This is a genomic window from Flavobacterium aeripolare, from assembly GCF_013294025.1.
Classification (GTDB): domain Bacteria; phylum Bacteroidota; class Bacteroidia; order Flavobacteriales; family Flavobacteriaceae; genus Flavobacterium.
The window spans coordinates 1-115,343 of record NZ_JABSNL010000013.1 but is presented as its reverse complement, the minus strand read 5'-3'; the positions used below and the strand labels follow the sequence as shown (position 1 = coordinate 115,343).

Genomic DNA, 115,343 nt, shown 5'->3' with positions numbered 1-115,343 from the left:
TAACCGGGCGTGTGGATGATGTTGTAATAGTATCAGGACATAATCTAGGAACTGCACCAATCGAAGATGCAATCAATGAGCATCCTGCTGTTGCAGAGAGTGCAATCGTAGGTTTCCCACATGATGTTAAAGGAAATGCATTGTACGGATTTGTGATTCTAAAAGAAACTGGAGAACAAAGGGATCGTAACAACCTTATAAAAGAGATCAATCAACAAATTTCTAACCAAATAGGACCTATAGCTAAATTAGACAAAATACAGTTTGTATCAGGCTTGCCTAAAACACGCTCGGGGAAAATTATGCGCCGCATTCTACGCAAAATCGCCGAAGGAGAATTTGATAATTTTGGTGACATCACCACCTTATTAAATCCGGAAATTGTGGATGAAATTAAACAAGGGAAATTATAATTTACATATTCGAAAAGAAACAAAAAAAGCTACTTCATCACTGAAGTAGCTTTTTTTATATTCTTGTAATTCTTGAAAAATTGTAGTTTTAAGAATACCCTTTATCCTTGATTAGGAATCATTAAGTAACTACCGTCTAAATCATTGAAGTAAATTACATACTTAGATTTAGCCACCGGAATATTTGCACTTCCCGCAGCATTAGAACTCATACCAGAGAAAGCCGTAGTTGCTCCCCATGCTACATCCCAACTATCATTAGCTCTAAATTTTAACTCCCCTTCTTTAAGGCTAGTGATTCCTAAAGACCAAATGTGTTTGTCAAAAGTAGATTGCACCATTGCAGTAGAGCCATCCCAACCTTTTGGAGTGCTACTACCAATAATTCCAATAGTAGTGTAAGCAGGAGCTGCAGTTGCAATATAAGGTACTAAGGTGTACTTCAACGTTTCGATGTTCATTGTAAAAGTATAATACCCACTTGTGGCAATTTCAAAACTAACTGGGTCAGCATCTGCATCAGAACCACGGTATACTAATGATCCATTTTTTCCACCGTACATAGGGATCCAATTCCCTAAATCTCTGATTGTTTTAAACGCACCCGCTTTGAAGTATCCCGTGAATTTATATTCCTTTGGGTCAGTTGCACTTCTAAAAAGGATTTGGTTGCCCTTATTATTGTCCCATCCAGAAACAGTTGCATCACCTACTAAATACCATTCTTCAAAATTGTAATCTACTCTACCTGAGTACGGCGTCACGGTAATGGTTGCAATCTTTGTTGATTCTTGTATTCCGCCAGAAGCTACTTTTGATCTAATCATAATGTCAAACGAACTAACCTCATCTGGTTTTCCCCCTAAATCAATTGCAGATTGGTTCAATTGCTTCACAGATACTGATGTGCTCAATACATTCTTAGTAGTTGCTAGTGTAATAGGCGCTGTAAAATCACCACCTTGCTTGTCCATCAATACGGTATAATCAACTGCTACTGCAGCGCTATATTCCGCCGATGACCATGAGAACATAGCGGCTTCTTTTGAAGCGTCTTCCTCTAGTAAAACAAAGGCATCACCGGTTTTTGGCGATACTACTTCTGGAATCGCTGTACCGCTTAATACTGGGCGGTTATCAACATCATCTGCATTACAAGCCACCGTTAAAACACTGACAAATGCGATTAGAAATTTACTTATCTTTTTCATCTTATTATTTTTTATCAGTGATTAATATCCTGGATTTTGTTTCAATGTTGGATTTGCTTGAATGTTACGGGCAGGAATTGGCATTAAATCACGGAATGATTCTGTAGCTGTTCCATTGATGCTTCCACCTTTCCACTGCCAGATTTTTGAAGCTCCAGTAAATTTGCCAAAACGAATAAGATCTGTTCTTCTATGGCATTCCCAATGAAGTTCTCTACCTCTTTCGTCTAAAAGGAAATCCAAAGTCAAGTTAGCTGCTGTGATTGGCGTCGCATTTGCTCTCGCTCTAATTTTGTTTACATACGTTAAAGCAGTCGCCATGTTTCCAGAAGCCGCTCCTCTTAAAGTAGCTTCAGCATACATTAAATACGCATCAGATAATCTAAACATTGGGAAATCAATATCTGGTATATCGTTTCTTTGTGCCGCTGTTCCATCTGCATTTTTATTAATGTATTTAGTTACTGCGTAACCATCTGTAAAAGTTCCTACGTTGTTGATATCTAGTGACTGTCCATCAGTATAGAATGAACCTCTTTTATCAGCGATTCCATTTGCGTCAGGAAAAAGATTAACAAACTCTCTACGAGTTCTAATCCCTTGCCATCCACCATCCATACCACGGCTAGCAGCATCCATGCTACCACCTATAGAAGCGTGCATGATAAAACTCATTCCACCACCAGTTGCTCTAATCGCATTTCCATCTCCTACAATAGGAAAAATCACTTCGTTTTGAGCACCGTTTCTGTCGTTATCTGCAGAGAAAATATTTTTGTAAACAGGAGCAAATGTGTAATTTGAGCTTGTAATAATCTCATTAGTTAATGTAGCTACTTCACTAAACTTATCCTGTCCTATATAAACTTGAGCGTTTAAGTACACTTGAGCTAATAAAAACTTTGCCGCAGTTTTGTCAATTCTTCCATATTCATTAGATCGAGAATCTGCTAGACTACTATCTAAATCTTTCAATTCTGATTCTACAAAGGCAAAAACCTCTGCTCTTGTTTTTTGCTCAGGATAGAAAAATCCAACAGGATCATTTTCTGTAGTAATAGGCACATTACCAAATAAATCCATTAGATTGTAATAAGAGAACGCTCTTAAAAAACGAGCTTCAGCTCTAAAAGTAGCGATTTCTTTTTTCAAATTTTCATCGACACCTCTAGCGGTTAATTTCTCCTCAGTAGTTTGTCGTAAAAATTCATTTGCAACACTAATGTGGTAAAAAGCTCTTGAATACGTTCCTTCAAGAAACTCATTTGCTGGTGACCATGTTTGCGTATTTAAGGTAGGCAAAGTACCATCTGCCCATGCAATGATCGCTTCATCAGTTGTAAATTCTTGTGTCACAAAAAGCAAACGCAAGTAACTACTAAAATCCCCTCCAATACCCGCGATATCTGCCTTAGAATCTCCGTCGTTACCTCCCACATACAAACCAGCATACAATTTTGCTAGCACTTGTTTGTAAGATGCAGGATCTTGAAAGAAAGCTTCAGATAAGAACTCATCATCATCTCCTGGCGTTACATTCAAATCATTTGTACACGATGAAAGCGTCATACTCACTCCCATAATTAATAGGAGGAAATAAGATATATATTTAAATGATATTTTCATTTCGTTTATTTTTAAAATTAATTTATCAGTATACTATTAGAAATTAGCATTTACACCTACCAAGAAAACTCTTGCTCTTGGGTACACGTTATTGTCAATTCCGTTAAATTTTTCTGGATCTAAACCGTTATACTTTGTAAGTGTAAACACGTTTTGAACACCAAATGTAAATCGTAAAGTTGCTGCTGTCAATAATGCTTTATCAAGAGTATAACCCACTGTTACATTGTCTAATTTCACAAAAGAAGCATCTTTTACAAAATAGTCAGACAGGTAACGCTGTGTTCCATTGTCTTCAAAGTTGAAACCTGTATTGTAATAATCACTACTAATGTTAGACAAATCAGTTTGTCTTCTTAATCCAGCATCAGAGTATCCTAAATTTGAACTTACGTTATCAAAAATATAATTTCCTAAACTTGCTCTCCAGTTCATTGTAAAGTCAAAATTCTTGTAATTTACTGTTGAGAAAAAACCAAAAGTATAATCAGGAGCTGGTTTTTTATGACGGTATCTGTCTGCTGTATCAATTTTACCATCGTTATTTCTATCAACGTAAGCCCCTTGAATTGGTCTGTTATTAGCATCATACAATTGTTCGTACACTAAGAATGAATTTGGCGTAAAGCCTACACTATTAATTTGAACTTTATTTCCGTTACCTCCAGAGATATTGTCTCCAGTTAAATATCCTTGAAAACCAGGAACAGTGATTCCTAATTCTTCAATTTTTTGATCAATATAAGTGGTATTGAAAGCAACATTCCAAGTCAGGTTATCGTTCTTAACAATATCTGATGCAATACTAAATTCGACTCCTTTTGTTCGTACACTACCAATGTTAAAGAAACCTTGATTTCTAATATTTGCGCCATCAGGAACGGCAATATCTGCTAGTAAATCAGTAGATTTTTTATCAAAATAGTTGATTGATCCCGTAATTCTATCATTTAAAAAACCGTAGTCAATACCCACGTTCATCTCTGCTAATTCTTCCCATTTGATATTTTCATTATATCCTTCTGGTCTTGCAGTAGAGTATATCGTATTACCAAAAATATACTGTGAATTAATAGATCCTAAAGTTACTCTTCGTAAATAATCATACTGAGCCGAGATGTCTTGCTGTCCCGTTGTACCGTAACCTACTCTTAATTTTAAGTTTGAAAGTGTTTCATTTCCTTTTAAAAATGCTTCATCAGACAAGTTCCATGCAAATGCAGCTCCTGCAAAATTACCCCATCTGTTTTCTTCTGAAAAACGTGATGTACCGTCTCTTCTATAATTTAAAGTCAATAAGTAACGGCTATCAAACCCTATGTTCAAACGTCCAAAATAAGATTGTAAATTAATATCTGGATCTGTAATTACATCTTCATTAGGATTAGGCTGTCTAGTTTCACCCGATTCGTACTTTTCTTTTTGGAACAATTGGTAGTTGTACCCTGCCGTTGCATCAACTTTAAACTTCCCTACATCTTTAGTATAATTAAAATACGCATTTAAGTTTTTGTTTTGTAATGCATCTGTATAACTAGAATAGTTTCCTAAATTAGCATACGCTGGATCTGAGAATGCTTTAGGTTGAAATCCTAACGCACTTTCTGTACTCACTGTAGTAGAACCACTACTATCGTAACGATCAATTCCTGCTTCAACTACTGCTCTTAAATCTTCAAAGAAATGCAATTTATAATCTAATCTTACATTCCCCCATTTTCTAGTCGAAGTCGCTCTTCTCTCATCTTGATTCAATCTAGCAACTGGGTTTCTAGCTGGCAATAATGGTAAGTTACCATTTGGCTCTAACCATTCAAAATATCCTCCGTAGCGAGAACCTGCTTGGTAAACTGATTGCGTAGGGTCAAAACCTATTGCACTTCCTATCACACCACCTTCATCTTGAAATCTATTTTTACCAAAAGATAAATTCCCCGAGATGTCAATTCTCAAATGATTATCGAATAAAACAGGGTTTAAAGACAATGAAGTTGTTGTTCTTTCGAATGAAGTATTTTTAAGAATCCCTGGATTAGAAACGTTACCCACAGATAATCTCACAGGCAATTTATTAAACAAAGCACCGCTTACAGAGATGTTGTTATTTGTAGTAAGGGCAGTTTGAAAAATCTCGTCTTGCCAGTTTGTACTTGCTGTTCCCAACAATCCTTTTTGAGCATCAGAACCTATTTCATTTACTAGTGAACGAAATTGATCTGCATTCAACACATCTACTTTGTCAGCAACAGTGTTAATCCCTACTTGCGAACTAAAATTCACTTTTACAGCTCCTTTACTTCCTTTTTTAGTAGTGATTACAATAACTCCATTTGCTGCTCTAGATCCGTAGATTGCTGCAGCTGAGGCATCTTTCAAAACTGTGAATGACTCAATATCATTAGGGTCAATCGTTGATAGAATACTAGTTGAACCTGAAGGTACCGTATTACTTAATGGCAAACCATCTAATACAATTAATGGCTCATTAGAAGCACTTAAAGAAGACCCTCCACGAATACGAATATCTGCTTTGGCTCCTGGTGAACCTCCTCCTGTTACATTTACACCTGAGATTCTTCCGCTTATTAAGCTTTCAGGAGTTACGTTTTGTCCTTTATTAAATTCCTTTGACGAAATTTGTGATACAGAACCCGTTGCGTCCTTCTTCTTTACAGTTCCGTAACCTACTTGCACCACAACTTCTTGCAATACATTTTGATCTTCTTGTAAAGATACCGTTACGGTTTTTTGATTTGTATACGTGATTTCCGAATTAGCATATCCTATAAATGAGAAAACTACTTTGTTTCCACTTTTCAAATTTGTTAATTGGAACTTTCCATCAAAATCAGTCGAAACTCCGTTTATGGCGCCTTGAATATTTACATTTACTCCCGGAATAGGTTGTCCTGATGCTTTATCAACAACAACTCCGTTTAAAGTAGTCTGTGCTAGAATACTTACTGGTAGTAATAGTAATAAAAATAACAACTTTTTATAAATTGTTTTCATACTTTTTGTTTAAATTGATTAATTTTATTTGAACTTTACTCTTACTTCGAATGTTAAAATTATGTAAATTTTCACAGTCTCGACAAAGGGTAACTCAGATAGGTTTACGAAAACGTAATAGTGTTGAAAACTTTCTGAATAATCCAATTTTTTAAAGGGAAAATTGCCATTAATAAAAACAAAACATACCTTTATTACGAATAATAATTTTATCAAGTTTATAATTATGAAAAGAAAAGTAACGCTTAAACAAATTGCAAAAGAACTAGACGTTTCTATTTCAACGGTTTCAAAATCCCTTAGAAACAGTTTGGAAATTGGTGAGGAAACCAGATTGAAAGTGCAAGCGTTTGCCAAATTCTATAATTACAAACCCAATAACATTGCACTAAGCTTAAAAAATCGCAAAACAAAAACAATCGGAATCATTATTCCTGAGATTGTACACTACTTTTTCTCGACAGTTATTAATGGAATCGAACAAGTAGCTAACGAAAATGGGTACAGCGTAATCATATGCCTCTCTGACGATTCATTCGATAAAGAAGTTCGAAATATGGAAATGCTTGCTAATGGTAGTATTGATGGTTTCATTATGTCGTTGTCTAAAGAGACGCAACTTAAAGGAGACTTTCACCACATTACTGAAGTGATTAACCAAGGCATGCCAGTAGTTATGTTTGACCGCGTGACAAGCGAGATATTATGTGACAAAGTAATCATCGACGACAAGTCTGCAGCTTATGAAGCGGTTCAAAGTTTGATTGATAAAGGGCGCAAAAAAATAGCATTAGTAACCACTGTAGACTATGTAAGCGTAGGTAAATTAAGAACAGATGGCTATACTAAAGCGTTGCTTGATAACGGCTTACCATTCAACGAAAACCTCATCATCAAGATCGAAGATGTAGATACTTGTGAAGTAATCATAGGTAAACTACTAGAAGACAAAGCAATTGATGCGGTCTTTGCAGTAAACGAACTCTTTGCCGTAACCAGTATTAAAGCTGCTAATAAAATGGGATTAAATGTTCCTAATGACCTGGCTGTAATCGCTTTTACAGATGGAATGATTTCTAAATATTCTACTCCTACAATTACCACCGTAAGTCAAAGCGGAAAGAAAATGGGAAACAAAGCGGCAAAAATGTTAATTGATCGCTTAGAACTCGAACATGAAACTGAGGAAGAGGAGGTAGAAAACTATCAAACCGAAGTAATTGAAACCCATTTGGTCGAAAGAGAGTCAACAAATTAAAACTATTCTGCTATACTATTCATTACTACAACCTTGTAGTTGTTAATCTTTGGATTTTTTTAGATGCAAAAAACAAATGTTTGAAATTAATTTCTACATTTACCCCAATCAAAGCTTTTACTTTTACTTCGAAAAATAAGTTAAGTTTTGATAAGCATCGCGCTTATCGTATTAATATTTAAATTACGATAATGGAAAAGCGTAAATTAAGTTTTTGGGAAATCTGGAACATGAGTTTCGGATTCTTGGGAATACAAATGGGATTTGCTCTTCAAAATGCAAATGCGAGTAGAATTCTTCAAATTTTTGGTGCCGATGTTCACGAGCTGTCATGGTTCTGGATTATTGCTCCTTTAATGGGACTTATCGTTCAACCCATAATTGGTCATTATAGTGACAAGACTTGGGGAAAATTTGGACGTAGAAAACCTTTCTTTTTAATTGGTGCAGTATTGGCCTCAGTAGGTTTGATATTAATGCCACAAGCCGAAATTTTCATCGCATTACTTCCTGCCTTATGGGTTGGAGCTGGAATGTTAATGATTATGGATGCCTCTTTCAATATTGCTATGGAACCTTTCAGAGCTTTAGTGGGAGACAATTTAAGAACAGATCAAAGAACATTAGGATTTAGCGTTCAAACGGCCTTAATTGGTTTTGGAGCCGTAATAGGTTCTTGGCTTCCTTATGTTTTGACTAATTGGTTTGGTGTTTCTAATCGAAATGAAGATGGCGGCGTTCCTATGCATTTGATTCTTTCATTTGTCATTGGTGCAGTAATCTTAATTGGTTCTATTCTAGTAACCATTTTTACTACTAAGGAATATTCACCTGAAGAATTAGCCCAGTTTGAAGACGAACAAGCTCATCAAGAAACAGCAGTTGTAGAAAAAGAATCCAGTCTTCTCGATATTTTTGAAGACTTTAGAAAAATGCCTACTACCATGCGACAATTGAGTTGGGTGCAGTTTTTCTCTTGGTTTGGACTTTTTGGCATGTGGGTTTTTACCACTCCTGCTATTGCGCACCACATCTACGGTCTGCCTATCAACGATAGTAAAAGTGAGGCGTATCAAACTGCCGGTGACTGGGTTGGTGTCCTTTTTGGAATCTACAATTTGGTTTCTGCATTTTACGCTTTTGCACTTCCTTACATCGCTAAGAAAATAGGTAGAAAACTAACGCATTCTATTTCCTTAACCATTGGTGGTCTTGGTTTAATCTCTATGTATTTCATGCCTAACGAAGATTGGTTAATCCTTTCTATGGTAGGTGTAGGAATTGCATGGGCTAGTATTTTATCAATGCCATACGCCATTCTCGCAGGATCTATATCGCCTTTAAAAATGGGGGTGTATATGGGGATTTTCAATTTCTTTATCGTGATTCCGCAAATTATCAACGCTTTAATTGGTGGTCCACTGGTTAAATACTTCTATCATGACGATGCTATTTTTGCACTGGTAACTAGTGGAGTGAGTTTTCTCATCGCCGCAGTGCTGGTAGTAAAAGTAAAAGATGTCGATGATGTTGTAAAAAAATAATCAGTCCAGACTTATCCTGATTTAATCCTTAAGCAAAACTGCTTAAACCACTTATTTTTCACAAAAAATTATTCTCGACATGCGTAAAAAAGCATTTATATTCGACCTCGACGGAGTAATCGTCGATACGGCAAAATACCATTATTTAGCTTGGCAAAAAATTGCTCAAGAACTAAACATAGACTTCACATTAGAGCATAACGAACTCCTTAAAGGCGTAAGCCGTGTTCGCTCTCTTGATATTATCCTCGAACTAGGAAACGTTCAGGCTTCGCAAGAAGACAAAAACAAATGGCTGGTTCAAAAAAACGACGAATATTTAAGCTATTTAGTCGATATGGATCAAAGCGAAATCCTTCCTGGTGTCATTCCAGTATTAGAATTTTTAAAGCAAAACAACCAACCTATCGCTTTAGGTTCGGCGAGTAAAAACGCGAGACCTATTCTAGAAAAAACGGGCATCATCCATTTTTTTGATGCGATTGTTGACGGTAATGATGTCTCTAACGCCAAGCCAGATCCAGAGGTTTTCTTGATCGCAGCAAAACACTTGAACAGCAATCCAGCGGATGCAATTGTATTTGAAGATTCGGTTGCGGGTGTTCAAGCAGCTAACATTGCCAAGATGATCAGCATAGGAATAGGAGAAGAAAAAACACTACACGAAGCACAGTATATTTTTGAGGATTTTACTCAAATAACGACCCGCTTCATTCAAGAATTAATCAACAAATAAGACGCAAGTATTTCCTTGGCTGTATCTCGTGACAGCAATAAAACTTGAACTACAAAACTATCAAACAAAATGAATCAAGATTATATAAAACCCGATAATTGGTCTATCATCGAAGAAGGATTTGACGCAGAAAGCGTAAAGTCATCTGAAAGCCTTTTCAGTATAGGAAATGGCGCGATGGGACAACGTGCTAATTTTGAAGAAACCTACACTGGAGCTACTTTTCAAGGTAGTTATATTGCCGGAATTTACTATCCAGACAAAACTAAAGTGGGCTGGTGGAAAAACGGCTACCCAGAATATTTTGCTAAAGTATTGAATGCGCCTAATTGGATTGGGATTGATATCGAAATCAACGATGAGATTTTCGATCTAAATAAATGCAGCGAAATAAAAAATTTCCGTCGTGAGTTGAACATGAAAGAAGGTTGGTACAGCCGCTCATTTGAAGCCACTTTAAAAAACGGAACGGAGATTGCCGTAAACGTAACGCGTTTCTTGGCTTTAGACTTAGATGAGGTAGGGATTATTAACTACGAAATCACGCCATTAAACAAAGATGCAAAAATAGTTTACAAACCTTATATTGACGCTGGTGTTACAAATGAAGATGCTAACTGGGATGAGAAATTCTGGGAACCTCTTGATGTAAAACACACCGGTAACGAGGCCTTTGTAACTGCACAAACATTCAAAACGCATTTTAAAGTGACCACTTTTATGCAGAATAGTGTTTTTGAAAATGGTAAAAATCTAAACCTCTCTCCTACCAACTTCAATACTACTGCAGACAAAATTCAAAGTCTGTATGCGGTGATTGTGGCAAAAGGAAAAACATCTTCTATTCAAAAAATTGGTGGTTACACAGTTTCTTTAAACCATAGCAACACGCAAACGGCTGCCGAAAAAGCAATTCAAGCGGCTTTAGCCAAAGGATACAATCAATTGTTGCAAGACCAAATTGCTGCTTGGGCAAAGATTTGGGAAATGTCAGACATTACTATTGATGGTGACGTAAAAGCACAGCAAGGAATTCGCTTTAATATATTTCAGTTAAACCAAACCTATTTAGGTAAGGACAGCCGATTAAACATTGGACCAAAAGGATTTACTGGAGAGAAATATGGTGGATCCACTTATTGGGACACAGAGGCCTATTGCATACCGTTTTACATGGCGACAAAAGACCAGCAGGTTGCCCGTAATTTATTAACGTATCGTTACAATCAATTGGACAAAGCCATCGAAAATGCCGAGAAAAACTTAGGCTTTAAAAATGGTGCTGCCCTCTACCCTATGGTGACAATGAACGGGGAAGAATGCCACAACGAATGGGAAATCACGCACGAAGAAATTCACAGAAATGGCGCTATCGCTTTTGCGATTTTCAACTACCACCGTTTTACCGGCGATTACTCGTACATTCCCGAAAAAGGATTAGAAGTATTGATTGCTATCGCTCGTTTCTGGCATCAGCGCGCTTCTTTTTCGAAGGATAAAAACCAATACGTAATTCTAGGTGTGACTGGTCCTAATGAGTACGAGAACAACATCAACAATAATTTCTACACTAATTATATTGCAAAATGGTGTATTGATTATGCATTCGAACAAATTCAAAAAGTAGCTTCAGAATATGCTGAAGATCACAGTAGAATTATCGAAAAAGTAAACCTAAGTGATAGCGAAATCCAAGAGTGGAAAAAAGTAGCGGATAACATGCATTTCCCTAAATCAGAAGCGTTGGGAATCTACTTGCAGCAAGACGGTTTCTTAGACAAAGATTTGGTTCCCGTTAAGGATTTAGACAAATCACAACGCCCTATAAATCAAAAATGGTCGTGGGATCGCGTGTTGCGTTCGCCTTACATAAAACAGGCTGATGTATTGCAGTGTTTCTACTTTTTTGAAGATCACTTTTCGAAAGAAGACCTACATAAAAACTTTGATTTTTATGAGTCATTCACGGTACATGAGAGTTCGCTTTCGCCCTGCGTACACTCTATTCAAGCTGCCTTGTTAGACAAAATGGATATGGCGTATACGTTTTATTTACGAACATCTCGATTGGATCTAGACGACTACAACAAAGAGGTTGAAGAAGGCTGCCACATCACGTCAATGGCGGGAACTTGGATGAGTATTGTAGAAGGTTTTGGAGGAATGCGCGTTAAAAACGACAGCTTACATTTCTCTCCTAAAATCCCTAAAGAATGGGACGGTTATTCGTTCAAAATTAATTTTAGAAACCAAATTTTGAAAGTAATTGTAAACCATAACGAAACCCAAATCACCCTTGAGGGTTCACAAGATCTTACCGTTTATATCAATGACAAACCGCTACTAGTTCGTGCAAACGAACAAGCTATGGCATAAGATTTTTAATAAATGAATGATATCGAGGCATTACCCAAATGATTTTTTCAAAGTACGTAATGCCTCCCTATTATTTTAAAAAACCGCTTACTTAGACTATTTTAAGTAGCAACAACACTATTTTTTTGCTTGTAATTATTAGAAGCTATTTCCCGCTTTTCCCTATATCTCTCCACTACGTTACGAGGATACCGGCGCAATCGGGGCTAAAAAAAAGTACCATGAACAAATTCCTTCTCAGCATCTTACTACTGGTTTTTACAATCACATTTTCATTTGCGCAAAATGCAAACCGAAAATTTAAAAACAGCAGATACAACCACAACACATTAGAAATAACAACTTCTGATGGTAACTATAGTATCACTGCATATACTGACAAAATTGTAGCGACTACATTTATTCCAACATTCGAAAAAAATAAGCCAAACGCAACATCGCACGCAGTTGTTCTTGAACCTGAAAACAACATTGCTAAAATAAAAGAAACAAATACGCAAATCGTTTTGTCTACTCAAGGAATTGCGGTTACGGTAACCAAATCACCTTTTCAGATTAGTTATTTCTATAAATCGAAAGCACTACTCTCTGAGAAGAACGGCTACATAAAAAAAGACAGCACAGAAGTACTCGATTTTAATTTAGATAAATCAGAAGCATTGTATGGAGCAGGCGAACGCGTTTTAGGCATGAACCGCCGTGGCAACCGTTTGCAATTGTACAACCGTGCACATTACGGTTATGATACGCATTCAGAATTAATGAATTTCACCATGCCACTGGTAATGTCATCAAAAATATATGCCGTTCATTTTGACAATGCCGCCATTGGGTACTTAGATTTAGACAGTAAAAAAAACAACACCCTAGCATACGAAACAATCTCTGGCCGAAAAACCTATCAAGTAATCGCCGCTGATTCTTGGACCGATTTGATTACTAGTTACACCACCTTAACAGGAAAACAACCTTTGCCTCCTCGTTGGGCGTTTGGGAATTTTGCTAGTCGTTTTGGTTACCACACCCAAGCTGAAACCGAAGCGACCATTCAAAAATATAGAGACGAAAAAATTCCTGTAGACGCTGTAATTCTGGACTTGTATTGGTTTGGGAAAACCGTTCAAGGAACAATGGGGAATTTAGATTGGGACAAAGAAAGTTTTCCGGAGCCTACAAACATGATTGCTAATCTTGAGAAAGCAGGCGTCAAAACAGTTCTAATCACTGAACCTTTTATATTGACTACGTCAAGCAAATGGCAAGAAGCAGTCGATAAAAAAATCTTAGCCACAGATAGCAATGGCAAACCCTTTACCTACGATTTCTATTTTGGAAACACGGGAATCATCGACATTTTTAAACCCGAAGGCAAGCAATGGTTTTGGGACATTTATAAAAATTTAATCAATCAAGGTGTTGCAGGATTGTGGGGAGATCTTGGCGAACCTGAAGTATTTCCGTCTGCTGCGATCACGGTTGCTGGAAAAGCCGATGAGGTTCATAATATCTATGGGCATAATTGGGCAAAACTTGTTCAAGACGGTTATAAAAAAGATTTCGCACAACAAAGGCCTTTTATATTAATGCGCGCAGGATATTCTGGATCACAACGATACGGCATGATTCCCTGGTCAGGTGATGTTAGTAGATCTTGGGGCGGATTGCAAGCACAAACAGAAATCGCACTCCAAATGGGAATGCAAGGTATGGGATACATGCACTCTGACTTGGGCGGTTTTGCTGGAGCAACAGATGATAATGAATTGTACACCCGCTGGTTGCAATATGGCGTTTTCCAACCTATTTTTCGCCCGCATGCGCAGGAAGACGTTCCTTCTGAACCTATTTTTAAAGACGAAATCACAAAAGACAGAACACGTAAAGCCATCGAATTACGCTACCAAATGATTCCGTATAATTACACCCTAGCTTTCGAAAACAATCAAAAAGGAACGCCATTGATGCGTCCATTACTTTTTGAAGAACCTACAGATACGGTTATCCAAAAAGTAAACGAAACCTATTTATGGGGAAATGACTTTCTGGTAACTCCGATTACGCATGCAGGCACAGCTAACAAAACGATTTATTTCCCTAAAAGTAGCAATTGGTTTGACTTTTATTCTAACAAGAAATATGCGGCAGCGACAACTGAAAATATCACTGTTGTTCCTGAACACATTCCGGTATTTGTGCGAGGCGGTGCTTTTATCCCTCTGGCTGATTTGGTGCAAACTACGCGTAATTATACTACTTCAAAAATAAATTTACATTATTATAAAGATAGCGATGTAAAAGCAAGCTCTGGCAAAATGTACCATGATGATGGTAAAACCCCGGAAGCTTTCGAAAAAGGAAACTATGAGATTTTACATTTTAATGCCAAAAATAAAAGCAATATCTTGAGCTTTGAATTAACCACAACAATTGGCGCTAACTACACTGTTATAGATCGCCAAATCCAGTTGATTATTCACAACAGCGATGCTGAACCTAAAAAAATCACTAGCAATAGAAAAGCAGTAGATTTTAATTGGAACAAAAAAGAAAAGACACTTACTATTCCCGTGCAATGGACCAAGGGAACATCAGAAAAAATAAAAATTAAATTCTAATAAAATGAAAATATACCCTCTATTTTTTTTACTAGCGACTGTCGTTTTAACCGTAAGTTGCACCGCTACTAAAAAAGTTCCCAATAAAAAAGCAGCAAAAACTCCCTTTGTATGGGAAGCTGCTAGCGTTTATTTTCTAATGACAGACCGATTTAACAACGGTGACAAAGCAAACGACCAGAATTACAACCGCACGAAAACTAGCGGGAAATTACGCGGTTTTCAAGGAGGAGACATCAAAGGAATTTCGCAAAAAATCGATGAAGGTTATTTTGACAAACTCGGAATCAATGCGATTTGGTTTACCCCAATAGTCGAACAAATTCACGATGGCGTTGATGAAGGAACGGGATACAGCTACGGGTTTCATGGGTATTGGACGAGAGATTGGACCGCTTTAGATCCTAATTTCGGAACCAAAGAAGATCTTGCAGCCCTTGTTGAAAAAGCACATGCTCACGGCATCAGAATCATTCTTGACGGCGTAATCAACCACACAGGACCGGTAACTCCTGAAGATTCGGTGTGGCCGAATGATTGGGTACGCACAGACCCGCAATGTGATTACAAAACCTTTGAAACTACAACCGCTTGCACCCTAGTTAAGAACTTACCCGATATTAAAACTGAGAGCGATCAAGAGGTTGCACTCCCTCCTTTTTTAATCGAAAAATGGAAAGCAGAAGGCCGTTACGAAAAAGAAGTCGCTTCGCTAGATGCCTTTTTTGAAAGAACAGCATACCCGAGAACACCTAAGAATTACATTATAAAATGGCTGACAGATTACATCGCTGATTACGGAATTGACGGTTACAGAGCCGATACCGTAAAGCACACAAACGTGAGTGTATGGAGTGATTTTAAGACGCAATGTGAGTTTGCTTTTGCAACTTGGAAAAAAAACAATCCAACAAAAGTTTTAGACAACAATCCGTTCTACACTATTGCTGAGGTCTACAATTACAACATTAGCGCCGGGAAATATTTTGATTTTGGTGACAAAAAAGTAAACTATTATGACAATGGTTTTAACAACATGATCAATTTCGAATTCAAATCAGATGCTTTAAAAAACTATGAGTTCATTTTCTCTAAATATGCTACTATTTTGAATGGTGAACTAAAAGGATCAAGCGTATTGAACTACTTATCGTCTCATGACGATGGAAGTCCGTTTGACGCAGCACGAACAAAGAACAAAGAAACGGCCACCAAATTATTACTTTCTCCAGGATTAGCACAAGTTTTTTATGGAGATGAATCAGCTCGTTCTCTTATTGTAACAGACACTGAAGGCGATGCAACGCTGCGTTCCTTCATGAACTGGGAAGACATCAAATCAAATCCTGCAACTCAAGCAGCACTTTTACATTGGCAAAAACTAGGACAGTTTAGAAAAAACCACCCATCAATTGGCGCTGGCATACACCAACAAATTACCGCGCAACCCTATGTATTCTCGAGAACATTTACTAAAGGCGATTATAGTGATCAGGTAGTCGTAGGACTAGATTTATCGATTGGTAAAAAAGAACTATCTGTTGGTACAATTTTCGATAACGGAACAACGTTAAGAGATGCGTACTCTGGTAAAACGGCCGTTGTAACAAACGGAACCGTAACTATTGATAGTCCGTTTGACATCGTACTACTAGAAAAATAAAATCAATCACAGTTTTAAAATTCTATTATTGATACCAATCTGTGACAAAAAAAATTGCCCGAAGAATACCACAAATACTTCAAGTCAAAAAAGCACAAATCGATTCTGGTTTGTGCTTTTTTATTTTAGTTACCTTTGCCAAAAATTAGTAGCATGTTAAAGATCGGCCATCGCGGTGCTAGAGGTTATGAACCTGAGAATACTTTGATTGGTTTTCAAAAAGCGGTAGCGCTTGATGTGGACCAAATCGAACTTGATATTCACAGCAGTGCTGATGGAGAAATCATGGTAATTCATGATGAAACAATCGATAGAACGACCAATGGTAGCGGTTACGTAAATAGTTTTACGCGTTTAGAATTACAGCAATTCCAAATTGAAGGACAGCAGTATATTCCAACATTAATTGAAGTTTTAAATCTTATTGATCGAAAATGCTCGATTAATATCGAAATAAAAAGCAATGGCTTAGCTAATAAATTAGTTGGCATAATTGAGCAATATGTAACTGAAAAACAGTGGAAATACAGCGATTTTATCGTCTCTAGTTTTGAGTGGGATAATTTGGAAAAAGTCCGCTTGCTGAATCCTAGTATTCCCATTGCCGTATTGACAGAAACGAGTATTGAGGACGCTTTGGCTTTCGCCAAAAAAATAAAAGCACAGGCAATAAATCCCGATTTTCAGATGCTCTCGACAGAAAATGTAAGTCAGATGCAACAAGCTGGTTTTCAAGTTTTCCCTTGGACGGTGAACGAAATCGAAGACATAAAAAGAATACAATCATACAAAGTAGACGGAATTATCTCTGATTTTCCCAATCGATTATAAATTTTGCTTCAAGCAAAAACAACAAAAACATGAATCAAGATTTTGATATAATAGTAGTAGGTGGTGGTGCAGCAGGTTTTTTTACAGCCATTAATATCGTTGAGAAAAACCCAAAGTTAAAAGTGGCCATATTAGAACGTGGTGCCGAAGTTTTACAAAAAGTCCGCATCTCTGGTGGTGGGCGTTGCAATGTTACCCACGCCTGTTTTGAACCTAACGAATTAGTAAAATTCTACCCTCGTGGAGAGAAAGAATTGCGAGGTCCTTTTCATCAGTTTTGCTCAGGTGACACTATCGAATGGTTTGAAAAACACGGTGTCGAATTAAAAATTGAAGATGACGGCAGAATGTTTCCGGTATCTAATTCGTCACAAACAATTATTGATTGTTTTCTTGAAGCCACTACTAAATTAGGCATCAAAGTATTGACAGGTCAAAGTGTACAGTCTATTTTCAGGCCTGAAATAGCAGGGGAAAGCGTTTGGAAAATCGAAACACAATCGGAAAATTATATTACAGAAAAATTGGTTTTAGCCACAGGAAGCAATCCTAAAGTTTGGGATATGTTACAAACCTATGGTCACGCGGTTGTAAATCCCGTGCCTTCCTTGTTTACCTTCAATATCAAAGACCCTCGAATTAAAGAATTACCTGGAGTAGCAGCCTTAGCGACGGTTAAAGTCAAAGACAGCAAACTAGAATCAACTGGTCCTTTATTAATTACCCATTGGGGAATGAGCGGTCCTGCAGTTTTAAAATTATCCGCTTGGGGTGCCCGAATCTTACATGACAAAAATTATCAGTTTACCATTTATGTGAATTGGCTGAATGATGTAGATGCAAATGATGCCGAGATAAAATTAAAAGAACTCAAACAAGAACATGCTAAAAAAGCGGTATCTAAGAAATCACCGTTTGACTTCCCAAACCGTTTGTGGGAGAGTTTAGTACTTGCTTCAGGAATCGAAATCGAAACAAAATGGGCCGATCTATCCAAAGTGCAGTTGCAAAACCTAGCAAACCAATTAACAAACGGAAGTTTTCAAGTCAATGGAAAGAGCACTTTTAAAGAAGAGTTTGTAACCGCTGGCGGAATCGATTTAAAAGAAATCAATTTTAAAACCATGGAAAGTAAGTTGCACAACAACCTATATTTTGCTGGAGAAATTGTGAATATCGATGCCATAACCGGAGGATTTAATTTCCAGAATGCGTGGACAAGTGGGTTTATAGTAGCCAATGCTATTTAACGTTTTAAAATTAATTAACAAGAATTTACACAAACGATAAGTTTTTATTAAGAACAATCTAATACTTTTACAACTACGCTATTAGACACACTTATATGAGAACAAAACTACTTTCTATTGTTGTTATTTTGCATACTATAAATAGTTTTTCTCAACAAGTAAAAGGCACGGTCCGCTACAACAAATATGCGATTCCGGATGTGGAAGTCATTAATTCCAATACAAAGCAACTCACTGTTACAGACGCTAGAGGAGAATTTACCATCGAGGCAAAAACCAATGACAATTTAATTTTTGTATCCAAACAATACCAATTAAAGAAACTGGTTATCAATCCTGCGCTGTATACTAATGGCGTGTTAGAAGTGGATCTAATTCTGAATGCCGAAGAGTTAAATGAAGTTGTTGTAACTAACATGCCTTCAATAAAATTAAGCAAGGATGACAGCTGGGAGCAAACTAAATTAGATCAATACACCTTAGAAAAAAGAACTGCTGCTCCAAAAGTACAAGGCGTTTACACAGGCGAACTAGTTAACGGTGCTGACATCAAGCGAATAGGCGGAATGCTTTTAAGCCTATTCCTTAAAGATAAAGAACCCGCAAAAAAAGAAGCCCCCGAAATAGCATTCAAAGATTTTGCCCTATCAAAATATGACACCGCATATCTCATAAAAACACTAGACCTACAGCCCGAAGAGATTGGATTATTCTTAGAATTCTGCGATGCTGACCCTAAATCAAAAACCATCGCCGCCAACCAAAATGTGCTGAGTTTAATGGATTTTTTATTCGAAAAAAACACCGCCTTTAAAAACCTAGCTACAGCAAATTAAATACAGCAAAAGCAAACTGAGACTGCGACTGCAAACTAAGACCCGCAAACCAATACCCACAAACAAAGCCTGAAAACTGAGACTGAGACTGCTAACTAAGACACGCAAACAAAGCCTGCAAACCAATACCCACAAACTAAACCTGAAAACTGAGACTGAGACTGCAAACTAAGACCCGCAAACCACTACCCACAAACTAAACCTGAAAACTGAGACTGCGACTGCAAACTAAGACCCACAAACTAAACCTGAAAACTGAGACTGAGCCTGCAAACTACTACCCGCAAACAAAGCCTGAAAACTGAGACTGCAACTGCAAACTATTATTCGCAAACAAAGCCTGAAAACTGAGACTGCGACTGCAAACTAATACCCGCAAACAAAGCCTGCAAACCAATACCCCCAAACAAAACCTGAAAACTGAGACTGCGACTGAGACTAAAAACTGCAAACTAAAAAAACCCTACCTATTCAACCACCAAATACTTCCATTCAAAACAGCTGCAAAACTTACCCAAGCCAAGTAAGGCAAGAACAAATAGCCTGCTATTTTATTAATTTTTGAGAACTGCGTGTATGTTTCGAAGATCATCAACCATAGAATAATGATTTCGATTCCGGCGAGCATAGGATTTTTTAATCCGAAGAATAAGTAGGACCACAAAGCATTTAATCCAAGTTGAATAGCAAATACAATCAAGGCTTTTGTAACGATCTCTTTTTCAAAATCAATGCGGTTCCACACTAGGCCTGCCGCCACTCCCATCATAATATACAACGTACTCCACACCGGCGCAAAGATCCAGTTAGGCGGATTAAAACTTGGCTTCACTAAGGTAGGATACCAAGATAGTATTGCTGATCTAGTAACCGTACCCGATAAATAACCAATAGCCAAGCAAGTAACCACTACGGTAAGTATTTTTGTAATCTTATTCATTTTTCTAATTTATTTAAGAAACCAAAATTAATGAAAATTCAAGAGTTTTCGACAAATAAACCAATTGATGTGTAGTCCAAAAAAAGTATCTTTGCCAAAATTTTACCATTCATGTTAACAGCAAAAGACTTTATCCCGGCGGCCTATTCTCAAACTATAGAAAGTGGTGAATACCAGTGGAGCGCGCCTAGCAATATCGCCTTAGTGAAGTACTGGGGAAAGAAAGACAACCAGATTCCTGCCAATCCCTCAGTGAGTTTTACTTTGAACAATTGTAAAACAATTACTAAGTTGGCTTTCGCCAAAAAGCATATTGCAACATCGTCCAAGGCAAGTTCAGAGGATTTTTCATTTGATTTGTTATTTGAAGGGCAACCGAAAGAAGATTTTAAACCAAAAATTAAGAAATTCTTAGAAAGAATCGAAGTATACCTTCCGTTTTTAAAAGAGTATCATTTTACGATCGACACACAAAACACTTTTCCGCATAGTTCAGGTATTGCTTCATCAGCGTCAGGAATGGCAGCTTTAGCGATGAACTTGATGAGTTTAGAAAAAGCCCTTAATCCTGCAATGACCGATGCGTATTTTTATCAAAAAGCCTCGTTTCTAGCCCGATTGGGATCAGGGAGCGCTTGTAGAAGTGTCAAAGGGCAAGTGGTTGTTTGGGGAAACCAAACAAATATCGCAGGCAGTACCGATTTATTTGGGGTGGAATTCCCTAACGAAATCCACGCCAACTTCAAGAACTACCAAGACACTATTTTACTTGTAGACAAAGGCGAAAAGCAAGTCTCAAGCACGGTAGGTCATGATTTGATGCATAATCATCCTTATGCCGAGAGGCGTTTTGCTCAAGCACATGAAAATTTAGATGCTTTAAAAGCGATCTTTAAGAGTGGGGATTTAGACGCCTTCATTAAAGTAGTAGAAAGTGAAGCGCTAACATTGCATGCGATGATGATGACTTCGATGCCTTATTTTATTTTGATGAAACCAAATACGTTACAGATCATCAATGCGCTTTGGAAATTCAGAAACGAAACTAAAATACCGGTATGTTTCACCCTAGATGCAGGAGCAAATGTGCATGTATTATACCCCGAAAACGTTAGCGAAAAAGTTTTGCAATTTATTAAAGACGAATTAGTTGGCTATTGTCAAAATGGGCAGTACATTTGTGATGAAATTGGAAATGGAGCAATCCTATTATAATTTTCGTATCTTTAGGAGATTAAAGCGCTAAGTATGGATATTCAATTAGAAAAACAAGAAATTATTGAGCAGTTATTGCAAACCAATGACGAATCAATAATTGCGTCTATAAAATCCCTTTTGACTAAAGACAAGAAAGATTTCTGGGAGGAGTTGACGCCGGAGCAGCAAAACGACATCAAATTATCATTACAAGAATTTGCGGATGGTAAAGTTTCAGATTTTGAGGAGTTTATAACTCCCTATCTCAGTAAATGAGAAGGCTAGTCCTCACTGATAGAGCAAAGCTTAACATTAAATCTTTACTTGATTACCTAGAATTATCTTGGAGTGTAAAAGTGAGAGAAAAGCAGGCAGATAAGTTATTAGAAAACATGAAAGCACTTCAAGGGAAACCTGAAATGTTTCCTAAATCAGAACATAATTCGAAAATAAGAAAATGTGTGATTTCAAAACAATCCATTTTGTATTATTCGTTTGATGATGACTCAGTAGTTGTTATTTCTCTTTTCGATACAAGACAAGACTCAAATAAGATTAAAAAAATAGAATAATTACCAACCCCAAATTGTTAATTTAAAATAATATGAAAGGACCTTTATTTTACTCAAAAATATTACTCTTTGGAGAATACGGAATTATTCGTGACTCTAAGGGATTATCTATTCCCTATAATTTTTACAATGGTGCTTTAAAAACCGACGAAAACCCCTCTGCCGAAGCGATTGCTTCTAATGCGAGTTTGAATCGTTTTGCAAACTACCTTGAAACGCTACAAACAGAGCAACCCCAATTGGTCGCTTTTGATTTAGCTACTTTAAAAAGTGATATCGCTACCGGCATGTACTTTGACTCTAGTATCCCACAAGGATATGGTGTAGGAAGTAGCGGCGCATTGGTCGCGGCTATTTATGATAAATACGCTCAAGACAAAATCACGGTTTTAGAAAATCTAACGAGAGAAAAACTATTAGAATTAAAAACCATCTTTTCGCAAATGGAAAGTTTTTTCCATGGTAAAAGTTCTGGTTTAGATCCTTTGAATAGCTATTTAAGCATTCCGATCTTGATTAATTCTAAGGATAATATTGAAGCAACCGGTATTCCGAATCAGAGTTTTGATGGAAAAGGAGCCGTGTTCTTAATTGATTCAGGTATCGTAGGGGAAACAGCACCTATGGTAAGCATCTTCATGGAAAACTTAAAAGACAAAGGGTTTCGTACGATGTTAAAAAATCAGTTTGTAAAACATACCGATGCTTGTGTAGAAAACTTCTTAGGTGGAGACATGAAGTCGTTGTTTAGCAATACTAAAAAATTATCTAAGGTTGTTTTAAGTCATTTTAAACCAATGATTCCAGAACAATTTCACGCCATTTGGCAAAAAGGAATTGACACAAATGATTATTACTTAAAACTTTGTGGCTCTGGTGGTGGTGGTTACATTCTAGGCTTCACAGAAGATCTAGAACGTGCAAAAGCATCTTTGAATGACTACAAACTTGAAGTTGTTTATCAGTTTTAATCAAGCATAACACATAAATTTAAAGCTTAAAATTCCTCGTGATTTTAAGCTTTATTATTTTAAAATATATGGCATTAAGTAGAAAGCGTAAGCTTTTTTTAAAAAAAGTAATTAGTTTATTCTCAGTCATTAGAGGATACAACATTCCAATTATCATACTAGCACAATACTTATCGGCTATTTTTATTCTTGCTCCAGAGAAGCGTGCCATTGCTATTTTATTAGACTTCAATTTATTTCTACTTGTTTTTGCCTCAGCGATTACTATTGCTTCGGGATACATTATCAATAATTTTTACGACAGCCAAAAGGATTTAATCAACCGCCCTAACAAATCCATGCTGGATCGCTTAGTACGACAGTCAACCAAACTAAAAGTGTATTTTGCTTTGAATTTTGTTGCCGCCTTACTAGCACTCTGGGCATCGTGGCAGGCGTTCCTATTTTTCTCGGCCTATATTTTTATGATTTGGTTTTACTCACACAAAATCAAGAAATACCCTGTGGTAGGCAACTTAACGGCAGCTGTTATGGCTATACTTCCGTTTTTTGCTATTTTGTTGCACTATTATAACAATCTGAGTTTTGAAGAAATCGAGAATTACAAGGGACATTTTGCGGTGATTTTTGCACATGCTAGCTTTTTATTCCTGTTGTTATTGATTAGAGAAATGATCAAGGACTTAGAGAATTTAAAAGGAGACTTGGCTAACAATTACCAAACCATCCCAATACGTTATTGTGAAGCCGTATCTAAAAAAATCATCACTAGCCTTATCTTGCTTACCATCGTTCCTGTTTATGTATTGATCGACGTTTATGATGTGGGCTATATGGATATTTATTTCTACAGCTGCTTTATCATCTTGATTCTGTTCTCGCTTTATTTATGGCGCGCTAGCAGCAAAGCACAGTACTTACTATTGCACAACGTATTAAAATTTTTGATTGTAGCGGGTGTATTTTGCATTGTGCTGATTAATCCAGCAGTATTGTGGAATGGCAAGAAATTACTGTTAATGATTTCGTAGTCACTTCTTTTTCAACACTATTATTCTCGTATGGCTAGCCCTGGTTGCAGCGGCATCCTTTTACTTTTTTCTTTAAAAAGTAAAAGATATAGCGGAAAACAGGAAACAGCTCCTAAAAAAACACGGTTACTTATTTAATAGCCCTCTAGGTTAACGTTTTAGCATTTTAATTAGTAGTTATTGATTGCCAATTATATAAATACTATCTTTGCGCAAATTATTGATTATTATGAATAACAAGGAAGGCAATAATAAGAGTGGTGGCGGGAGAGCAAATAGCTCACGACCACATTCAAATAAGCCAAAACCTGCGATGCAGAAGCGCGCTCAAGGGCCAAAGAAAGTGAAAGTTAACACTAAAGTAGCCGAAGTTGCTACTGATAAGGTTGAGAAAAAACCAAATCAAGCGCCAAAAAGACCTAAGGTAAAAGACGAAATTCGTTTGAATAAATATATTGCAAATTCTGGTGCTTGCTCGCGTCGTGATGCTGATATTTATATTACATCAGGGACAGTAAAAGTAAACGGAATTCCTGTAACCGAAATGGGATACATGGTAAAACCAGGTGATGTTGTAAACTTTGACGGAGCGACATTGACTCCAGAGAAAAAAGTCTACATCTTACTAAACAAACCTAAAAACTTTACGACAGCATTTGACGAAGGTCAAGAATTTCGTAACGTATTAGAGTTGGTTAAAGGTTCTACGACTGCCAAAATTGGTGCTGTAGGAAGAATGGATAAAAATACGACGGGTTTATTATTGTTTACCAATGATACTGACATGATTCGTAAATTTACATTACCTACTAACAAATCATCTAAGATCTACCACGTATCACTAGATAAAAACTTGAAATTTGAAGATTTAGAAAAAATCAACAAAGGACTAGTTCTTGACGGACACCGTGTATTTGTAGAAGACATTAGCTATATCGAAGGAGAAGCTAAAAGCGAAATAGGATTGAAATTAAGATCAGCAAACGTTAAGGTTGTACGTTCGATATTTGAAAACTTCAGCTATGATGTATTGCGTATTGACAGAGTCTCTTTTGCAGGTTTGACTAAGAAAAACTTACCAAGAGGAAACTGGAGATTGCTTACTGAACAAGAAATCATCAATTTAAAGAACGTTTAATCACCGCCTTTAAAGACAAAACCTAATTAGAAAAATCCTTTTCATTCGTGACTAGGATTTTTTTTTATAACGCCCCTCCCCCATGACCCCAGAAAAATTACAATCGATTGCTTTTAAGTGGATCGAAACCTTCAACAGCAAGGAACTAGAAAAATTATTATCGCTTTATGACGACGATGCCCAACATTTTAGTCCGAAATTAAAAATTGCACAGCCAGAAACGGATGGTTTCATTAGCGGTAAAGACGCGATGCGTGCTTGGTGGCAAGATGCATTTGAGAAAATCCCTAGTTTACAGTACAAACTAAAGACGCTTACTGCAAATGGCGACCGCGTTTTTATGGAATACATTAGAACGGCAGACAATGAAGCTGATGTAGCAGTAGCAGAAGTACTAGACATTAGAGAAGACAAAATTGTCGCTTCAAGAGTGTACCACGGTTAACTGTAACTCTTGCTTTACTACCACAAGCAACATACAACACTATTTACAATTCCATCTTGATCTTATCGGGATGGAATTTTTTATTTGGCTGCAGCCAATAGCCGTATATTAACAACCCAGCGCACCGTTGCTACACTATTTTTACCTAATTTTGAGTAGTCCGTTATGGAGACCGCTACTTCTTGTTGTCTTTTTTTTATTCGAAAACAAAATGCAAAAATCCTATTTAAAATTGGTCGCCCTTTTATTCCTCACGCTAGCGAGCTGCCAGCAGCAGGGAAAGCAGCAGCAAATCGTTCCCAAAAACACTACTACTGCTAGTGCAAAAAAGCCTACTGATACTATGACGATCGATTTACTAGCTTTACAGCAAGAAGGCTTGTTAAAAGAGACCCGTTTAGTCACCGTGCAAGATGATCCTGTTTACCACAGCGTAAAAAGATACCAGGCGTTTGCTTTATCTAGCTTACTTGCTAACTATACCGCTATTAAAACAATCGACCCTACAGCGTACCAAATCGTATTTGAATGTATCGATGGCTACAAACCCATGATGCCTTTGCAAAAAATCATGAATTCTAAGGCGTATGTTGCCGTAAGCGATGTTGATGCTCCAAAGGGCCAATTATGGTCAGCGATTGTAAAGGATGGACACCAAATGAAAGCCGCACCTTTTTATCTCATTTATGAAGGCGTTGCTTCCACTGCTTCTGACTACAAATGGCCATATAATTTGGTTAAAATCCATCTTGTAAACAATAGCGAAAACATTGCCCTGCTCGCTCCAAAAAACGATCCTAAGGCCCAAGCTGGCTTTGCTTTATTTACTAAAAACTGTGTGACCTGCCACGCCATAAATAAAATAGGCGGCAGCATGGGACCCGAATTAAATTACCCTAAAAGTGTCACCGAATACTGGAACAAAGCACAGTTGAAACAATTCATTCAACATCCGGCGTCGTTTAGAAACGATGTAAAAATGCCCATGCTAACTACGATCACCCCTAAAGACATTGACCAAATCGTTTATTACCTCGAGTATATGGCCAAGCATAAAATAAAATCAAATTAAAATAACCATAGGAAGTAGCATTAGAAAGCTATTATTCGAAAAAGAAACCAACTTAAAACCACATGATATGAAAACACCAAAGCTTCTGATTTTAGGAACCGCAGTTTGCTTGCTTAGTAGCAGTTGCAAAAAAGAAGACAGTGCAAAAACCACCGACTTTACGGCCATCACCACCCATTATTTTGATGATAAAAACGCACTCGATCCTTTGAGCGCGACACAAAACGGACAAAACCAATACAACGACCAATTGCAGTTTGAAATGACCGATGGCTATCGCAAATCACAGTTGGCTTTTTTTGACAAATATCAAAAAACGATTGCTAGTGTAGACCAGAAAGAATTATCGGCAGAGGAATTGAATAGTTACGAAATCATAAAATGGGAAGTAACGGTAGGTAAGGAATTATTGCAGCAACCCACCAATTTAATTCCGATACATCAGTTTTGGGGCACGCATTTAACCATGGGACAATATGCTGGAGGAAGCAGTGGCCAACCTTTTAAAACCGAGAAAGACTATACTAATTTCTTAAAGAGAATGGACTTGTATAGTGTTTGGATTGATTCGGCGATGGTGTATATGAAAAAAGGAATGGCAAAAGGAGCGGTTTTACCTAAGGCGTTAACCGAAAAACTCCTGCCGCAGTTTGCTAACATGCCCACCGCTAATGTCACCGACAATTTGTTTTATTCGGCGATTAAAATCATGCCCGCAGATTTTTCAGACGCTACTAAAAAAGAGCTAACCGAAAAATACACCGCTACGATCAACGATAAGTTGGTTCCGCAATACAAGAAAATGGCCGAATTCATTAAAAACGACTACTTGCCAGCCTCCCGCGCGACAAGTGGTATCGGTAGTTTGCCTTTTGGAAAAGACTTGTATGCTGTTTATGTCAAACAATGGACGACGACGAGCATGACTCCTGAGGCAATTCATCAGTTAGGACTAAGCGAAGTGGCACGCTTGAACAGCGAGATGGAAAAAGTAAAAACGCAGGTAGGTTTCAAGGGAACGTTACTCGAATTCTTTGACTACGTAAGAAACAAACCCGAACTAAAACCCTTCAGAAAACCCGAAGAAGTCATCGCCAATTTTGAGCGCATCTACAGTGTAATCAAACCCAATGTAGATCGCTTGTTTTCACTACAGCCAAAAACCAAATTTGAGATTCGAAGAACAGAAGCCTTTCGAGAACAAACAGCCAGTGCTGAATACAGTCCAGGCACAACCGATGGAACACGTCCGGGGATATTTTATGTACCTATTCCAGATGTGAAGGAATACAATAGCTATGGAGACGAAGATTTGTTCTTACACGAAGCCATTCCGGGGCATCACTTTCAGATTTCGCTACAGCAAGAAAACGCTAGCCTACCTGATTTTAGAAAATACAACTGGTTTGGCGCCTACGGTGAAGGTTGGGCCTTGTACACCGAAAGCTTGGGGAAAGAACTGGGCTTGTATAAAGATCCGTATCAGTATTTTGGGATGTTAGGAAACGAAATGCACCGTGCGGTACGATTGGTTGTCGACACGGGATTGCATAGCAAAGGCTGGACTAGAGAGCAAGCAATAGCGTATTCACTAGCCAACGAAGCCGAAAGCGCAGCTAGCATTACTACGGAGATCGAACGCTATATGGCGATTCCGGGGCAGGCGTTGTCGTATAAAATAGGGCAATTAAAAATCATGGAACTGCGCAAAAGAGCACAAGACAAAATGGGAACCCAATTTGACATTAAAAAATTCCACGAGAAAGTGTTAGCATCTGGAGTCATGCCACTGGCATTATTAGAGAAAAAAATCGACGCTTGGATAGCTGAGAAATAAGCTGCCGTTGCTTTTACATTCTAGTACTAGCAGCTAGACATACTACGGTTTGGTTAAAAGCGTAAAAAGCTGCAGGCTTCGAATGTTTTGTAGTATAGTGTAGCCGTATTTTTCGAAAGTAAAAATAACCTTATCCTTTTAAAATAATAAAAGCTTCTCGATTGAGAAGCTTTTATTTATTAAGGAACAAACTAGTTACCAGAAAACAGTTTGTTACTTGAGTTAAATATAGGAAATATTATTCAATAGTATCCCGTTTAAAAAATTGATTATTAACAATTATTTCGTGCAACGGCTGTAGGTCTTTTAGCAGCACTTTTTGATCAAAGGCAGCAATGTGTCTTAGATGGTGCACATCAGAACCTACGTAGCTGTACATTCCTTTTGACAGTAATTTTTCGGCAATTTTAGCGATTTCGCCACCGTAATAACCCACTACAGATAGCAGGTTTAATTGTAATAAGCAACCCGCCTTGACCAACTTAGCGTACTCATTAAAATCATTGTGGTAGAACAAATAGCGTTCGGGATGCGCCAGTACCGGCACATAACCTGCTAGTTGTAAGTCATACAAGATGTTGTACAATTGTATGGGCGCGTTGATGTATGACATCTCTACCAGTACGTGTTTGCCTTTTAAGGTGAGTAATTCCTTTTTTTGAAAAAGGCGGGCAAACTGATCGTCCATTAGGTATTCTGCGGCGGCATGTAAAGGAACGCTTGCCTTACTATTGGCTAGTAGTTGCAGTGTTTCCTCTTTCTTGCTTATAATTTGCTCGTGGGTATTGTCCCAGATGCCCTGAATAATGTGTGGTGTGGCAATAAACTGTGTGATCCCAAACCCTTGCATCGCTTGTATCAACTGCAAGCTATCGGCAAAGGTGGCGGCACCATCATCGATTCCGGGCAATAGGTGTGCATGGATATCGATATGGCCTTCGGGGATGAGGTCTTTTAAAACCGGCTTATTTCTAGAAAAGAAAAACATGCTGTAGTATTAAAAATGATGCAACAAAGTAACAAAAAAATTATAGAAATGGCGCTTGCTTCAATCTTTATTGTGTGTTAAAAGCAGCCAGCCTAGACACTATTACCATTACTCAATAGTCGCTTAGACTACCAACAAAAAAGGCTACAAATTGCAGTAATTTGTAGCCTTCTTTATAATATGATGGTAGTATTTATACTAGCACTATCCTTTTAGTTTGTACCATGGTTTTTTCTGTACCTCGTGACCGTAGCCATAGCCGTAACCGTATCCTTTTGTAGAGTCGGTGTCGTTTAACAGCATGCACATATTAGGCAGTTTGCCCTCTTTGTATAAGTTGTTAGCAATATCCAGCATCCTTTTCTCTAAAAAGTTAGCACGAGCCACATAGATAAAGCAATCAGCATGTTTAGCGATTAGCAAGGTATCTGTAACCAAACTCACTGGAGCCGTATCCACGATAATGTAATCGTAGCGTGATTTTAAATCGGCAAAGAGGCTGTCTACTTTTTTATTCATCAATAGCTCTGCAGGATTGGGTGGAATAATCCCTGCTGGCAACACGCTAAAATCTTCGTATCCTGGAAACTTGATAATCAAATCATCGATAGCGAGGTCTTTTGACGATAGGTAATTAGTCAACCCACGTTCTGGTAAGTTGAGGTAGTTTTGTAATTTGGGATTTCTAACATCCATTCCCACTAACAATACTTTTTTACCTGACAAGGCAAAGGTAGCTGCTAGATTTACTGATATAAATGTTTTTCCTTCCTTAGGGAACGTAGAGGTTAGAAACAATGTTTTGGCGGTTCCTTCTGGCACCCTATTCAACATAAACTCTAAGTTGGTTCGAATGATCCTGATTGCCTCCGCAAAACTCGTTCTACTGTCTGACTTCACTAATTCGTTTGGCGTATCTGAGGTAGGCACGTCTCCTATAAAAGGAATCGTTGTTTTCCCATCTAGATCCAAACGGCTTTTTATTTTGGTATCCAATACATCATCGATATAGATCACCCCAAACGGAATCAATAATCCTAGCAACAATCCCGCTAGGTAAACAATTTTCTTTTTTGGAGCCACGGCAATATCATCTGCTTTGGCGGTATCGATTACTCTGGCGTTCGGCTCTGTAGCAGATAATGAAATCGCTGTTTCCTCCCGTTTTTGCAACAAGTACAAGTACAATTCTTCTTTTACTTTTTGCTGTCTAGCAATCGCTCTAAACTGGCGTTCTTGAACTGGTATTTTATTTATTTTCGAATTTAATATCCCTTCTTGGTTGCTTAAGTTGCGTTTTTGAATGTTCAAACTCGACTGCATGCGCATCAAACTCGTTTGTACTGTACTGCGTAACGAACTAATTTGCTGGTCTAATTGAATTACCGAAGGATTCAACACAGTAGCCGACTTTAAAATGCGGTTGCGATTAAGCACCAACTCATTGTACGAACTAATCAATCCCGAAGCATCGCCATCTGCAGTTAAAATATTGGTAGGCAGCAAATCGCTGTTGTCACTTTTTTTAATAAAGCCCAGCATTGACGAAACCACATTTAATTGAATCTCTGTTTCTACGCCTTTTTTATCGTATTCATTTGATCCCTCAACAAATATCGCCGCCTCTGCAGCAACATCAGTAATTTTATTGCTCTTTTTAAAACCTTCTACATCCTGCTCTACACCATCTAATTCCTCAGTAATCAACGCCAATCGCGACGCAATAAACTTAGAAGTATTCTCAGAGATAAAGTTTTTATCAGCGGCAGCATCATCGTTGTACATCGCCACTAAGGTATTCAAGAAATTCTCTGACTTTTCTCTTACTGGACCCGTAACGCTTATCGCTACCACACTACTCGTTTCACTCAAAGGTTCTATTTGCAAGCCGTTTTTATAGCCAGCCGCTACTTTTTCTAGTGGGTTGATGCTAACAGTAATCGTTTGCTCTTGTCCTTTAAAATAAGCAGTATTATACTTTGTTTTTCTAATTAAGAACTTCCCGTATCGTGTCGCAATTTGCTGCTCGTATTTGTAGCTGTTGCCATTTAGCAAAGCTTTAGCTCCACTATCGACTGCGTTTTCTTCTAGTGTAAAACTGTCTGCAGCGGTTGCCGTAAAATTAAAGTTTAGACTGTTTTTATATAAATCTCCATTAGCATCTAGTATAACAACTTCTACAGGCGCTTGTGCGTATAATTCGCGATCGACTACGTTTCCTTTTTCTGCAATGCGTACTGTAAGATTCAAACTCTTAACGACATTTTGAACTAGGGTTCTCGATTTTAAGATTTCGATTTCATTGTCAAGGTTGCTTTTCATACCACCACCAATGCCCATATCGGCAAAAGCAGATAATTCAGAGAGCATCCCCCCCTTCTTTTCATCTTTTACTAAGATTGTAGTCTGTGCTTGGTATTGCGGTACCGTGTAGCGCAAGTATATGAAAGCAACTAGTAAACAAACTGCAGCACTTAGTGCAAACCATTTCCAGTGCCTTAGGTACTTAACAATAAATGCTTTAAAGTCGAAATCGCTTTCAAAATCATCCTCGTAATTGTTGTATTCCATCTAAAATATTATCTTAAAATTAAAGTTACCAGTGTAATTAGTAATGACGTTATCGATATTAAAACGCCTGTATTCGGTCCCACGGCCGATGCATTGGTTCTCGTTTTATTTGGTTCTACGTAGACCACATCGTTTTGAGCCAAATAGTAAAAAGGGGAATTGATAAAATCAGCCTTGGTGATGTCGACTCTATTGAATGACTTCACCCCATTGACTTCTCGTATAATTAAGAGGTTGTCTCGCTTCCCATAAATAGTCAAATCTTTTCCTAATGCTAATGCCTCAATCAAAGTAATTCTTTCTGAGTTGATTGTGTAGGATCCCGGTGCATTGACCTCTCCTTGCACCGATACTTTAAAATTAGCAATTCTAAAATTGATGATGGGGTTTTTAATGTAAAGCCCTATTTTTTCTTTGAACATACGCAGTACTTCGGTACGGCTTAAACCACCTACTTGCAATTTCCCTAGTACCGGAAAATCAATAGCACCCTTAGCATCTACCAAATACAATTGCATACTCTCTTGTCCTGAAGCAGCACTTACATTACTAGTACTTGCCATACGAATTGACTTCAAATTAAAAGGCGCGGCAATTTCTTGGTCTTCGGCTGAAACAATAATCGAAAGCAAATCATCGGGCTGAATTTTTACTTCGTAGCTCATGGCTGTTTCTAATTGTGTGAGCTCAGCACTGTTTTGATAGTACACTACTTCTTGTCTGGATGCACAAGAAAAAAATAGGACGGCCAGTACAACAACTAAAACCTTATTTATTAGGGGACTGCATTTCATAATTATCTGCTTAATTTTTAAAATGATTTATGTGGGTGGGGTCGAATAAGTAACCGTTACTGGCTATTAGTCTGTTTTTTTTTTAACGTTTTGTTCCTAGTCGCCAAATATAGCAATTCAAGATTTATAATACTATTGCTTTCTATGCTAGTAGTTGCTGCTCCACTCTAGTAAGCCTTTACTAACAATATACTGTTGAACAATTACTTCTTTGTAAAACTAATACGCACTTTCTTCTCCTTTGAACATGTTGGCCACTGTATGGTAGATGATTTTAATATCTAAGATTAGGCTCCAGTTTTCTATGTACCAGATATCGTAATCGACTCTATTCTTCATATCAATCAGCTCTTTTGTTTCTCCGCGGTAACCGTTCACCTGTGCCCAACCGGATATTCCTGGCTTGGTGTAATGGCGTACTTGGTAGTTGTTGATTAACTCTGAGTAGCTTTCTGTATGTTTTAACATGTGTGGTCGCGGTCCAATCACTGACATGGTTCCCCACAGCACATTAAAAAATTGAGGGAGTTCGTCAAAATTAGTTTTACGCATAAAGGCACCCATTCTGGTTACCCTAGCATCACCTTTGGTTGCTTGCAGGCTGTCTGAATCTTTATTGACTTGCATGGTACGAAATTTATAACAGGTAAAACTGTCGTTTTCTCTACCCGATCGCTGCTGCTTAAAAAAAACAGGGCCCGGTGAATCGAGTTTGATTAGCAAACAAAGTAAGGGAAACAACCACGGAAAAATACCCAAAATAACCACTAAAGAAAAACCAATATCAAAGACTTTTTTAGACAAGCGATTGATGGTGCCTTCTAGCGGTTCTTTTCTAAACATCAAGACCGGTGTATTGTCATAAAAAGTAATTTCTACTTTACGGGATTTGGTGTACTGGTGAAATTCTGGAATGAATTTTATTCTAATCATGTTGCGCTCACACAAGGCGGTCAACTTTTTGATGGTCTGCACTTGGTCTGCCGAAATGGCAATGTACATTTCGTCTACCTTTTGTTTTAAAACATAATTACCAATCTCATTAAAATCACCGAGCATCTCCTCTACTAAGCTTTGCTTGTAGGGCTGTTTGTCATCAAAAAAACCCAATACTTTGTAGCCGTAAGTCAAGTCTTTGCTTAGGATTCTTTTAATATTTTCCCCAGCTTCATTAGCCCCTACCACAATCACACTTTTGAAGTTGTAGCCTTGCGCTCGGATGTCCTTTAACATCTTCATAAAACCCAAACGGGAAATAAACAACATTACCCCAAAACAGAGGTAAAAGTACAGCATGCGTACTCTGGAAATGTCGTTGTAATTTAAGACCGCAATAAATATTGCAATCAAAGCCAAATGGATAAAGATGTGTTTCAGCATTCTATAGAGTATGGTCTCGATCCGTTCCACACGAATGATGCGGTAGGCATCCCTGCTTAATAGAATGATAATCCACAAAAGATTAGACATCAATAGAATCGTCTTCACCTCTTTTAAATCAGTTCTAACCAAGGCACCATAGCAGAGTAGAAAAGACAAAATTATCGCAGCGTTTAACACTGCTAAATCCCACAAAACAAATACTAATTTGAAATAGCGAGAGAGTCGCAAGCTTGCGAGTTGTTTTAAAACAGTCATATCGTTTACTTAAGATCTAGAAGAAACAGTAGTTAAATTTTTAATTTTTTGCTGCAGTATTAATTTGATAAATATGGGACCGTAATACAAATAGCGTTTCCACATGCGTTTGGGTTCTTTGATTAATCGAATGAACCATTCTAATCGCATTTTAATCCAGAAAGGGTTTGGACGCGCTACTGTTCCTGCATAAAAATCAAAAACAGCCCCTATGGAACAAATCACATTGGCATCAAGTACCGCTTTGTGCTGATAAGCCCATTTTTCTTGCTTTGGAGCGGTCATCCCTACGAACAAAACATCGGGTTGCAGGCTGCTTACCGCAGCAATCATTTTATTATTGTCGTCTTCTGTAAAAATCGCTTTAAATGGTGGCGAGTAGCTCTTTACTTTGACATTAGGGAATTCTCGTTGTATGCGCGCTTCAATTTTTTGAAGTGTAGCCTCCGAAGCGCCCAAATAAAAACAGCTGCCTCCTTTTTTATTTAAATCTTCTAGTAAGAACTGGTGCGCATCTGCTCCCGCGATTTTAGTGATTTTTTTATTGTTTAATAATCGCACCGCAGCCACAATGGCCATACCGTCTGGCAAAAGAATATCACAGTTTTGCAAGGATTCTTTAAAGTCAGCATCTTCCTCTGCAATACAATAAGAATACTGGTTGATTGTATTAATCAACGTTTTATCTTTAAAATGTAAGTTTGCTACTGTCCCACCATATACAGCATAATCTTGCACTGCAACGGTCGTTAATTGATTGTTCATTTAATTGATTTTCTATGCGGGTACTTATTGCTCAGAAGTAATTACTGCTTTACTACTATTCTTAAGATTGCTTAATTAATATTGTAGAATATATATGTATATATATATATTACTTTATAACTAATATTTAAAACGGTCATTATCTAACAAGAAGAATTTCCCTTACTTTGTTTTTTATTCTTTCTTTTAAACTAAATTTATTTAGAAATTCCTTTTGCCGAACTGAATTGATGTCGCAATCTTTGAGGAATTCAAATTCCACTTCATTTACTGTATCTATGTTTGTAAGATATCGGTCTTTCAAACCAACTGTATTGGTAGCAAATTCATCAAATCCTTCATTGCTGATCTTAGAGCTGTTTGGAAAAAGGACAATTCCTTTATTTTTAAAAATATGATAAGTCCATCTTATGGCCCAAGAATCTAGCTTGCCATCCATCTGTTTTTTAAGCATAGCATTTACATCTGAACCTAAATAAGAGAATTGTTTTTGTCTTTTCTTATCATTTTTAAAGCTTGAATAATCAGCAACAGTCCAATCAGCTTTTTCCCATCGATCTGCCCAAGTTGCCCAACCCCATGGCCAGAATCTATTTAAAAAATAAACGTCATCTTCTATTTTGGTTTTGTACGGAAAAGAAAAACCACAAACCGCCATAACTTTATTGCTATTCTGGTAATAGTCGAGTGATTTATTCATAAAATCTAGAAAGTTACTGCTTGATATTAAATCATCTTCTAACACTATTACACTTTTATGTTTATCTAAAATTGCTGTAACACCATCAATAATTGAGTTAGCCAAGCCCTTATTTTGTTCTGCTTCATTAATTAGTACAGAGCGAAATCCGGAAATTGTATGAATATAGTTTCTAACCTGTGCAACTGCTAATTCTTCTTTCTCGTTGCGTCCAGCATCTGAAAAAACAATCAAATCAGAGTGAATAGCGAGTTTGCTTTTCTGTAAAGCTTCAACAGTTAGTATTAACGTATCTAATCTCTTAAAAGTAAAAAGAACTATAGGTGCTAAGGAATGCATTTAATTATATTAAGTTAATTTTTTTTTAATATTCCATAATGAAGGTGCAATTGCTCGCAAGTGAATGGTAAAATAATGAAAACATGCTGCAAACAAGCCATTATGTCTTTTGTCAAAAACAAAAAACTGTTTAGGACTGCAACCACTTGTAGGCAAGTACAGGCTTTGTAACCTTTTTTTTAAGGGCACAGAGGCCGTCCTCCACTTAGGTAAAACCGTATGGCTCTCACAAGTACCAACAAATGATGGCGCTACTAAAAGTTTGATTCCCTTTTTCTTTGCCCTCAAACCATAATCAAAATCTCCTACTGCATGATGAAATATAGGGTCTAGATTACCTATTTCTTGAAAGACTGCTTTTGGAATTAATACGCAATTGCCATTTAGATAGGTACACTCTTGAAATTCCCCATTAGGAATTAAAAGCTTGTGTGGCTTATTACTGTAGCCTCCATAGGTTGCTTTTTGGCTTACTTCTGATTGAGTTGTACCACATACAATCGATCCTGTATAAGGTCGCGACAATAAAATGATAAGCGCATCATCGAATAGAAACGTGTCGTCATTTAACCACAAATAATAATCAAAATCTTTTGCTTTAGTAGCAGTATCCCAAGCCAATCGCATCCCTCGATTCCAGTATAGATTACCATCGCCCTGCACAATATTAACATTAGGAAATTTTATTGTAATTGCCTCCCTTGTTCCATCACTTGAACCATCATCTACCAAGAAAATTATAAATTTATAGCCTTCTGGCACAAAACATTTGTAAAATGCTTCTAAACAAGCTAGTGTTTTGTCTTTGCGATTGTGGCAGGTTATTAGAACAGCAACATCTTTATATACCATGTAATTTTCTTTTATTATTGAAATACGCTAACTTTCGATATCTTTTGTCGAAAATTCCATTAACCCAAATTTTTATTTCTAGATCAGTCATTCTTCTAAATTTAGTGGAATAACACATACCAATTGTAACCCAAAGAAAAAGATACTGCAATTCAAATGTTGTAAAATCCTCCACAAATGCATATGTCCATCTAAAAGCTACAAAAACACCTAGTAATTTCATTAAATAACTTTTAGACTTATAAAGGGCTAATAAAGAAGCTTTAATGAATACCAAAAAGTATAAAACGACACCAATCAAGCCATTCCACGTAAAAATGTTATGTACAGCTACTTCTGAACCAAAGCGTTCTTTTGTATTCATTTTCAAATCCTTAGAAACCATCTTTCGAAAATATTCTGAATCATAGCCTCTAGCAGGAGTACGACCAAATAAAACGTACTCGTGTTTTACAGCCGATTGCAATACTTCTTCGTATAAAAAAGTACGGGTATCTGCAGTTAGCGACGATGATTTACTCTTGCCATTTATATTGGTCGTAGATTCGTAATCCCCTTCTATATATTCATTCATCTTAAAGATGTTAAACATACCGAAGATTCCCAATGATAACAAAATAATTGGAAGTAGGTAAAAAGTAAATCCTGTTATACGTAATAGTTTTATGCTAATACTACGTCTACAATAATAACTTAAACCAATAATTAGGGCGAATATAAAGCGGATAATATTACTTCTCGCATCAAGGCTAAAGAACAAAACAACTATCGTTAGAAAGAGCAAATAATATCGATACTTTGGTGATAGCAACATAATGAATGGTAGCAAAAACAAAACAGGTATAAAATATTTACCATATAAATCTGCTCCATGCTCCGTTCCAAAAGTATAGGGAATCAAAAAGATAAATAAAATAGGCATATATTTAAACCATCTTCTAATTAAATTTTGGAGGAATAAGGTATCATCTAATATGTAGACTACCAATGGGATAAACAACATAAATCCTGTACCAACAAGATTTTTAAACTCCCAATAGTTACTAGCTACAAAAAAACCACGAAGAATACAGATGAAGTTCCATATCAGAAAATATTTCACAGGTTTTGCCTTTGCAGCTGTGTTCTCATTAGGAGACTTATATGCTAAAATAGCAAATATCATAATTATAGCAAACTCCAATACCCACCAAAATATAGTGTTTCCAATTTCTAACACTGTATAAGTTCCTACACGAATTAAGGTAATCAGAAGAATTAGCCAGATTAACCAGTTCTGTTTTTCTTTCATTCATGAGAAATATAAAGATTAAATATCAATTTAACGTTATTAGCCATATTATATTTTTCATCAACAAATGATTTTGCCTTATTAGATATCTGTTCCTTCATAGATGCATCACAATGTAATTCACCAATACTTTTCACTAATTCCACTATTCTAGGTTTAATTACTAATGAATTTCTTTGCGTTGCGTTAAAATCTCTTAATCCTGGCACATCGTATAAAATGGATGGTATACCACAGCCCATATTTTCAATTGTTGTGATTGGAAGCCCTTCGTGCTTACTTGTCATCAAATATATATCTGATGCAACTAGAAATTTACGAACATCTGTTTGGTTTCCCATGAAAATTATGTTATCATCAACAATTAGTTTTTTTGACAACTCTTTCTCCTTACATAAGTCATCTCCTTCACCTAAATGTAAATAAATAGTGTTGGGATACTTTTCTAAAATGATCGGTAATGCTTCTATGATATCTGAGTGTCTTTTAATATGGCTACATCCTCCCACAGAGATAAGTACTAAGGCATCCTTATCAATCCCTAATTCTTCTCTTACTAATTCTTTTTCCCCAACCACAGCAGGGTAAAAACGGTTATTCCCATACCAATTATTTATAAGTATCGTTTTATTAAAAAAAACCTTTAGCTCATTCTGATAAACAGAATCACTTATTGTCTGAAAAGTACAACTCAGCATTTTTTTGGCCGACCATCGTAGCCACAAATGATACCATCTGCTATACCATGATGTTGGAAAAACATTATGAAAGGTATAAACTGATTTAACTCCAGCAAGTTTAGCACACAGCGCCATACCCCAATAAGTACTATTAGAGTGGTTGTGCAATACATCGTATTTTTCAGTTTTTAGAAATTTAATAAAACTTAAATAATAAATTCCTCTTTTAAATAAACTTGATTTACTGGGTATTGACTTATGATATACTGTATAGCCAGCTTTTTTAAATTTTGGAGCAAATTCACCTAAAGAATTGGCTGTTGCAACTACTGAAAGTTCGCAACCTAGCGATTGAAATATAGGCGCTGCATCTACATACATAATTTCTGCTCCAGAATATTTTAGTTCATTTAAGATGTGAATAATTTTCATACTTAATAATCTAATTTAAGCTTTTCAACATCCTCTACTTCCATACAGTCTAAATTCAGTCTTCTGAGTTCCTCAGTCATTTCAATTTCTTGATCTCCAGTTAGCCGTAGTCTTGAGATATTATAACCAATTATTTTCGCTGGACTACCACCTACAACTATGCTAAATTCATTTTCCGGAACTATAAAATGCTTATTAACAATTGAATGACTTGCTACTATTGATTTATTCGGTAAAATTGCTCCTTTCATTATACTACATCTATTAGCCAACCAACAATCTTCACCAATTAGTATAGTTTTTTGTTTAGAATGTATAATATTCGAACTCTTATTAATAGTATAATGAAAATTAGTATCAATGATTTGTACATCCCAAGCTGTTCTTAAATTAGAACCTAATACAATTTTCTCCTGAGAAATTACTTTATTTTTACCACCTAAAGTAACGTTATTTCCAATTTGAATTTCACCACCTCTCAAACATATAATACTGGTGCCACTTCCTACTCTTATATTTTCACCATTAATTATTACTTTGCCTTGGTTCTTCCAATGTGAAGGAGACTCCCCAAGTATTTCACTATGTATTGTCGTAAAAACGACCATTCGGCGTTTTACCGGTACAGCAAAATGGACTTTACCGCTACTACCGTGCACCACCACTTTTTGATTTAACCAAATAGGCAATTTAATAGCATCGCTTAATTCAAGAACTTGAAAATTAAAAATAATTGTTCTCAAAAGATTTGTTACAAATCTAATATATCTTTTCATAAGTTTAATTTTACCAATAACAAGCACCTTCTACTTGTTCAGCATTTTTTGGTTTATCTATCTCTCCAGGTCTTACCCAATGTTCATTCATCAAATTGCTATAACTTCCTCTCGGAATTTTCCAAGTTACAGTTCCATATTCTGGGTTTTCCCACCTTTTGCCTCTAATACCAAATAGTAGTTGTAAAGCCCCTCCTAAATGAACCGCTTTTTTACCGCTACGTTTTACATGCGCTGCTAGAGAAAAACCATATGCACCTGCTCCAATGAGACAAATATCATAATCTATTTTATCAATTTCCTTTTTCATATAATCCAAAGCGTCGAACCAAGATCCAAATTCACTTTCTCCTCCTAAACTTTGAACTGCTTTTATTGTGCTTAACTCAAATAGTGGTAATATTTCTTTCTCAAATAAAAGATGACGCTTTTTATACTGCGCTTCAATCGTTTCACTGAAAGGATGTACAACCAAAACTTTCTTACCTTTTAAAGCCGCCGTCCAAGGAGTCTCAGACCAAAAAGGTTCTAATAAGCGCAAATGTACATTTAATGAATATTCATTTCTATAAACATCTACTTCTTTCTCGGAAACTAACCAAGAACCTAAAACATCTACTCCTTTGATATCGTCTATCATTAGTTCACAAAATTGAGAGAGATTTTTTATGTCATTTGGAAAGAACCCTGCGTTATTCTGCATACTATTCATCAGCTTTTGATTCCACCACCATTGTACTTTCTTGCCAGTTATGTAAGAATAAAACTCTTTGTTTTTACTTTTCACAGCTAGGTAATTCAGCAAGATTGACATCTCATATGCACCAAATCGACCAATCATTACAGGCTTATCTGCAACAAGCAAATCATGAACTGCTTTACCTGCTATTTCTGGATTTTGTTGTCCACGAACAAATTTGAAAGGCTGTTTTTTAAGCATCCCATAAGTTTTGCGCAGTCCCTTCAATATAAATATCAATTTTTTATTCATCCTTTTTATTATCAAATTCTCCCTTGGAATCAGTTAAAGCAATTTTCTTACATTTTAAAAAACTAAACACTTTCATAATAAAACAAAAGCATTGTTAAACTTATAAAAATTAGAAATCTCAAATGCTATTTAATAAATAACCTCACAATTATTTTCACGAGCTAATAAAAATTGTTTAAGTCTGAATAGTATTGCCTTAAAAATTTTGTAAATCATAGTTAATAATTTACTGTCTAATAGATAAGATTCCTTTAGAGTTGAGTTTACTTTATATTTTTCGACCAATAAAAATGTGTTTGTATCGAACTTTACAAGTGGGGAGAAAAACTGTCTAACCATTTTATTTGCATCATTAACTTCTGTAAGTGTTGATATTGCGCAAATATCAATCATTTCTCTGAAATTTTCCAAAATCAAGGTTCTCTTAGCCATGTATCTAATCTGATATTCAGGGTGAATAACTTTAGTATTCATAGCAGACATCTCATTATTTATATATTCATAAACGATATCACTCAAATTATAAACTTTATTAGCGTGCTTACACATCTGCATTTTCATGAGTACATCTTCACCAATTTTGAAACTATCATCTACGCCGAAAACATCTTCCTGCAGTACTTCTCTTCGATATAGTGAAGCGTATAGATATCCAAAAGTTGTACCCATTAGTATACTCTCGACAGCTAATTGCTTTGTTAAAGGACCAAGCTTTTTGTGAATCCATAATCTTCCATCAGGAACACCTAAAACCGACCCGTTTACAATATCGATTTCCTTAGTAAATTTAGTAAATAATATTTCAAGACAGTTTTGCTTAAGTTTATCATCTGCATCTAGAAACATTATGAACTCTCCACTAGATTCCATAAAGCCTTTTTTTCTTGCTGCTGTTACTCCGCTGTTTTCTTGGGAAAAACATCTTAAAAAACCATGCGTCTTAGCCAAATTTTGTGCAATAGAGTAAGATTTATCGATACTACCATCATCAATAATGATAATTTCATAATCTGTAAATGTTTGATCTAAAATGCTTTTAACAGCAATTTCAATCGACTGTTCTGCATTGTAAACTGGAATAATTATACTGATCATAACTGAATAGTCTTATTGAAGGCTTTCTTTTAAAAAAGTAAGTGACTTTACTTTTTCATTTTCTAAGATTTTATTTACTGCGGCAAAATCTATTTTATTCTTCACTAAATTCTCTAATGAATCTAAATTTGTTACCAATCGATCCTCTAGATTAAACATTTTAAGCACAGACGTGAATCTAGCCATTCCGCGAGATTCATTACCAATAGTTACAAATTGTTTGTTGAATAAAATTGAAAATATAGTTCCATGAAAAGAATCTGTGATAATAAATTCACTTGTTAAAAAACCTTCAATCCAATCTTCTACAGGAGGATAAACGCACTGCTGAATATCTGTAATATTTTTTTCTGTAGGCGATACTGGCATTATTTTGAAAACAGGTAATTTGAAATATTCTGATATTTTCTTTTCAATTTCTCTATTAGCGAATTCTGGATCCAAAACATAAAACATGATTTGTTTTTTAGCCTCTAAAGTCTTATCAAATAGATTTCTGTAATCCTCCACATCTAAGAGCAAAGTAGGATCTAAAACCAAATGTGCTTTTACTCCAAATTTATCTTGACAAAGTGATACAGCACCCTCTTCTCTGACAGATACAGCGTCAAACTTTTTAAGCAAAAGTGAACATTCCTTCAAAACCGTAGAATCAAACTCATTGTAGTCGACACCAAATGATGCTGCGTAAGAAATTTTCTTTACCACAGAATTATCCTTTAAAAAATCTAGAAAATACGTAGTAATGTTTGGTGAATATAGCGGTCTCCAAACTTGATCACTACCCACAATGCAAGCATCAAACTTAAGTTTTTTCAATTCGTTAAGGTTTGCCTTTGAATATTTAATTGATGAAGTCTTAATATATTTATTTTTAAAAGCATCCATATGCCTTCCTATAATAAGCTTTTGTTCATCACTTGGTTTAAAGTGAGATACCACTTTTCTACCTAATAAATATTTTTTAACAACTGTTTTAACTTTAGTTTTTAGTTGCGCTTGCTTCGAATGATCATAACCTATATCTAATGTTTCAGTTTCAAATCCAAATTCTTTTTTAAGAACTTTTTGCAATGCAAAAGCCTGTAAAAGTCCTCCATAATTATTGTGTAAAGGCTGTGTTAATATGGCTAATTTCATTTGGTTTTATTTAAAATAGATTTTTGGTGATTAATTTAACTTATCGAATAAAGTTTTTAAAACTCCTTGATTCATTTAGAGTTACAACATTTCGCTAACCTTCTTACTGAAGTAATTGATGGCGAATTATAAAGGATAAGATCCTCATTTTCAAAAAAAATTAGGTGTTTTTCTAGTAAAACTGCGCTTGCTAAGTTTTATCAACCATTGACCGTGCAAAAAATGCATTATTGGTATTTGAACGCTCATATCATAATTTTGACTAGCGTGACTTAATCCCATAAATTTTGTAAAGACACCTTTACAATGTTACTTCATCAAGCTTCTTTTAATAACGTAACTTTTCTTTAGAATTTACATTAAAGTCCTTAACATCTATACTATTAATTTTTAGTATAAACCACGATACTCCTCCCGCCCAGTTACTATGATGATTTTAATTTTCGTATTAGTATTATATCCTTGAGCTAGAAAGCTTGTCAATGCATGAACACAGTATCTGGTATAATATTTATATTATGAACTCTAAATACAAAAATAGATATTAATAAAAAAAAAACATTTATAGGTAGCGACCTTAAAACAAATTAAGTAAACAACTTCTTTTCATATTAGAGATAGCGTTTAATTTTGTTTACCACCTTATTTTTTACAATAATTACGTTCAATAAAAGTGGAATGTGAGAAATCTTATAGTAGTTTTTGTCCCTTTGAGTAACTATTGATGGATGATTAGCTTGCATAATCTGATAAATATCTATGACCAATAACCTTTTTTGAAATCTTTTAGCCAATTCAAATTTAACTCTATAATACTTTTGTTCTACCCTCTTTAAATAATCCACTTTAATTGGTATTGACAGAAATTCTATCCTTTGTAATGTATTTAATAGGGTTTGCTCATGAGCGTAGTTTCTAATACTAATTTTTTCAAATGTATTATAAGAACCTTTACTATGTGAATTGGCTCGTACTAAAACGTTACATAGAGTCGCTTTTAAAATAAGACATTGTTTATTATAAAAAAGAGGTAGTAGAATTTGCCAGTTTTGCCCTGCATCTTTCTGAGTATAAATATCTCTGTTTGTAATTAATTCAAAAATAAATTTTGACTTAACCATGTAAGATATAGGTTGAAACCAAAAGTTTCTATTTTCAAATACAGCATCGTCAAACAAGCTAACTTTTTCATTATCTCGCACATTAGCACCTAAAAATCCTACTGTACCCAAAGTATATTCATCTAATAAGTTGGCAGAGCACCTAACGACTGATACCTCTTCACAAGATTCTTGTAAAGCCTCAGCCATTTCTTTGATAGCATTTGTTGATGCGTAAAAGTCGTCGCTATCTGGCCAAGTTAGATATTCTCCATTAAACAATTTTAAACCTCTATTAACAGCAACTGATTGTCCTGAATTTTCCTGATAAATGTACTTTAACGTATAACCTTTAGATTCAAATTTTGAAATATAACGTTGTATTATTCGAGCAGAATCATCCGTAGAACCGTCATCTATAATAAACATTTCAATATTTGAATATGTTTGATTAAGCACAGAGTCTAATAGTCTGTGAATGAACGTAGCACCATTGTAACACGGCGTAATAATACTTACTAATTTATTCACTTTAAACTGATTTTATTTAACAAATAGGATTTAGAAGCTTTCCTCATATCGTTATCAATTGCGATATAATACGTGGCTATTCCAATGGACACTACAGATGTAAATCCAACTATTAAAAAGCGTAGAAAACCTTCTTCCATTGAATAATAGATTATTAGAGGCATAATTGAACTTAGTACCACAATTATTAAATTAATCATAACCACTTTTTTCAAGAACTCTGAAATTGAGAATTCTGGAATATATAAGTTTAGGGTAATTAAATTTGATGCACAGCCTATTGTGAGCAAAAATATATTGATTAAAAAAGGAGCTATAGGAGAGAAACCCAGTTTAAGCAAACCGTATGATATTGGTAGCACCATGATATAAATTGTTCCGTTAATGAAACTAATTCGTTTCATTTTACCTGTAGCGTGAATAGAAAACATAACAGTCCTAAACATAATTGAAACTAAATTATTTAAAAGACTAAGTTGACAAAATATAATTGCATATAAAGGCACTTTCACTAGCCATAATTTCATCACAAATTCAATCTCAACAATAAATGTAAAAGATATAAGAAACAACAATAAAAATGAAAATTTGGAAGCATTAAAAATCAACCTCTGCATCTCAACTATATTGCCAGAAGCATAATTCTTTACGATTTGAGGTCTCACTGCTACTAGAAAGTTATCAGCAAATCCTGCAATTGCATTTTGAACTTGTGTAGCTATACCACTTGCAGCATTAATAATCGTACCAAAAAAAGTGTTTAAAAGGATATTTATTCCTTGCCCTCTAACCATTACACTCAAATTCCCGTATAAATCCCAACCAGAATAAGAAAGCATTGGCATCATCATTTCTTTATCTAAAGAAATTCTGAACTTACACTCTGAAAAATTCCTATAACTATATATTTGATAAATTAAAGTAATTATAATAGTTACAATAAGTGTTAAAACTCCATATAAAATAAGTTTATCAAAATTTCCAATTAATAATAGAAAAACGACTAATAATTTCAAACCGACCTCAACAATGCTCACGTACGCATAAATATTCATCCTCTCATGAGCTATAATTGCGGCACTACTCGGCACGTGAATAATTGCAACAATACAGCTTATAATCGATAACTGATAGACAATTCTTGCCGCAAACATTCTATTTTCGGCTATCACTAACTTATTTTCTAGAAGCCATAAACCGATAGTTTCTCCTATAACAAGAATTATAATAGCTAATCCTAAATGAACCGTTAATGCACTACTAAATACTTTATTTAATCTTTCCTTATTTTGAGTTCCTAATTCAAAAGTTAGAAATCTGGAGGTCGCCCCACTTAAAGATCCATTTAAAAAAGAAAACATTGCAACAACCCCTCCAACAACATTGTAAACTCCGTAATCAGAAATTCCTAATGTGTTTAGAACAACACGAGATGTATATAAAGAAACGCCCATTGTAATGAACATTCGAAAGTAAAGTAACAATGTGTTTTTAGCAATACGCTTGCTATTAGAGTCAGTCATTTAATTTATTGTAATAATTAGTAACTCTATTCATTACTATTGACAACGTAATTTGAATTGTGTGCATTTCTAATTAGTTTTAGTACTGATGGAAAAATGAACGTTAAGAATTTTATTCTATAAATTATTATGTAATTAAGTCAAAGAAATTGTTGTTTTGCGACCTATATCTTTTATAAATAGTCGCCCAACTTTAAAAATTTTCGATAATCACTGCAAGTTTATAATGACTTTCGATAAAATAAAAGCAATCCACAGCCCTTTCGATAAAAAAAGAAAAACTACTGTTTGTAAAAAGCTTTTTATGATGCTCGTTTGCAAACAGTAGTAATTTATATTATTCTAATTGCTTCAAGATTTGGTGACCCGCTTTTAATATAGCTACATCTTTTTTCATGATGCTTACGTCACCCTCCATCATGTCTTTTACAAGCGAAGCCAAGTCGTGTTCTGGTACCCAACCTAATTTGTTTTTGGCTTTTGAGGGATCCCCTATTAACAAGTCCACCTCTGTAGGACGGAAATAGGTAGGATCTACAGATAAAACCTCTTTCCCTATGGCTACTTGATACGCTGGGTTGTTGCAAGCCACTACCAAGGCTTTTTCGTTTACGCCTTCACCTACAAAATTTACTTCGATACCTACTTCGCTGAACGCCATGCGTACAAAATCACGCACTGTAGTCGTTACTCCAGTGGCAATTACCCAGTCTTCGGGTTGGTCTGCTTGAAGAATCATCCACATCATGCGCACATAATCCTTAGCGTGACCCCAGTCTCTTTTTGCTTCTAGGTTTCCGAGATAGAATTTTTCTTGCAGTCCCAAAGCGATTTTTGAAACGGCGCGGGTAATTTTTCTCGTTACAAAAGTTTCTCCTCTACGTGGTGATTCATGGTTAAAAAGGATTCCGTTGCACGCAAACATATTGTATGCTTCACGGTAATTTTTTGTAATCCAGAAACCGTATATTTTTGCTACACCATAAGGCGAGCGCGGGTAGAATGGTGAGTTTTCATCATAGAACCCGTTGGCATTTTTATTTTCGGGCATTCCACCATACAATTCAGAGGTAGAGGCCTGGTATATTCTAGTTTTCTTTTCAAGACCTAAGATACGCACCGCTTCAAGAATACGTAGTGTACCCAATCCATCAACATTACCTACATATTCTGGCGTGTCAAACGATACTGCAACGTGAGACATGGCACCCAGGTTGTAGATTTCGTCAGGTTGTGACTCTTGTATAATGCGGGTTAAATTCATAGAATCGGTCAAGTCACCATAGTGCAACTTTAATCGCTGGTCAGGATCGTGTGGATCTTGATACAGGTGGTCTATTCGATCAGTATTAAAAAGTGATGATCTACGCTTGATACCGTGAACGATATAGCCTTTTTCTAATAATAATTCAGCGAGATAAGATCCGTCTTGACCTGTAATTCCTGTGATTAATGCTACTTTTGGTTTTTCCATGATTTTTTTATTCGTGAGTCGGTGGTCGTGATTCGTGATTGATAAACAACCAACGAGCAACGAACAACGCATTTATAATTTTACTTGCTTGTAATTTTCGATGTTTTCTAGAAACCAAGTGTAGGTTTTTTGGATTCCTTGTTCTAGTTGCACTTGGTGTTTCCAACCTAGGTCGTGCATTTTTGCCACGTCCATTAGTTTTCTAGGTGTTCCGTCTGGTTTTTCGGCATCCCAAATGATTGCTCCTTGGTGTCCTGTAATTTTCTGGATGGTTTCAGCTAACTCTTTTATAGTTAGGTCTTCCCCGGTCCCTACGTTGTAGAGGTAGTCTGGTAATTTGTTTTCGAGCGCAAAAACAACCGCTTCGGCCATATCGTCTACAAAAAGAAATTCCCTCATTGGGGTTCCGCTTCCCCATAAGGTAACGGCAGCATTGTTGTTTAATTTTGCCTCATGAAATTTGCGTATCATGGCTGGCAAAACGTGTGAGGAATTCAGGTCAAAGTTGTCGTGCGTTCCATATAAGTTAGTAGGCATTAAGCTTACATAGTCTTTATTGAATTGTTTCCTGATCGCTTGACAGGCTTTTACCCCTGTGATTTTTGCAATGGCGTACCACTCATTTGTAGGCTCTAGTGAGTCTGTTAACAAATACTCCTCTTTTAAAGGCTGTGGCGCTAGTTTAGGATAGATACATGAACTCCCTAAGAAGATAAATTTAGCTACTCCTGATTGCAAAGCGGTGTTGATCAGGTTGTTTTGAATTTGCATGTTCTCCATAAGAAACTGGTACGGAAAATCATTATTAGCAAGAATACCCCCTACTTTTGCAGCTGCGTCAATAATTACTTCAGGTTGTTGCAACTCAAAATAATCTTTTACCGCTTGCTGGTTTTTCAAATCTAGGTTAGCACTAGACTCCCCTATTAAGTTGGTATATCCTTTTGCAGTAAGCGTTCTCCAGATGGCGCTACCCACCATGCCGCGATGTCCTGCTATATAGATTTTTGTATTTTTATTCATTGTTTCTATTTTAAACGGTATGCTGTTGTGTCGTATTTGTTTTGGCTGCTTGTTGTTACTATCAATAGCCGGTAAGAGGCTATGAATTTCTAAAAAAGAGTGTTAACAAGTTGCTTTTTTATTTTCGAATACAAAACTGCTTTGATTGCTGTTTTGTTGTAATTACAGCCCTTGATTTTGAGCGTTTTAGCAGTCAATTACTTAATATAGTGGTACCGCTACGCAGTTAAGAGTCACATAGCGCGCCCTTAACAATTCTTTAAGATTTGTCGAAAGTTTGCAAATGTAGCCACAAATTTCAGTTAGTAAAACCTATTTAGAATAAATAAATTAGACCGTATTTTTACTAAAAATTATATTTATCAATAACCTACTGAACAGTAACTTTTTAAGCACTAAACAGCCTAGTGCATTTTATGAAATATCACCTAATTTGGTGATGCGAAAACTCCTATTAATGAGCCATTTTTAGAGCAATTCAATAAGAAATTGTCTTACAAATCGTCTTATTTTGTTTCTTTTTTACCCATAACTGAGTAATTTATGGGAAAAATGCAAGAAAAATGGTTATGCCAAACCGCTTTTAAAAAATTGTGTTGCTGTTGCTCATTCCACAAACAGATGCTAAAAATCCTGCCTCCAAATTACCGAATTTTAGTGGTTAAAACTTTCGGTTTTTAGTGCTGTTGTTTTCTTTTTTGCTTTCGGAAAATTGGGTGGTAATGGCCTTTTCTTGTTGGAACTATTTACGCTGTATTCTGCTGGATATGCATTCGAAAAACAGGAAAGTCCAAAATTCCTTCGATAAGAAATAGAAAAACCTTATTGGATACCATAGCTGTTTATTAAAAATGGAATTTTGAACATAAATAAAAAGAGGATGTTCGTTTATAGAAGCCTATGTAAAGGCAGCTGCTTGTTTATTGATTGCAGTATAGCTCTTGAGTATAAAAAGCAGACCCACATTTAGCGTGATGTACCCTAGGAGTCTAGCACATAATTCTTATTTTTGAGTGATTAGAACAGTGGATGGTGATGATTTCTGCAGCGCTTTATTCGAAAATTAAAAAGCTACTTTAAAAGGACTGCGGCCAGACTAGAAAACAATACATACTAACGCTAAGACATTTACAGCGATGATAGGAGCAATAATAGGAGATGTTGCGGGTTCCATTTATGAATTTGACAAGCCCAAGACCACAGAATTTGCGTTATTGAAAAAGGAAAGCAGCTTTAGTAGTACTACGGTATTGACTGCTGCTGTAGCTGATTTTAGCATGGACGATCGAGGCGTTACTAGCCAAGCACGGCTTTGTGGTTACTTGCACAAATGGTATTTATACTATCCTAATGTGCCGTACGAAAAGGCTTTTGAGCTATGGATTCGTGATTTTGATACCGTTGCTTATACTGGTTTTACTAGTTGCAACAGTTCTGGTAGTGCTGCCGCCAGCTGCATCTCGCCTATAGGAGCTTTTGCAAATGTGGTGGAACAAGCTACTCGCAATGCTCCCTTTGTAGCTGCAGTTTTACACAAGCAGCCTGAAGGAATTAAAGCAGCACAGGCTATTGCGGCAGCTATTGTTATGTTTCGAACTATAAAAGACAAATCGCTACTTAAAAAACAGCTTGAAGAACAGTACGGTTACGACCTAGAAAAACCAGTCCCCGACTTAGCGCAAGCGCAGCAACACCATCAAACAGCGTTGGAGACCGTTCCTACTGCTATTATTTGTTTTCTAGAAAGTACTAGTTTTGAGCATGCGATTAGAAATACCTTAGTCCTGGGCGGCGATCGAACGACACTAGCAGCGATCACAGGATCCCTTGCAGAAGCCTATTATCAAGACATTCCAGCCGCCCTGATCAACGAAACGATGCACAGACTGCCAGAGGAGCTTATTGCGGTTTTGAAAAAATTTTATCGAAGCCAAATAAACAACTACCCACAGATCGCAGTAACTGTTTTAAATTATGAAAGTTAGGCTAACCAACGTACAAAACGTGTCTTTGGAGTTAAATCAGCAGCTTGCGTTACTAAAAATAGTTTGCTTCAGGATAAAAATGCGGGGAGCTAAATCGTCGTTTTGAAGTAGATGCGTTGTAGCGTTAATCGGGCTGTTTGTTTATTCGAAAAAAGAAAAACTGTTGGTCACTAAAAGCCTTAGCAATCACCCAAAAATAGTAGGCTTTGATTTACTGTGAATTAGCTAAAAAATCCCCTCGAAACTACCGCAAAATTTCTTACAAATAAATCACGGAAATTTAAAATTAGGCATAAAAAAAAGCTTCCCGATTGAGAAGCTTTTTTTGTGCGGATAATAGGACTCGAACCTACACGCCTTGCGGCACCAGATCCTAAGTCTGGCATGTCTACCAATTTCACCATATCCGCGTAATTGTGGGTGCAAAGATAGACATAACTTTGAACTTTCAAAGCTTTTTTTTAAAAAAAATAATAATTCTATTTTTTGTACTTTTGGGTTTATAAAAATTAACAAATAAATGGAAAATATAAAGGCATACGTTCAAGAAAACAAAGACCGTTTTATCAATGAATTAATCGAATTATTAAAGATCCCATCAGTAAGTGCAGATACGGCTTACTCTCAGGATGTAATCGACACCTCGGAGGCAGTGAAAGCGAGCCTTGAAACAGCAGGATGTGATTTTGTAGAAATTTGCGAGACTGACGGATACCCTATTGTTTATGGAGAGAAAATGATTGATCCCGCCTTGCCTACCATCCTTGTTTACGGACATTATGATGTGCAACCCGCTGACCCAATCGAGCTGTGGACTTCTCCCCCATTTGAACCGGTTATTAAAACCACTGATATTCACCCAGAAGGAGCGATTTTTGCCCGTGGTGCTTGTGATGATAAAGGCCAAATGTACATGCACGTGAAAGCGTTTGAGTACATGATTAAAAACAACAACCTGCCGTGTAACGTAAAGTTCATGATTGAAGGGGAAGAAGAAGTAGGTAGTGTGAACCTGAAAACATTTGTAGAGAAAAACACCGAGAAATTAAAGAATGATGTAATCTTGATTTCAGACACGGGAATGATCTCTAACCAGCAGCCGTCTATTACAACTGGTCTACGTGGTTTGAGTTATGTAGAAGTAGAAGTTACTGGTCCTAACCGTGATTTACACTCTGGATTGTATGGTGGTGCTGTGGCTAACCCAATCAACATTCTATCTAAAATGATTGCTTCGCTTCATGACGAAAACAACCATATTACGATTCCTGGTTTCTATGACAACGTAGAAGAATTATCACTAGAAGAAAGAGCAGAAATGGCCAAAGCGCCTTTTAGCCTAGAAAAATATAAAAATGCCTTGAAGCTAAACGATGTTTATGGCGAAAAAGGATACACGACTAACGAGAGAAACTCGATCAGACCTACGCTAGACGTAAACGGAATTTGGGGTGGTTATACAGGTGAAGGAGCCAAAACGGTCATTGCTAGTCAGGCTTTCGCCAAAATATCAATGCGTTTAGTTCCCAACCAAGAATGGGAACAAATCACTGAACTGTTCACCAAGCATTTTATGAGCATTGCTCCTGCTGGTGTTACTGTAAAAGTAAAACCACATCACGGTGGTCAAGGATATGTGACGCCTATTGACAGCATAGGATACCAAGCAGCAAATATGGCCTACACAGAAACTTTCGGAACGCCTGCAATTCCGGTTCGTTCTGGAGGAAGTATTCCAATCGTGGCTTTATTCGAAAAAGAATTAAAAAGCAAGACCATATTAATGGGATTCGGCTTAGACAGTGACGCCATCCACTCACCAAACGAGCACTTCGGAATCTTCAATTACCTTAAAGGAATCGAAACAATCCCGTTGTTCTACAAATACTTCGTTGAGTTAAGTAAAAAGTAATTACTTTCTAATCATCAGGTAATTTTTTATCAAAATCCGTTCAGCAATGAGCGGGTTTTTTTTTAAAGTTGCTGAGCTGCTGAGTTTTTCTTATGAGCTGCAAAGTTTTTTTTAGAAGCTACAAAGTTTCTGAGTTGCTAAGTTGCTGAGTGAAGAAATAAAATAATCCGTGACAATCCGCTTAATCCGCGTCATCCGCGTGCCAATTCCCAGAGAAAAGTTACTAAGCCGCAGAGTTTCTAAGCTGCTAAGCTGAAAAGCAAATAAAGCAAAAAAATCCGTGATAATCCGCTGAATCCGCGTCATCCGTGTTCCAATTCGCAAAGCAGTTCGCAAAACATTCCTCAAAACAAATCCGCAACACACTACCCTACAAATAATTACAAAATAATTTGTTTTATAAAAATATAACTCTACATTTGTAGAGCAATGTTTAAATCTGTAGAAGCGATACCTATGAAAAACAGTATAATCTTTCTTATTTGTAGTATCAGTATGCTTTCGTGCAAAACAAAAGAGCGTAACCAAATGCTCCTTAAAAAACGAGAAGGCCTCTGGACAGAGCAATACGCTTTAGACAGCGCCAAGTACCGATCGATAGGATATTACAAAAACGACAATCCTATAAAAACATGGAAGTATTACCTAGACAATCACTTAATAAAAAAAGAGAAATACAAAAAAGAGCATTGCAAAACCAAATTATACCACAAGAACCGAAAGCTACGTGCCAAGGGAATAACAAACCTAGACCAAAGCGAAACGTACGACCACTGGTATTACGACAAAACATGGAAGTACTATGATGAAAATAGAAAACTAACAACAGTTAGAAGGTATACTAAAGGAACGTTGGTTTCGGAGATTCTTAGCTGCAAAGATTTAGAGCTGCAAAGTTTCTGAGTTTCTGAGTTACTAAGCTTCAAAGTTTAAAAGTTAAAAAATCCGTGCAAATCCGCTTGATCCGCGTCATCCGCGTGCCAATTGGCAGAGAGGAGTTGCAGAGTTGCAAAGGTTCAGAGCTTCAAAGTTTAAAAAGAAAAAAAATCCGCGATGATCCGCTTAATCCGTGTCATCCGTGTTCCAATTGGCAGCTAAGAGTTGCAGAGTTTCAAAGCCTCAAAGCAAACAAAGTAAAAATCCGTGGCTATCCGCGAATTATACACAAAGCAGACACAATAAAAGTAAAAAAAAATCCGTGTCATCCGTGTGCCAATTCGCAACACAAGTAACACAACACAAGTAATACAAATCAACACAACACAAATATAAAAATACCATGCAACAACTTACAAACGCCGAAGAACAACTCATGGAACATTTATGGAAGCTCGAGAAAGCTTTTATGAAAGATTTACTCGATGCCTTCCCTGAGCCTAAACCAAAAACGACTACTGTAGCGACTTTACTAAAACGCATGATCGATAAAGATTTTGTAGCCTACAATGAATTTGGTAACTCTCGCGAATACTATCCGCTGGTTAAAAAAACCGACTATTTCTCTAAGCACGTCAATGGGTTGATTAGTAGTTTTTTTAATAATTCGGCTTCGCAGTTTGCGTCGTTCTTTACAAAAGCTACCAATCTCTCCACAAAAGAGCTAGAAGAATTGAGACAGATCATTGATGGTGAAATCTTAAAAAAGAAAAAATGATAGCCTTTTTAATTAAATCGACCCTTTCGTTAGCCGTACTTTTAGCGGTGTACCATCTTGTTTTAGAGAAAGAAAAAATACACAGATTCAATCGTTTCTATCTGTTGTTTTGTTTGGCGTTTTCGTTTGCTGTTCCGTTTATTACTTTCGAAATAGTGCAAGAAGTCAGCAGTGCGGCAATCAAAAAACCGCTGGTCTTTGTTTCTGAAGCAACAATGGTGGTCATTGAAGACGAGACTAATTACTGGTTGCTTGCCTTATGGATCAGCTACGGACTGCTTACTACTGCTCTTGCTTTTCGTTTTGCTAGCAATGTGGCTAAACTGCTTCACAAAAAAAGAAACAATCCTACGGTCGAATATAAAAATGCGGTGTTGGTTTTACTAGATGAGGAGGTACTGCCACATACTTTTTTAAACTACATATTCATCAATAAAGACGCGTATCATTCGAGCAAAATAGAAGCCGAACTGTATGCACACGAACTCATTCATGTCACTCAAAAACACACTATTGATATATTAGTAATCGAAATAATTCGCGTGTTTTTTTGGTTCAACCCAGTATTCCTTTTGTACAAAAAAGCAATCCAGCTCAACCATGAATTTCTAGCAGATGAGCAGGTTGTAAAAACCTATAACAATGTTCCGTTTTATCAGAATTTACTACTCTCTGTAGCTAACGCGAACCCAACTTATTACTTGGCCAGTAATTTAAACTATGCAGTAACTAAAAAAAGACTTATTATGATGACACAAAAAACCACAGCCACCAGAGCTATTTTAAAGAAAGGGATTGTAATTCCCGTATTGACAGCCTTACTATTTTCATTGTGCACAAAAACTGTAGCACAAGAAAGCACACAAAAAACGGTGACAGCAGACTATTCGACTTTATTTAAAAATTATTACATCAATACTAATTTCCAGATATTAGGTGAAGACGGTACGGTAGTCGCTACTAAAAAATACGCTGACTTGACCGATAAAGAAAAAGACGCTGTCCCTGCTTTGATTATGGGAGATACTAAAAACCCTAGTAAAAAGAAAATGGATGAACTACTAACAAAAGGAGGTCCAGATACGTATCAGGTAGATGTTTATAGCAAGAAAATAGGCGTTGAAAAAGCTGCTGGCTCAACATACAACAGCGCTGAGCTATCAGAAAAACCAGAATTTCCTGGAGGAATGGCTGAATTTTACAAGTTCGTTGGTAAAAATTTCACCATGTCTCCGGAAATGGTTAAAGAAAAAATAAAAGGAAAAGTGTATGTTACTTTTATTATTGAGAAGGACGGTTCTCTAACTGACTATAAAATTTTAAGAGAAATAGGGTATGGAACAGGAGAAGAAGTGATTCGTGTTTTGAAACTTTCCCCAAAATGGACTCCTGGTAAGCTGAATGACGTTGCTGTTAAAACAATGTACAGTTTACCCATAACAATAACGACAGCACAATAAAAAAGGTGAAAAACAAAAAAAATCCGCTTCTTGGAGGAAGAAGCGGATTTAAAACTAAACAACTAAAACTAAGAAATTGCATCGGGTCTGTACCCTAAATATGGCATTGTTTGTTCGTGAAACACCACGCCATGCTCTTCTAATTCTTTTAAAATAGGCAAATACACTTCTTTATTTATAGGTAACTGAACCCCAGGGGTTTTTATTTTTCCGTTTAAGATTTGTAAAGTCGCTATCGCTACGGGGAGTCCCACTGTTTTAGCCATAGCCGTATACGTCTGGTCGTCGCCCAAGCAAACCATTTTTGAATCTATTTGTTGCTTGACCCCATTTAATTCGTAGCCAAATTTATGGTACATCACAATCATGTCTTTATCGTCTGGCTGCAAGGTCCAACTATCACTTAAAATCTTTTCTAAAATTTGTGCCGGTGTAGCATTTTTAAGCCCTACAATCTTTTGTTCGTTAAACAAACTAAGTTCTAACAGTTTGTCCCACATGATATCATCCTGATCAATTTTTAAGATCAAACGCATTTTTATCTCCACAGAATCTGTGGGATGGTACGGCAAAAACGAATTGGTAAACTGGCGGTAACTCATATTTTCTGAGTCTTCCATAATATAGCTATCATCTGTCATACCTAATTGTACAAACATGTTCCACGCTTTAGAAAAACCCACCCTACGAATGGTTCCTCTATACAAAGTAAGCACATCATCAAGACCGTAAACCGATCTGTATTTTAAAGAATCTCGATTAGAGTAGCCTTCAAAGCGGCCGTAGCCTTCTACATCTAAAAACTCAGTACGTCTAAATAAGTTACAGTAAGGTATGTATTTATAAGTCCCTTCTTGTATAAATTTAGCCGCACCACCCTGACCCGCCAGGACAACGTTGCGGGGAGCCCAAGTAAATTTATAATTCCACAAATTATTATCTGATTCTGGCGCTACAAGACCACCACAAAAAGATTCAAACAAAAGCATTTTTCCACCTTTGTCTCTTATTTCGTCAATCACTTTCATCGCGCTCATGTGATCGATACCTGGATCTAATCCTATTTCGTTCATGAACACCAAGTTATTCTCCTTAGCAGCAGCGTCTAATTCTTGCATTGCATCACTGATGTAAGAAGCGGTAACCAAACTCTTTTTATAGACGATACAGTCTCGAGCGACTTCGATATGTAAGTGTGCGGGTAGCATAGAAATAACGATATCGGCATTTTCAATTGCGGCTTGGCGCTGCTTTTGATCGAATATATCTAAGGCAATTGCTTGCGCATTAGGATGCTTGTTGGTTTTCTTTTGAGCTAATTCAAGCGATAAATCGGCGATGACAATCTTTAATTGCTCACTATCTGATTTTCCTAGTAAATATTGTATCAAAGATGACGCTGATCTCCCAGCACCAATTATTAGAATTTGTCTCATAATTTATATAAATATAACACGAATATACAAAATTGTTACATTTATAACATATTTGGAACTTAATTTTAAAAAAATATTTAACACATTTGCGGTTAAACAATATGATTTAAAATTTTTAGATATAGTTAATATGAGATACTTTTGTAATTAACACCACTATTATGAATAAGAAACTTGTTACTACAGCAGCTATATTAGGAATTATTGCCATTGTATTGGGCGCTTTTGGCGCACATGCCTTAAAAAAAGTACTATCCATTGAGGAACTTGCCACGTTTGAGACGGGCGTACGTTACCAAATGTACCACGCTTTGTTTTTATTATGCGTAGGATCAGTCCTTTCAATCTCTGAAAAAGCTAAAAAAACCATTCATAGCTTAGTAATAGCGGGCGTGGTTTTATTTTCAGGTTCGATCTATTTGCTTGCCACAAACAACTTAACTTCCTTTAATTTTAAGGTTATTGGGTTTGTTACCCCAATAGGAGGCGCACTATTAATCGCAGCTTGGGCTGTATTATTTTATCAAAATAGTAAGAAAAAGGCATAAAATTGAGAATATCAAATTTTATATAAAATATAATAACTATTTTTGCACTAATAAATTAAACCACTCAATCATAATTTCATGAATAATAACACACCGTTTACGAAATCGATTTCGCTAAATAACTTAGGAATCGAAAACGCAAAGATTCATTACCAATTATCAGCCAGCGAATTACAGGCTAAAACTATCGAACTAGGTCAAGGAGTAGAAAGTGCAACGGGAGCACTAGCAATCAACACTGGTGCATTCACTGGTCGCTCGCCATTAGACCGTTTTATTGTAAAAGACAGTATTACTGAAAACGAAGTGTGGTGGGGAAATATCAACATCCCATTTGAGCCAACAGCTTTTGACGCATTATATAATAAGGTAACTAATTACCTAAGCGATAAAGAAATTTATGTAAGAGATTCTTATGTATGTGCAGATCCTAACTACCGTTTAAATGTAAGAGTAGTTACAGAGACGCCGTGGGCAAACTTATTTGCTTACAACATGTTTTTAAGACCTGAAGAGGACGAATTAGAAGATTTTACTGCAGAGTGGACTGTGATTTGTGTGCCTAGTTTTATGGCTGATCCAGCTGTAGATGGTACCCGTCAAGCAAACTTTGCTATCTTGAACTTTACTAAAAAAGTAGCACTTATAGGTGGTACAGGATATACAGGTGAAATGAAAAAAGGAATTTTTTCGGCATTGAACTTTATCTTACCTGTTGACAAAAACACCTTACCAATGCACTGTAGTGCTAATGTAGGTGACGATGGAGATACGGCCATTTTCTTTGGTCTTTCTGGAACAGGAAAAACAACCTTATCTGCAGATCCAAAAAGAAAATTGATTGGTGATGACGAACACGGATGGACAAATGAAAATACAGTGTTTAACTTTGAAGGAGGATGCTACGCAAAAGTAGTAAACCTATCTGAAGAGAATGAACCAGACATTTATAGAGCGATTAAAAAAGGGGCAATCTTAGAGAATGTAATTTTCAAAGAAGGAACAAGAGAAGTAGATTTTGAAGATGTTTCTATCACGCCAAATACACGTGTAAGTTACCCAATCTTTCATATTGACAACATTCAACCGGGATCGATAGGAAAAAACCCAAAGAATATCTTTTTCTTAACCGCAGATTCTTTCGGGATCCTGCCTCCTATTTCAAGATTAACTCCTGGACAAGCGGCTTACCACTTTATCTCAGGATACACTGCAAAAGTTGCTGGAACAGAAGCTGGAGTTACAGAGCCTCAGCCTAATTTCTCTGCTTGTTTTGGTGCGCCTTTCATGCCGTTACACCCTACGAGATACGCTGAAATGTTAAGCAAGAAAATCCAAGATGCCGATGTAAAAGTATGGTTGATCAACACCGGATGGACTGGTGGAGCTTACGGAACAGGTAGTCGTATGAAGTTAAAATACACGCGTGCAATGATCACCGCAGCATTAAACGGTCAATTAAACGACGTAGAATATAAAGATCATGCCGTTTTTGGTATTGCGATTCCACAATCTTGTCCAGAGGTTCCTAGCGAAATTTTAAATCCTAGAAACACTTGGGAAGACAAAAACTTATATGATGAAAAAGCGATTGAATTAGGTAAAAAATTCAAAGCCAACTTTAGCAAATTTGAAGAGTTTGCCAATGCTGAAATTTTAGCAGGAGCGCCAAAAGCATAAGTTAATTATAATTCAATTTTAAAGAGAGCTATTCATGAATTTGAATAGCTCTCTTTGTATTTACACCCGTAATCAAAAAGAAATCAACTATTTAGCAGATTACTATTTTTTTGGTCTTAAATTTGTAGTGTAGCATTCGGTTTTGCCGGAGACGACAATCACAATCAAATCAATCAAAATTAATCCATCATGTTAAAACAATTTTTCATCATTTGCTCTGGGGCAGATCAGGACATTCTAGAGGGATGTTCTAAAGGGGAACAAACAAAGTATGTAGGTATAGGCGCCACCGTATTTTTCACCGCAGTTATGGCGTTTATCGCTAGTTCGTATGCCTTATTCACCGTGTTTGACAATGTGTATCCCGCATTATTTTTTGGCCTAATCTGGGCCTTGCTCATCTTTAATCTCGACCGTTTTATTGTTTCTACTATTCGAAAGCGAGACCGCATAGGAAGGGAATTGCTGCAGGCGACACCGCGAATCTTACTCGCTGTAATCATCGCTATCGTTATTTCGAAACCTCTCGAGATTAAGATTTTCGAAAAAGAAATCAATACTGTTTTACTGAAAGAGAAAAACGCGATGGCCTTACAAAATAAAAAGGAAGTGGCTAATTACTTTAAATCTGATCTAGACAAGAATAAGGCAGAAATTGAGCAATTGCAGTTAGCGATTACCACAAAGGAAAAAGAGGTCAACAACTACTACGAAACCTATATCGCCGAAGCAGAAGGAACAGCTGGTACTAAAAAACTAGGAAAAGGACCTGTATTCAAGGAGAAAATTGCCAAGCATGATTTAGCCAAAACAGAGCTCGATAGTTTACAAACTCGTAACCAAGCGCGTATTGCTGAACTCAATACTACGGCTACTAACTTACAAACAGACTTAGACAAAAAAGTAACTGAAAGCCAACCTATAATAGATGGTTTTGATGGTTTGATGGCGCGAATAAACGCCCTTGACAAATTACCGTGGTTGCCATCGTTCTTTATCATGCTGTTATTTCTAGCGATTGAGACTTCGCCTATTATTGCCAAATTACTATCTCCAAAAGGAGCCTATGATTTTAAGCTAGAAGACCAAGAAACGGCCTTACAAGCGACAATTGAACAAGATAAATACCAGCGCGGATTGTTAGTGAAAACTTCTGCCGCGATGCACGATAAAATCTATGAAGACCTGGCGCAAGATAAAAGCATCTATGATCTACAAAGGAAAAATGCAACAGAATTACTGAAACTGCAGTCCAATAATTTCTTAGAAAAACAGAAGGAAACGATGTAAAATAAAAAACCCGACAACTTATACAGCTGTCGGGTTTTTAGTTTATATGACGATACGGGTATCGCTTGTTCTTGTAAAAGAATTACATATAACTCAAAATTTCTTTTTTGTAATTATCATATTCCCCTTGTAGAATCAAGCCGTTATCTAATAGTTTTTTATAATTCTGTAATTTTTCAAAAAGTTCGTCTTGAGATAAATTACTCAATAAGCGCTCTGTTGTGTCAGCTGCTTTTTCGATTACGGGTTCATTAGCAAAATTATGCTGTGGTACTGACATGATCTCAGCGTAGTTTGTGACTTCCTCTACTTCTACTTCCTCTGCTTCTACTTCTTCGATAATTTCAGCATCTTGCACCGTTTCTGGAATAACTTCTTCAGCACTTACGACTGCTTGATTGCTATTGAATTTTAATAAATCCATTTGCTCTTTGGCAAAAGTGTACAACTTTCGAGCCTGAGTCTTAGGAATATAATCTATCGAAATTGTGAGTTCGCTTTTGGTCGAAAATGAAAAATCAGAACCCAGTATGTTTTCCTTAACAAAAGCGGCTACTACATCCTGCCAGTCATAATCTACAAAATCCATAGAGAGCCCTAAGTTTTTAGGTTTACACAAGATTATTCTCTTGTTTGTAACCACAATACTGTCTGGAAACACCGTTAAAGCCGGTTTTTTCTGAACTCCTATATAACCAATCTCTTCATTTTTCATTAATAAATCCTGCAGCTTGATCGTGATTTTCTCTATCGCTTTTGGATCTTGGTCTTCATTCAAGAATTTTTTAATTTGGTCTTTCATAGTATAAGCTACTTTATTATATGGTCGTTATTAGGACCTGTATTATAGTACAAAAGTAATACCATTTTACTTAATATTGCTGCGGTGCCAATTTTATTTAAAAGAGTCTTATAAAAAAGCCTGTGCTTTATAAAACACAGGCTCTCAACATACTATTAATGCAATTCTTATTTTATCTATAGTGGATCGCTATGTGACCTATCTGGAACACAATTTTCAACGAATCTTTAAATGATAGTTTAGATCCATCGGCATGTATCCATCTTTTTAAAGGTTGCTCACATACTATTTGTTTGGTTTCTTCATCTCCGTAGATTTTTTTCATTCGCATAAAAATCTCCACGTCAAATAACCATTTTGTAATAAACTTTGTTTGGAAGGTATTTTCAATAACATCTTTACTCATTATTTTAGCACCACATTGCGTATCGTTAAATTCCATCCCGATTGTTTTTCGAATAATGAAATTGATGATTTTACTAATAATCGCACGTGCAGACTCTTTAGTAATATCTGCTCCCATGCGCGCCATTCTAGAACCACTAACCACCTTGAATTTAGAATTAGAAATTGTTTTTACAAGATCGTGAAAATCTTCAAAATCTGTCGATAAATCGGCATCTAGAAAACCAATGTAGTCAAATTGCTCTTGCTTTGCGAGGTGCAACATCCCAAGACGAACAGCCTCAGCCTTACCGCCATTTTTTTCACAGTCATAAATACTAATGTGGTCTTCGTGTCCTTTTCTTAATTCTTCTAAAACTTCTAAGGTTTTATCAGTACTTCCATCATTAACAAAACACAAATGGTATCCTAGATTAGCATTTATAAACGCTTTAAACTCGTCTCCTAGCAAACGTAATTCCTCATTGTAACAAGGGATTACTACCCCAATACAATCGTTTTGAATAATCTGATTTTTTTTAGTATTTGTACTCTCCTTTTCTCCGCTTCCAATTAAACGTTTTACACGAGCACCAATTTCACTTAAGCTTAAAGGCTTTTTCATGTAATCATCTACGCCTATATCAAATCCTTTTACAATGATATCTTCATCAGTATTTCCAGACAATATCATGACTGGAGTGGTATGTCCCCTCGTTTTTTTTACGTGTCTTGCAATTTCGAGTCCGTTATACGCTTCTTGTCCTTCAACAGCTTCAATGCCTACATTTTTATCATTAGAAAAGGGCATATTGATATCAGCGATAACTAGATCAGGATTACTTTGATCGTACTTTGCAATACCATCAGAGATAGAGTTTGCAGAGACTACTTCGTATCCTAAATCTAAGAGACTTTTTTCGAGAGAGAGGATTACTAATTCTTGATCATCGATTATAAGAATTTTCATATTGGTACTGTTTGGGGTTTGATTACTGTAAATATATTAAATATCCTTTAACAACCAACAAAATACCACTTCTTACCTCGTTTAATTTACCTAATTAACAGTTTAATCATTACTTTTACAAAAACATAACATTCGAGCATTGGCCAAAGAGAAATCAAATAAATATTTAATTGTAGCACTGCTAATTGGAACCGTTTTTCATTCTAGCGCAATCTTTTTTACTTTAGAGAGCACTTATGACGCCTTGATCCACATGTTTTTCGCCCAGCATTATGCTACAAGTTGGTTTGAACCATGGAATTACAGTTGGTACACCGGATTTACCGTTATGGGATATCCACCACTTGTCCATCAAGCCATAGGACTGCTGTCACTAATAGGTGGTTTAAAATTTGGAATGTTTACCGTCGCTATAATAGGAATCGTACTGTTTATCACCGGTGTTTATCGCTATACCTTAATGATTACAGGCGATCGTACCGTGGCCGGTTATGCAGCAATCGTAGCTGTTTTTTCGTCTTCGTTTGTAGAAACGCTCCATATATTTGGTCAATTACCCAGTATTATAGGAGTCTCTGTGTTGATGCATTGCATGCCCGAGATTTATCTATGGATAAAAAATGGTCGAATAAAACACCTTGTTACTTCGTTTTCACTACTAGCAGTCACCATTACTTCGCACCATGTAACCCCTATTTTTGGAATGATTTTCTTTATATTCCCCTTGATAGGAACCGTAATTATGGATGTTGCTCGTGAGCAAGTGGACTCTTATAAAGAAATAAAATTCAAACTTTTTTTAAGCACTTTTTTTAAATTATTCAAGCGAATTGTTGCTTTTGGTGCGGGTTCACTGTTTCTAATTATCTTTTGTATTTTCCCGTATTGGGTCAATTCTAAGGCAAACCCTATTACACAAGTGCCCATTCCGCATGGAAGCAGGGATAATTTCATCGAAGTCACCTCATCAGGATTAATGTTTTTTGTGATTCCGTGGGGGATTTTATTCTTTATTTTACCGTACATCCTTTACCGTTATTATAGTAAGCGCTACATTTGCTTTGGACTTTCTATTTCACTATTGATTGTTTTGGGAACGGGTGGTACGACTCCCATCCCGCTTAAAGTATTGGGAGAAACAGCCTTCAACATCTTAACTCTTGACCGTTTTACATTATGGGCATCTATCATGAGTTTGCCCATGTTTGGAGAATTTGTCTACCGCTTGATTGAAGGCGACTTAAAAACTGCAATTCAAGATAGATTTGGTAATGTATACCATCGTATTCTAGGGGCGTTATTTGCAGGATCTTTTTTATTTTTTGCTGGATTTACAATCACTCTGGGGTATTTTAGACCTTTCCAACCTCAAAAAATAAATACTTTACCACTAGTCAATTTCTTAAATCAGGATCAACACGATCAATGGCGGTTTCTTCCATTAGGTTTTGGGGATCAAATGGCTACGTTATCCTCACAAACAAAAGCCAAAACAGTAGACGGAAACTACCACTCAGCTAGAAGACTACCCGAACTAACTTCGAGAGCAATTGAGCGATTAGAGAATTCTAAGTTTAGAGGAATGGAAGGAATTGGTTCCCTACAACAATTCTTGACTGTACCTGAAAAATACAATTTGAAATACGTTTTTTCGAATGATAAATTTTACGACCCCATACTCTACTTTTGTGGCTGGCACCGCTTATCATTACTAGAAAACGGTATTATGGTTTGGGAGAAACTCAACGTCGCCCCCTTACCAAAGGTGCTTCCAAAGGACGAAGTACCACTCTACTTAAAACTAATGTGGGGAATTATCCCTGTTTTAACCGTGATCCTCGCCTTTGTCATCAATGTGCAAAGCATCTTTTTTAAAGCATTAAAAATCAAGGACGAACCCAAGCCTGACTTTTTTAAATTTGCCGTTCCTTATGCTAAATTCCCTTTTAAAATTATTGTGATACTCCACCTTTGGATTGTATTATTATTAAGCGTGATTGGCTATGGCATGTACCAATCCTACCTGTTTAACGCTAGTCAAATAAGCCCTACAAATGTGGTAAAAGCCTATTATGATGCGCTCGATTTCAAGTATTACGAGAAAGCACATTCATATATTAATCCAGAAAGTCACCTCTCTATTTCGCAATTCATGCTAGAAACCTCTGTAGCCGATGGGATCTTAAATTCCTATGCAAAACTGGATGCAATTGAAATTAAAGTGATTAAAAGCGCTGATAAGAGAGCGACATTGGTAGCCAAAACAAAATGGATTACGCCACTAGAAATTATCAATAAAGATTATTATCACGAGGCGATAAAACAAAAAGGAAAATGGTATCTCGTTCCTAACAAGCAGCCACTAGACATCCCGCCGGATCAATTTCTAGCTAATAACGGTACGGAGTACTACAAGCAAGGAAGAAGAAAAATCACCACCCAGCAAACCTACCATGAGGATGTTTTAAAACAACCCGAATTAGAAATTTTATCGGCAAAATTAATACGCTATAAAGGAGAGTATATAATCATAGGAGAATTACAAAACATTGATAATTTTCCTGCTGATGTGGTGCTTAAGTCTACTTTATACAATCATCATGACAAAGTTTTGGCTACTTTTAACGCTAAGGATGTGATTAAACACAAAATCATGCCTAAGGAGACCACTAGTTTTAAAGTAAACTTTGAGGAAATTTCATGGTTAAATAAGGGAGTGAGTCAGCCCACCACTTTCAACCCTAATGAATATACTCCAAAGGACATAAGCGAGACACCTGCCAATTTTGACATACAGTCTGCAGGGAATGTCGCCATCACTGATTTCTACATTCAAGTAGCCTTATCCGACTTAAAAGTGGAGAAAAACCATCTTAAAGGAACGCTATTTAATTATGGAATTCAAGAAGTTACCGTTCCAGAGCTGTTGATTTCTTACTATACAAATGAGAAAGAATTGCTATACGTAGATCATTACTTTTTAAGAGAAGGTGTGCGTGTGCAGCGCAAGCAATATTTTGATTACAAAATGCTAGATTTATCGAGCTGTAAAATCATTCTATCTTCTTTAGAAAATTGCTATGTTAATGGTTTACCAAACGGAGATCTTGCTAGAACAATCATTCCTAAAAGGGATAGAGAGGTAGAAAAAGACCTATTACAAAAGGTAGACGGAAAAGGTTTTAGTTATATTAAAATCGAAATGAATAATTACATAGGTAATCCCAAATGATAAAAAAAGGCCTACATATTGTATTCCCTATACTGCTTGTTTTTTTATTTGCTTTTGCTGCAGCAAAAATAAATAATCAAACAGATCACTTTGTGCTGCAAAATAAAGAACAAATATTTACCGCAGGAAAACCAATTAACTTATCATTTACTAGTACTTCAAAGACGGCAAAACCTAAGCTGTTTTTAATACATACCTATGGTAAAACAATACTTGATTCCCAAAACGATAATGGTAAAATTACTTTTACAATTCCCGCTATATATTGCTTAAAAACGGGCGTATTGTCATGGTATTTAATTCAGAATGAGACTAGAATTAGCAATGGTAGTTTCACAATTGTACCTAATGACAGTACCGTTACAAAAATCGAAAACTATTTAGGACCGCCTAGTCTACTCACTGGAACAGACCATTTTACTATGATGGTAGCCATTCCTACTGATAAATTTGATAATCCAAAAAGGAACGGAACAGCAGTACTAATAAAAGACCAGTTCTTAAGTGACATTACCGTTACTCAAAAAACAACCCAATCATTTATTGCTTGGAAAAACATCTATTCAAGAACAAAATCAGGCAAGATGCTTGTGTCTACTGAATGCAACAATACTGATTCTAAAGAATTTGAAACAGAGATTAAGCCTTCTATAGGGGAAGATTTTACAATTAGTTTTTCTCGAAATCATAGTTTTGCCGACGGAAATCAAATTACAAGTCTGACTACTTCGATTATTAGAGATCGCTACGGCAACCTTGTAGGCGATGGCACGCTTGTTACGTTTCAGGTGGTTACAAAGGACAACATTTTATTAAAGACCTATGCCGCTACAATTAATGGCGTTGCAATAGGACAGCTACTGCATCCTGATCATCAAGATGATTTTACCGTGAAAGGATACATAACCGGTATCGCACAAAGCAAACCTATAAATATCCCATATCTCGCTTTAATTAAAAATTTCAGTTATGCCTTTAGTGATAATAATCGAAGAATTATCGTAGGACCTGTGCGCAGTTTCATGAAACAATTAGTCCCTGACGGTGTAAAAGTAGAGCTCAAAATATTTCATAATAAGGAATTACTAGAAACAAAAATCCTGGAAACTAATAAAGGTATTGCTACCTTTATATTGCTTGCCCCATTTTATCCTGAAAAGGAGTATCAGTTTGAAATCACCACTTTGGGCGTGACCCAGAAAACCAAAATAAAGAAGTATGAAACTAATTAACAACCGAAATATCTACAAAGCAGCATTTGTACTGTCCTTCATTTTAATTAGCATATTTACCATGCTGGGTATAGGCCGTGTTCTTGATTATCTAAACACAGGTGCTAGTAGAGCAGGTATGTTGCATCTTGAAACCGAAAGCGAAGATGTGTACTTGCCTAAAGTCTCCTGGACAAATTTAGCAAACCCTGCTCGAGAAATGGAGAAAAACACATTAGGAAAACTAGAGCGTGATTACCTGTTCTCGTGGTACGTGAAAAATAATGCTTTAGAAAAAAACAATCCGCAAGGAATAGCTGATTACTATACTCAAAACACGCGTTACAACTTATATCGAACAGTAAATTACAATAAAGCACACGACATCACCATTGAAAACACTACCCTAAAACATTTTCCTGACCTTGAGTTCTATAGCGAAGATGGTCAACTGGTTGTTTTCAAGGATCGAAATGTAATTGAATACCAGAAAATTTATCAGAATAAAAAGTTACTTAGCATCGTGCAAGACACGGCCAGCTATCAAGTAATGATGTTGCTTGAAGATGGTTTCTGGAGAGTTCGTCATTTATTAAAGATGGAAGCAGAACCTTTTGCAAAAGACACGATCAAACCGCATCCCATTTATACCGTATCTAAAAATAAAATTCTAAAAAACAACAAACCCTATACTATCAAAGGGATTAATTATTACCCTAAAAATTCGGCTTGGGATACCTTTGGCGAAAGATTTGACAAGGATACAATCGCGCAAGATTTTGACATAATCAAAAAAGCCAACCTCAACACTATTCGTATATTCATTCAGTACGGTGATTTTGGAAAAGCAGTCGTTGTTCCAGAAAAAATGGCAAAATTAAAAACTTTTTTAGATTTGGCTGAAGCCAAAGAATTAGCGGTGATAGTGACATTATTTGATTTCTACAGCGATTATACCTTAGAGAGTTGGACTTTAACGCACCGTCACGCAGAGAATATCGTCTCGACTTTTAGAGATCACAAAGCGATTCTTGCATGGGATTTAAAAAACGAACCCAATCTTGATTTTGAAAATAGAGACAAAGGAAATGTACTTGCTTGGTTAGAACACATGACAACCGTTATTAGGGAAAATGACCCCAATCACTTGCTAACAATAGGATGGTCTAACTCTGTAGAAGCTACTAATCTTTCAGACAAGGTAGATTTTATTTCGTATCACTTTTACAATGATATTACCCATGTGGAATACGAAACAAACAAATTAATGAAAACCACTAAAAAACCAGTGGTAATTGAGGAATTTGGAATTCCTTCCTACGGTGGAGTATGGAATTTTTGGGAAAGTAGCATTAAAAAGCAAGCCGCCTATCATAAAAAGATCCAAACTTATTTCAAGAAAAACGATTACTCCTTTATGTCTTGGACGCTTTATGATTTTCCACAAGTTCCTGATCAAGTAGCTGGAAGGTGGCCGTGGCAAAAATACAGACAAAAAAAATTCGGGTTTATTGATGAAAAAGGAATCAATAAACCCGCATTTAAGTATATTTCCAACTAAATAATTATTTTTTTGACTGGATAATTTCCTTGAAAGTATCCATATACATTCCTGTAATTTTATCCATAGACAATGCACTTGCAGCCTTGAAGTTTTGCATGGCAATTGCTTTTCTATTAGCATCGTTATTGATAATTTTCTCAATGGCTTGCGCTAGCGATTCGGCGCTTTCAGGATCAAAGAACTCTCCTTTATACCCTTCTTCTTCAACTAATAAAGCTAAATCACCCAGATCAGGCATTACCACTGCCTTACCATAACTACCCGCTTGATGAAGCACCCCTGAGCTACCCGTTGTTGATGTGTAAGGGAAGGCAACTACGGTACTGTCTCCAAAAATAACAGGAACATCACTTTCCTCCACATACCCTGTAAATCGAAGACCTTCTACATGTTTGTATTTTTCTTGAACAGCAGCCAAGTATCCTGGTGTGTTAGGACTATCTGTTCCTGCAATGACTACTTCTATTTTTTCTGTGCTACGTTGTCGTATTATAATAGCAGCCTCTATAAGAATCTCGACTTTTTTATAGGTACCAAATTTACCAAAAGCCATAATTTGTTTTGGCCCAGGAGCCAGTTCAAACGAAGGCTCGGGAATACTATCGAATGTTCCGTGGGGAATCACTTTTACATTTTTAACCTTGTATTTTTTCTCTAATACTTCGACATATTTATTTATAGTAACCGCAACAACATCTGATTTTAAAATGAATCTAGTTAATGTCGTCCCAATAAAGTTATACACTTTTTGAGCTATTTTATTATCAGTAAAACCAGCACTTTCTAAATCTACTTGCTCTAATATATTGTGCAGTAAAGATACTGTAGGCACATTACTTGCACGCAACACCATAGGAATCATCAACCCTAGAGCTGCGGGCACCTTTTTATCACCAAACTTCATGAATTGCAGATTGATTAAAACTGCATCTGGCTTTTCTTCACGTATTGCAGCGCTAATGGAGATGATATTTGTGTAACTATTAAAAGACCAACATTCATTGACTTTTACTTTGTTACTATTTTCAAAATCTAGTTGTTTAGGTTGGGCTGTTTTGTCACATAGCAAGACAACCTCTGAAACATCATTTTTTTGAGCAAAGTTTTTCACTAAATGGTAACCATACTCATTTAAGGTAACTTTACTTGGTGGGAAGGCAGTGATAACAGCAATTTTCATCGTAGTGTAGATTTGGTTGGAAATGCAACTAGGCGGTTTTGTTAACGCTAGTTATTTTTTATTTTTATAAAAGAAATAGCACAATTGAAAAAACAATAAAACAACCATTGCAATAATTTGCATGTGCACAACTTGTTCTAATGAATTATGGTAAGCGATAATTAAAGCTATTTGTGTCGAACCTAAAACAGCCGATACAATAACAGGTACATATTGATCTAAAGACAAATAGTAATAAGCAAAAATATTTGCTACCGCAAAAAGTGATGTTGCTAAAGCATACTTCCATAGAAGAAACGAAATAGAAAGATACTCTTGACCGAACATTATACCCACAACAAATTCAGGAAATAAAGCTGTGAATGCCACAATTAATGTAGACAGTAGTACAATGTAGCCCACATATTTCAATAAAATAGGGAGTGTGTCTTGATTGTCTTTTTTCATTTGGATTACCTTAGGTAATAGTAACATAACAAACATCCAAGCTACAAAATAAACAACACGACCTATTAAAGCTAGTGATGCATATAAACCAGCATCCTTACTATCAAAAAAGTGTTTCACTAAAATGATATCACTATTGTTGATGATAATTTGTGTAAGCTCATAAAACGCCGTCAACAAGAAGAAGTTCCTTATCGACTTTGTATCTATCTTTACCGTTATTGGAGTTGATAATCCTTTAAAAATGGCTTTTTGAAAAGGCAGCACACCAAATACAAAGGAAAGCAAAATTCCTAACGCCACAATAATAGACGTAGCTACATTAGGCAACAGCAGTAAACCGGCTAATGTTAATAGCAATCTACTCGCCATTTCTGTTTGATAGGTCGTAGCTAATTTATTAAGCACATTCTGTCCTTGATACAATCCTCTATTAACGCTCATCATAAAATACAACGGAATACCAAAACCAAAAATATAAAACATGGCTGATGTTTTAGTATGAAAGGCTACTTGCAATTCATGATTAAAAACAACGATAGCGACGCCAAATACAATCCCTATTATAGCGGCATATTTAGTTATCAGTTTAATGAAGGACAATAAACTACTTTCCTCAAACAATACTGCATACTTTGCAGTAACGATTTGAAAAGTCATCCCCACAAAAGATAGTATCAGTAAAAGAGTGATTAAAATTGCTGCATCAGAAAATGCTTCTGGTCCCAGCATTCTACCTAGTATTAAATTGTAGAGGTAATTACCTCCGTTTACTAACAGTATGGTGACCATGAAAAGCTGTTCAGGGCCTAACTTTCTCGGTATTTTAGCTATTAAATTGGAAACTATGTTCATTCCTTCTGATTATTAGTGTAGGTTACAGGAGTATATTGTTATAATTTGAGGCTTCAAATTGATCATTTACACCTTTATTATTTTTACCAATTACAAAAAACGATTTATCACTCTTAACTATTTGCTCTTGTAGCAGGACGACTCTCTTCACTGCATAGCTATCAATTGCAGTAATTTTTTCTAACGAAAGAACGATTCCAGTTTCTCTTGCAATAAGCGCGTTCAAATGATTCTCTAAATATACACTGTTTTGGGAATTTAACAATCCTTTTATCTCGTAAACACCTGAATTATAATTTATTTTTAAAGCCATAATAGTTATCTTTTAATTGTTTTATTTGTACAAATATCCATATTATCATAAAATTGGTAAATATTCTTAGACGAATGACTTAAAAGTGTAGATGAAATATTACGAATTTATCAGTAACTTGCATCATCAAACCCAAGATCTTCAACCTATGAAATTTACCCACAAGATTATTCTAACCTTTCTCTTTATTACTAGCTTCTCTTTACATGCGCAAGACATGAAAAAAGGATTTTCTCAATTAGAAAAAGGGGATTTTGCTAGCGCAGAAGTATTCTTTAAGGACATTTTAAAAGAGTATCCCGAAAATAAAACAGCACGACTGTGTTATGCAAGAGCTATAGGACTAAATGATAAAGCAGATCAAGCGCTCGTTAATTTCATAGCCTTAAAGAAAGAGTATCCTGGCGATTTAGAAATAGAATTAAACTATGCTGAAGCTTTACTCTGGAATAAAAAGTATGACGAAGCAAAAGTATTTTATAAAGAATTAGTAAAGGACAACCCAACAAATTTTGTAGCTCATTTAGGTTTTGCAAATACTTTGTCTAATCTAAAAGAATATCCTGAAGCATTAATCAATGTAAATAAAGCGTTGACTCTATCAACAGCGAATCCTGGAGCTTTAGTTTCAAGAAAATACATCAAACTAGGTTATGCTTACCAGTTAGTAAATGAAAAAAAATTCACAGAAGCAGCAACATTCTACGATGAGGTTTTAGTTGATTTCCCACTAGACAAAGAGACCTTAATGAATAAAGCAAATATGTATCTTGTTACTAAAGAAATTCAAAAAGGAAAAGATGTTTATAATTTACTTAAGCCAGCAAACCCTGTAATTGCTTTGAATGGTTTGTCTTTATTAGAACATATTGATAAAAAGGAAAAAACAGCTCTTAACCTCGCTACAGAATCTCTAGAAAAATCCCAAAGCATAACTGACGAAAGCTTAAAGAAACAAACGCAAGAACGCTATGTTCAAGCCTTGATTTGGAATAAAAAATACAAAGAGGCGGCCTCCTTCATTGAGACATTAAAAACGACTAATAGTAACGAGAATTGGGTACTTTCTCTTGCTGCTACATTAGCAATATACAAAAGTAATTTTCCAGAAAGTATTACTAATTACAAGCAAATATTAAAAAACGACAGCAAATCATTTGATGGAAATTTAGGAATCGCTAACGCATTTAAGGCCTCTGGAGAAATTAGCTTGGCGTATCAAGCTGCACTAACTACCCTTGAAGTGTTTAACAACCAAGGAGACGCCTTGAATTTTATAAAAAAATTAAAAGAAGACTATACTCCTTATGTGGAGCAAAAATTTAGCTACTCATTTGACAATGGAGATAATACTGCGATGGCATCTCACACCGAAATCAATTTACCGCTGTCTACTAAATGGGCTATTAATAGCACCTACCAATTTAGAAAAACGGATAACAAAGTAACTAAGGCCAATGCAGAAAGCAATGATTTTCTACTAGGTGCAACGTATCAGTTCCACCCGAAAATTAGTTATGCATTTGAAGTTGGAGTCAATTCAGCTAATTCTAGCACTACTAGCTACAACCAAATTTTAATTCACACCTATTTTAAAATCAAACCTTTAAAACTGCAAGACTTAGAAGTGGGATATAAAAGAGAGATGCAAAATTTTAACTCTGATTTAATTGATAAAGAAATTGCAACTAATAATTATTACTTCAATTATAATTTAAGCACTAATTTTAATTTTGGATGGTTCACACAATACTTCTTTACAGCTCAAACAGACAATAACAATAGAAACTTATTATTCACATCCTTTTATTATAATTTTATGTCTAATCCTGTACTTAAGGGAGGACTTAATTATCAATATATTTCATTTAAAGACCGCGTGCCTGCAGACTATTTTAGTCCAAAGAAATTTAATGCGGTAGAATTGTTTTTAGAATTGCTTAGAGATGAGAAAATTGTTGAAGCTAAATCATGGTTTTATAATGCTAATTTAGCGACTGGTTATCAATTTATAGAAGATGACAGTAAACAATGGACGTACCGCGTGCAAGGAAAAATAGGATACAAATTCTCTGATCGATTGCTAAGTAACTTTTATGTTACCCGAAGTAATATTGCATCTACAACGGCCTCGGGTTTTACATTTAATGAATTTGGTTTGCGTATCAAATGGAATCTGGCTAGCCAACCTATCTTTAAACTAAAATAAACAAACTTTTTTACAGCTACATTATCTTGAGAAGATAGTATAACAAAAAAAAGACTGCTCGTGGTAGCAGTCTTTTTTTTTGGAATATCAACTAGTATAACAGTTAATACTAAATTTGTTTTTTGAAAACTTGTGATATGATATCACGATTTCAAGCCATATCTGGCATTGAAGTGTAGGTGATTTTTAAATCTTATTTCATTTTGGGACAAAAAAGGTGATTTGATGCGGTTTTCAATTCAAAGATAAGTACAACTGTGTGAAAGATTTTAAGGCTTTCGATGAGATCAAATTTACATTAGACCACTGGTTGTTTTTAAACGATTAACTACTTAGACCTTATTACTTTTTTAGGTTAAAGTAATTTTTAATTTGCTAATTGCAACGCGCTTCTATCAAACCCTATTAAATTGCGTATCTCTGGAGTGTTAGGTAAAAGTACATCCCCGTTTGATTCAACAAAAAATGATTTGAGTAACGCATGACTTACCATTAATGTAGTTTTGCTTTTCTCGCCTACTCTTGCAGCTTCTAGCTTATTACTAGGTCCAGCCCAATGCACATTATAGCAGTAGCCTAATCCTTTAATTCTCACAAAGGTTATGTTACTATCATTTATCATAGTCCACCGCTTAGATATTAAATAGTAACCTGTAGCATCGTCATCGATTTGATTAACGTTTGCGCTGTTTGTAATAGTTAAGTTGATTTTCATAGCTATCGTTTTAAATACAAGTCTAATATACAACTATTTAGATAAAACAGCACATTTTATCGACGAACTACACCATTAACATAAATTTACAAGAATAAACTTACACTTATAAAACATTTAATCTATTTAGCAACTCTGCTCTATTAGAACGACTAACAGGTACAACATCCTTAGCTATCAAGACACTATTGTCTTCAATATCTATAATTTTATTAGTATTGATTATGAAGGAGCGATGTACTTTTAGGAAAATATCTTTAGGTAATTTGTCTTCAATCTTTTTTAAAGTAGAGTGAACGATATAATTTTTAACTTCAGTTTTAATATGAATATAATCTCCTTTAGCTTCGATTATATTAACTGAGTTAAAATTAATTTTTATCAATCTACGATCGATATTAACATAGAAGTCTTCATCAGTTCCATCGTCACTTTCGGGTTTAGCGTGTGAACTAGATGGCTTACTAACAACATCAGTCTTTTTTGAAGATAATTTTTGAATTGCTTTTGTAAAGCGTGACTCGGTGATGGGTTTTACGAGATAATCGACGATGCACTCATATTCAAATGCTTCGATTGCAAAGTTCCTGTCAGAAGTTACAAGTATAACATGAGGAGGATCTTTGATTGTTTGAATAAAGTCAAAGCCAGTAAAATTAGGCATGTGAATATCCAAGAAAATGAGGTCTACCTGATTTTGATTTAAAAATTTAATGGCATCAATAGCACTACAAAACTCACCTACAACATTATAATTAGTGTAGTTAGCCACGAATTGCGACATAATGGCTCTTGCCATCTCTTCATCGTCTATGATAATGCAATTCATTTTAAGTTGTTTTACAGTTGCTCAACAAACTCTTCCATAGCTTTTAATATCTGTTCAAAATCTTCTTTTAAGGCTACTGAGTTATCATTTAGATTATCCTCATAATCAGAAGCAAGATAATAACTTTTTTCGAGACCTAAAATGGAAACTTTATGTTTTAATTTATGAACTGCTTGAGCCGCTTGTGAATGGTCCTCAAGAGTCATTTGTTCCATGTAGGTTCCTATTTCTACTGGAAGTTCTCTTTTTAAGATTCCTATAATTTTAGCTTTAAACTCTTCATTACCACCAGATAAATCATTAATATAGTTTAGATTAGGCTGCTCCATTTGTTTTAGGTATTGTGAAATAAAAGGTAGATCCAACTTTTTCTTGACTTTCAAGCCAAATTCTCCCTTTATAATATTCGATTATTTTTTTAACTATTGACAGTCCAATTCCAGATGAATTCCCGTCATTCTGCAATTTAGAGAAAACCTCAAAAATCTTTGATTGATATGCTGCTGCAATTCCAACTCCATTGTCAGCAATTTGAAAAGTATATTCTTGCTCATCTTCTGAGCTAGAAATGGTTACTATAGGGTTTTCCTTATCATTATATTTAATAGCGTTCTCTATTATATTCTGGAACAATTGCTTCATTCTAAAATCATTTCCTACTATTTTAGGTAAAGGATTAGCAATAGAAACCGAAACTTGTTCTCCAACAGTCATTGCTTTTAAAAGATCTGAAACCATTATATTCAAATCTATCATTCGAGTTTCATGAGATAGACTTTCGATAGAAGAATAATTTAATATTCCTTTTATCAGCAAATCCATCTTTTCGACATTAGAAAGAATTCTATTTAAAGATTTCAAATTAGTTTCGTTCATGATTTCCTGATTGTCTTGTATGAACCAGTTTATCAAAGTATCAATTGTGCGTAATGGCGATTTCAAATCGTGAGAAACCATATGTGCATACTCACTCAAGGCTACATTTTGCTTTTCTAAATTGCCTAGGAGCTCTTCTCTTTGCTTATTTATTTTTACAATCTCGATAGATTGCTGCTTGATATAATCTGAGGAATCAAAATTATCTTTTAAAGAAGTTAGTTCAGGGTCTAAACTCATTGATTCTAGAATGTTTTGAAGGTTTTTGTTCACCTCCTTTAAACTTTCTGCTTCATCGCGTAATTTTTGATTTGCGTCAAATAACTCATCTGAGCTTATTTTCATTGCGCGTTGCAACATATCAATTTGACTCTCATAATTTAAATACGACTCATCTACTGCTCCTAAAAAAACATCTAAATCATTCAGACCTCCTTTGAGCTTTTTATCTATTTGTCTTTTTAATAATGGATGCATTACTCGCTAATTAAAGTTAAAGTCATAGTTTGATTGTGAAGTTCACACGAGGTGCTTCCGTTAAAGGGAGCCATCTCACCATAAGAATAAAATCCGGCTAAAGGAACATTTTCTCCTACTACCTCTCTTACTTGCTCTACTTCCTCTTCTACCCTTTGACTCATTACTAATTTTCTACCAATGCAACTTACTAATAGCGCTAATTCTGGTTTATTCTTTCTATTAGTCATCGCTAAATTTGCTGCAGTGTAAGCTCCTTGAGCAATACCGTCAACAGAAGCCATCATTAATTGCACCCTTGAATTTTCAGGTACATCTCCTGCAAGTATCATCGATTGATCAGCATCATTTATATTTAAAATAGTACGTACAACAGGATCTTTTTTACCAGCTGGTGTTACGTTCAAAGGATATAGCAACGAGGCTTGTGGAAGCTCATTTGACTTCTCACCTAAATATTTCTTATATAAATCTAAGGCCGGCTGACCATCAATTTCATACAAAATATTCCCTTCAGATTTAGTGATAATGCGCTCAGGACCAAAAGGAATCCAGCCACCAAAACTCGCAAAAGAAATTTCTAAGTTATCACCATAAAAACCAATTAAAATAACCTCTCCTTCTTTTGGATCTTCTTTATAAGACGCTAGTGTTTTTTCAAATCGAGCATCATCACCACACATTCCGCCAGTGATTGATAGACTAGCACTTAACTGCGTTTCTAAACCATTAATCAACGAACTACCATTTACAAAACTACCTTCTGAAAGTACAAATAGGTGTTTTAAATTTTCCTTGGGCATTTTAGCATATAGCGCCTCGCCCAATTGGACAGCATTTTTATCAAAATCTAAAATATTTTCTCTCTTTACTACGTAGGACGCTTTTTCAAACGCTATAGCAGTCACCGAAATTGAGTCATCATTTACGTGACAACATAATATCTCGCCTGCTGTTGATCCAAAAACGATATTTTCATATGGGAACTCTTTTCTAATATCCGCAATTACCTCAGGTTTCTCTAATAAATAACGATTTCCAAAAACCAACACCAAAGGATTTTCTAGCGTTTCTTTTTGTTGGAAATAATTCCAAATTTTACCGTCTTCTTTATATGCTTGAATAATTTTCATAGTTATTTTTTAAGTTTCACATAAAAGGTAGTTCCTTTTCCTTCCTCACTTTCGAGCCAAATTTCCCCTTTATAAAAATCAATTACTTTTTTTACTATTGACAAACCTAAACCTGTAGAGTGCTTACTATTTGTAAACGTTTTAAAGGTCTCAAATATTTTAGAATGAATCTCTTTTGCCATTCCTATTCCGTTGTCTTTAATCGAAAAAACAAAGCTAGACTCTAATTCCTCAGCGGCAATTTCTACTAGTCCATCCTCTTTATCGATATAATTTACTGCATTTCCAATTAAATTTTGAAACAACTGCTGAATTTTAAAACGGTCGGCTTTTATTGTTGGTAATGTATCAATTATCTTAATTTTAATATGGTCTGGAACGTGAATAATATCAATAATACTCGTCACTATTGCATGCGTATCTACACTTTCATTTCGAGTTTCATCTTTATCAATTTTAGAATAGGTTAATATCCCCTCGATTAGGTGGTCCATCTTCTCCACTTTGTGTTCGATTAAAGAAAAGTATTTCACAGTTTGTTCGTCAAAACTATTTTCGTTTTCTTCCTTTATCCATGTAATTAATGAATTTATACTACGCAAAGGGGACTTTAAATCGTGCGACACAATTTGGGCGTAATCTTCGAGTTCCTTATTTGTTTTTGCTAAATCATTAATCAAATTTTCTTTTTGAGCTTCAAGATCTTTCTGCGATGTAATATCCTCCTCAATAGCAAAATATTTAATTACGGTCCCTTCTTTATCATACAACGCTTGACCTTGTATTCTAACCCAGTATTTTTCTTTATTTTTAGAATAGTTTATTATTTCGCAATTAAATGGGAGTCCCTTTTTTATTTGTTCTCGAAGGTATTTTACTGCGTCTAAATCAGAGTCGGGTCCCTGAAGCAATCGTCCAGGTCTACAGCCTATAATTTCTTCCTTAGTATATCCTGACATTTTTAAGAAACTTCCATTTGCCCATTCAATATGGCCTTGAGCGTCACATATAATAACTGCATTTATATTTTTCTCGGCAATTAGCGAGAGCAAATACAATTGCTCTTCTTGGCTTTTTTGTTCCGTAATATCAAGGTGAATGCCTATCGAGCCTATAATATTTCCTTGAAGATCATAATTTGCAGCGCCACTAACCAACCATGATTTTAGTTCCTTCTGTTTATTTATGGCAGTAACTTCAAATGAATCTGTTATTCCGCTTTCTCTCAAGTTTACTTTTGCTTTAACTAACTGTATACTCTCTGGAGACAAAAATTTAGCTGCAGCTTCTTCACCTAGCAAATCATCTAATTCAAAACCACTCATGTCTAGAAAGCTTTGATTTGCCATGGTAACGCGGTCATCTAAATCTACTTCAAGCAGACCCAAATTCATGTTTGCGATAATATTACGGTATTTTTCTTTTTCTATTTCAAGACTCTCATCGTACCTTTTTTTAAGCGAAACATCTTCTAAAATAGCAAAATACTGCGTTGCAACACCTTCCTCATTCACGATAGGCTGCCCTTTTACACGTGACCAGAATGCATTACCATCTTTGCGAGCATGATGCAATTCGACTTCAAATGATTGACCCGTATTAAAAGCAGTAATCATTTTCATGATTTCGTCCTTATCTGTTTTGGATGTTCGACCAACTTCAAGAGGCGTTTTTCCTAATATCTGTTCTCTATCAAAACCTGTTAAGTTAGCATAAGCATCATTGCACCAAAAAATGGTACCGTCGAGCTTTGTAAACACTACGCCATTTTTATTAGCACTAGCAACATACGACAATCGATTTAATTCTTCCTGATCTGCTTTGAGTTGGTTTCTTTGACGATTAATTGTCAACAACAATTCTTTAAGTTCTTTTGAGGTGTTCTCAGCATTGTTGAGGACATGCAATAAATCGAGTAAGGGATCATTATGCGCAAAATCCTCAAATGTTAGGTCTCTATTAATAACCTCATTCATAGAGGTAAACCATGGCGACCCTACAAACAATAAGGTATCGTCCATAATTTCAAACTGACCTCTTAGGGTTAGGTCAGTTTTTTCATATTTTAATAAAATATGTTGCTCATTATTCTCGAGCAATGTAGCAAAGCAAACATTTTCTAATTGTGGTCTACTAACTGTAAAATGAGCACTAAAAGAGGTTTCTTTTTTTAAATCTGGACAAATTTTAGCTAGACTTTTTCCAAAATTCACTATTTTGAGATCTGAACTTAACTGGAAATAGAATGGAAATATTCTATTAAAACTATCTTCATTAAAATGCATTGCTACTTCAGTCATATTTTTTACCATTTAACTTTAAACACTTCATGTGTGCTGCCTTCATTTCTAGAAGCCACTAACTCAAGTTCTACAGCGGTTCCATAGACATTTCCTAAACCTAGAAGAATTCCTCTAACAAAATCTTGGAGACCTTCTCGTTGTGAAAAATAATGTAAATTAAGACTTTTTTCAGCAATATCACTTACCTTAAATTCTGGTGGCGTAAGTTTGGGGTAGATTAACATCACCCTATTATGAAAATTTGGTAGATTGATTAAAAAGTCTCTTAAATTATTTCCGCCAGACTCCATTAATCCCGGGTATTTCTCCTTAGTAGTTTTCATTACCCACCACTGTCCAAAAGCAATTAGAACGGCACTTAACGTCATGTTCATCTCTTCTCCAACTGCAGTGGCAATTTTATAAGTAACATCATCATCATACACTTCATTGCTTAGAAAAAAATCAATTTCAACACCACTTCTTTTGTGAATATTTTCCCATTTCTCTCTTCCAAAATTAGCTACAACTAAGTCCTCAATTGATTTGTTTACAATTCCGTACATAAAATTATTAGTTCGTTATTAATTCGTTACAACTCCAATATTCAATTAATTTAGTAATACGCTCCACATAATCATCGTATTTCAACGGTTTGATTACATAACCCGCAATTCCAATCCTGTAACACTCAAGAACGTCTTTATGATTGCTTGACGTAGACAATATAATTGCAGGAATATATTTTAAATAATCATCAGCTTTAAGAATTCCTAAAAACTCGATACCGTTGATCTTGGGCATGTTTAAATCTAAAACAATAATATCAGGAACGACTTCTTTAATCTTTAGAATCTCAATTGCTTCCTCTCCATTATTAGCTTCTACAATTTTATGCTTTAATTTTAAAGTACTCAATACCCTATTGAATTTCATTACTTCTATTTCGTCGTCCTCAATTAAAAGTATATTTAGTGCCTTGCTCATGGTATTTTTTATAATAGTTGAGGTATAAATATATTCAATTTTATCCTATAGCAGCGTAATATTCGATATGACTGTCAAAACGGTAGTTCAATCGTCGATAAGTGTCGACGAATGGTTATTGCAAATCCCTTATTTTTTGCTTTGCTGATTTAGGCAAACTATTAAACACTAAATCATACGAATGTTCGATAAGCTCTTCAAGTAATTTACCCCCTACTTCCTGATTAATTGCCACAGTATTCCAGTGTTTTTTATTCATATGAAAACCCGCTGTAATAGCGTCATACTCTACGCGCAATTCTTCTGCAAATTCTGGGTTACATTTTAAATTTACGGCAGGATGACCTTCTTCCCATTTGTTCAATGAAGTTAATGCAAACATTTTTCCACCCACTTTGAAAACCAGTGTATCATTATCAAAAGGAAAATGCTCAGTTACTCCGTCTTTTAACAAACAATATTCATGAAATTTTTCTAAATTCATTCTATTAAAAATTTTATATAACCACTTTTTCCATCATTCTCTCAGGGCGTGCCAGTAGTGCAAAACCAAATTTCTCATATAAAAAATGAGCATCGGCGGTTGCTAATCGCCAGATCTTAACTTGTTGTAATTCATCTTGCTTCAACATCCTATCAATTAACAAAGACGAGTACCCTTTACCTCTATATTTTTCATCTATAAAAACATCCATTACATACGCAAAAACGATGTAATCAGTAATCACTCTCGCAAAACCTATTTGTTGCTTATTAAGGTAAATACCAAAACAGAAAGAGTGATCAATCGTAGTTTGAACGTCCTCCATTGTGCGTCCTGCTGACCAGTAGACATCCTTTAAAAAATGTTGAATAAAAGGAATATCTAGCTTGCTTTTATCTGTAGATATGGTAATCATATCTTGTACAATATAGGTTTACTAGGAGAAGCATCATTCTCAAAAGAAGCGATCTGCAAATTCAGTAGATAAGAACCATCTAGAACCGCGTCATCAACAAAAATTAACTCAGTTATTGTTGCGTTGACTCTTGCATCTGCATTTAATTCATTCACGTTAGTCACGTTCCAAAACGCTTTGTGTGCTAGCAATTTCCCCTCATCTTTTTCTTTATCTACACTAGGTAAATCAATTAATAGATGTTGGATTCCGCTTTCGCGAATGAAAATCGCAGCTGCTTCCTCTAGGTACGGTGGATTTGTATGTGAGTACTTTCTAGATTTCTTGCTCGTCTCATTGGGCAGCGTTCTTATGATAATTGCCTCTGTCTTCTTACCGTCTAATGCCTTTTCAATGACCTCTTTTGTAACAACAAAATCATCTTTTTGCTTTTCTAGATTAATGGAAACTAACTCAGCCAAAAAGAAAAATTGTTTCAAAGCTTGATTAATACTATAAAAATCACGTGTAATATGACCCAAGCATTCTGTGTGCGTGCCATGACCATGCGGATTAAAAAGGATATTATTAAAATTTGTAGAAGACATTCCTGAAGAAACTTTACCTATCCACTCACCAAATTCTACCGGCTCAATAACAGGCTTTTCAATATACCAAGCTATTGGGTTTTGTGCATCATTTGTTATCGGTATCGAAATATCAATGGGTTCTGATAAATCGACTTGTATGGTACTGTTGTTGTGATTGATTGTGGTTTTCATAATTTGGTTTTACCGCAAAGGACGCAATGATTAGGCGCAATGGTCGCTATGCTTAGATTAAGAATGTGTGATTTTTTGCCGCAATAGTACAGTTTTATATCGCAGAGATTAAATACAATGATTGTTGTCCCTAAATTAAGAATTTTTTTTTTGCTTGCATTGACGCTGGTGAAAGAGCGTTTCTACAACTAAATTAGAGCTTGTTTGCAATTCTTCTAATCCCATCTTTTATTAAAGCAACATTAAAATTTATCAACAATCCTAATTTGCAATCTGTCAACTTTAGATAAGTTAATAATTGAGCAAAGTGAACATCACTTAAAGCATCTACTGATTTTATTTCTAAAATCAATTTATCTTCAACGATAAGATCAAGCCTATAACCAATGTCCAACTGGACATTTTCATAAACTAAAGGCAATGCTTTTTGCTTAATTACCATCAAACCTTTCTTCCTAAGCTCATAATACAAACACTCTTCATATGCTCTTTCTAGTAAACCTGGACCAAGAGCTCTATGAACTTTGAGAGCGCAATCAAAGACGATTTTTGACAATTCATTTTCATTCATAAGAGAAAACTTTGTGAACTTTGCGCAAAACTTTGTGCCCTTGCGGTAAGTTTGTTTACTCCAAATTTAAGTAAAATAAATCCGATGCAATTCCGTCAGTTAGAAACTTTCCTTTTTTAGTAGGTCTTAAAACATCGTTTTCAACCACTAGCAAGGCATCTTTTAAGAACTTGTCGGCTTGTTTCAATAAATAATCTAAATATATTTGACCAAATTCTGCTTCTATTCGAAGTAGAGAAACACCCCAAATTGTACGCAAACCAGTCATGACATATTCATTATAACGATCTGCTTGCGAAAGAATTTCAACTTCGTTTGGCAATTCACCAACCTCAATTGCTTTTAAATACAAGGGATTATTGGCAATATTCCAAGAGCGAGATACCCCATCGTAGCTGTGTGCCGAGGGACCAATTCCTATGTATTTTTTCCCTAACCAATATGCCGAATTGTTCTTTGAAAAGTGATTCTCTTTTCCAAAATTAGACAATTCGTAATGCAGGAAGCCATTTGCAGTTAACGTATCTACGAGAATCATAAAATGCGCTTGTGCTACTTCGTCATTTGGCTCTGCAATTTTTCCTGTCTGAATTAATTTTTTTAAAGCTGTTTTAGGTTCGACTGTAAGTGCATAGCTTGAGATATGCGGAATCCCAAAAGACAATGCCATATCGATATTTTGTCGCCACTTTTCGTTAGTCATTCCTGGAACACCATAGATTAAATCAATGGAGATGTTGTCAAAATATTGAGTTGCTTCTGTCAAACATCTTTGTGCCTCTTCAGAATTATGTGCGCGATTCATCATCTTCAAATCGTCCTCAAAGAAAGATTGGATTCCTATACTCAATCGGTTTACTTTACTTTTTGAGAGGGCTAAGATTCGTTCTGTAGAAAGATCATCGGGATTTGCTTCAAGTGTAATTTCAGGATTAACTACAACCGTGTAATTGTCGTAAACAGCTTGTATCAAAAAATCAATTTCAGCAGAAGAGAGAACGCTAGGTGTTCCTCCACCAAAATAAATAGTCTCGACCTCTTCATTTGCAGATTCACTTTTGCGTAAGCGAATTTCTTTGGCCAAAGCCGCAACCATTTCCTCTTTCTTTTGCATCGAAGTCGAAAAATGAAAGTCGCAATAATGACAAGCTTGCTTGCAAAAAGGGATGTGTATGTAGATTCCGCTCATTATCTTAGTGTTCAGTTACAGTGGCAGTTTACAGTCTAGAGACCAAAAACTATTTTTTTATTCGAGATTCATTATTTTTCACAAAAGCATCCCAACCAGAATAGCTTTTTTCGCCAATAACTTTTCCTGAATTGAAAAAGTGGCAAACCGCAGCTGCTAATCCATCGGTTGAATCGAGATTTTTTGGTAGTTCTTTTAAGCCCAAAAGCTGTTGGAGCATTTTAGCGACTTGCTCTTTACTGGCATTACCGTTTCCAGTAATGGCCATTTTTATTTTCTTAGGTTCGTATTCAGTAATGGGAATATCTCTCGACAACCCTGCAGCCATAGCGACACCTTGTGCGCGGCCCAACTTTAACATTGACTGCACATTCTTACCAAAAAAAGGCGCTTCAATCGCAATTTCATCAGGATGATGGGTGTCTATCAATTCAATGGTACGCTCAAAAATACGCTTCAGTTTCATGTAGTGATCATCCATTTTATTCAACTGCAATTCGTTCAACTGAATAAATTCCATTTTCTTATTGACTACTTTGATTAGTCCAAAACCCATTATAGTGGTCCCAGGATCAATTCCTAATATGATGCGTTCGTTTGCCAATTTATTATATATTTAATTTATAGCCATTTACAACTTATCCCTAGTAACATCAAGTATCTAGAAATACTTGGACATTGCATTATAAAAACCAGCTAGTGCAATCTGATAGTAATTTGTTTACCCTGAAATTACTAGGCTTCAGTAGAACAAATACTTCAAAAAGTACTTAGCACTACTCATATTCTATTACAATTTCCATTCGATACAAAACTACACAATTCATTGTGGTTGTATGGCTACTTTTAAAGATCAATGCTACTTTTATTTCCTTGATCTTACAAACAATAGTACTACTGCAAGATTATAAGTAAGAACAAAAAACTACAGCACTTCTCTATTTTGTTGTTCCCTCATGAAAAACAATCCAATAACAGTAAGTGCAATCATTCCCGAAAACAAAACACTTACAATCACGCTCCCTATTTCCTCTAATGGCAAACCAAAACTAAAACGTAAAGCAAGGATAACTGCTGCTACAGTAATTACCGCGAACCAATATTGTAAAAGCGTAGTACGAGGCGTAATATTTTCAACTGGAAGTTTGTAGATAAATTGGAATAAAATAGCCAAGCCCACTATGCTACTTATATGTTGCCCTAATTTATAAATAGGAATAGTTAGAAACTGAGTATTAAAGAAAGCTACCCTTTGAACAATAAAGCCATCCCAGTGTGTCATCGAGTCCCAAAATAAATGAGAAAGTGCGCCTATAAAAAAGGAAAAACAAACAATTAAGAAGTTACTTTTTAAGTATGAAAACCAATCGTTATTTTTTAACGTTTGCAGTCTAGCGCTAAAAAATAGCGGAAGATGATTTATTAAGCTATTTTTAATAATACCGTGAAATACACACATGACCAATAAGCCAAGAGGGAGATCGATTAGCAGAACACCTAAAAAACTATGACTGATTTCACTTTGCATTTTCATCCTGAAAAAATATTCAAAATCAGGAGACATCGAACCAACAACTAATGCGGTTGCAGATATTTTTTTATGCTTAAAGAGAGGCAATACAATTGCGGGATGAGAAAAGGTAAACGGCATTACTTATTCTACTTTGATGATTACAGGTAAAATAAATTGTGTTTTAACTGGGATTCCACGTTTTATCGCTGGATTAACTTTAGGAAAATCTACTAAACGTGCATGTAAAATACTGTCAATTTTAATCGTATCATAAGCAACTGAATCCTTGGGAAATTGCGGCTCAAATTTAAGTTTCGAATTTGGAAAAACAGTCACTAACACTTGGATTGTATCTAACTCAGGATACATAATAGATAAAGTATCAACCCTGATTTTCTCTTGAATTAAGGTTGTCATATATTGAAAAAAACATTGCTGACGTTCTGTTTTACTGTCCATTTTATTGCAATCTACAAAAGAAGGGTACTCATCAACTTCATTCCAGTTAATGGACTTCAATTCTTTTTGTAGCAACTCCTTTTCAGAAGGAATTTGCTTGTCATAATACTGACAAGAATTCAATAGCAACGCAATAAGTAGTACCTGATAATATTTCAAAGTGTTATTTTCAATTAGATTCTTTACTAATAAAGAATCATTATTTTTATTTTAAGCTTAAGATAGTAGCCTCTTATATTAAAATTCAACTAGTATAATTGGATAGTAACGCAGCCCTAAAAGCATATTTTAACTTAAAAATGCTATTTTTATGCGTTCTAGAACATAAACTACATTTTAATCCTAAGAAAAACCAATTTACGATTTACTATCTTAATCGGGTATAAAACTACAAAAAATTACGTTATGGATATCTTACTTTTAATCATAGGCTTTCTTTGCATGATAATAGGGATAGCAGGTAGCATATTACCAGTGTTACCTGGAGCAAGTATTAGTTGGCTAGGGCTATTTTTATTACACTTAACAAGCATTATCCCTTTTAATTACTACCTGTTAGGCATAACATTGTTTATTGTACTTGTTGTCACTGTATTAGACTACATCATCCCTTCAAAAGGAATTAAACATTTTGGCGGTAGCAAGTATGGGGTATGGGGAACAAATATTGGTTTGGTTGTAGGTTTCTTTATACCTATCCCACTTGGATTTTTACTTGGAGCTTTCTTTGGTGGATTACTAGGCGAATTAGTATTTAATAAAAGTAGTGCACAGCAAGCATTTAAGGCAGCAACGGGATCGTTAGTTGGTTTCTTAATTTCTACACTCTTTCAATTTGCTGTTTGTCTTGTCTATTTGGGCCTTTTTATAAATCTGTTTTGGACCTATAAAACACAGCTCCTGTAATATAAAGAAACTACCTAAAATACGTTATCAGGCATTATCACAAAAAAAATTCTATCATTTAAAAACCAAATATGACTAACCCACATACACCTTTAATTACTAACGATGCCGTTGTACTAGGAATCTTAATAACGATACTCGGCTTAATATTTATTACTTCCTCTAGTGAAAAAGTCTTTTACAAAAAGTTCTACAGTATCGTGCCCTCTGTTCTACTGTGCTATTTTATTCCTGCACTTTTAAATACCTTTAATATAATCTCAGGCGAATCTTCTAATTTATATACTATTGCCTCTCGTTATTTATTACCTGCCAGTTTAGTACTACTAACCTTGAGTATTAACTTTGTTGCCTTAAAAAGATTAGGAAGCAAAGCCGTAATCATGTTCTTAGCAGGAACGCTAGGAATTATAATCGGTGGACCTTTGGCCTTATACATTGTGGGCAGCTTCTTTCCCGAAGTCGCTTTGTCAAACGGCGAAGAAGTTTGGAAAGGCTTATCAACAATCGCAGGAAGCTGGATTGGAGGCGGCGCAAATCAAACCGCCATGCTAGAAGTGTTTGGCGCAAGCAAAAGTTTATTTGCTCAAATGATAGCCGTAGATGTCTTAGTGGCTAATTTATGGATGGGGTTTTTATTGTATGGTGCACAAAAATCTGAAAAAATAGATATATGGTTAAAAGCAGATAGCGCCCCCATAGCCGAATTAGAGAAAAAACTAGAGGAAGAGCAGGCGGGGAAAAGACAGCCACTCACCACAAATAATATTATGATTGTGCTTATGGTTGCTTTTGGGATAACAGGATTAGGGCACTTTTTAGCAGATATACTGGCTCCCTTTTTTAAAGAAAACTATCCTCAACTAGAAAAATATTCTTTCACTAATGAATTCTTTTGGTTAGTGATCATTACCACTACCGCAGGAGTACTCTTATCATTCACCAAAGTTAGAAAGATAGAAAGTTTTGGAGCATCAAAAATTGGAACCGTATTCTTGTATATTCTTGTTGCAACCATAGGAACACACATGAACTTAGGAGCAATATTCGACAATCCTTTACTATTTTTGGTGGGAATAATATGGATAACAACACACATACTAGTAATGATTATCGTTGCAAAAATTATTAAAGCACCCTTCTTTTATGTAGCTGTAGGAAGCCAAGCCAATATAGGAGGAGCTGCATCTGCACCTATTGTAGCGGCTGCATTTAGTCCCTTCCTAGCACCAGTTGGCGTGCTACTAGCAGTTCTTGGTTATGCCGTAGGAACCTATGGCGCTTATGTTTGCGGACTACTATTGCAACAAGTTTTCAATCTAATTACATCTTAAGTAAAATAAAAAACTACTCTTAACGGCTTACTGTTATCATTATAATGGTGTATCCCTACGGGTCGGGCTATACGTTATATCTTTTATAATAGTGTCGTTTCCTAAAAAGTCAACCACACTATTATAAAAGGATGCCACTGCTATCCCTTACACAAACAAATAGTGCTCTTAACTAAAAATCCTATTCACATTCATGAATAGGATTTTTAATTGGCATACTTAGTAAACTAAAACTTTCCAACTTACTGATCGTCCGGCGCTGCTTACTACTACAATATACACTTCATTTTTTATTCTCATAGAGAATGGATGAATCATCTTTCCTTCTACTTTTTTATTAATCAACATTCTTCCTGAAATATCAAAAATTCTAACATCAGTCAGGTCTTCGATCGAACTTAAATCTACTTTGATATTGATTCCGTCGTAGTAAATAAGTGCAGCTAACGCAACGGTTTCGATTGTAGGTGATGGTGTAACTTCTGGTGTAACGTTCATAGGTGTAAAATGAATTACAAATCTATCAGTCGCGTCTTTAACCGAAGCTTTAAATTCATAGGTTGACTTTATATTTAAATCAACTAGCGTTTTTGTTTTTTTATCCTCTAATATTAAATAAGGAACGTTAGCAGCCTTACTATCAACACTCACCGCATACGTTCCATCTATTCCAGCTTTAAAACTTAATGGAACTGCTGGATTTGCAACCACATCAGTTAGGTATCGTACTGACAAATCTTTATCAGAAACACTAAAATAAGTAGAAGGAGCTGTTGGATTTCTACTAAATAATTTCATAGCTCCAGACTCATTAGTTTTAGCACCAAATTGCAATAAAACCTCATCAAATCCAGCACCGTCTTTTGCTTCAATTTTGACTTTTAAACGATCCTCCTTGTCCGCTTGAACCCTCATCCAGTTGTTTGCACCAGTGTTCACTCGTACAGCATTCCCCATCGTAATGGCTCCCGCTGTGCTGGCGCGAACAAAAAATCCTTGTGTTGGCGCAATATATTGCGTAACACTGTTGGTTCCTGTAGTACCATTAGAGTTAAAAACTCCGTAATTATTGGCGGCTGGATTCCAAATATACATATCATATCCAGCTGCGGCAGTAACTAAGTTTGAACGTATCCAGCCTGTAGCTGCTTTCCAATCGATAGTTGAAGGATATGGATTTCCTATTAAATTAAATCCTTTGACAGTCAAATCAGGGCTGCTATTAGTCAATGGGTAAGTTACATTTCCATTGTTAAGTAATCCCGCAAATTCTTTTGTAGGGTTGACCGCTTGAGTCGAATACAAATACCCTCTACCGGTTACAAAACTAGTTGATGGATGAAGTGAAGGCCACGTTGGCACAACAGTATTATTCAATAAATAAGTCCAGCAAGGCGTTGGCTCATTCCATAAATACAAGTCGTAACCTGTTCCGTTTCCATAAGTTCCCGAAGGAGTCCAACTAGTTCCAGAAATGGTTTGATTAATCACTGGCGAAGCGATAAAATGCCATGCTTCTTTAGCACCACTGATATATCTTTTTACAGTTGCAGGTACATTATTTGAGTTATGAATCAAAGAGGCATTACCAGAACTATTAGATTCTAAAATCAATCCTGCTGTTCCGCCATTATTGGTGATTGTACCTGCCACCGTCAAGGTATTAGAAGCATCTACAATCAGTTTCTTACTACTATTAATCAATAATGTTCCTGAAACCCCTATTTGAGCTGCATTGGTTACTGTCACTCCAACTCCATTGTTAATTGTAAGATTTGTAAAACTTCCAGCAACAGCATTTTGAGCAGCATCAACATTGTAAATAACCGTCCCACCCCATTCTTTGCCTACAGGAATAGGAGATAGACTCTTAACTGCAGGAACAGCTGTGAGTACCGTTCCTGTGTTTGCAATAGAATTACTAACAGACAATATTGAAGAGCCCATATCAAGAATCCCTGAGTTGGTAAAATCACCACTAGCTGTTAAATCTCTTGTCGTAGAGACGGTACCTCCTGTAGTAGAAACCTTCAAATTATTTAGCAATAATGGTGTTGCTGCCCCTCCAATGCTTTGTGAAGCAGTTCCATTCATTTCTAATGTACTGCCTGTTGATGCTGTAAAGGTACCGTTACTAGTAAAATTACCTGCCACCTGATGCGTAAACGCTCCAGTTATGAATGCTGCAGTAGGATTAATTACAAAGTTGCCTTTTATAGCTAATGGATTCATTGCAGTTCCAGTTGCAGTACCCGTAATTGTGAAATATCCATTTATTTTAAGCGCCGTACCTCCTGATGTTGGCAACATGGTTTTGGTACCACTATTGCTAAAAATTAAATTGTGATACCCACCAGTACCTGCAACCAAATTAAGAATCGTTTGATTTGTTCCATTATACTCTACTGTATTTGGAAAAGCTGTTGCATTAAGAGATCCATTATTTGTCATTGCTCCCGCAATTCTTGTAATGGCTCCCGTTTGTGGCGTGAGCATTCCGCCTGAGTTTATCGTTAAATTATTAAAATTAGTCGCTCCTGAAATTGTTGCTGTCGCTCCAGAAAAATATACGGTAGCCGTTCCTGCTGTAAATCCGCCATTATTCACCCAAGCATTTGCATTTCCGGCAACGGTAATATCGTAATCACTTACTACAAGCGTAGCCCCTGAAACGATCTCTAACGTTTTTGCAAAAGCAGGTGATAGTAATGGTAACAAATTGCGGTAAGGTGCTAAATCGCCGTTATTATCCGATGGTAAGCTTGAAGGATTAGGGATTAAAACCGCGTCATCTAGATTTGGCACACCACCACTCCAGTTTCCAGGTAAGCTCCAATCTCCATCATAAGATGCAGATCCATTACCAGTCCAAGTATGCACACTCACATTCGAATAACTTAAACCCCATTGCTTCACATCTAAAGAAGTTGAAGTTGCCAAAAAGTCAATAGCAGGACCAGTTAATTGTAACCAATTATTTGCTACATCATTTGCATTTTGATTTCGTGGAAACGATTTGACGAAATTATTCACTCCTAAATTTGGATCGTAACCGTCCCAAAATACAAGTTTTGTTTCATCTGTTTCTGTGCCGTGCAATTCGCTGTCTAAATAGTGAAGTTTAACAATCATTCTATCGTTTCCGCCCGATTGCGCAAAACTATATGATCTATTAATGGCACTCGATCTCCAAGAAGGCGCTGTACCTAACACAATTTTAGTGCTAACCCAAGTTGGTTTTATATTTCCTGCAACATTTAAAAAATTAATAGTTGTGTATGGATTTCCAAAATCATAGTCTTGTCCGTTATTAAAAACATGCTCTCTACGTACAATTCCGGAAACATCACCCATACCAGAAGTTGCTGCAAGAGCACCCATATTTAAGGTCGCTGTTCCCGCCATGTTTAAAGCTCCTCTAACCGCCGTAGGGTTTGATGTAATTAAATTTAGATTGCCATCTAATGATAAATCAATGCTACTATTTACACCTGCACCATTGTTGATTGCCAAATTCTTAAAATTAGTCAAACCAGTACCTGATATAGTTTGTGTTGCGGCTCCATTTAATAAAATAGTGGTTCCATTAATAGTAGTAAATGACCCATTATTTATAAAATTACCCGCTATTTCATGATCAAATGTTCCTGTATTGAAAAGAGATCCAGCAGCTATTGATATATTTCCAGCAATATCTAAGACATTATTTGCAGTAACGCTAGCCATACCAGAAGTAGTTAAATCTCCTAAAACATTCATAAGCTGGTTAGGCATTGTTTTAACATCTGTACCACTTAAGCTCAAATTATAATAGCCCGCAATTGCACCGTTTGGATAAATTACAGTTTGCGTAGCGCCATTGTAATTTATTGTATTTAAAAATGCCGTTGCATCTAGTATACCATTATTTGATACTATTCCTCCAATACCGATAGTGCTATTTACCTGAGGAGTTAAACTAGCTCCAGTATTAATTATTATATTATTAAAATTAGTAGTACCACTAATTTTTAAATCAAGATCAGTAAAAACTACCGTACTCGTACCTGCATTAAATGTACCACCAGCATTTTGCCACACTACCTCAGCATTTTCATTGTATAAATACAGTTCTGATGCTGGACCAGCATTTAAGATACCCGCATTTTGAATAATCAATTGATGAGACTCAGTCAATGCAGGTAATATTGGGTCATAGGTTGTTGTAGTTGCATTAGGAATGGTCATTCTAGTAAACTTATTAGGATAACTATTCGGAGTCCAGTTAAACGGATTATTCCAATCTGTAGATTGCGAACCATTCCAAGTGATATTTGGATTTTCAGATGACGCCAAAGCGATTTCTGTTTGACCAAACACAGATGGCCTTGCACCTATACTAACATTTATTAAATCAATACTATTATTCGATTCGTCTTTTGAATTGTATCCATACTCCACTATAGTAGGTGTTGGTAATCCTATGGCACCAAAAAATACTAATTGTGATTCATCAGCACCATTAAGTTCTGAATCTAGATAATTTAACTGTACGGTAGCGAAGTTGTTATTTGCTCCCACTTGTGCTAAGTCATAAACCCTTTTAACAGCAGTAGTCTTCCATGTTGGCGCAGTACCAATTTTAGTTTTCACACTTACTTGTGATGCCTTTGTACCTGTTGATCCAAAAATCATCAAAGTTTTACTATTCCCAAAAGTATAGGTCTGGCCCGTTACAAAGGTATGTGCGCGTTTTACAATTCCGGTTACATCTCCCGTCCCAGTATTTACAGCATTAGCAGTTAATGAAAGTGTACTAGTTCCCATATCCAAACTACCTAAAGTAGCTGTTGGGTTATCACTTTGTAAATCTAGAGCAGCATTTACTGTTATATTTTTGGCAGATGTGACCCCAAAACTATTTAAAACCACCAAGTTGTTAAATTCTGTTATGCTTGCTGTACCCGAAATATTCTGTGCAGCGGTTAAGCCATTCAACACAAAGGTACTGGCTGCAGTATTTAGTACACCATTATGTGTGAAGTTTCCACCAACCGTATGCGTATTTGCACCGGCATCAAAAGTAGTATTTGCGCCTATCGATAAATCGCCTACAATAACCATACTATTAGGAGTAGTAACACTTGCAGTCCCTGCCAAAGTTAAATTCCCTAAAATAGATAAATTAATCGCCGGTAAAGTTTTAATACCGCTTCCACTTAAAATTAAATTCGAATAACGATTTGTAGCAGCATAAGGAATCACTACATTTTGATTGGCTCCATTGTACTCTACGGTCGTAACATTTCCATCCCATGCTGGACGCCAAACTCCATTATTGTTCATAGTACCTGCTATACGCATTGTACTTCCAGTTTTCATCAATAAATCAGCATCTGTATCTATAGTTACATTATAAAAACTTGTAGCTCCAGAGATATCTGCAGTATCACTTTTAAACAAAACAGTACTTGTATTTGGATTGAAGACCCCACCTTCATTTACCCAAACATTTGCGCCGTCTATTAACGTCATTTGCGCATTTGCAACAGCATTCAAAATACTATTGTTCTGTAATTTTATTGCTCTAATTGTCGTTGCTATAGGTACAATAGGATCATTTATTGTTGTAGCTGCATCGGGAATAATAATGTTCACAAAATCGGATGGAGCACCATTTGGTGTCCAATTATTCACCGTGGTCCAAGAAGTACTAACCGATCCATTCCAAGTAAGAGTTTCAATCTCATTAGCACTAAATCCTAACTCTAGACTACCAAAAGTAGATGGAAAGAATGCCATATTGATATTAGACAGCTTAACCCAGTTTTCCGTAGTGCTTATGCTCGCTCTACCATGCTCAAATAAAGTCCCTGGCGGATTTCTATAAGAGAAATACACTAATTTACTTTCGTCATTGTTATTAATCTCCGAATCCAAATAGCTTGCTTTGATGGTTGCGGCAGTTGGATTTGTACCAACAGCTCCTGTTTGAATAAGTGAAAAGATTCTTTTTACGCCACTTGTTTTCCATGATGGATTGGCACCAATGGATAATTTAAGACTTACAGACGTGGGTAATGTTCCTGTGTTTTCAAAGAAAACAACCATATTTTTACCGTTAAAACTATAGTCTTTATTTGCCACAAGGCTATTTCTTTGCACAATACCTGTCAAATCACCATCACCTATAGTCACAGCATCAGCACCCATAGTGACAATTTTTGCCCCTGTATCAAGCGTCCCTTTTGTTTCTGATGGATTGGCACTCAGTAAATTCAGAAAACCTGTAATGGTAAGATCACTATTTGAAGTCACCCCCACTTCATTATTAATGGTAAGATTAGGAATCGTATTCGAAACAAATGCTCCACTCGAAATGGTTTGCGTTTCATCACTCTCAAAAATCACTGTCGATCCTGCTGCCGTAGCATCTATTTGTCCGCCATTAGTAAGATACAAATCACCACGAAGGGTCAATACTTTACCATTCACTTTAAATGTGTAAGCCGATTGCCCGTTTACTACACTTCCAACGATGCGATTTTGATCTAAGATACAGTCTCTAACCGGAGAAGCTGCAAAAACAATGGAAGCTTCTTCTAGCGGAACTGAACCAGCAGACCAGTTGCCAGCCGTATTAAAATCTGTGCTTATATTTCCTACCCAACTATTGGTATTGAACTCCCAAGCTCCAATATTTGGTGGAATACCACGAGCTGTTTGAGCATAATCGAGAATGATGCTCGTACCTGCAATACCAGTAGTAGAAGTATTTACTTTATAATCAGCAGCGGTTAATCCTCCTGCATTTGAAAAACCTGGGTTGCTATTGATACTGTTTGCATCCTGACCGCTTACAATTGGCAAGGAAACCACATTGCTTCCGCTATAATATCCTATCACTCCACCGGTACCTGACGCCCAATAGATATTGTAATCTAAGGTCAAATTATTTGAACTGTTATAGTTTAAAAATGCAGCATAATGCGCGTTTGTTCCTGACGTAGTCGATCTAAAATTAGAGAAAATATTATTTCGAATATCTCTAACTGCTCCCGAAGCTGCTTCGTAAAAAGCATACGACTTCTTTGTAATCCCACTACCTAAAGAACCATTGATGTAGACCGTATTAAAATACAAACTTAAATTATTACCGCTTGTTCCGCTGCTAAAGATTCCATAAATGGTAGTCGCTGTATTGCCTCCTAGAGTAACAATATTGTTTGCGAATGTAACTGTTCCTTGTCCCATTCGAATACCATAAATACTCGCAGAAGTTGAACTAGAATTAACGGATAGATTTCGAATAAAATTTCGATTCACCAAATTGGCGCCTGTACTACCAGTAAATACAATACCTGAAATGTAACCTGCTAAACTCGCATTTGTATTTGATAAATTGTAGATCACGGTTTCTGTAACTGTATTTACAGCCGCAGTTCCAGTCATTTCAACACCACTTACCGTTGCTGTGGTTGTTCCTAATGCTGTACTATAAAGATCATGAATACTATTTTTCACTAAAGTTGCCGTTCCAGCAGTGGTATAGACAGCCGCTGTTCTAGATGCTTGCGTACCGGTATAGGCGTTACTTAAATTCACAATTGTATTACTTGTCAAATTATGCGTTCCTGTAGACTGCAAGTATATCCCAATCAAGTTTTGTCCTAGTGTCGCCGTACTAGCTGTAGAAAATGAGGCAATACTATTTGATGTTCCATTACTACCTATAAGATTTTGAGTAATATTAATTGTCCCTGCGACTCCTACTTTTTTATAAATTCCCGCAAAACTATGTGCTGCAGTAGTACTGTTCCCGTACAGTGCAATAGAACCTATATTATTTTTCGAAATAGAAACCGTATTGGCGCTACCAATATATATTCCGTACGAATCTGCAGTAGTATTTGTCGTCAAATTAATAGATCCCGTTCCTGTCGCCGCACCAATTATATTTCCTGTTGTCGTACCAATATTGACAGTCCCTGCATTAACTTCTATCCCGCGCCATGGTGTTGTACTTGAACTCGTATAGTTAAAATTTTGAATCAAATTGGACTGAATCGAACTTGCAGTAATTGCACCAACATTCAAATACATAGCTCTAAAACTATGAGCCGTGTTTGCATTTACAGTCCAAGCGCCACCACCATTTAAGGCTGCTTTACCACCAATATAATTTCCTGAAATCACGAAATTATTTCCGTTCACATCATCAATTAAGATTGCAGTATATACTTTAGTACCCGTTGTTGGTACCATATTATTTGTTTCGTAAAAACTATTATTCGAAATCGTCCAATCTGATGAATTGGAACTTAAATTGATTCCGTTTGAAGAACTATTATTATTCACAAAATCAAAAATAGTATTGTTACGGATCGTGTTTGTACTGTTCTCTCTGCCTACAGTTCCCTGAGAATAAATTGCGTTTATAGCTCTATTTCCTGTGGCATTTGTTATTGCATTGTATTCTAGAATAGTAGAATCATTACCGTTTCCTGTGGTTGAAGTACCAAATTCAACTATTCCGTTTGTAGCACTGCTGGAAGATCCGCTAATATTCAAGTATTTTAAGGCATTCAATTCTGCTGAATTACTCAATCGAACCGTCGCTGTACCTACTGTACTTGAAGTGCTATTGTTTGTAATACTCATACTTTTTGTTGTACCAGTTTGGTTTACACGCCCATCGATAGTTACATTGTCCGCTCCGTTAAGATGTAAAAGTGGCGCTCCAGCAAGATCTCCAGAAATATATACTCCTGCTTTTGTTGGAAACATTTTTAACGAAGTCCATGTTCCTTGATTCAAGGTAGCGGTAACGTCTTCGGTAGTACTACCAATAAGCGTTACAGTTATATCTTTACCCGTTTGATCAAAGCTATTTATTGCTGTAAATGCTCCAGAAACTTTACTGTAACTTCCGTTACTTAAAGGATTGGAATTTGAGACAATAACATTAGGTAATTTTCCGTCAAATTCATCGGCACCTATGTCTGGTGCAGAACCCGCACCATTAGTTTGAACCGCATAACCCGTATTACCTGCTCTAATTTGCCCTTCAAAATCGGTTGTGATTCCAGCAATATTTACCGCTCCACTTTCGATAAAAGTAATATCGTTATTCAGAATTTTCAAAAAGTCAACGCTAGATCCTGTCGTGCTTATAAACTGTGGATTTTCAGAAACCGAAAGTTGGTCGCGAGGCGCTATTGTTCCAGCTGTAAAAATTCCCGCTTTGTAGGCTGTTATATCTTGAGCCGAATTGGTTCCATTAGCATAAATCAAATTAGCAGCGCTAGGAACTCCTGCATAAAATAAATTATTATTTGACAATGAACTATAATTATTCAGCATTGAGGAGGTTCCTGAACTCTGTCTAAAAGCAACATTAAACCCAGTACCATTGGCTGTAGAAAGATTTACAATAATATTGTTTCTTAAGTTTAAGGCAGCGGTGCTTGAAGTTGTATTAGCTGCGTGAAAAATCCCTGAAGACCCAAAATTTGTTCCCGTCGAGCTAGCATTTAGATAAATACTATTAAAATATATATTGCTTATCGATCGTACACCCGTATTGGTCATACTAATTCCTCGTACATTATCAACCGCATTTGCTGCCGTTGCATTTATCGCTCCAATTCGGTTGTTATAAATGGTTGCAACTTGATCCTTTGTACCTCCCGAAACCAATATTCCATTTACAGTTCCCGTTGAAATACTAGACGATGATGACGATATATCATAAATTTTATTTTGGTAAATCGCAGTATTAGAACCGCCTGTAACTCCAATTCCACTAACAGTTCCCGAGATGATACTATTAGATTGAAGACCATAAATAGTATTCTGGTAAATACTTTTCACCGTTCCACTAGTTATGGCGATACCATTTACAATAGCAGATGTAGTTAAATTAGAAATAAGGGAATTGATCGTGTTAGAATAAATTTTATCATTTCCGGCTCCAGTTATAATTCCGTTGATAGATCCTAAACTATTAATATTTCGAATAGTATTGTTTGTGGTCGCGTTGGCGGTACTGGTAATATTAACGTTCATTCCAGTAATCGCACCTGTTCCTCCGTTCCAGTTTTCAAAAGTATTTCCAGATAGTGTCTTAGTTACCGAAGCTGTACCCGCATCGGTGTTTATCCAACCCAAAATCGTAGCCGATCCATTAACAGTAATATTCGAAAAATTATTATTGTTATTATTTACAAGCACATTACTATTATTAGTTGCTGCTGTGCTAGTAAACAAAGTCATTGCTCCACTAGCGGCAGCACGTGTAAATGAGGTAACAATACTGTTATTATTTACATTTTGGATTCCGTTTGCAGGCATTATTACATTGTTTGCAATAAACGTAATGGCTCCAGTAGTGTTTACATTTAATGCTGTAAAGGTATTTCCGCTAATTGTTTGAGACAACGTAGTTGCTGAGTTGGCTATATAAGTATTGGCGTTTGTACCCGCAACTGCATAGGTTATACCTGTAAGGTCATTGTTTTGAATTGACAGCGCACAGTTTGCAGATCCACCACTATTACTTATCCCTGTTAAAAGAGCTGAATTAGTAGCAGCGTAAGTTACCAAACCACCCGAAGTATTTCCTAATTGATTATTTTCAATAGTGATTTGTGATAACACTGCTCCACTATTCGCAATAGCTGTAATAGCACCAGTAGCTACCGATTTTGTGAAATTTCTAATTTTGTTTCCTGTGATTGCCACCGTTGTAGCGACAGCAGTATTTGAGATACCTCCCAATACTGAAATACCTGTATTGGTTGCTGCAATAATAGAATTATTGGTGATTGATACCGCTCCAGAAGCTCCACTATTTAAAATACCGTATAAAACAGAGGCTGCTGTACCATACGAACTAACATTTTGAATCGTATTACCGCTAATAGTGATACCTCCTGTAGCCAAATTATAAATCCCATTCAATACACAAACTCCTGTTGTGGTTGTTCCTAAAGTTCCTATCGCGATTGAATTTGGAGTACTTGCACTTCCAATAGTATTATCCGCTACCGTAAATTGTCCACCTCCAACAGTATTGATACCGTGAAAAGTATACCCGATACCTATAGCTCCAGTTGTACTAATAGAACCAATAGTATTATTTTTAATATTCACCGTACTCGTTGAGGTACAATAAATACCTGACAGATAGTTTCCCGTAATACTAGACGTTACTGCGATGGAACCATTTCCTGTAGTCGCACCAATTGTATTTCCGGTTGTAGTACCTATATCTAGTTTTCCTCCTAATACTGATATTCCCGTAAAAATTCCGGGAGCTGCAGTAATGGCTGTAGTAACAGTGTTCGATAAATTAATTCCAGCAATTTTGTTTCCTTGAACACTAGAAGTGGATAGCGTTCCAACATTCATTTCGATACCAAAAAAACGATTACCTACTGCACCGGTGTAGGTGGTGGTTCCTGTAGCTGTCGCAGTAGCATATCCTATAGTATTATTTAGTATCGAATAATCTACTCCCAAAGCAGTTATGATATTAATTCCTCTATGAATACTTCCAGTTGTTGCAGTTCGAGTAGCCGTTTGAAAAAGTTTGTTTCCCGAAATAGTCCAAGCTGAGCTAAATGCTGCTAGATAAATTCCGTTTGAAGCGGATGCTGCGTTGAAATAATCCTGAATAGTATTATTGCTAATGGTAATGTCACTGTTATCAATCAATACCGAACTACCCGAAGAATAAATAGCATTAGTAGGCAAATTGGTTCCAACTGCTTTAATAACATTCCCTGTAATCGCATTACTAACATTACCCAACGTCGCAGCTGTGGAGAAAAATACCGTTCCAGAAGACGTCAAAGTCGACGCTCCTTCGATGGTACAATTTCGAACTATATTATTGGTCGCATCATTTATAAAACGAATCGTACTTGTACCTGCAGTATTAGCCGTACTTGCATTTGAAATAGTCAATGAGTTTCCAGCTGTTTTCAAACCATCAATAACAACATAATCGGCACCATTAAAGTTTAGTAAAGCTCCACCAGCAACCGTTCCAGAGATTGTTCTAGCAGCGCCTCCACTTGGTGAGATGGTCAGTGTATTAAAATCGGTACAGCCATAATTCAGTTGATTTAATGAAATCGTTCCTGGCTCTGTAATATCACTTATAATATTTGCGGTCAAATTTCCCGCAAGTCCCTTAGTATTTAGCTCAGCAAACAAACCTCCCGTACCTGTTAGCGTTGGATAAGCTCCGCCGCTACCTACCGTTACTGTTCCATTAAGTCCAGCCAAAATTGTAAAACTATTAATGGTACCGCCAATAGGGAAAGCCGCCGAAGTCAAAGCAACACTTGCAGGAGCATTAGCGTACACACCCGTATTGATACCCACATAAGGGGAAGGCGTAACAACATCTTGAGCAGTAACAAAATACTGAATTACATCTCCAGTGGTAACGCCACCGAAAATTAAATTATAATTAATCGAAAAACTAAACGGACTTGAAGTACTCGTTGTTTCGATGTATTTCCAGCCATCCGTAGTACTCGTATTTGTAGTAGGTAAAACGTTGCTATTTGTCGACTTCTTAAAATAAATTCTAGGTCGTGTACCAGCAGTAACATTGACTCCTGTAGCATCAGTGATGGTCGCCGAGATTGTTTTATTACTCAAACAGCTATTATTGGCTAAAGCAGTATAGGTAATCGAAGGAGGAGAAGCATCAATAGCTACATAATTATTTTCATAAGCACCCATATCTGGCGCTGAGGTACTCGCTCCTGCATATCCAGGATTTCCTTGACGAACAACTCCTAAATAATCAACTTCATAATCAGCGATATTTACCGCTCCACTTTCTATTTGTGTCGGGATAGTTGTATTTACTTTCAAGAAATTGGCGTTAGAACCTGCTGTGCTAATAAAATTCAAATTTTCACTAACCGATACTTGATCCCTTGGCGCAATAGTTCCTGCCGTAAAAATTCCGCTTTTATATTGCGAAAAAGTTTGTGCTATACTCGTACCGTCACTATAAATTAAGTTAGTTGTTCCCGGACTTCCTGCATAAAACAAATTGTTTTTGGAGGTGGTTGCATAATTACTTAATGCACTAGAAGTTCCTACACTGCGTCTAAAGGCAACCGTTGTTCCAGTTCCTTTGGGTGTAGAAACATTGATGATAATATTATTTCGAAGATTTAAAGCAGCTGTTGTAGCCGTTGCATTTGCTGTATGATAAATACCCGTGGATCCAAAGTTGGTACCACTGGAAGCCGCCGCGTTTAAATAAACTGTATTGTAGTAAGCATTAGTCATCGAAGATGCGCCAGTAGTGATAAAACCCAAACCACGAATTAAGTCGGTTCCACTAGCTGCACTTACTTTTAAATCACCAATAATATTGTTAGTAACATTCGTTATTAATGAAGCAGTAGTACCCGAAACCTGAATACCGTATACTATTCCAGTTGTAACTGCAACACTTGATGATGAAATGTCATAGATTTTATTTCGATCTACATTGACGGCCGATCCACCAGTTACCCAAATTCCTGAAATTGTACCAGTAGTATTGGCATTCGCAGACAAACTAAATATTTTATTTTCATAAAGGTTTACTGTTGTTCCCCCAGAGACTAAAATACCACGAACAGAACCAGTTGTGAGTGTGTTTCCAATAAGATTTGATATGGTATTTTGATAAATACTTTTTGCAGTTCCAGCTGTAACATTTATACCCGAAACTATTGACGTTGCGCCGCCACTCGTTGAGTTCAGGTTGTTAATCGTATTTAAATAAATTTTGTCGTTTCCTGCAGAAGTAATTCCATATATTATCTGACTGCTGCTTATGTTTTGGATTGAATTAGCATATACTTTATTCGTTTCACTAACAATATTTACGTTTAGGGCTGTAACTCCTCCAGAACCAGCTGTCCAATTTTCAAATTTATTGTTATAAATAGTTTTGTCTACATTTCCCGTACCTGCATCGTTATTTACCCAGCCCAGTATAGTAGATGCACCACTTACAGTAATATTAGAAAAATTATTATTATTATTAGTAACAACTACTCCTGTATTGTTGGTTGTAGCACCACTTGTAAACAACGTTAATGCTCCAGAAGTAGCAGCTGCATTTCTAACAAAACCCGTTACAATACTATTGTTATCAATATTCTGAACTCCATTTGCTGGCATGACTACACTATTGGAAAGGAATGTAATTGTTCCAGTGGTATTTACATTCAAATTAGTAAAAGTGTTATTGCTAATGTTTTGTTTTAGTGTTGTTGCACCGTTGCTAATATACGTATGCGTATTTGATCCTGACCCACCGGTGTAATCAATACCTCTTATATCATTATTTTGAATCGAAAGCTCACAACTAGCTGCACCACCCGAGTTATTAATCCCGAATAATGCAACTGTATTAGCAGCAGAATAGGTCATTAAACCACCACTAGTATTCCCTAGTTGATTCCCATTTATATTAATGTTCGTCAGAACAGCTGCAACATTCCCTATTGCTGTAAAATAACCTCCAGTAGCAGTTCTTAACTGATTCCTAATGATATTGTTGTTAATATTTAAAGTAGAAACTACAGCCGAATTATAAATGGGATAATATGTAATAGTAGTACTTGAATTTGTACCCGTGTTGGTTCCCGAAATAATAGAGTTCGTATTAATATCTACCGTACTTGATCCCGCAGTATTAATAATTCCATAGTACCCTGAAGTACTCGTTCCATAAACAGTAGTATTTTGAATCGTATTGTTAGTTATCGAAATTAAACCTGACCCACTATTAAATATTCCTCTAAAAGTACAAACTACCGCCAATGTTGATGCATCACCAACAGTTATAGAATTAGATGTAGTTTTACTTCCAATTGTATTATCTGTAATAGCAAAATTCCCACCGATACCTGCTGTATAGATTCCGTTAAACGTATACCCAATTGCGGTACCTCCGTTTGTACTGATAGCGCCAATAGTATTGTTACTGATTCCAACAGTCCCTACAGACGACACATAAATTCCGTTTATTAATCCTGCAGAGGCTGTAGATGAAACCTGAATAGCATCAATACCGGTCGTGGCTCCGATGGTATTTCCAGCCGCAGTACCAATATTCACATTACCTGCCAATACAGCTATACCTGAAAAAATACCAGCATTGGTAGCTGTACCTATTGCTGTAGAAAAATTAATATTACTAATCGTATTTCCTTGCACGTTAGATGCTGTGGTAGTTCCCACTGACATCTCGATACCTCTAAATAAGGTTGTTTGACCTGTATACGTGGTCGTACCTGTAGCAGTTGCGCTACTGTACCCAATAACATTATTATTTACAGTATAATTCACTCCCGAAGCAGTAAGAATATTAATAGCACGATGAGTTAATCCTGCAGCTGTAGTAGTTCGAGTGGCCGTTTGATAAAATTTATTGTTCGAAATAGTCCAAGCTGAACTGTTTGCTGCCAAGTAAATTCCGTTTGAAGAAGCAGTAGCACTAAAATAATTATAGATCGTACTGTTACTTACAGTGTTTGAACTATTATCCGCACTTACAGAAGACCCAGATGAATATATGGCATTGGTTGGAGTTGTTGCTCCATCTCGAATATCACAAAACTCAATAGTATTATTATCATTTCCTACAACATCTCCTAGTCCAAAAACGATCAATCCACTTGCAGCAGATGCAGTTGTACCTTGAATAGTGCAATATCTTACTGTATTTGCTGTTGCATCAGTAATAAATTGAATAACACTTCCAGCTGTATTCGTGTTGGATAAGGTTAAACTTGTACTTCCTAACTGGTTAACACGACCATCAAAAATTACATTATCAGCTCCATTCAAATTGATTAATTGACCGGAAACATTTCCTTCGATTTTTAAATTTGGTGCCGTAGGATATACCAATAATGAAGAGTATAAAGAAGCTCCATTTCCAGAATTATTCAGCGTAGCCGTAGCGATTTCTGTCGTGTTTCCTCTTAATTTAATGGTGATATCACCTTGATGTGTTCCATCATTAATTTTATCGAAAGCTTCTTTCACTGTCGAATAACATCCGAAAATAGTTCCTGCACTTGCCGCAACTTCGACATTACCAGTACTAACGGTAGCTGTTACCTGGGTCCTTGTAGCAGTCGTACAACTTGTATTTGTAGCATCCACCCAGTAAGATGTTGTCGTTGACAATACGGGAGTTGTAAAACTCGTACCCGTTGCTAAAGATGTTCCTCCTGTTGCCGCTGCATACCAATTAATGGTTCCAGCCGAAGCAGTTGCTTTCAAAACTACACTACCTATCCCACAACTTGAAGCACTCGTTACTTGTGTAATAGTAGGAATAGGATTTACCGTAAGCGTGGCTGTTGCTGTTGCTCCGGTAACATTGGCTTCATTAGTGAATTTTATTCGATAGCGGTTACCCGTCATAGTAGCGGTTACAGCCGTAAGCGTTAACGTGACTGATGATCCACTTGCTACCGTACCTGATTGACCAGAAATATTGCTGTAGGTACTACCATTATTGGTGCTTACTTGCCATTGATAACTTACCGTGGTAGTTGCTGTTGTAGTTGGAGTAGTTGCTATAATAGCAGTTGTTGCAGTAGCAGAAAAAGTTGCAGTTTGCGCTTCACAAACCGTTTTGTTTACAGGAGCAGTCGTCACATTGACTTTTATTCCTTGTAAGTAGGTACTATTACCCCCAGCAGTCGTTAATGGGGTTGCATAATTGGCACTTAATACCCTACCCAACGCATCTACTTGTGGCGAACCTGTTATCCCACCATAAGTTCCATCGTTATTGGTGTCGACCACCGCACCGTAGGCTTCATTAGCATCAAAACTACCATCATTATCACTATCAGTATCCAAGTAGTTCGGAATTCCGTCATTATCATTATCACAACCTAATACAATTTTACTGATATCACTAGCGGATAAAACTGAAGGATAATGCACTAAATCATCAATTAATCCTCCATAATAATTCGCCGAAGAAGCACCAAAAGCACCTCCATTGGAATAACCTATATGTTGTACATCAGAATGTCCAGCCAATTCTCCAAAACCAGTTGCCAAAGTTGTTGATGCCACCCCATCAAGATATAAAATCACATTTCCGTTGCTATACGTAATAACTATATGATGCCACAAGCCATCACCTGGATAGGTAAAAGTAGCCGTATTCAATTGAACATTTGATTCTCGAACTGCCGCTTCTAATGTCGCACCGTTTAAGCGAACAGCAATTCCATTAGTTGTTCCTCCTTCTTCAAAAATAGTTTGAATTCCGGTAAGGGAGCTTGGTTTAATCCAAATAGAATAAGAAAAGTTAGTTATGGCTTGGTTTAAAAAAGTACCGTTACTGTACTGCAGATAATTAGAAGTCCCATTGAACGAAGCCGAATGTGTACCCTTTTTACTATCGGTAGAAAAGGAAACACTGCTTCCTGATTGTGCGTTATAACTATTCCCGGACAAATCATTAGTAGTATTATCTAGCGACCAGTAGCCATCATAACCTGCTTTTGGCAAACAATTATTTTCAATGGCATTTAATATTCCGTCGTTGTCAGCATCTAGATCAAAAATATCCCCTACTCCATCACCATCTTTGTCGTTTGGAATCGTTACAAAAACATCAATACTACCCGTTTGGGAACACACATTAGACAATTTTTCGGTAAGCGTGTAGTTGTAGCTTGTGTTGGTTGTAGGATTTACAGCAATGATTGGGGTATTTGCTCCTCCCGGACTCCAAACTATTGTAGGATTCAAAGGAACATCATCATCATAGGTTGGACTGCCAGATAGCGCACCATCTTCAGCACTAGCTGTACTAGCCAAATCCAAAACTGAATTATCAAAGTTGATATACACATCCAAGTCTGAATCTACCACGGGAGCGTTGAGTACGTGATCTTTTTCAATAATCACCTCTGATTGTAACAGTGAACGATTCCAAAGTTTGAAACCATCTATTCTCCCATTAAAATAATTATTAGCGCTAGTAGAATTGTTAGCAAATCGAATATTAGAGTTTGAGCCTATGGCCACCTGTCCAGAATGTCCACTTAAACCGTTACTAGCTTTTGTTCCTTCATTGAATGCACCAATAAGTGTTCCATTCAAATAACCCTTAAAATGAAAACCATCTGTTGCATTTTGATCGAATACAAAAGCAACATGATACCACTGTCCAGTAACTATATTTGCATTGGGAGCGTTCCAAGCGGTACCACCTTCCCACGGCAAACAATATACTTTACCTCCTTCAATATACATTGAAAAACCATTTGTACCACCACCTTCATTGTACAATACTTGACGTGTAGTCACATCGTTGGCTTTAAACCATAACATAACGGTACGGTAATCTGTACTTCCTAAATTAATCAAATTAGAATTGGAGATTCCTACATAGTCCGATGTTCCGTTTAATTTAATTGATTTGTTGGCAAAAGTAAGTCCGATATTAGTCGTTTGTCCCGAAACAATTGTTGGGTTTGCGGTAGGCGTAAAAGCCGCTTTTTGGTCTATATAAATCCTTTTCGAAACAACCCCTTGAGAAACACCACTTATAAATCCTTCAAAGGTGATGGTTCCTCTATTTCCATACCCCCATGTCACCTCTATTGTTGGCGTAGTACTACTAGAGGGAGTACCTCCTATAACCGTCCATTTATACGTATCGTAGGTAGTAGCATAGCTATAAGTTACTACTTCATTTTGACACACTATATTTTGTGTTGGAGCAATTTGCGCCAGCATGTAATATGAGCTTAAAAATAAGGTTAATAGGTAAAGTAATTTTGTTTTCAAAATCTTTATATTTTTGGGAATAAAAAATCATTTTAAAATAAACATTTGATACATAAAGAGTATTAGTTTTTAGGCAAGCTATATCTAATACCCTCTCTATACTTCACAATAAAAGCATCTTGGATCCCTTTACTTGTTATTTTGAACTTCATTTTTTTTGCCTCGTTAAATGTTTTAAATTTCCCTGATGTATATCTAATTAAGTCGCCTTCTATTAATTCATAATAGACAGGTTGAAAGTCGTCAAGACGGCTAGAAGGAACGTAATTTTTAAAAGCCCCTATTTGCACGCTAAAAAAATCTTCTTTAATATCAAAAATCCTTTCGAATGAGATATTCTTTTTTGTACTCACTTGCGTCACTTCAGTAGTAACATTATTGGTAACTATATCTGCTTTACGATCAATTGATACCGCATTAGAAACGCTTTTTCCATTTTGATATTCAACTATTACAGTTGATAGAACACCTCTAAATGCTAATATATTTTTTGCAATAATAGCTCTCTCTTTCGAATCAAAAACCCCATAAAAGTACTGCACGCTACCATCTGGTAAATCCTCATAAAAGACAGTATCAAGATTTTCTAATTTTTTAGGCAGATTATGATCTTTATAAACGCCGACCTTTATAGTATAAAAAACTTTTTCAACTGAAGCAATTTGTTCAAAAGGTTCCGCTATTTTACTATCCAATAAATTTTCAGTTGTTGCTTTGCTGTTATTTTTGGCTACAGCCGAAGTTACTTTTTCACTTGACGGTCTAGCAGAAATATAAAAATTCAAACCCTCTACAACACTTCCATCTTCAGATACCTCAATACTAACTTCGTGCAAGCTAGGGCTAGATATATATTCTAAATTATCCAATTGTTTAGCATCTGCTCGAACGGTGTACTTTCCGGGTTTCAGCCCTAAATAATTGAAATAACCATCTGACTCACTCAATACTTCGGCAACTTTCTTACCTACAGAATTATATATCTGCACAGAAATTCGACCTAATCCTTTTGACTGGTTGCCTGTATTCAAAAAAACAGTACCATCTAATTCGCCCATTACTACGATGGGTACCTCTACCTTCTTATACTGATTTGGATCTACTAAAACTTGGTAGCTGTGATTGCTAAATTTCCATGAAATATTTTCAAGTTCAGCATCTGAAAACCCTATGTTGTATTTTACAAAGGCATTTAAATCAGAAATTCTTACAATAGAATCCTTTTCACTGATTACCGCTTTACCTCCAGATACTTTAACTTTACTTAATAAAACTATTTTTTCCCCAGTATCGCGTCTTCCATTTTGATTAAGATCTAAGAAAGGGTATATTAAAATCCCTCCTTTACCAAGCGCTGAATTATTACCTTTATTCACATAACCATTATCACCCCCAAAAGTCAAACTTCCTTGAACACCTTGAGCTAAATTCAAGTTTTTATTAGCATAAGTAGCAGATAAATTTGTACGAGCATAAGGCAGATCATATTTAAAATTAAAAAATAAATTATCTGTTGAGAACTGTACATTGCGTTCGTAAGAAGCAGAAAAAGACATCTTTGCCAACCTTTTTTCAAGATCTGCACGGAAACGAATTATATTCGCATCACTCACATTATACTGAAATGACGGACGAATGGTTAATCCATTTCTCAAGCGATGTGAAAAAACAACTGTTGTGCTTATGAATGGATCTTTATCAGTAATCCAGTTTGAGGATAGTGAAACATTCGAAGAATAGTTTCTATAACGACCTGAAAAAACAGCATTAAATTGATTAAAATTAAATGTATCGTAGCCATATTGCATAAAGTTAAACTGTGTACTACCTGAAAATTTAGATGCTTTAAATGGTAATGTTAGTTGTACTTTAAGCTCTTCGTTAGTTATATTTAAAGTAGCTTTTTGACCTTCGACATAATTAATATAATCTACCTCTAAAAATGTACTTTGTCCAAAATAATAATTTAATAAACCACCATAGCTAACACCATTTGCATATTTCATTTTTAGAACCATTTTGTTAAAGGGCTGAAAAGCCACGTTAGCAAACGGAATAGCTGGATGATCAACTAGGGTAGATAAATATTCTACACCACCTCCTACAGTTAATGACTTGGTTACACCATAATTGAATTCTCCACGACTAAACTGACTTCCTCGATCATCTTCTAATACACCTGCTGTTACATTGTATTCAATAACATTTTTCGGCATGAAGGTATATGGAGTGTTCATAGTTCGCTCTTCTACGCGCTCTTCTCCTAATAATCCATAGAATTTAAGTTTTAACGTAGTATAACCATATATAATAGGCACTTCAAAAACGTACAATCCAGAAGCATCAGATGCAGTATAATTGACAAGTACATCATTTAAGTATAGCTCTACCGTCCAGTTAGGTTCCGTATAATCTCTAATAATATAGGAGCCTTTTGCCTTTCTAATTGTATTAGGTGAGTTAGTAAAAGCGGCTCCAACTAACGGCGCTCCTAAAAACGAAATACTTTGGGATGGAATTTTACCCGCTTGTGCTTGCTTTATGTACTTGCTATCATTATCAACCCAACGCCAATTATAATACAATTGTCTGCGATCAAACTTTACTTGATCGTAATATGCGAAACCTACTTTGGCTTCACCATATAACAATTCGGTCCCTAAACCAAGTGCATAGTTATTGAATGATTTTTGCCCAGCTATTTGACTCAAATTAACTGCCCAATCTACTGCTAAACCATTAATTAAATGATAATTCCTGCCGATGATGGTATCTGATTTGACTTCATTTTGCGATTGCAATGAAGAAACATTCTGCCTAATCTTGTCTAATCTAGCCTTTTTTACTAAGGGTAGCTCAAAATTAGCATCCATTACAATAGATAATGAGCGGTAATTGAATATCATATTAAAGCCAAACGCTTCATTAAGTACTGTAGATTCAACAAATATTGCAGCTGACTCCTTAGTGAATCCATTTGGTGAGCGTATTATATTTTCATCAACCGTTATCTGTTTTTCCTTAAAGTCAATCGTATACTGTCGCTTTTCGTTTTCTATAAAACCAGTAAAATTATCATCAGTTCTAATACACAAAATTCCTAATTTATTGAACAAATCATTGACATCAATATAAACTCTATTTCTATCAGTGATAAGAACATCAGCCTCTATCTTACCGTAACCTTTGATGAAAATCTCTACTGGAATTTCGTCAATTGAAAGTATGGGATCTAATTTTATAATTTTATTTATTGGAGTCTCTGCAGCTTGACCAACAGAAAAAATCATAAGATGAAAAAACAACACTAGCCCCATGCCTATTTTTTTGGCACGTTTCTTTATTAGAATATGGGAAGTATATGTTTTTGTTGATCTCATTATTGCTGGGTAAAAGTCATAGGAAAAGTTCCAATATAAACCCCTTGTACTGCATTAGCCGGCACAATAAGAGTACCTCCTGCTCTAAGTATTGTTGTAAAAGTGCAGTTAGTATCTACTGCAAACGAACTACCATTAGTCAATATGTCCCCCAATCCATCTCTCTTTGCTTCACCAATTACTAATTCTAACTGGCCACCGTTACTTCCATTAATATTTACAGAATAAACATTACTTAGGGTCACAGTTCTTCCTTGACAAAGCTTAATTTCAAAGATAGCTGGAGTTACAGAGCTACTATTAACAGATATAACGCCACCAGTTGTACTTACGTTTCCTTGAAAGTCAACTTTAATCGATCCTGCACCCGTGACATAAAAGGTGCCAAAATCAATAGGTTGAGTAGGGACTACTGTTATTTCTCGTTGCGGCAAACCAGGCTGTGCATATGAGACCGTAATAAAAAGAAAAAACATCGCTAGTAATAGCGAATGAAGTATTCTGTTTATATTCCTTTTTATATGCATCATTAATCATTCTAGTTTACTGTGCCGCAAGTAAAATACTTTAAGCGAGATGGCGTTATAAGTTTAAGCCAGCTTCTGCAAGAATTCTTTTGCTTTCATTTTCGGTAAATACAACTTTAAATGATCCTCCTACGAAGTTCACATTATTTGGTGCATTTAATTTAATACTCATATTACGTGTGGTCCCTGGAAGATAAAGTCCAATACCTTTAACTGTACCTACTTCGTATAGCTTACCGTTTGGGGTTATGTAAGTAATTACAAAATCACCATAAGCAGACATATTACCAGTCCTATTTAATTTAAAAGCAAGGGAATTCTCTTGGTCTTTACTTTTCGAATACGAAATATCCGAAATAGATAGTGCTGTTATGTCTTCTCCTTTCCGAATTAAGCAAGCAATAGAAATACCAAAAACAGCTTCAATTTTAACAGAGACAAGCGACTCTTTAGCTTTGTTTACTGATCCCAATGCGCTTTTTTCTTCTTCAGCTCTAAAATATAAGTGCGAACGGTATTCCCCATCTGAAATAGTATCAGTGTTGTATAGTTGTACTTTAAGAATTTGTGATTCATTAGGACCTAATTTCACTATACGAGGGTAAAGACGTACGTACGGCGAAGCAAAACGCAACCCTGGTTCTTCCACTTGGATGGATTCCAATGCTCCTTGTTCTGTCATCTTGTATTCTAGAAAAGAAATATTGTATACCGCACTGTCTTTTCCTGTATTAGAAAGTACTAATTTTTCTATCTTTTTTTTGCCATCAAACACGATACGTTTAGGGTTTATTACTAAGTTTCCCTGAGCTAACAATGAATGTCCAAAAAAGAGACAAAAAATCAATAAAAAAGCGGTCCGCAAAAGTTGCGGAGATAAAGATAGAAACTTGATTTCTGTATTCATTCCAATTACAATTTACAAACTGATTACATTAAAGCAAGAAAAACCCAAATACACAACGCATTGTGTTATTTGGGTTATAGCTTAACAAAAAGGATTTTTAATTGTAGTTAACAGTAACCTTCAAGTCAGCTGTATTTGTATATACTCCTGCAAGTTGAGCTCCCACTAAATTTAATGTTCCACCTACGAATATATCTTGGGTACCTGCCGCCAGTGTTCCACTAGTACCAACACTGTTATTAATATCTGTAACCACCATTACAGTACTGTTGTCCGTGTGCTTTAGAGTAATAGTACCTGGCATACTAATAGAATAACCATAATCAGCCATACCTGTAACTGTAAATTTTGCGGAAGTAATTGTTCCTGGAGTAGCAGCAGAAAATGAAGCTCCTCCAGTTGCTGACCTTATATCTTCAGTAGTTAATTTAACTGTACCATTATTCCCATTTGTCGAAATATCACCAAAGTTCATATCTACAACTTTAGTAATGGCAATAGGTGTAATAATAGTAGCAGTTGCAGTGGCTGCACCGCTAACTACTGTTTGAGCATAAGCACTACTTGAAAAAGCAGCGAAGGCTAAAATCGCGAATAAAGTAATTTTTTTCATAATACCTTTGAGGTTAAATGGTTGTTTGGGATAAATTTTGTAAAATAATTTAATTATTTACTCAAAGATTACATATAACATTTTTAAAATAAAAATATACAATAAAAAATAGCACGTTTCATCGACGAAATACATAAAATAATATTTAATTAAGGTTTACTCTTACATATATGAATTTAAATTTAATATTTTTAATATAACTTTAACAATTAAATTATAAATAATATTTATGCATAAATTATATAGAAAAAATAGATTGTTATGGGGTTCATACCTAAAATTTGTAGCACCAATATAATTTTAAAACTGCTTACAATGTGAGGCATACACATAAAAAATTTAAATTCTCACACTTAAATTTTTAAGTAATGTTATATTTAACTAGTACTTCTACTGCAATTAATATCAGTTATAAATGAATTAAATAAAAAAATAAATCAGTAGAATAAACATAAGGAGATTAGCTCTAGAAATTAACATGCTAAGATTTAAAAAAAGTTACTACCTAACTTCATTTAGATAGTCAAGAAATCTAATTTAGTCTCATCGTTAATAAGAAATTTGAAGAGTATTAAAATTAAAACCCACATTATGACAAGAGAAAAAAGCAAACTAAAAGGTAGTAAACGTACCATTAAGACGGAGAGGATTAACAAATACTTCTATACCAACTGATTTATTTTGGAAAATAACCACTTTCAGTCGGCTGTAATAAGCATGCAAATGGGGGAATACACTCCAATTTAAGAAACCAAAATCATAATTAGCACAATTTTCTTGAACTCATAACCAAAAATAAACTTATAGCAGTACTACAAACGCCATACTTCACTATAAAAGACGACATTATAGCAACTAAGAATCTATGTGAATTTTCAATTTAAAATATGTTTTTTACACTAGACCAATATATATATTAAAAATAAAAAGGTATTTCGATCAAGGATAACAACAATCTGCCCTGAATATAACTTAAATTAGAAAAAATTCAAATACTTCACCAAACTCAAATAATGATGTACTACCAACAAAACACATACATAAAAAATCAAGTTCCAAAAACAGTTAAATCACGTAACAACTAATTAAAAGAATCCCATGCCTTACAATAAATTTATAGCTATTGAATATACTTAATAGACAACACTGATCTATCTTCTGAAGAGTGAAGATAACTTAATAGTAAGCACAGCGCTTAAATTAACTAGAAACAACTATACTAGATCTAAAATACCTACTGTTTCATCTCAATAGAGTTAAAACTTAAGTTAACGCTATAGGTAGATTATTCTCATGATCCATTAAGACTTTAATGCCGTTCATAATGCACTAATGACTATTTATCCTACAATATAAAGCTACAATGAAAAGCTACAATGAAAAGCAAAGAAAAAACAGATTAGTACAATATTTAAAACAAAAATAAAAGTATTTAGATCGCTCCCGATAGCTAGCGAGATAGAGGTGTTAGAAAAGTTGATTTCTTTCTATTTAGATTAACTAAATTATTTGCTTAATCTCCAACTTTTGCTCTTGATCCTATTTCCTCTCCACAGGTTTTGGTTATGATCCCTTTTTAGGCTAACTTATTTATATGCTTAATTTTTACTTCCCCACAGGTTTTCGTTAACATCCATAAGTTGCTCTATTTCTGGACGTGACATTTTACACAACAAAAAACCCTTATCCGATTGGATAAGGGTTCTTAGAGATCCTAAAATAAATTCAGGATAAAGAAA

At 35.9% G+C, this 115,343-nt stretch carries 81 protein-coding genes and 1 tRNA gene (1 of these 82 running past the window's edge); 33 read left to right on the top strand and 49 right to left on the bottom strand.

Annotated elements, in window-relative coordinates:
- On the top strand, positions 1–413 hold the 3' end of the coding sequence (acs, locus tag HNQ00_RS14465) for an acetate--CoA ligase (protein WP_173839217.1). It extends 1,495 nt beyond the left edge of the window; 413 of the gene's 1,908 nt are visible here — the last part of the coding sequence; its start codon lies beyond the left edge, outside the window; it ends in the stop codon at positions 411–413.
- 101 nt (positions 414–514) lie between these two features.
- Here acs and HNQ00_RS14460 read toward each other — a convergent pair whose 3' ends face one another.
- Genes HNQ00_RS14460 through HNQ00_RS14450 form a run of 3 tightly spaced genes read right to left on the bottom strand, consistent with a single transcriptional unit; the run spans position 515 to position 6,262 of the window.
- Positions 515–1,624 (bottom strand): SusE domain-containing protein, encoded by a 1,110-nt coding sequence (locus HNQ00_RS14460; protein ID WP_173839216.1) that lies wholly within the window; start codon positions 1,622–1,624, stop codon positions 515–517.
- A gap of 21 nt (positions 1,625–1,645) precedes the next feature.
- On the bottom strand, positions 1,646–3,250 hold the full coding sequence (locus HNQ00_RS14455) for a RagB/SusD family nutrient uptake outer membrane protein (RefSeq protein WP_173839215.1): 1,605 nt from the start codon (positions 3,248–3,250) through the stop codon (positions 1,646–1,648).
- A 36-nt stretch (positions 3,251–3,286) separates the two neighbouring features.
- A complete protein-coding gene (locus HNQ00_RS14450) occupies positions 3,287–6,262 on the bottom strand; it encodes a SusC/RagA family TonB-linked outer membrane protein (protein ID WP_173839214.1) in 2,976 nt (991 codons plus the stop codon).
- Positions 6,263–6,488: 226 nt separating this feature from the next.
- Between HNQ00_RS14450 and HNQ00_RS14445 the strand changes: the two genes are divergently transcribed.
- The 9 genes from HNQ00_RS14445 (at position 6,489) to HNQ00_RS14405 (ending at position 19,371) form a co-directional block, all read left to right on the top strand.
- Positions 6,489–7,520, top strand: a complete 1,032-nt coding sequence (locus HNQ00_RS14445; protein WP_173839213.1) for a LacI family DNA-binding transcriptional regulator — start codon at positions 6,489–6,491, stop codon at positions 7,518–7,520.
- Positions 7,521–7,711: 191 nt separating this feature from the next.
- Complete coding sequence (locus HNQ00_RS14440; RefSeq protein WP_173839212.1) at positions 7,712–9,064, top strand: MFS transporter; 1,353 nt, start codon at positions 7,712–7,714, stop codon at positions 9,062–9,064.
- Positions 9,065–9,143: 79 nt separating this feature from the next.
- Positions 9,144–9,800, top strand: a complete 657-nt coding sequence (pgmB, locus tag HNQ00_RS14435) for a beta-phosphoglucomutase (protein ID WP_173839211.1) — start codon at positions 9,144–9,146, stop codon at positions 9,798–9,800.
- Positions 9,801–9,869: 69 nt separating this feature from the next.
- Positions 9,870–12,176 carry a glycoside hydrolase family 65 protein gene (locus HNQ00_RS14430; RefSeq protein ID WP_173839210.1) on the top strand — a complete coding sequence of 769 codons (2,307 nt, stop codon included), beginning with the start codon at positions 9,870–9,872 and terminating at the stop codon, positions 12,174–12,176.
- Positions 12,177–12,397: 221 nt separating this feature from the next.
- Positions 12,398–14,791 (top strand): TIM-barrel domain-containing protein, encoded by a 2,394-nt coding sequence (locus tag HNQ00_RS14425; protein ID WP_173839209.1) that lies wholly within the window; start codon positions 12,398–12,400, stop codon positions 14,789–14,791.
- Between the two features lie 4 nt (positions 14,792–14,795).
- Positions 14,796–16,454, top strand: coding sequence for an alpha-amylase family glycosyl hydrolase (locus tag HNQ00_RS14420; protein ID WP_173839208.1), 1,659 nt, complete (start codon positions 14,796–14,798; stop codon positions 16,452–16,454).
- 153 nt (positions 16,455–16,607) lie between these two features.
- Positions 16,608–17,285, top strand: coding sequence for a glycerophosphodiester phosphodiesterase (locus tag HNQ00_RS14415; RefSeq protein WP_173839207.1), 678 nt, complete (start codon positions 16,608–16,610; stop codon positions 17,283–17,285).
- A 29-nt stretch (positions 17,286–17,314) separates the two neighbouring features.
- Positions 17,315–18,535 (top strand): BaiN/RdsA family NAD(P)/FAD-dependent oxidoreductase, encoded by a 1,221-nt coding sequence (locus HNQ00_RS14410; protein WP_173839206.1) that lies wholly within the window; start codon positions 17,315–17,317, stop codon positions 18,533–18,535.
- Positions 18,536–18,630: 95 nt separating this feature from the next.
- Positions 18,631–19,371, top strand: a complete 741-nt coding sequence (locus HNQ00_RS14405) for a peptidase associated/transthyretin-like domain-containing protein (protein WP_173839205.1) — start codon at positions 18,631–18,633, stop codon at positions 19,369–19,371.
- A gap of 463 nt (positions 19,372–19,834) precedes the next feature.
- On the opposite strand, the gene HNQ00_RS14400 is transcribed toward HNQ00_RS14405, so the two are convergent.
- On the bottom strand, positions 19,835–20,311 hold the full coding sequence (locus HNQ00_RS14400) for a TspO/MBR family protein (RefSeq protein WP_173839204.1): 477 nt from the start codon (positions 20,309–20,311) through the stop codon (positions 19,835–19,837).
- A gap of 111 nt (positions 20,312–20,422) precedes the next feature.
- Here HNQ00_RS14400 and HNQ00_RS14395 point away from each other — a divergent pair, with 111 nt between their 5' ends.
- The 9 genes from HNQ00_RS14395 (at position 20,423) to HNQ00_RS14355 (ending at position 28,574) form a co-directional block, all read left to right on the top strand.
- Positions 20,423–21,526, top strand: a complete 1,104-nt coding sequence (locus HNQ00_RS14395; RefSeq protein WP_173839203.1) for a diphosphomevalonate decarboxylase — start codon at positions 20,423–20,425, stop codon at positions 21,524–21,526.
- 33 nt (positions 21,527–21,559) lie between these two features.
- Complete coding sequence (locus HNQ00_RS14390; protein ID WP_173839202.1) at positions 21,560–21,784, top strand: hypothetical protein; 225 nt, start codon at positions 21,560–21,562, stop codon at positions 21,782–21,784.
- Complete coding sequence (locus tag HNQ00_RS14385) at positions 21,781–22,080, top strand: type II toxin-antitoxin system RelE/ParE family toxin (RefSeq protein WP_173839201.1); 300 nt, start codon at positions 21,781–21,783, stop codon at positions 22,078–22,080. Before HNQ00_RS14390 ends, HNQ00_RS14385 begins: the two co-directional genes overlap by 4 nt.
- 32 nt (positions 22,081–22,112) lie before the next feature.
- Complete coding sequence (locus tag HNQ00_RS14380; protein ID WP_173839200.1) at positions 22,113–23,051, top strand: mevalonate kinase family protein; 939 nt, start codon at positions 22,113–22,115, stop codon at positions 23,049–23,051.
- Positions 23,052–23,119: 68 nt separating this feature from the next.
- Positions 23,120–24,082 carry a geranylgeranylglycerol-phosphate geranylgeranyltransferase gene (locus HNQ00_RS14375; protein WP_173839199.1) on the top strand — a complete coding sequence of 321 codons (963 nt, stop codon included), beginning with the start codon at positions 23,120–23,122 and terminating at the stop codon, positions 24,080–24,082.
- Positions 24,083–24,311: 229 nt separating this feature from the next.
- Entirely contained in the window at positions 24,312–25,220 is a 909-nt protein-coding gene (locus tag HNQ00_RS14370; protein WP_173839198.1) for a pseudouridine synthase, read from the top strand.
- A gap of 82 nt (positions 25,221–25,302) precedes the next feature.
- The gene (locus HNQ00_RS14365; RefSeq protein WP_173839197.1) at positions 25,303–25,665 is read left to right on the top strand and encodes a nuclear transport factor 2 family protein; all 363 of its coding nucleotides are present in this window, start codon (positions 25,303–25,305) and stop codon (positions 25,663–25,665) included.
- A 211-nt stretch (positions 25,666–25,876) separates the two neighbouring features.
- Complete coding sequence (locus HNQ00_RS14360) at positions 25,877–26,737, top strand: c-type cytochrome (protein WP_173839196.1); 861 nt, start codon at positions 25,877–25,879, stop codon at positions 26,735–26,737.
- A 67-nt stretch (positions 26,738–26,804) separates the two neighbouring features.
- On the top strand, positions 26,805–28,574 hold the full coding sequence (locus tag HNQ00_RS14355) for a DUF885 domain-containing protein (RefSeq protein WP_173839195.1): 1,770 nt from the start codon (positions 26,805–26,807) through the stop codon (positions 28,572–28,574).
- Positions 28,575–28,812: 238 nt separating this feature from the next.
- Here the strand turns inward: HNQ00_RS14355 and HNQ00_RS14350 are convergent, their stop codons facing one another.
- From HNQ00_RS14350 to HNQ00_RS14270, 17 genes are all read right to left on the bottom strand, one after another.
- Positions 28,813–29,562 (bottom strand): tyrosine-protein phosphatase, encoded by a 750-nt coding sequence (locus HNQ00_RS14350; protein ID WP_173839194.1) that lies wholly within the window; start codon positions 29,560–29,562, stop codon positions 28,813–28,815.
- 204 nt (positions 29,563–29,766) lie between these two features.
- Positions 29,767–32,133, bottom strand: coding sequence for a GumC family protein (locus HNQ00_RS14345; RefSeq protein ID WP_173839193.1), 2,367 nt, complete (start codon positions 32,131–32,133; stop codon positions 29,767–29,769).
- Positions 32,134–32,141: 8 nt separating this feature from the next.
- Positions 32,142–32,927 (bottom strand): polysaccharide biosynthesis/export family protein, encoded by a 786-nt coding sequence (locus tag HNQ00_RS14340; RefSeq protein WP_173839192.1) that lies wholly within the window; start codon positions 32,925–32,927, stop codon positions 32,142–32,144.
- Positions 32,928–33,146: 219 nt separating this feature from the next.
- The gene (locus tag HNQ00_RS14335) at positions 33,147–34,565 is read right to left on the bottom strand and encodes an undecaprenyl-phosphate glucose phosphotransferase (protein WP_173839191.1); all 1,419 of its coding nucleotides are present in this window, start codon (positions 34,563–34,565) and stop codon (positions 33,147–33,149) included.
- Between the two features lie 9 nt (positions 34,566–34,574).
- Positions 34,575–35,330: a WecB/TagA/CpsF family glycosyltransferase gene (locus HNQ00_RS14330; protein WP_173839190.1), complete on the bottom strand. Its 756-nt coding sequence runs from the start codon at positions 35,328–35,330 to the stop codon at positions 34,575–34,577.
- A 139-nt stretch (positions 35,331–35,469) separates the two neighbouring features.
- A complete protein-coding gene (locus tag HNQ00_RS14325; protein ID WP_173839189.1) occupies positions 35,470–36,369 on the bottom strand; it encodes a sugar transferase in 900 nt (299 codons plus the stop codon).
- Positions 36,370–36,378: 9 nt separating this feature from the next.
- Positions 36,379–37,221, bottom strand: coding sequence for a glycosyltransferase family 2 protein (locus HNQ00_RS14320; RefSeq protein WP_173839188.1), 843 nt, complete (start codon positions 37,219–37,221; stop codon positions 36,379–36,381).
- Positions 37,211–38,512 (bottom strand): hypothetical protein, encoded by a 1,302-nt coding sequence (locus HNQ00_RS14315; protein WP_173839187.1) that lies wholly within the window; start codon positions 38,510–38,512, stop codon positions 37,211–37,213. Before HNQ00_RS14315 ends, HNQ00_RS14320 begins: the two co-directional genes overlap by 11 nt.
- Positions 38,509–39,624: a glycosyltransferase gene (locus HNQ00_RS14310; RefSeq protein WP_173839186.1), complete on the bottom strand. Its 1,116-nt coding sequence runs from the start codon at positions 39,622–39,624 to the stop codon at positions 38,509–38,511. Before HNQ00_RS14310 ends, HNQ00_RS14315 begins: the two co-directional genes overlap by 4 nt.
- 2 nt (positions 39,625–39,626) lie before the next feature.
- Complete coding sequence (locus HNQ00_RS14305; protein WP_173839185.1) at positions 39,627–40,400, bottom strand: acyltransferase; 774 nt, start codon at positions 40,398–40,400, stop codon at positions 39,627–39,629.
- A 10-nt stretch (positions 40,401–40,410) separates the two neighbouring features.
- On the bottom strand, positions 40,411–41,391 hold the full coding sequence (locus HNQ00_RS14300; RefSeq protein ID WP_173839184.1) for a hypothetical protein: 981 nt from the start codon (positions 41,389–41,391) through the stop codon (positions 40,411–40,413).
- A gap of 129 nt (positions 41,392–41,520) precedes the next feature.
- The gene (locus tag HNQ00_RS14295; protein WP_173839183.1) at positions 41,521–42,486 is read right to left on the bottom strand and encodes a glycosyltransferase family 2 protein; all 966 of its coding nucleotides are present in this window, start codon (positions 42,484–42,486) and stop codon (positions 41,521–41,523) included.
- A gap of 12 nt (positions 42,487–42,498) precedes the next feature.
- Positions 42,499–43,626: a polysaccharide pyruvyl transferase family protein gene (locus tag HNQ00_RS14290; RefSeq protein ID WP_173839182.1), complete on the bottom strand. Its 1,128-nt coding sequence runs from the start codon at positions 43,624–43,626 to the stop codon at positions 42,499–42,501.
- A gap of 611 nt (positions 43,627–44,237) precedes the next feature.
- Positions 44,238–45,257 (bottom strand): glycosyltransferase family 2 protein, encoded by a 1,020-nt coding sequence (locus HNQ00_RS14285; RefSeq protein WP_173839181.1) that lies wholly within the window; start codon positions 45,255–45,257, stop codon positions 44,238–44,240.
- Positions 45,254–46,780, bottom strand: coding sequence for an MATE family efflux transporter (locus HNQ00_RS14280; RefSeq protein ID WP_173839180.1), 1,527 nt, complete (start codon positions 46,778–46,780; stop codon positions 45,254–45,256). Before HNQ00_RS14280 ends, HNQ00_RS14285 begins: the two co-directional genes overlap by 4 nt.
- A gap of 337 nt (positions 46,781–47,117) precedes the next feature.
- Positions 47,118–48,254 carry a GDP-mannose 4,6-dehydratase gene (gmd, locus tag HNQ00_RS14275; RefSeq protein ID WP_173839179.1) on the bottom strand — a complete coding sequence of 379 codons (1,137 nt, stop codon included), beginning with the start codon at positions 48,252–48,254 and terminating at the stop codon, positions 47,118–47,120.
- A gap of 72 nt (positions 48,255–48,326) precedes the next feature.
- Complete coding sequence (locus tag HNQ00_RS14270; RefSeq protein ID WP_173839178.1) at positions 48,327–49,277, bottom strand: GDP-L-fucose synthase family protein; 951 nt, start codon at positions 49,275–49,277, stop codon at positions 48,327–48,329.
- A 1,136-nt stretch (positions 49,278–50,413) separates the two neighbouring features.
- Here HNQ00_RS14270 and HNQ00_RS14265 point away from each other — a divergent pair.
- Entirely contained in the window at positions 50,414–51,262 is an 849-nt protein-coding gene (locus HNQ00_RS14265; RefSeq protein ID WP_173839177.1) for an ADP-ribosylglycohydrolase family protein, read from the top strand.
- Between the two features lie 328 nt (positions 51,263–51,590).
- On the opposite strand, the gene HNQ00_RS14260 is transcribed toward HNQ00_RS14265, so the two are convergent.
- Positions 51,591–51,672 (bottom strand) — tRNA-Leu (locus tag HNQ00_RS14260).
- 110 nt (positions 51,673–51,782) lie between these two features.
- Between HNQ00_RS14260 and HNQ00_RS14255 the strand changes: the two genes are divergently transcribed.
- From HNQ00_RS14255 to HNQ00_RS14240, 4 genes are all read left to right on the top strand, one after another.
- Positions 51,783–53,174 (top strand): dipeptidase, encoded by a 1,392-nt coding sequence (locus HNQ00_RS14255; RefSeq protein WP_173839176.1) that lies wholly within the window; start codon positions 51,783–51,785, stop codon positions 53,172–53,174.
- Between the two features lie 429 nt (positions 53,175–53,603).
- The gene (locus HNQ00_RS14250; protein WP_173839175.1) at positions 53,604–54,077 is read left to right on the top strand and encodes a toxin-antitoxin system YwqK family antitoxin; all 474 of its coding nucleotides are present in this window, start codon (positions 53,604–53,606) and stop codon (positions 54,075–54,077) included.
- A gap of 376 nt (positions 54,078–54,453) precedes the next feature.
- A complete protein-coding gene (locus HNQ00_RS14245) occupies positions 54,454–54,828 on the top strand; it encodes a BlaI/MecI/CopY family transcriptional regulator (protein ID WP_173839174.1) in 375 nt (124 codons plus the stop codon).
- A complete protein-coding gene (locus HNQ00_RS14240; RefSeq protein WP_173839173.1) occupies positions 54,825–56,288 on the top strand; it encodes an energy transducer TonB in 1,464 nt (487 codons plus the stop codon). The genes HNQ00_RS14245 and HNQ00_RS14240 overlap by 4 nt, the downstream gene beginning before the upstream one ends.
- A gap of 68 nt (positions 56,289–56,356) precedes the next feature.
- Here the strand turns inward: HNQ00_RS14240 and HNQ00_RS14235 are convergent, their stop codons facing one another.
- Positions 56,357–57,724, bottom strand: a complete 1,368-nt coding sequence (locus tag HNQ00_RS14235) for a saccharopine dehydrogenase family protein (RefSeq protein ID WP_173839172.1) — start codon at positions 57,722–57,724, stop codon at positions 56,357–56,359.
- 161 nt (positions 57,725–57,885) lie between these two features.
- On the opposite strand from HNQ00_RS14235, the gene HNQ00_RS14230 reads away from it, so the two are divergent.
- The 3 genes from HNQ00_RS14230 (at position 57,886) to HNQ00_RS14220 (ending at position 61,242) form a co-directional block, all read left to right on the top strand.
- Positions 57,886–58,272 (top strand): DUF423 domain-containing protein, encoded by a 387-nt coding sequence (locus HNQ00_RS14230; RefSeq protein ID WP_173839171.1) that lies wholly within the window; start codon positions 57,886–57,888, stop codon positions 58,270–58,272.
- A 78-nt stretch (positions 58,273–58,350) separates the two neighbouring features.
- Positions 58,351–59,952: a phosphoenolpyruvate carboxykinase (ATP) gene (pckA, locus tag HNQ00_RS14225; protein ID WP_173839170.1), complete on the top strand. Its 1,602-nt coding sequence runs from the start codon at positions 58,351–58,353 to the stop codon at positions 59,950–59,952.
- A gap of 189 nt (positions 59,953–60,141) precedes the next feature.
- A complete protein-coding gene (locus HNQ00_RS14220) occupies positions 60,142–61,242 on the top strand; it encodes a DUF4407 domain-containing protein (protein WP_173839169.1) in 1,101 nt (366 codons plus the stop codon).
- 82 nt (positions 61,243–61,324) lie between these two features.
- On the opposite strand, the gene HNQ00_RS14215 is transcribed toward HNQ00_RS14220, so the two are convergent.
- Positions 61,325–62,044 carry a PH domain-containing protein gene (locus tag HNQ00_RS14215; protein WP_173839168.1) on the bottom strand — a complete coding sequence of 240 codons (720 nt, stop codon included), beginning with the start codon at positions 62,042–62,044 and terminating at the stop codon, positions 61,325–61,327.
- Positions 62,045–62,216: 172 nt separating this feature from the next.
- The gene (locus HNQ00_RS14210; RefSeq protein WP_173839167.1) at positions 62,217–63,398 is read right to left on the bottom strand and encodes a glycosyltransferase; all 1,182 of its coding nucleotides are present in this window, start codon (positions 63,396–63,398) and stop codon (positions 62,217–62,219) included.
- A gap of 139 nt (positions 63,399–63,537) precedes the next feature.
- Here HNQ00_RS14210 and HNQ00_RS14205 point away from each other — a divergent pair, with 139 nt between their 5' ends.
- Genes HNQ00_RS14205 through HNQ00_RS14195 form a run of 3 tightly spaced genes read left to right on the top strand, consistent with a single transcriptional unit; the run spans position 63,538 to position 69,402 of the window.
- A complete protein-coding gene (locus HNQ00_RS14205; RefSeq protein ID WP_173839166.1) occupies positions 63,538–66,630 on the top strand; it encodes a hypothetical protein in 3,093 nt (1,030 codons plus the stop codon).
- On the top strand, positions 66,627–67,862 hold the full coding sequence (locus HNQ00_RS14200; RefSeq protein WP_173839165.1) for a hypothetical protein: 1,236 nt from the start codon (positions 66,627–66,629) through the stop codon (positions 67,860–67,862). The genes HNQ00_RS14205 and HNQ00_RS14200 overlap by 4 nt, the downstream gene beginning before the upstream one ends.
- Positions 67,849–69,402 carry a glycoside hydrolase family 2 TIM barrel-domain containing protein gene (locus HNQ00_RS14195; protein ID WP_173839164.1) on the top strand — a complete coding sequence of 518 codons (1,554 nt, stop codon included), beginning with the start codon at positions 67,849–67,851 and terminating at the stop codon, positions 69,400–69,402. The genes HNQ00_RS14200 and HNQ00_RS14195 overlap by 14 nt, the downstream gene beginning before the upstream one ends.
- A gap of 4 nt (positions 69,403–69,406) precedes the next feature.
- On the opposite strand, the gene HNQ00_RS14190 is transcribed toward HNQ00_RS14195, so the two are convergent.
- Genes HNQ00_RS14190 through HNQ00_RS14180 form a run of 3 tightly spaced genes read right to left on the bottom strand, consistent with a single transcriptional unit; the run spans position 69,407 to position 72,200 of the window.
- The gene (locus HNQ00_RS14190; RefSeq protein WP_173839163.1) at positions 69,407–70,585 is read right to left on the bottom strand and encodes a glycosyltransferase; all 1,179 of its coding nucleotides are present in this window, start codon (positions 70,583–70,585) and stop codon (positions 69,407–69,409) included.
- Between the two features lie 51 nt (positions 70,586–70,636).
- Entirely contained in the window at positions 70,637–71,887 is a 1,251-nt protein-coding gene (locus tag HNQ00_RS14185; RefSeq protein WP_173839162.1) for an MATE family efflux transporter, read from the bottom strand.
- A gap of 22 nt (positions 71,888–71,909) precedes the next feature.
- Positions 71,910–72,200, bottom strand: coding sequence for an STAS domain-containing protein (locus tag HNQ00_RS14180; RefSeq protein ID WP_173839161.1), 291 nt, complete (start codon positions 72,198–72,200; stop codon positions 71,910–71,912).
- 91 nt (positions 72,201–72,291) lie between these two features.
- Here HNQ00_RS14180 and HNQ00_RS14175 point away from each other — a divergent pair, with 91 nt between their 5' ends.
- Positions 72,292–74,409: a tetratricopeptide repeat protein gene (locus tag HNQ00_RS14175; protein WP_254598537.1), complete on the top strand. Its 2,118-nt coding sequence runs from the start codon at positions 72,292–72,294 to the stop codon at positions 74,407–74,409.
- Between the two features lie 367 nt (positions 74,410–74,776).
- Here HNQ00_RS14175 and HNQ00_RS14170 read toward each other — a convergent pair whose 3' ends face one another.
- The 16 genes from HNQ00_RS14170 to HNQ00_RS14095 all read right to left on the bottom strand — a co-directional run bounded on the left by HNQ00_RS14170 (position 74,777) and on the right by HNQ00_RS14095 (position 87,259).
- Positions 74,777–75,124, bottom strand: coding sequence for a hypothetical protein (locus tag HNQ00_RS14170; RefSeq protein WP_173839160.1), 348 nt, complete (start codon positions 75,122–75,124; stop codon positions 74,777–74,779).
- Between the two features lie 106 nt (positions 75,125–75,230).
- Entirely contained in the window at positions 75,231–75,953 is a 723-nt protein-coding gene (locus tag HNQ00_RS14165; RefSeq protein WP_173839159.1) for a LytR/AlgR family response regulator transcription factor, read from the bottom strand.
- A gap of 11 nt (positions 75,954–75,964) precedes the next feature.
- Positions 75,965–76,282, bottom strand: coding sequence for an Hpt domain-containing protein (locus HNQ00_RS14160; RefSeq protein ID WP_173839158.1), 318 nt, complete (start codon positions 76,280–76,282; stop codon positions 75,965–75,967).
- A complete protein-coding gene (locus tag HNQ00_RS14155) occupies positions 76,269–77,306 on the bottom strand; it encodes a sensor histidine kinase (RefSeq protein ID WP_173839157.1) in 1,038 nt (345 codons plus the stop codon). Before HNQ00_RS14155 ends, HNQ00_RS14160 begins: the two co-directional genes overlap by 14 nt.
- Positions 77,306–78,439 carry an FIST signal transduction protein gene (locus HNQ00_RS14150; protein ID WP_173839156.1) on the bottom strand — a complete coding sequence of 378 codons (1,134 nt, stop codon included), beginning with the start codon at positions 78,437–78,439 and terminating at the stop codon, positions 77,306–77,308. The genes HNQ00_RS14155 and HNQ00_RS14150 overlap by 1 nt, the downstream gene beginning before the upstream one ends.
- Before the next feature lie 2 nt (positions 78,440–78,441).
- A complete protein-coding gene (locus HNQ00_RS14145) occupies positions 78,442–80,739 on the bottom strand; it encodes a PAS domain-containing protein (RefSeq protein ID WP_173839155.1) in 2,298 nt (765 codons plus the stop codon).
- Between the two features lie 5 nt (positions 80,740–80,744).
- Positions 80,745–81,287 (bottom strand): heme NO-binding domain-containing protein, encoded by a 543-nt coding sequence (locus HNQ00_RS14140; protein ID WP_173839154.1) that lies wholly within the window; start codon positions 81,285–81,287, stop codon positions 80,745–80,747.
- 7 nt (positions 81,288–81,294) lie between these two features.
- Positions 81,295–81,708 carry a response regulator gene (locus HNQ00_RS14135; protein WP_173839153.1) on the bottom strand — a complete coding sequence of 138 codons (414 nt, stop codon included), beginning with the start codon at positions 81,706–81,708 and terminating at the stop codon, positions 81,295–81,297.
- 115 nt (positions 81,709–81,823) lie between these two features.
- The gene (locus HNQ00_RS14130; protein ID WP_173839152.1) at positions 81,824–82,192 is read right to left on the bottom strand and encodes an MmcQ/YjbR family DNA-binding protein; all 369 of its coding nucleotides are present in this window, start codon (positions 82,190–82,192) and stop codon (positions 81,824–81,826) included.
- 13 nt (positions 82,193–82,205) lie between these two features.
- Entirely contained in the window at positions 82,206–82,607 is a 402-nt protein-coding gene (locus HNQ00_RS14125) for a GNAT family N-acetyltransferase (protein WP_173839151.1), read from the bottom strand.
- Positions 82,604–83,368, bottom strand: a complete 765-nt coding sequence (locus HNQ00_RS14120; RefSeq protein ID WP_173839150.1) for a cyclase family protein — start codon at positions 83,366–83,368, stop codon at positions 82,604–82,606. The genes HNQ00_RS14125 and HNQ00_RS14120 overlap by 4 nt, the downstream gene beginning before the upstream one ends.
- Positions 83,369–83,561: 193 nt before the next feature.
- Positions 83,562–83,939, bottom strand: a complete 378-nt coding sequence (locus HNQ00_RS14115) for a GxxExxY protein (protein ID WP_173839149.1) — start codon at positions 83,937–83,939, stop codon at positions 83,562–83,564.
- 55 nt (positions 83,940–83,994) lie between these two features.
- Positions 83,995–85,128 carry a radical SAM family heme chaperone HemW gene (gene hemW / locus HNQ00_RS14110; RefSeq protein ID WP_173839148.1) on the bottom strand — a complete coding sequence of 378 codons (1,134 nt, stop codon included), beginning with the start codon at positions 85,126–85,128 and terminating at the stop codon, positions 83,995–83,997.
- A gap of 49 nt (positions 85,129–85,177) precedes the next feature.
- Positions 85,178–85,732 (bottom strand): crossover junction endodeoxyribonuclease RuvC, encoded by a 555-nt coding sequence (gene ruvC / locus HNQ00_RS14105; RefSeq protein WP_173839147.1) that lies wholly within the window; start codon positions 85,730–85,732, stop codon positions 85,178–85,180.
- A gap of 321 nt (positions 85,733–86,053) precedes the next feature.
- The gene (locus tag HNQ00_RS14100) at positions 86,054–86,779 is read right to left on the bottom strand and encodes a DUF4184 family protein (protein WP_173839146.1); all 726 of its coding nucleotides are present in this window, start codon (positions 86,777–86,779) and stop codon (positions 86,054–86,056) included.
- 3 nt (positions 86,780–86,782) lie between these two features.
- Entirely contained in the window at positions 86,783–87,259 is a 477-nt protein-coding gene (locus HNQ00_RS14095) for a hypothetical protein (RefSeq protein ID WP_173839145.1), read from the bottom strand.
- A 246-nt stretch (positions 87,260–87,505) separates the two neighbouring features.
- On the opposite strand from HNQ00_RS14095, the gene HNQ00_RS14090 reads away from it, so the two are divergent.
- The gene (locus HNQ00_RS14090) at positions 87,506–88,006 is read left to right on the top strand and encodes a DUF456 domain-containing protein (protein WP_173839144.1); all 501 of its coding nucleotides are present in this window, start codon (positions 87,506–87,508) and stop codon (positions 88,004–88,006) included.
- A 71-nt stretch (positions 88,007–88,077) separates the two neighbouring features.
- Positions 88,078–89,340: a DUF819 family protein gene (locus HNQ00_RS14085; protein ID WP_173839143.1), complete on the top strand. Its 1,263-nt coding sequence runs from the start codon at positions 88,078–88,080 to the stop codon at positions 89,338–89,340.
- A gap of 219 nt (positions 89,341–89,559) precedes the next feature.
- Here the strand turns inward: HNQ00_RS14085 and HNQ00_RS14080 are convergent, their stop codons facing one another.
- The 5 genes from HNQ00_RS14080 to HNQ00_RS14060 form a co-directional block, all read right to left on the bottom strand.
- Positions 89,560–108,177 carry a beta strand repeat-containing protein gene (locus tag HNQ00_RS14080; protein ID WP_173839142.1) on the bottom strand — a complete coding sequence of 6,206 codons (18,618 nt, stop codon included), beginning with the start codon at positions 108,175–108,177 and terminating at the stop codon, positions 89,560–89,562.
- A gap of 62 nt (positions 108,178–108,239) precedes the next feature.
- Positions 108,240–111,557 (bottom strand): carboxypeptidase-like regulatory domain-containing protein, encoded by a 3,318-nt coding sequence (locus HNQ00_RS14075; RefSeq protein WP_173839141.1) that lies wholly within the window; start codon positions 111,555–111,557, stop codon positions 108,240–108,242.
- Positions 111,557–112,087 (bottom strand): DUF4402 domain-containing protein, encoded by a 531-nt coding sequence (locus HNQ00_RS14070; protein WP_173839140.1) that lies wholly within the window; start codon positions 112,085–112,087, stop codon positions 111,557–111,559. Before HNQ00_RS14070 ends, HNQ00_RS14075 begins: the two co-directional genes overlap by 1 nt.
- Positions 112,088–112,139: 52 nt before the next feature.
- Entirely contained in the window at positions 112,140–112,991 is an 852-nt protein-coding gene (locus tag HNQ00_RS14065; protein WP_173839139.1) for a fimbrial biogenesis chaperone, read from the bottom strand.
- Positions 112,992–113,088: 97 nt separating this feature from the next.
- Positions 113,089–113,604 carry a DUF4402 domain-containing protein gene (locus HNQ00_RS14060; RefSeq protein ID WP_173839138.1) on the bottom strand — a complete coding sequence of 172 codons (516 nt, stop codon included), beginning with the start codon at positions 113,602–113,604 and terminating at the stop codon, positions 113,089–113,091.
- Positions 113,605–115,343 lie beyond the last annotated feature (1,739 nt).

Bases quoted from the DNA above. Each gene is read 5' to 3' on its own strand.
- HNQ00_RS14460 (WP_173839216.1), bottom strand. From the start codon at position 1,624: ATGAAAAAGATAAGTAAATTTCTAATCGCATTTGTCAGTGTTTTAACG.
- HNQ00_RS14455 (WP_173839215.1), bottom strand. From the start codon at position 3,250: ATGAAAATATCATTTAAATATATATCTTATTTCCTCCTATTAATTATG.
- HNQ00_RS14450 (WP_173839214.1), bottom strand. From the start codon at position 6,262: ATGAAAACAATTTATAAAAAGTTGTTATTTTTATTACTATTACTACCA.
- HNQ00_RS14445 (WP_173839213.1), top strand. From the start codon at position 6,489: ATGAAAAGAAAAGTAACGCTTAAACAAATTGCAAAAGAACTAGACGTT.
- HNQ00_RS14440 (WP_173839212.1), top strand. From the start codon at position 7,712: ATGGAAAAGCGTAAATTAAGTTTTTGGGAAATCTGGAACATGAGTTTC.
- pgmB (WP_173839211.1), top strand. From the start codon at position 9,144: ATGCGTAAAAAAGCATTTATATTCGACCTCGACGGAGTAATCGTCGAT.
- HNQ00_RS14430 (WP_173839210.1), top strand. From the start codon at position 9,870: ATGAATCAAGATTATATAAAACCCGATAATTGGTCTATCATCGAAGAA.
- HNQ00_RS14425 (WP_173839209.1), top strand. From the start codon at position 12,398: ATGAACAAATTCCTTCTCAGCATCTTACTACTGGTTTTTACAATCACA.
- HNQ00_RS14420 (WP_173839208.1), top strand. From the start codon at position 14,796: ATGAAAATATACCCTCTATTTTTTTTACTAGCGACTGTCGTTTTAACC.
- HNQ00_RS14415 (WP_173839207.1), top strand. From the start codon at position 16,608: ATGTTAAAGATCGGCCATCGCGGTGCTAGAGGTTATGAACCTGAGAAT.
- HNQ00_RS14410 (WP_173839206.1), top strand. From the start codon at position 17,315: ATGAATCAAGATTTTGATATAATAGTAGTAGGTGGTGGTGCAGCAGGT.
- HNQ00_RS14405 (WP_173839205.1), top strand. From the start codon at position 18,631: ATGAGAACAAAACTACTTTCTATTGTTGTTATTTTGCATACTATAAAT.
- HNQ00_RS14400 (WP_173839204.1), bottom strand. From the start codon at position 20,311: ATGAATAAGATTACAAAAATACTTACCGTAGTGGTTACTTGCTTGGCT.
- HNQ00_RS14395 (WP_173839203.1), top strand. From the start codon at position 20,423: ATGTTAACAGCAAAAGACTTTATCCCGGCGGCCTATTCTCAAACTATA.
- HNQ00_RS14390 (WP_173839202.1), top strand. From the start codon at position 21,560: ATGGATATTCAATTAGAAAAACAAGAAATTATTGAGCAGTTATTGCAA.
- HNQ00_RS14385 (WP_173839201.1), top strand. From the start codon at position 21,781: ATGAGAAGGCTAGTCCTCACTGATAGAGCAAAGCTTAACATTAAATCT.
- HNQ00_RS14380 (WP_173839200.1), top strand. From the start codon at position 22,113: ATGAAAGGACCTTTATTTTACTCAAAAATATTACTCTTTGGAGAATAC.
- HNQ00_RS14375 (WP_173839199.1), top strand. From the start codon at position 23,120: ATGGCATTAAGTAGAAAGCGTAAGCTTTTTTTAAAAAAAGTAATTAGT.
- HNQ00_RS14370 (WP_173839198.1), top strand. From the start codon at position 24,312: ATGAATAACAAGGAAGGCAATAATAAGAGTGGTGGCGGGAGAGCAAAT.
- HNQ00_RS14365 (WP_173839197.1), top strand. From the start codon at position 25,303: ATGACCCCAGAAAAATTACAATCGATTGCTTTTAAGTGGATCGAAACC.
- HNQ00_RS14360 (WP_173839196.1), top strand. From the start codon at position 25,877: ATGCAAAAATCCTATTTAAAATTGGTCGCCCTTTTATTCCTCACGCTA.
- HNQ00_RS14355 (WP_173839195.1), top strand. From the start codon at position 26,805: ATGAAAACACCAAAGCTTCTGATTTTAGGAACCGCAGTTTGCTTGCTT.
- HNQ00_RS14350 (WP_173839194.1), bottom strand. From the start codon at position 29,562: ATGTTTTTCTTTTCTAGAAATAAGCCGGTTTTAAAAGACCTCATCCCC.
- HNQ00_RS14345 (WP_173839193.1), bottom strand. From the start codon at position 32,133: ATGGAATACAACAATTACGAGGATGATTTTGAAAGCGATTTCGACTTT.
- HNQ00_RS14340 (WP_173839192.1), bottom strand. From the start codon at position 32,927: ATGAAATGCAGTCCCCTAATAAATAAGGTTTTAGTTGTTGTACTGGCC.
- HNQ00_RS14335 (WP_173839191.1), bottom strand. From the start codon at position 34,565: ATGACTGTTTTAAAACAACTCGCAAGCTTGCGACTCTCTCGCTATTTC.
- HNQ00_RS14330 (WP_173839190.1), bottom strand. From the start codon at position 35,330: ATGAACAATCAATTAACGACCGTTGCAGTGCAAGATTATGCTGTATAT.
- HNQ00_RS14325 (WP_173839189.1), bottom strand. From the start codon at position 36,369: ATGCATTCCTTAGCACCTATAGTTCTTTTTACTTTTAAGAGATTAGAT.
- HNQ00_RS14320 (WP_173839188.1), bottom strand. From the start codon at position 37,221: ATGGTATATAAAGATGTTGCTGTTCTAATAACCTGCCACAATCGCAAA.
- HNQ00_RS14315 (WP_173839187.1), bottom strand. From the start codon at position 38,512: ATGAAAGAAAAACAGAACTGGTTAATCTGGCTAATTCTTCTGATTACC.
- HNQ00_RS14310 (WP_173839186.1), bottom strand. From the start codon at position 39,624: ATGAAAATTATTCACATCTTAAATGAACTAAAATATTCTGGAGCAGAA.
- HNQ00_RS14305 (WP_173839185.1), bottom strand. From the start codon at position 40,400: ATGAAAAGATATATTAGATTTGTAACAAATCTTTTGAGAACAATTATT.
- HNQ00_RS14300 (WP_173839184.1), bottom strand. From the start codon at position 41,391: ATGAATAAAAAATTGATATTTATATTGAAGGGACTGCGCAAAACTTAT.
- HNQ00_RS14295 (WP_173839183.1), bottom strand. From the start codon at position 42,486: ATGATCAGTATAATTATTCCAGTTTACAATGCAGAACAGTCGATTGAA.
- HNQ00_RS14290 (WP_173839182.1), bottom strand. From the start codon at position 43,626: ATGAAATTAGCCATATTAACACAGCCTTTACACAATAATTATGGAGGA.
- HNQ00_RS14280 (WP_173839180.1), bottom strand. From the start codon at position 46,780: ATGACTGACTCTAATAGCAAGCGTATTGCTAAAAACACATTGTTACTT.
- gmd (WP_173839179.1), bottom strand. From the start codon at position 48,254: ATGGAAAAACCAAAAGTAGCATTAATCACAGGAATTACAGGTCAAGAC.
- HNQ00_RS14270 (WP_173839178.1), bottom strand. From the start codon at position 49,277: ATGAATAAAAATACAAAAATCTATATAGCAGGACATCGCGGCATGGTG.
- HNQ00_RS14265 (WP_173839177.1), top strand. From the start codon at position 50,414: ATGATAGGAGCAATAATAGGAGATGTTGCGGGTTCCATTTATGAATTT.
- HNQ00_RS14255 (WP_173839176.1), top strand. From the start codon at position 51,783: ATGGAAAATATAAAGGCATACGTTCAAGAAAACAAAGACCGTTTTATC.
- HNQ00_RS14250 (WP_173839175.1), top strand. From the start codon at position 53,604: ATGTTTAAATCTGTAGAAGCGATACCTATGAAAAACAGTATAATCTTT.
- HNQ00_RS14245 (WP_173839174.1), top strand. From the start codon at position 54,454: ATGCAACAACTTACAAACGCCGAAGAACAACTCATGGAACATTTATGG.
- HNQ00_RS14240 (WP_173839173.1), top strand. From the start codon at position 54,825: ATGATAGCCTTTTTAATTAAATCGACCCTTTCGTTAGCCGTACTTTTA.
- HNQ00_RS14235 (WP_173839172.1), bottom strand. From the start codon at position 57,724: ATGAGACAAATTCTAATAATTGGTGCTGGGAGATCAGCGTCATCTTTG.
- HNQ00_RS14230 (WP_173839171.1), top strand. From the start codon at position 57,886: ATGAATAAGAAACTTGTTACTACAGCAGCTATATTAGGAATTATTGCC.
- pckA (WP_173839170.1), top strand. From the start codon at position 58,351: ATGAATAATAACACACCGTTTACGAAATCGATTTCGCTAAATAACTTA.
- HNQ00_RS14220 (WP_173839169.1), top strand. From the start codon at position 60,142: ATGTTAAAACAATTTTTCATCATTTGCTCTGGGGCAGATCAGGACATT.
- HNQ00_RS14215 (WP_173839168.1), bottom strand. From the start codon at position 62,044: ATGAAAGACCAAATTAAAAAATTCTTGAATGAAGACCAAGATCCAAAA.
- HNQ00_RS14210 (WP_173839167.1), bottom strand. From the start codon at position 63,398: ATGAAAATTCTTATAATCGATGATCAAGAATTAGTAATCCTCTCTCTC.
- HNQ00_RS14200 (WP_173839165.1), top strand. From the start codon at position 66,627: ATGATAAAAAAAGGCCTACATATTGTATTCCCTATACTGCTTGTTTTT.
- HNQ00_RS14195 (WP_173839164.1), top strand. From the start codon at position 67,849: ATGAAACTAATTAACAACCGAAATATCTACAAAGCAGCATTTGTACTG.
- HNQ00_RS14190 (WP_173839163.1), bottom strand. From the start codon at position 70,585: ATGAAAATTGCTGTTATCACTGCCTTCCCACCAAGTAAAGTTACCTTA.
- HNQ00_RS14185 (WP_173839162.1), bottom strand. From the start codon at position 71,887: ATGAACATAGTTTCCAATTTAATAGCTAAAATACCGAGAAAGTTAGGC.
- HNQ00_RS14180 (WP_173839161.1), bottom strand. From the start codon at position 72,200: ATGGCTTTAAAAATAAATTATAATTCAGGTGTTTACGAGATAAAAGGA.
- HNQ00_RS14175 (WP_254598537.1), top strand. From the start codon at position 72,292: ATGAAATATTACGAATTTATCAGTAACTTGCATCATCAAACCCAAGAT.
- HNQ00_RS14170 (WP_173839160.1), bottom strand. From the start codon at position 75,124: ATGAAAATCAACTTAACTATTACAAACAGCGCAAACGTTAATCAAATC.
- HNQ00_RS14165 (WP_173839159.1), bottom strand. From the start codon at position 75,953: ATGAATTGCATTATCATAGACGATGAAGAGATGGCAAGAGCCATTATG.
- HNQ00_RS14160 (WP_173839158.1), bottom strand. From the start codon at position 76,282: ATGGAGCAGCCTAATCTAAACTATATTAATGATTTATCTGGTGGTAAT.
- HNQ00_RS14155 (WP_173839157.1), bottom strand. From the start codon at position 77,306: ATGCATCCATTATTAAAAAGACAAATAGATAAAAAGCTCAAAGGAGGT.
- HNQ00_RS14150 (WP_173839156.1), bottom strand. From the start codon at position 78,439: ATGAAAATTATTCAAGCATATAAAGAAGACGGTAAAATTTGGAATTAT.
- HNQ00_RS14145 (WP_173839155.1), bottom strand. From the start codon at position 80,739: ATGACTGAAGTAGCAATGCATTTTAATGAAGATAGTTTTAATAGAATA.
- HNQ00_RS14140 (WP_173839154.1), bottom strand. From the start codon at position 81,287: ATGTACGGAATTGTAAACAAATCAATTGAGGACTTAGTTGTAGCTAAT.
- HNQ00_RS14135 (WP_173839153.1), bottom strand. From the start codon at position 81,708: ATGAGCAAGGCACTAAATATACTTTTAATTGAGGACGACGAAATAGAA.
- HNQ00_RS14130 (WP_173839152.1), bottom strand. From the start codon at position 82,192: ATGAATTTAGAAAAATTTCATGAATATTGTTTGTTAAAAGACGGAGTA.
- HNQ00_RS14125 (WP_173839151.1), bottom strand. From the start codon at position 82,607: ATGATTACCATATCTACAGATAAAAGCAAGCTAGATATTCCTTTTATT.
- HNQ00_RS14120 (WP_173839150.1), bottom strand. From the start codon at position 83,368: ATGAAAACCACAATCAATCACAACAACAGTACCATACAAGTCGATTTA.
- HNQ00_RS14115 (WP_173839149.1), bottom strand. From the start codon at position 83,939: ATGAATGAAAATGAATTGTCAAAAATCGTCTTTGATTGCGCTCTCAAA.
- hemW (WP_173839148.1), bottom strand. From the start codon at position 85,128: ATGAGCGGAATCTACATACACATCCCTTTTTGCAAGCAAGCTTGTCAT.
- HNQ00_RS14100 (WP_173839146.1), bottom strand. From the start codon at position 86,779: ATGCCGTTTACCTTTTCTCATCCCGCAATTGTATTGCCTCTCTTTAAG.
- HNQ00_RS14090 (WP_173839144.1), top strand. From the start codon at position 87,506: ATGGATATCTTACTTTTAATCATAGGCTTTCTTTGCATGATAATAGGG.
- HNQ00_RS14085 (WP_173839143.1), top strand. From the start codon at position 88,078: ATGACTAACCCACATACACCTTTAATTACTAACGATGCCGTTGTACTA.
- HNQ00_RS14075 (WP_173839141.1), bottom strand. From the start codon at position 111,557: ATGAGATCAACAAAAACATATACTTCCCATATTCTAATAAAGAAACGT.
- HNQ00_RS14070 (WP_173839140.1), bottom strand. From the start codon at position 112,087: ATGATGCATATAAAAAGGAATATAAACAGAATACTTCATTCGCTATTA.
- HNQ00_RS14065 (WP_173839139.1), bottom strand. From the start codon at position 112,991: ATGAATACAGAAATCAAGTTTCTATCTTTATCTCCGCAACTTTTGCGG.
- HNQ00_RS14060 (WP_173839138.1), bottom strand. From the start codon at position 113,604: ATGAAAAAAATTACTTTATTCGCGATTTTAGCCTTCGCTGCTTTTTCA.